General features: G+C 66.0%; 100 protein-coding genes, 2 tRNA genes and 1 pseudogene (1 of these 103 running past the window's edge). 47 read left to right on the forward strand and 56 right to left on the reverse strand.

The genetic code is table 11. The features are described 5' to 3' along the window. The first annotated feature begins 172 nt into the window (after positions 1-172). Together ABE522_RS03120 and ABE522_RS03125 are read left to right on the forward strand one after the other, a co-directional pair. Positions 173-427, forward strand: coding sequence for a DUF3253 domain-containing protein (locus ABE522_RS03120; protein WP_346590441.1), 255 nt, complete (start codon positions 173-175; stop codon positions 425-427). Between the two features lie 90 nt (positions 428-517). Then, positions 518-1,456, forward strand: a complete 939-nt coding sequence (locus ABE522_RS03125; protein WP_346590442.1) for an NYN domain-containing protein — start codon at positions 518-520, stop codon at positions 1,454-1,456. Positions 1,457-1,531: 75 nt separating this feature from the next. On the opposite strand, the gene ABE522_RS03130 is transcribed toward ABE522_RS03125, so the two are convergent. Then, positions 1,532-1,915, reverse strand: coding sequence for a winged helix-turn-helix transcriptional regulator (locus ABE522_RS03130; RefSeq protein ID WP_346590443.1), 384 nt, complete (start codon positions 1,913-1,915; stop codon positions 1,532-1,534). An 88-nt stretch (positions 1,916-2,003) separates the two neighbouring features. Between ABE522_RS03130 and ABE522_RS03135 the strand changes: the two genes are divergently transcribed. Next, a complete protein-coding gene (locus ABE522_RS03135) occupies positions 2,004-3,068 on the forward strand; it encodes an SDR family oxidoreductase (RefSeq protein ID WP_346590444.1) in 1,065 nt (354 codons plus the stop codon). 51 nt (positions 3,069-3,119) lie between these two features. Here ABE522_RS03135 and ABE522_RS03140 read toward each other — a convergent pair whose 3' ends face one another. Beyond that, positions 3,120-5,225, reverse strand: a complete 2,106-nt coding sequence (locus ABE522_RS03140) for a TonB-dependent siderophore receptor (protein ID WP_406846295.1) — start codon at positions 5,223-5,225, stop codon at positions 3,120-3,122. 268 nt (positions 5,226-5,493) lie between these two features. Further along, on the reverse strand, positions 5,494-6,945 hold the full coding sequence (locus ABE522_RS03145) for a DUF4832 domain-containing protein (RefSeq protein ID WP_346590445.1): 1,452 nt from the start codon (positions 6,943-6,945) through the stop codon (positions 5,494-5,496). Between the two features lie 359 nt (positions 6,946-7,304). Between ABE522_RS03145 and ABE522_RS03150 the strand changes: the two genes are divergently transcribed. From ABE522_RS03150 to ABE522_RS03180, 7 genes are all read left to right on the forward strand, one after another. Next, positions 7,305-7,691, forward strand: coding sequence for a DUF2628 domain-containing protein (locus ABE522_RS03150; RefSeq protein ID WP_346590446.1), 387 nt, complete (start codon positions 7,305-7,307; stop codon positions 7,689-7,691). Positions 7,692-7,846: 155 nt separating this feature from the next. After that, entirely contained in the window at positions 7,847-8,989 is a 1,143-nt protein-coding gene (locus ABE522_RS03155) for a hypothetical protein (RefSeq protein ID WP_346590447.1), read from the forward strand. A gap of 45 nt (positions 8,990-9,034) precedes the next feature. Beyond that, complete coding sequence (locus tag ABE522_RS03160; RefSeq protein ID WP_346590448.1) at positions 9,035-11,011, forward strand: BCCT family transporter; 1,977 nt, start codon at positions 9,035-9,037, stop codon at positions 11,009-11,011. A 51-nt stretch (positions 11,012-11,062) separates the two neighbouring features. After that, positions 11,063-11,815 carry a YoaK family protein gene (locus ABE522_RS03165; protein ID WP_346590449.1) on the forward strand — a complete coding sequence of 251 codons (753 nt, stop codon included), beginning with the start codon at positions 11,063-11,065 and terminating at the stop codon, positions 11,813-11,815. Positions 11,816-11,896: 81 nt separating this feature from the next. After that, positions 11,897-14,035 (forward strand): TonB-dependent siderophore receptor, encoded by a 2,139-nt coding sequence (locus ABE522_RS03170; protein ID WP_346590552.1) that lies wholly within the window; start codon positions 11,897-11,899, stop codon positions 14,033-14,035. 8 nt (positions 14,036-14,043) lie between these two features. Next, a complete protein-coding gene (locus tag ABE522_RS03175) occupies positions 14,044-15,174 on the forward strand; it encodes a PepSY-associated TM helix domain-containing protein (protein ID WP_346590450.1) in 1,131 nt (376 codons plus the stop codon). Further along, the gene (locus tag ABE522_RS03180) at positions 15,171-15,296 is read left to right on the forward strand and encodes a hypothetical protein (protein ID WP_346590451.1); all 126 of its coding nucleotides are present in this window, start codon (positions 15,171-15,173) and stop codon (positions 15,294-15,296) included. Before ABE522_RS03175 ends, ABE522_RS03180 begins: the two co-directional genes overlap by 4 nt. A 58-nt stretch (positions 15,297-15,354) precedes the next feature. Here the strand turns inward: ABE522_RS03180 and ABE522_RS03185 are convergent, their stop codons facing one another. Next, entirely contained in the window at positions 15,355-16,548 is a 1,194-nt protein-coding gene (locus ABE522_RS03185) for an MFS transporter (protein WP_346590452.1), read from the reverse strand. Between the two features lie 162 nt (positions 16,549-16,710). Here ABE522_RS03185 and ABE522_RS03190 point away from each other — a divergent pair, with 162 nt between their 5' ends. After that, the gene (locus tag ABE522_RS03190) at positions 16,711-17,640 is read left to right on the forward strand and encodes a LysR family transcriptional regulator (RefSeq protein WP_346590453.1); all 930 of its coding nucleotides are present in this window, start codon (positions 16,711-16,713) and stop codon (positions 17,638-17,640) included. A 31-nt stretch (positions 17,641-17,671) separates the two neighbouring features. Here the strand turns inward: ABE522_RS03190 and ABE522_RS03195 are convergent, their stop codons facing one another. Beyond that, positions 17,672-18,232, reverse strand: coding sequence for a DUF488 domain-containing protein (locus ABE522_RS03195; RefSeq protein ID WP_346590454.1), 561 nt, complete (start codon positions 18,230-18,232; stop codon positions 17,672-17,674). Between the two features lie 123 nt (positions 18,233-18,355). Then, positions 18,356-18,784, reverse strand: a complete 429-nt coding sequence (locus ABE522_RS03200) for a hypothetical protein (RefSeq protein ID WP_346590455.1) — start codon at positions 18,782-18,784, stop codon at positions 18,356-18,358. A 281-nt stretch (positions 18,785-19,065) separates the two neighbouring features. Between ABE522_RS03200 and ABE522_RS03205 the strand changes: the two genes are divergently transcribed. Next, entirely contained in the window at positions 19,066-19,665 is a 600-nt protein-coding gene (locus tag ABE522_RS03205) for a hypothetical protein (RefSeq protein ID WP_346590456.1), read from the forward strand. 173 nt (positions 19,666-19,838) lie between these two features. Here ABE522_RS03205 and ABE522_RS03210 read toward each other — a convergent pair whose 3' ends face one another. From ABE522_RS03210 to ABE522_RS03250, 9 genes are all read right to left on the reverse strand, one after another. Beyond that, positions 19,839-21,203: a S41 family peptidase gene (locus ABE522_RS03210; RefSeq protein ID WP_346590457.1), complete on the reverse strand. Its 1,365-nt coding sequence runs from the start codon at positions 21,201-21,203 to the stop codon at positions 19,839-19,841. Positions 21,204-21,215: 12 nt separating this feature from the next. Beyond that, on the reverse strand, positions 21,216-21,692 hold the full coding sequence (locus ABE522_RS03215) for a hypothetical protein (protein WP_346590458.1): 477 nt from the start codon (positions 21,690-21,692) through the stop codon (positions 21,216-21,218). 86 nt (positions 21,693-21,778) lie between these two features. Beyond that, entirely contained in the window at positions 21,779-22,192 is a 414-nt protein-coding gene (locus ABE522_RS03220) for a hypothetical protein (RefSeq protein ID WP_346590459.1), read from the reverse strand. Between the two features lie 304 nt (positions 22,193-22,496). Continuing rightward, positions 22,497-22,682, reverse strand: a complete 186-nt coding sequence (locus ABE522_RS03225; protein WP_346590460.1) for a hypothetical protein — start codon at positions 22,680-22,682, stop codon at positions 22,497-22,499. 175 nt (positions 22,683-22,857) lie between these two features. Further along, entirely contained in the window at positions 22,858-30,198 is a 7,341-nt protein-coding gene (locus ABE522_RS03230; protein ID WP_346590461.1) for a calcium-binding protein, read from the reverse strand. Positions 30,199-30,340: 142 nt separating this feature from the next. Then, on the reverse strand, positions 30,341-30,853 hold the full coding sequence (locus ABE522_RS03235) for a transporter (RefSeq protein ID WP_346590462.1): 513 nt from the start codon (positions 30,851-30,853) through the stop codon (positions 30,341-30,343). Between the two features lie 34 nt (positions 30,854-30,887). Further along, positions 30,888-32,309 carry an HlyD family type I secretion periplasmic adaptor subunit gene (locus tag ABE522_RS03240; protein ID WP_346590463.1) on the reverse strand — a complete coding sequence of 474 codons (1,422 nt, stop codon included), beginning with the start codon at positions 32,307-32,309 and terminating at the stop codon, positions 30,888-30,890. After that, positions 32,306-34,471, reverse strand: a complete 2,166-nt coding sequence (locus ABE522_RS03245; RefSeq protein WP_346590464.1) for a type I secretion system permease/ATPase — start codon at positions 34,469-34,471, stop codon at positions 32,306-32,308. The genes ABE522_RS03240 and ABE522_RS03245 overlap by 4 nt, the downstream gene beginning before the upstream one ends. A gap of 282 nt (positions 34,472-34,753) precedes the next feature. Further along, positions 34,754-35,089: a hypothetical protein gene (locus ABE522_RS03250; RefSeq protein WP_346590465.1), complete on the reverse strand. Its 336-nt coding sequence runs from the start codon at positions 35,087-35,089 to the stop codon at positions 34,754-34,756. 228 nt (positions 35,090-35,317) lie between these two features. Between ABE522_RS03250 and ABE522_RS03255 the strand changes: the two genes are divergently transcribed. Then, on the forward strand, positions 35,318-35,650 hold the full coding sequence (locus tag ABE522_RS03255) for a hypothetical protein (protein WP_346590466.1): 333 nt from the start codon (positions 35,318-35,320) through the stop codon (positions 35,648-35,650). On the opposite strand, the gene ABE522_RS03260 is transcribed toward ABE522_RS03255, so the two are convergent. Next, positions 35,647-36,891 carry an MFS transporter gene (locus ABE522_RS03260; protein ID WP_346590467.1) on the reverse strand — a complete coding sequence of 415 codons (1,245 nt, stop codon included), beginning with the start codon at positions 36,889-36,891 and terminating at the stop codon, positions 35,647-35,649. The genes ABE522_RS03255 and ABE522_RS03260 overlap by 4 nt on opposite strands. A gap of 104 nt (positions 36,892-36,995) precedes the next feature. Here ABE522_RS03260 and ABE522_RS03265 point away from each other — a divergent pair, with 104 nt between their 5' ends. Further along, positions 36,996-38,006, forward strand: coding sequence for an AraC family transcriptional regulator (locus ABE522_RS03265; protein WP_346590468.1), 1,011 nt, complete (start codon positions 36,996-36,998; stop codon positions 38,004-38,006). A 126-nt stretch (positions 38,007-38,132) separates the two neighbouring features. Here ABE522_RS03265 and ABE522_RS03270 read toward each other — a convergent pair whose 3' ends face one another. Both ABE522_RS03270 and ABE522_RS03275 read right to left on the reverse strand, forming a co-directional pair. Next, complete coding sequence (locus ABE522_RS03270; protein WP_346590469.1) at positions 38,133-38,711, reverse strand: hypothetical protein; 579 nt, start codon at positions 38,709-38,711, stop codon at positions 38,133-38,135. Positions 38,712-38,735: 24 nt separating this feature from the next. Beyond that, entirely contained in the window at positions 38,736-39,563 is an 828-nt protein-coding gene (locus ABE522_RS03275; protein ID WP_346590470.1) for a hypothetical protein, read from the reverse strand. A gap of 437 nt (positions 39,564-40,000) precedes the next feature. Between ABE522_RS03275 and ABE522_RS03280 the strand changes: the two genes are divergently transcribed. Together ABE522_RS03280 and ABE522_RS03285 are read left to right on the forward strand one after the other, a co-directional pair. Further along, the gene (locus ABE522_RS03280; protein ID WP_346590471.1) at positions 40,001-40,969 is read left to right on the forward strand and encodes an IS5 family transposase; all 969 of its coding nucleotides are present in this window, start codon (positions 40,001-40,003) and stop codon (positions 40,967-40,969) included. A 148-nt stretch (positions 40,970-41,117) separates the two neighbouring features. Then, positions 41,118-41,300 (forward strand): annotated as a pseudogene (locus tag ABE522_RS03285) (integrase core domain-containing protein); the annotation flags it as partial. Positions 41,301-41,508: 208 nt separating this feature from the next. Here the strand turns inward: ABE522_RS03285 and ABE522_RS03290 are convergent. From ABE522_RS03290 to ABE522_RS03300, 3 genes are all read right to left on the reverse strand, one after another. Beyond that, positions 41,509-42,861 (reverse strand): hypothetical protein, encoded by a 1,353-nt coding sequence (locus tag ABE522_RS03290; protein ID WP_346590472.1) that lies wholly within the window; start codon positions 42,859-42,861, stop codon positions 41,509-41,511. A gap of 766 nt (positions 42,862-43,627) precedes the next feature. Then, a tRNA-Ser gene (locus tag ABE522_RS03295) sits at positions 43,628-43,717 on the reverse strand. Between the two features lie 149 nt (positions 43,718-43,866). Further along, positions 43,867-44,859, reverse strand: a complete 993-nt coding sequence (locus ABE522_RS03300) for a LysR substrate-binding domain-containing protein (RefSeq protein WP_042612553.1) — start codon at positions 44,857-44,859, stop codon at positions 43,867-43,869. Positions 44,860-44,982: 123 nt separating this feature from the next. On the opposite strand from ABE522_RS03300, the gene ABE522_RS03305 reads away from it, so the two are divergent. Next, positions 44,983-45,561 carry an FMN-dependent NADH-azoreductase gene (locus ABE522_RS03305; protein WP_191768137.1) on the forward strand — a complete coding sequence of 193 codons (579 nt, stop codon included), beginning with the start codon at positions 44,983-44,985 and terminating at the stop codon, positions 45,559-45,561. Positions 45,562-45,844: 283 nt separating this feature from the next. On the opposite strand, the gene serS is transcribed toward ABE522_RS03305, so the two are convergent. Further along, positions 45,845-47,125 carry a serine--tRNA ligase gene (serS, locus tag ABE522_RS03310; RefSeq protein WP_346590473.1) on the reverse strand — a complete coding sequence of 427 codons (1,281 nt, stop codon included), beginning with the start codon at positions 47,123-47,125 and terminating at the stop codon, positions 45,845-45,847. A 115-nt stretch (positions 47,126-47,240) separates the two neighbouring features. Here serS and ABE522_RS03315 point away from each other — a divergent pair, with 115 nt between their 5' ends. Together ABE522_RS03315 and ABE522_RS03320 are read left to right on the forward strand one after the other, a co-directional pair. Then, positions 47,241-47,885 carry an energy transducer TonB gene (locus ABE522_RS03315; RefSeq protein WP_346590474.1) on the forward strand — a complete coding sequence of 215 codons (645 nt, stop codon included), beginning with the start codon at positions 47,241-47,243 and terminating at the stop codon, positions 47,883-47,885. A 142-nt stretch (positions 47,886-48,027) separates the two neighbouring features. Beyond that, positions 48,028-48,597, forward strand: a complete 570-nt coding sequence (locus ABE522_RS03320) for an energy transducer TonB (RefSeq protein ID WP_346590475.1) — start codon at positions 48,028-48,030, stop codon at positions 48,595-48,597. A gap of 196 nt (positions 48,598-48,793) precedes the next feature. On the opposite strand, the gene aroA is transcribed toward ABE522_RS03320, so the two are convergent. From aroA to ABE522_RS03340, 4 genes are all read right to left on the reverse strand, one after another. Then, positions 48,794-50,107 carry a 3-phosphoshikimate 1-carboxyvinyltransferase gene (aroA, locus tag ABE522_RS03325; RefSeq protein ID WP_346590476.1) on the reverse strand — a complete coding sequence of 438 codons (1,314 nt, stop codon included), beginning with the start codon at positions 50,105-50,107 and terminating at the stop codon, positions 48,794-48,796. 79 nt (positions 50,108-50,186) lie between these two features. Further along, complete coding sequence (gene pheA, locus ABE522_RS03330) at positions 50,187-51,383, reverse strand: prephenate dehydratase (protein WP_346590477.1); 1,197 nt, start codon at positions 51,381-51,383, stop codon at positions 50,187-50,189. Between the two features lie 62 nt (positions 51,384-51,445). Next, positions 51,446-52,531, reverse strand: coding sequence for a 3-phosphoserine/phosphohydroxythreonine transaminase (gene serC / locus ABE522_RS03335; RefSeq protein WP_346590478.1), 1,086 nt, complete (start codon positions 52,529-52,531; stop codon positions 51,446-51,448). A gap of 306 nt (positions 52,532-52,837) precedes the next feature. After that, positions 52,838-53,638 carry an FHA domain-containing protein gene (locus ABE522_RS03340; protein WP_346590479.1) on the reverse strand — a complete coding sequence of 267 codons (801 nt, stop codon included), beginning with the start codon at positions 53,636-53,638 and terminating at the stop codon, positions 52,838-52,840. Between the two features lie 114 nt (positions 53,639-53,752). Here ABE522_RS03340 and ABE522_RS03345 point away from each other — a divergent pair, with 114 nt between their 5' ends. The 3 genes from ABE522_RS03345 to ABE522_RS03355 all read left to right on the forward strand — a co-directional run bounded on the left by ABE522_RS03345 (position 53,753) and on the right by ABE522_RS03355 (position 55,861). Then, positions 53,753-54,028, forward strand: a complete 276-nt coding sequence (locus tag ABE522_RS03345) for a polyhydroxyalkanoic acid system family protein (protein ID WP_346590480.1) — start codon at positions 53,753-53,755, stop codon at positions 54,026-54,028. 106 nt (positions 54,029-54,134) lie between these two features. Further along, on the forward strand, positions 54,135-54,635 hold the full coding sequence (locus ABE522_RS03350) for a phasin family protein (protein ID WP_346590481.1): 501 nt from the start codon (positions 54,135-54,137) through the stop codon (positions 54,633-54,635). 236 nt (positions 54,636-54,871) lie between these two features. Then, positions 54,872-55,861: a restriction endonuclease gene (locus tag ABE522_RS03355; RefSeq protein WP_346590482.1), complete on the forward strand. Its 990-nt coding sequence runs from the start codon at positions 54,872-54,874 to the stop codon at positions 55,859-55,861. 66 nt (positions 55,862-55,927) lie between these two features. Here the strand turns inward: ABE522_RS03355 and hutC are convergent, their stop codons facing one another. Beyond that, a complete protein-coding gene (hutC, locus tag ABE522_RS03360) occupies positions 55,928-56,659 on the reverse strand; it encodes a histidine utilization repressor (RefSeq protein ID WP_346590483.1) in 732 nt (243 codons plus the stop codon). 24 nt (positions 56,660-56,683) lie between these two features. Beyond that, entirely contained in the window at positions 56,684-58,054 is a 1,371-nt protein-coding gene (locus tag ABE522_RS03365; protein WP_346590484.1) for a formimidoylglutamate deiminase, read from the reverse strand. Positions 58,055-58,121: 67 nt separating this feature from the next. Here ABE522_RS03365 and hutI point away from each other — a divergent pair, with 67 nt between their 5' ends. The 6 genes from hutI (at position 58,122) to ABE522_RS03395 (ending at position 67,858) form a co-directional block, all read left to right on the forward strand. After that, on the forward strand, positions 58,122-59,327 hold the full coding sequence (gene hutI / locus ABE522_RS03370; RefSeq protein WP_346590485.1) for an imidazolonepropionase: 1,206 nt from the start codon (positions 58,122-58,124) through the stop codon (positions 59,325-59,327). Between the two features lie 14 nt (positions 59,328-59,341). Continuing rightward, positions 59,342-60,895 carry a histidine ammonia-lyase gene (gene hutH, locus ABE522_RS03375; protein ID WP_346590486.1) on the forward strand — a complete coding sequence of 518 codons (1,554 nt, stop codon included), beginning with the start codon at positions 59,342-59,344 and terminating at the stop codon, positions 60,893-60,895. Next, positions 60,892-61,746, forward strand: a complete 855-nt coding sequence (hutG, locus tag ABE522_RS03380) for an N-formylglutamate deformylase (RefSeq protein WP_346590487.1) — start codon at positions 60,892-60,894, stop codon at positions 61,744-61,746. The genes hutH and hutG overlap by 4 nt, the downstream gene beginning before the upstream one ends. Continuing rightward, positions 61,743-63,410 carry a urocanate hydratase gene (gene hutU / locus ABE522_RS03385; protein WP_346590488.1) on the forward strand — a complete coding sequence of 556 codons (1,668 nt, stop codon included), beginning with the start codon at positions 61,743-61,745 and terminating at the stop codon, positions 63,408-63,410. Before hutG ends, hutU begins: the two co-directional genes overlap by 4 nt. Positions 63,411-63,788: 378 nt before the next feature. After that, a complete protein-coding gene (locus ABE522_RS03390) occupies positions 63,789-65,882 on the forward strand; it encodes a TonB-dependent receptor family protein (RefSeq protein WP_346590489.1) in 2,094 nt (697 codons plus the stop codon). A 77-nt stretch (positions 65,883-65,959) separates the two neighbouring features. Continuing rightward, positions 65,960-67,858 (forward strand): sensor histidine kinase, encoded by a 1,899-nt coding sequence (locus ABE522_RS03395; RefSeq protein WP_346590490.1) that lies wholly within the window; start codon positions 65,960-65,962, stop codon positions 67,856-67,858. A 10-nt stretch (positions 67,859-67,868) separates the two neighbouring features. On the opposite strand, the gene ABE522_RS03400 is transcribed toward ABE522_RS03395, so the two are convergent. The 3 genes from ABE522_RS03400 to ABE522_RS03410 are packed head-to-tail and all read right to left on the reverse strand — an operon-like array spanning position 67,869 to position 69,657. Continuing rightward, complete coding sequence (locus ABE522_RS03400) at positions 67,869-68,375, reverse strand: GNAT family N-acetyltransferase (protein ID WP_346590491.1); 507 nt, start codon at positions 68,373-68,375, stop codon at positions 67,869-67,871. 40 nt (positions 68,376-68,415) lie between these two features. After that, entirely contained in the window at positions 68,416-68,856 is a 441-nt protein-coding gene (locus ABE522_RS03405) for a hypothetical protein (RefSeq protein ID WP_346590492.1), read from the reverse strand. A gap of 24 nt (positions 68,857-68,880) precedes the next feature. Continuing rightward, on the reverse strand, positions 68,881-69,657 hold the full coding sequence (locus ABE522_RS03410; protein ID WP_346590493.1) for an SGNH/GDSL hydrolase family protein: 777 nt from the start codon (positions 69,655-69,657) through the stop codon (positions 68,881-68,883). A gap of 212 nt (positions 69,658-69,869) precedes the next feature. Here ABE522_RS03410 and ABE522_RS03415 point away from each other — a divergent pair, with 212 nt between their 5' ends. Continuing rightward, the gene (locus ABE522_RS03415; protein WP_346590494.1) at positions 69,870-72,041 is read left to right on the forward strand and encodes an AsmA family protein; all 2,172 of its coding nucleotides are present in this window, start codon (positions 69,870-69,872) and stop codon (positions 72,039-72,041) included. An 18-nt stretch (positions 72,042-72,059) separates the two neighbouring features. On the opposite strand, the gene hisIE is transcribed toward ABE522_RS03415, so the two are convergent. The 11 genes from hisIE to hisS form a co-directional block, all read right to left on the reverse strand. Continuing rightward, positions 72,060-72,680, reverse strand: coding sequence for a bifunctional phosphoribosyl-AMP cyclohydrolase/phosphoribosyl-ATP diphosphatase HisIE (gene hisIE / locus ABE522_RS03420; RefSeq protein WP_191768099.1), 621 nt, complete (start codon positions 72,678-72,680; stop codon positions 72,060-72,062). Further along, complete coding sequence (gene hisF / locus ABE522_RS03425) at positions 72,670-73,446, reverse strand: imidazole glycerol phosphate synthase subunit HisF (RefSeq protein WP_101099096.1); 777 nt, start codon at positions 73,444-73,446, stop codon at positions 72,670-72,672. The genes hisIE and hisF overlap by 11 nt, the downstream gene beginning before the upstream one ends. Then, positions 73,440-74,174, reverse strand: coding sequence for a 1-(5-phosphoribosyl)-5-[(5-phosphoribosylamino)methylideneamino]imidazole-4-carboxamide isomerase (hisA, locus tag ABE522_RS03430; RefSeq protein ID WP_346590495.1), 735 nt, complete (start codon positions 74,172-74,174; stop codon positions 73,440-73,442). The genes hisF and hisA overlap by 7 nt, the downstream gene beginning before the upstream one ends. Then, entirely contained in the window at positions 74,171-74,776 is a 606-nt protein-coding gene (gene hisH / locus ABE522_RS03435; RefSeq protein WP_192083704.1) for an imidazole glycerol phosphate synthase subunit HisH, read from the reverse strand. The genes hisA and hisH overlap by 4 nt, the downstream gene beginning before the upstream one ends. Beyond that, the gene (hisB, locus tag ABE522_RS03440) at positions 74,773-75,846 is read right to left on the reverse strand and encodes a bifunctional histidinol-phosphatase/imidazoleglycerol-phosphate dehydratase HisB (RefSeq protein WP_346590496.1); all 1,074 of its coding nucleotides are present in this window, start codon (positions 75,844-75,846) and stop codon (positions 74,773-74,775) included. Before hisB ends, hisH begins: the two co-directional genes overlap by 4 nt. Then, positions 75,843-76,937, reverse strand: a complete 1,095-nt coding sequence (gene hisC / locus ABE522_RS03445; RefSeq protein WP_346590497.1) for a histidinol-phosphate transaminase — start codon at positions 76,935-76,937, stop codon at positions 75,843-75,845. The genes hisB and hisC overlap by 4 nt, the downstream gene beginning before the upstream one ends. Further along, positions 76,934-78,229, reverse strand: a complete 1,296-nt coding sequence (gene hisD, locus ABE522_RS03450; protein ID WP_346590498.1) for a histidinol dehydrogenase — start codon at positions 78,227-78,229, stop codon at positions 76,934-76,936. The genes hisC and hisD overlap by 4 nt, the downstream gene beginning before the upstream one ends. Next, positions 78,226-79,137: an ATP phosphoribosyltransferase gene (gene hisG, locus ABE522_RS03455; protein WP_346590499.1), complete on the reverse strand. Its 912-nt coding sequence runs from the start codon at positions 79,135-79,137 to the stop codon at positions 78,226-78,228. Before hisG ends, hisD begins: the two co-directional genes overlap by 4 nt. Positions 79,138-79,150: 13 nt before the next feature. Continuing rightward, a complete protein-coding gene (locus ABE522_RS03460) occupies positions 79,151-79,477 on the reverse strand; it encodes a YerC/YecD family TrpR-related protein (protein ID WP_346590500.1) in 327 nt (108 codons plus the stop codon). Between the two features lie 171 nt (positions 79,478-79,648). Then, positions 79,649-79,942, reverse strand: a complete 294-nt coding sequence (locus ABE522_RS03465) for a hypothetical protein (protein WP_346590501.1) — start codon at positions 79,940-79,942, stop codon at positions 79,649-79,651. Beyond that, entirely contained in the window at positions 79,939-81,336 is a 1,398-nt protein-coding gene (hisS, locus tag ABE522_RS03470; protein ID WP_346590502.1) for a histidine--tRNA ligase, read from the reverse strand. Before hisS ends, ABE522_RS03465 begins: the two co-directional genes overlap by 4 nt. Positions 81,337-81,475: 139 nt before the next feature. Here hisS and ABE522_RS03475 point away from each other — a divergent pair, with 139 nt between their 5' ends. Next, positions 81,476-82,195 carry a Crp/Fnr family transcriptional regulator gene (locus ABE522_RS03475; RefSeq protein ID WP_042612520.1) on the forward strand — a complete coding sequence of 240 codons (720 nt, stop codon included), beginning with the start codon at positions 81,476-81,478 and terminating at the stop codon, positions 82,193-82,195. A 301-nt stretch (positions 82,196-82,496) separates the two neighbouring features. Here ABE522_RS03475 and thrC read toward each other — a convergent pair whose 3' ends face one another. The 9 genes from thrC to ABE522_RS03520 form a co-directional block, all read right to left on the reverse strand. Next, entirely contained in the window at positions 82,497-83,801 is a 1,305-nt protein-coding gene (gene thrC / locus ABE522_RS03480; RefSeq protein WP_346590503.1) for a threonine synthase, read from the reverse strand. Between the two features lie 26 nt (positions 83,802-83,827). Further along, entirely contained in the window at positions 83,828-84,742 is a 915-nt protein-coding gene (locus tag ABE522_RS03485; RefSeq protein ID WP_346590504.1) for a homoserine kinase, read from the reverse strand. After that, positions 84,739-87,252, reverse strand: coding sequence for a bifunctional aspartate kinase/homoserine dehydrogenase I (thrA, locus tag ABE522_RS03490; RefSeq protein WP_346590505.1), 2,514 nt, complete (start codon positions 87,250-87,252; stop codon positions 84,739-84,741). The genes ABE522_RS03485 and thrA overlap by 4 nt, the downstream gene beginning before the upstream one ends. Before the next feature lie 348 nt (positions 87,253-87,600). Beyond that, complete coding sequence (locus ABE522_RS03495; protein WP_346590506.1) at positions 87,601-88,548, reverse strand: DMT family transporter; 948 nt, start codon at positions 88,546-88,548, stop codon at positions 87,601-87,603. A 66-nt stretch (positions 88,549-88,614) separates the two neighbouring features. After that, entirely contained in the window at positions 88,615-89,313 is a 699-nt protein-coding gene (locus tag ABE522_RS03500; protein ID WP_346590507.1) for an AraC family transcriptional regulator, read from the reverse strand. A gap of 46 nt (positions 89,314-89,359) precedes the next feature. Continuing rightward, on the reverse strand, positions 89,360-90,472 hold the full coding sequence (locus ABE522_RS03505; protein WP_101099081.1) for a hybrid sensor histidine kinase/response regulator: 1,113 nt from the start codon (positions 90,470-90,472) through the stop codon (positions 89,360-89,362). Then, a complete protein-coding gene (locus ABE522_RS03510) occupies positions 90,469-91,038 on the reverse strand; it encodes a chemotaxis protein CheB (RefSeq protein WP_346590508.1) in 570 nt (189 codons plus the stop codon). The genes ABE522_RS03505 and ABE522_RS03510 overlap by 4 nt, the downstream gene beginning before the upstream one ends. Beyond that, positions 91,038-91,862 (reverse strand): CheR family methyltransferase, encoded by an 825-nt coding sequence (locus ABE522_RS03515; RefSeq protein ID WP_346590509.1) that lies wholly within the window; start codon positions 91,860-91,862, stop codon positions 91,038-91,040. Before ABE522_RS03515 ends, ABE522_RS03510 begins: the two co-directional genes overlap by 1 nt. Beyond that, a complete protein-coding gene (locus ABE522_RS03520; RefSeq protein WP_346590510.1) occupies positions 91,859-94,996 on the reverse strand; it encodes a response regulator in 3,138 nt (1,045 codons plus the stop codon). Before ABE522_RS03520 ends, ABE522_RS03515 begins: the two co-directional genes overlap by 4 nt. Positions 94,997-95,140: 144 nt before the next feature. Between ABE522_RS03520 and ABE522_RS03525 the strand changes: the two genes are divergently transcribed. Then, the gene (locus tag ABE522_RS03525; protein ID WP_406846294.1) at positions 95,141-96,298 is read left to right on the forward strand and encodes a two-component system sensor histidine kinase NtrB; all 1,158 of its coding nucleotides are present in this window, start codon (positions 95,141-95,143) and stop codon (positions 96,296-96,298) included. Further along, positions 96,291-96,647, forward strand: coding sequence for a response regulator (locus ABE522_RS03530; protein WP_346590511.1), 357 nt, complete (start codon positions 96,291-96,293; stop codon positions 96,645-96,647). The genes ABE522_RS03525 and ABE522_RS03530 overlap by 8 nt, the downstream gene beginning before the upstream one ends. 96 nt (positions 96,648-96,743) lie before the next feature. On the opposite strand, the gene ABE522_RS03535 is transcribed toward ABE522_RS03530, so the two are convergent. Continuing rightward, positions 96,744-97,436 carry a hypothetical protein gene (locus tag ABE522_RS03535; protein WP_346590512.1) on the reverse strand — a complete coding sequence of 231 codons (693 nt, stop codon included), beginning with the start codon at positions 97,434-97,436 and terminating at the stop codon, positions 96,744-96,746. On the opposite strand from ABE522_RS03535, the gene ABE522_RS03540 reads away from it, so the two are divergent. Next, the gene (locus ABE522_RS03540; RefSeq protein WP_346590513.1) at positions 97,398-98,597 is read left to right on the forward strand and encodes a GAF domain-containing sensor histidine kinase; all 1,200 of its coding nucleotides are present in this window, start codon (positions 97,398-97,400) and stop codon (positions 98,595-98,597) included. The two genes, ABE522_RS03535 and ABE522_RS03540, sit on opposite strands and share 39 nt — an antisense overlap. On the opposite strand, the gene ABE522_RS03545 is transcribed toward ABE522_RS03540, so the two are convergent. Continuing rightward, positions 98,570-99,601 (reverse strand): TraB/GumN family protein, encoded by a 1,032-nt coding sequence (locus ABE522_RS03545; protein ID WP_346590514.1) that lies wholly within the window; start codon positions 99,599-99,601, stop codon positions 98,570-98,572. The two genes, ABE522_RS03540 and ABE522_RS03545, sit on opposite strands and share 28 nt — an antisense overlap. 138 nt (positions 99,602-99,739) lie before the next feature. Here ABE522_RS03545 and ABE522_RS03550 point away from each other — a divergent pair, with 138 nt between their 5' ends. Then, the gene (locus ABE522_RS03550) at positions 99,740-99,976 is read left to right on the forward strand and encodes a DUF1272 domain-containing protein (protein WP_346590515.1); all 237 of its coding nucleotides are present in this window, start codon (positions 99,740-99,742) and stop codon (positions 99,974-99,976) included. Positions 99,977-100,068: 92 nt separating this feature from the next. Here the strand turns inward: ABE522_RS03550 and ABE522_RS03555 are convergent. Next, positions 100,069-100,145 (reverse strand) — tRNA-Arg (locus tag ABE522_RS03555). A gap of 120 nt (positions 100,146-100,265) precedes the next feature. On the opposite strand from ABE522_RS03555, the gene ABE522_RS03560 reads away from it, so the two are divergent. From ABE522_RS03560 to ABE522_RS03585, 6 genes are all read left to right on the forward strand, one after another. Continuing rightward, a complete protein-coding gene (locus ABE522_RS03560) occupies positions 100,266-100,898 on the forward strand; it encodes a phosphatase PAP2 family protein (RefSeq protein WP_346590516.1) in 633 nt (210 codons plus the stop codon). A 94-nt stretch (positions 100,899-100,992) separates the two neighbouring features. Then, positions 100,993-101,337: a hypothetical protein gene (locus ABE522_RS03565; protein WP_346590517.1), complete on the forward strand. Its 345-nt coding sequence runs from the start codon at positions 100,993-100,995 to the stop codon at positions 101,335-101,337. Positions 101,338-101,419: 82 nt separating this feature from the next. Continuing rightward, positions 101,420-102,529 (forward strand): polysaccharide biosynthesis/export family protein, encoded by a 1,110-nt coding sequence (locus ABE522_RS03570; protein WP_320504537.1) that lies wholly within the window; start codon positions 101,420-101,422, stop codon positions 102,527-102,529. A 76-nt stretch (positions 102,530-102,605) separates the two neighbouring features. Then, complete coding sequence (locus tag ABE522_RS03575; protein WP_346590518.1) at positions 102,606-103,220, forward strand: YjbF family lipoprotein; 615 nt, start codon at positions 102,606-102,608, stop codon at positions 103,218-103,220. A gap of 3 nt (positions 103,221-103,223) precedes the next feature. Beyond that, positions 103,224-103,991 (forward strand): capsule biosynthesis GfcC family protein, encoded by a 768-nt coding sequence (locus tag ABE522_RS03580; RefSeq protein WP_346590519.1) that lies wholly within the window; start codon positions 103,224-103,226, stop codon positions 103,989-103,991. Then, a complete protein-coding gene (locus tag ABE522_RS03585) occupies positions 103,991-106,198 on the forward strand; it encodes a YjbH domain-containing protein (protein WP_346590520.1) in 2,208 nt (735 codons plus the stop codon). Before ABE522_RS03580 ends, ABE522_RS03585 begins: the two co-directional genes overlap by 1 nt. 60 nt (positions 106,199-106,258) lie before the next feature. On the opposite strand, the gene ABE522_RS03590 is transcribed toward ABE522_RS03585, so the two are convergent. Further along, positions 106,259-106,693 carry an arsenate reductase/protein-tyrosine-phosphatase family protein gene (locus tag ABE522_RS03590; RefSeq protein ID WP_192083728.1) on the reverse strand — a complete coding sequence of 145 codons (435 nt, stop codon included), beginning with the start codon at positions 106,691-106,693 and terminating at the stop codon, positions 106,259-106,261. A gap of 68 nt (positions 106,694-106,761) precedes the next feature. Continuing rightward, a complete protein-coding gene (locus ABE522_RS03595; protein WP_406846296.1) occupies positions 106,762-108,243 on the reverse strand; it encodes an undecaprenyl-phosphate glucose phosphotransferase in 1,482 nt (493 codons plus the stop codon). 455 nt (positions 108,244-108,698) lie between these two features. Here ABE522_RS03595 and amaB point away from each other — a divergent pair, with 455 nt between their 5' ends. The 7 genes in view from amaB to ABE522_RS03630 are tightly spaced (at most 46 nt apart) and all read left to right on the forward strand, a layout consistent with a single transcriptional unit that may run on beyond the window. After that, positions 108,699-110,231, forward strand: coding sequence for an L-piperidine-6-carboxylate dehydrogenase (gene amaB, locus ABE522_RS03600; RefSeq protein ID WP_346590521.1), 1,533 nt, complete (start codon positions 108,699-108,701; stop codon positions 110,229-110,231). Further along, a complete protein-coding gene (locus tag ABE522_RS03605; RefSeq protein WP_346590522.1) occupies positions 110,231-111,019 on the forward strand; it encodes an SDR family NAD(P)-dependent oxidoreductase in 789 nt (262 codons plus the stop codon). Before amaB ends, ABE522_RS03605 begins: the two co-directional genes overlap by 1 nt. Before the next feature lie 46 nt (positions 111,020-111,065). Then, positions 111,066-111,350: a DUF4190 domain-containing protein gene (locus ABE522_RS03610; RefSeq protein ID WP_346590523.1), complete on the forward strand. Its 285-nt coding sequence runs from the start codon at positions 111,066-111,068 to the stop codon at positions 111,348-111,350. A gap of 7 nt (positions 111,351-111,357) precedes the next feature. After that, positions 111,358-112,128: a class I SAM-dependent methyltransferase gene (locus ABE522_RS03615; protein ID WP_346590524.1), complete on the forward strand. Its 771-nt coding sequence runs from the start codon at positions 111,358-111,360 to the stop codon at positions 112,126-112,128. A 7-nt stretch (positions 112,129-112,135) separates the two neighbouring features. Beyond that, complete coding sequence (locus tag ABE522_RS03620; RefSeq protein ID WP_346590525.1) at positions 112,136-113,191, forward strand: quinone-dependent dihydroorotate dehydrogenase; 1,056 nt, start codon at positions 112,136-112,138, stop codon at positions 113,189-113,191. Continuing rightward, positions 113,191-114,234, forward strand: a complete 1,044-nt coding sequence (murB, locus tag ABE522_RS03625; RefSeq protein ID WP_346590526.1) for a UDP-N-acetylmuramate dehydrogenase — start codon at positions 113,191-113,193, stop codon at positions 114,232-114,234. Before ABE522_RS03620 ends, murB begins: the two co-directional genes overlap by 1 nt. 32 nt (positions 114,235-114,266) lie before the next feature. Continuing rightward, a protein-coding gene (locus ABE522_RS03630) for a DMT family transporter (RefSeq protein ID WP_346590555.1) crosses the window boundary here: on the forward strand, positions 114,267-115,079 show its 5' portion. 75 nt of this gene lie beyond the right edge of the window; the window shows 813 of its 888 coding nt (coding positions 1-813); the start codon lies at positions 114,267-114,269; its stop codon lies beyond the right edge, outside the window.

A 115,079-nucleotide genomic window follows, 5' to 3' on the forward strand; every position in this document is an offset into this window, starting at 1 on the left:
TGCTCGGCGAGCGCACCGCGCGGCCTGCGTCGGACATCGCGCTGCCGGAACGGAACGCCGCCGAGCATGGCTCGGCGCTACCCAGCCCACCTCCGCACGCCCACGCATCGTGCAGCGATGGATCCAGCCCACCTCCGCACGCCCATCACGCACGCCGACGCATCGTGCAGCGATGGATATCGCCGCCGCCATCATCGACCTGCTGGGCCAGCGCGCGGCGTCGGCCTCCCTCTGCCCGTCCGAGGTGGCCCGGGCATTGCGCCCGGAGCCAGGTGACTGGCGCCCGCTCATGCAGCCGGTGCGGGAAGCCGCCGCTGCCTTGGCGCGGGAAAATCGGATCGTGATTACCCGGAAGAACGCCACGCTGGATCCAGATGACCCGGGTCCTGGCCCTGTCCGGCTGCGGCGGGGGCCGGGGTTTCCGTAACGCCGTGCCTGCACTGCCCCCGGGGGGCCTGCTTGCCGAGGCTGCCGGTTTGGCTCCAAGATGGGGCATCACAGCACAGGCAGCGCACGGATGAGCGGCTCCTCGACGACCAGCACGGCACGCGTGGCGATCCTCGTCGACTGCGATAATGTCTCGCCCGAGATCGTCGAATTTGCGTTGCAGAAAGTCGCCGGACTTGGGCGCCTGGTCATCCGGCGCGGCTACGGCACGCACACCACGCTCGGCAAGAAGTGGCAGGAGATGCTGGTTCGCGAAGCATTCACGCCCCACCTCCAGTACGCCTATGCGCCAGGAAAAAACACCACGGACATCGCCTTGGCGCTGGACGCCATGGAGATCCTGCTGGATGGCCGTGCCGATACGTTCTGCCTGATATCCAGCGATTCCGACTTCGCTTACCTGTGCCACAAATTGCGCGAGCGTGGCGCTGCGGTCATCGTTGCGGGGGACGTCAAGTCGCCCGCCTCTCTCAGGAAAGCCTGCGATCAGTTCTTCGAGGGGAAGAGGACCAGCGCGGAAGATCCCCCAGCGCCTGCGGTGAAGCAACCCGCATCGCCTGCAGCGAAGGCGGTGCCAGCCAAACCGCCCCTGCCGATCAAGCCTGCCCCACCCGCCAAGACGAACGCGCCTGCGCCGAAGAAAGCCGCGTCGCCCGTCGCCAAGCAGTCGCCTTCGTTCGTGCTCGATGCGGTCAGGCACCTGGCCTCGCAAGCGACCGGCGGAAAGGTGGGCGGCAATGAGTTGATGCAACACCTGACCAAGACGCACCCCGAATTTTCACCCAAGAAGTACGGCCACTCAGGGCTGATGAAAATGCTGAAGTGCTATCCCCAGCTGGCCCATATCCCGGCCGGTTCGGGAAAATGGGCGGTGACGCTGGTGCAACCGAAGCCGACCGTAAAAGCGGCCATCCAGGTGGCGCCGCAGGCGCCCAAGCCCGCCACTGGCGTCCCGCCTGGCACGCTGCTGCATGCTGCTCCGCCAGCACCCACCCCACGTCTGGAATGAGCTGCAAGCGGCCAACCGCGCACCACGCAGAGTCTGCTGAGCGGTGGATGCGGAACCGGAACGGTCCTGCCTGGCCTACCCGCGCCGCCGCGACGTCGGCCGCGCTTTCAGCGCATCCAGTGCATCGGCATTGCGCCGCGCCCAGTCGTAGATCAGCTCGATCGGTTCCACCAGCTGCCGGCCCAGCGCGGTCAGGCTGTACTCCACCGATGGCGGCACGGTGGGATGCTCGGTCCGCAGCACGGTACCCGCCAGTTCCATCTCGCGCAGGGTCTGGATCAGCATCTTCTTGGAGATGGCAGGCAGGCTGCGGTGCAGCGCATTGCTGCGCGCAACCCCGTCATGGCGCACCGCCAAGGTATGCAGCACCATCGACGTCCACTTGGTGCTGAACAATTCCAGCACCCGCCGGGGCGCACAGTCTTCGCGCCATTCTTCGTCCGGAGTGCCTGCTTTCATCGCATGGTTACCATTTGGTGCCTTCTTTCGGGCCTGACCGCATTATCCTAAGGTGTCTGCCTGTTATTTGATGCAAAGAGGCGACCCCATGACCCGGAAAGCGTTGGTAGTCGGTGCAACCGGCATTACCGGCAGTGCCCTGATCCAGCAGTTGCGCCAGGAAGGGTGGGAGGTGCACGGCCTGGCACGCAACCCGGCTGCGCTGCCGGTGGGCGTCCACGGCGTCTCGGCCGATCTGCGCGATGCGCAGGCCACCCGGGCCGCGCTGGCAGACCTGCGCCCCACCCATGTATTCATCACGACCTGGTCGCGGCAGGCCAGCGAGGCCGAGAACATCCGCGTGAATGCGGCCATGGTGCGCCACCTGCTGGATGCCCTGCAGCCGGCCGGTTCGGTCCAGCACGTCGCGCTGGTGACCGGTCTGAAGCATTACCTCGGGCCGTTCGAAGCCTACGCACAGGGCGTGCTGCCACAGACCCCGTTCCGCGAGGAGCAGCCCCGCCTGCCGATCGAGAATTTCTACTACGCCCAGGAGGACGAGGTCTTCGCCGCCGCCGCGCGTGATGGCTTCAGCTGGAGCGTGCATCGCCCGCATACGGTGATAGGCGCGGCGGTGGGCAACGCCATGAACATGGGCACCACGCTGGCGGTGTATGCCTCGCTGTGCAAGCGCAGTGGTCGCCCCTTCTATTTCCCCGGCTCGCTGGCGCAGTGGAACGGATTGACCGACATGACCGACGCGCGCCAGTTGGCACGCCAGCTGGTGTGGGCCACCCAGACCCCGGCAGCGGCCAACCAGGCTTTCAATATCGTCAACGGGGATGTGTTCCGCTGGAGCTGGATGTGGGGCCGCATCGCGGACTGGTTCGGCATCGAAGCGGCGCCGTTCACCGGTGAGCTGCGCCCGTTGGAACGACAGATGGCGGACGACGCGGCACTGTGGGTGCAGCTGGCCATCGAACAGGGCCTGGCCGAGCCGGACATCCACCGGCTGGTGTCGCCGTGGCACACCGACGCCGACCTGGGCCGCCCGGTCGAAGTCATGACCGATATGTCCAAAAGCCGCCGGCTGGGCTTCCTGGACTACCAGCCCAGCGATGACGCCTTCTTCGACCTGTTCGCCACGCTGCGGGCACAGCGGCTGATTCCCTGAGCGCAACCAGGCGCCCCGGGAATCCGTCCCGGGGCACCTGTTCCACAGCCGTCAGAACCGGTAGTTCACCGTCACCCGCACGTTGCGCGGCTCTCCCCAGGTGTAGGTGCTGTACCAGTTGAAGATGGTGTAGTAGTGCTTGTCCAGCAGGTTGTTGACATTGAGCGTGGCCGACAGCCTGTCGTTGAATTCGTAGCGTGCCATCGCATCCAGCAGCCAGTACGGATCGGTGCGATGCACCAGGCTGCCCCCGTCCTGCGGGTTGGTGATGGTGCCGAAGGTGCTGCCCTGCCAGCGCGCGCCGCCGCCGATGCTCACCCCACGCAGTGCGCCGTCCTGCACGCGGTAGGTGGTGTGCAGGCTGAACTGGTCTTCCGGCTCCAGCGTTGAAACCTTGGTGGACTGCTGCCGCGCGATCTTGTGCGCGTAGCCACCCTGCACCTGCCAGCCCGGTGCAACCTGGCCGGACACATCGAACTCGTAGCCCTTGGTGCGCACGCCCATCAGCCCGCGGTAGGCGATGCCACCGCTGGGGGTCAGCCCGCCACTGGGCTCGGCATGGTTGTCCTGCTCCAGCTGGAACACCGCCGCGCTGGCGTTGAAGCGTCCTTCCAGGAACTCGGCTTTGACGCCGGCTTCGTAGCTGCGGCCTTCCAGTGGATCCAGCACCCTGCCCTGCTCGTCCTGGTTGCTCTGCGGCTTGAAGATCGAACTGTAGCTGGCGAACACCGAGTAGTTCTGGTTGAGGTCGTACACCAGCCCGGCGTACGGCACGACCACGCCGGTCTCGTCGATATCCATGGCCTTGTAGTTGGCCACGCGGCTGCCCAGGATCAGCTTCAGCGGATCGGCCAGGTCGAAGCGGCCCACCACGTAGGCGCCGCTTTCGCGGGTCACTTCGTTGTTGCCGTAGCCCCACTGCCAGTCCGGCTCCGGGACATCGCCGGTCCAGCCGCGATAATCGGCCACGCCGGTGACGTAGCCCTCCTGCGGCGAGTAACCGTCGTTGATCCAGCGCTTGCGCGACACGCTGCCGCCGACCACCAGTTCGTGCTGGCGACCGAACCATTCGAACGTGCCGCTGACATACAGATCAGCGGCGTTGCTGGTGGTCTCGCCGACGTACTTGCCGACCCACATGCTCACCCCTTGGCCCGTCACCGGATCCGGGTTGCCGCCGGCCGCCGCACCCAGCGGGGCGTCGTAGCCGTTGACCTGGTGGTTGAGCTGCAGCTTGGCCACCCAGTCGTTGCCGAAGGTATGTTCCAGCGTGGCGAACGCGGTGCGGCTGTACTGCGCCCAGCTGCTCCAGCGCGCGCCGTTGTTGAACGAACGCGGCATCCTGTTGAAGTTGCCGGTGCTGTCCAGCAGCGGAATGCCGCCCCAGCTGGAACCCTGCGGATCGCTGTCCTGGTAGTCGGCGCCGACGGTCAGCAGCGTGCGGTCATCGATGTCCGCTTCCAGGATGCCGTAGAACACCTTGTTGGTGCGCTGGTAATGGTCGACGTTGGAATGTTTGTCCTGCTGCGCCGCCACCGCGCGGCCACGCACCCGACCGCTTCCGGTCAGCGGGCCGCTGACGTCCACTTCGGCGCGGTAGCTGTCCCACGAGCCGACACCCAGACCCACCCTGCCGGCGAACGCGTGCGTCGGTTTCTTGCGGATCAGGTTGATGGTGGCACCCGGATCGCCCATGCCGGTCAGCAGGCCGGTGGCGCCCTTGAGCACTTCCACGCGATCGTAGATGGCCATGTCGCTGAGCGTGTTGCCGGCCGAATAAGCCGAATCGCGCGCCATCGGAATGCCGTCGTACTGGAAGTTCTGCACGGCGAAGCCACGTGCGTAGTACTCGGTGCGCTCGCTGTCGTAGGTGACGATGCTGATGCCCGGGGTGACCTTCATGACATCGTCGATGCCGTTGAGGCCGAAGTCGTTCATCTGCTGCCGGGTGATCACGCTGATCGACTGCGGGGTCTGGCGTGGGCTCAGCACCAGCCGGGTGGCGGTGGCGATGGTGCCCGGCGTGTAGGAGCCGCTGTTCTCGGTCACCGTGCCCAGCTGGTTGGCGGTCACCTGCACGGTCTGCAGGGTCGGCGCGGCTTCATCGCTGGTCTGCGTGGTGGCGGTCTGCTGCGCCTGCGCGCTGGCGGCAAGCAGGCCAACGGTGAGCACGGCCGATACCGCCTGGGTCAACGGCGAACGGACAAGGGAGCGACGCAGGCAACCGCGATGGGTCTGGGCAACAGGGGACGGAACGACGGACACGGCAATGCCTCCAGGCAGGAAGTGATCCTCTGGCGGCGGCTGGAGGTAACAGAATGGGCGGCATGATGACGCATATGTGACGGCGGGGAAAGGCTGGGCCTGCCCCGCCGCCTGCGCGGCAATGCGGTCCCAAGCCGCATCGCCGCGCGCCAGCACTACCTCAGTTCACCTGCACCTGCCCAAGCGGCAGTCGACGCTGCGCATCCTGCCCATCGTTCTGCGGGGCGATGTTGCGGCGGCCCGGGGTGTCATCGGCCAGCGCAAGGCGCAGCGCGTAGCTGCCCGGTGCCAGGCTGCCGGGCACGGTGAAGGTGGTGCTGCGGCTCTGCACCGTGCCGGGCATGATCTCGCTCAGGGTCACCGCGGGTATCGAAGTACGCGCCTTGGTGCTGCCATCAGCCGCCACCCAGTGCAGTTCCACGTGGTAGGCGTTGTACAGCGGGGCCGACCCGTGATTCTTGATGTCCAGCTGCAGCGCCGCCTGCTGGCCACGCACTTGGGTGTCGGGCCAGGTCACCGTGTTGATCCCCAGCCGGTATCCCAGGTCGCTCTTCAGCGTCTTCAACTTCGCCGCATTGCCGCTGGTTTCATGCGCCCCGGCCGGGCCGAGGAAGCTGAAATGGTAATCGCGCAGCAGCTTGCGCACATCGGCGGTGCGGTTGGTCCACGTGCTCTTCTGGTTGCTGTTCGGGCTCTCGCCGCTGACCGGGTTGACCATCCAGTTCTGGCGCGCCGCCGGCACTTCGTTGGCCAGCCCGTATTCCAGGTTCCACCAGCCATCGTCGCTGCAGCTGGGCATCTGCGGATTGAACGCGTTGCACTTGCCGGTGAACGAGGGGAAGTAGTCCTCGTGGAAACCAAACAGCGCCGATCCCACGTCGGATGCCCGCGCATAGCGGGTCTGCAACGGGGTCTTCAGGAAGGCAGCGGTGTAGGCATCGCGGATCAGCGAACGGGTCTGCGCATTGGGCTGCAGGTCTTCGCAACCGCTGGTATGCCACTCGCCCCAGAAGCCCAGCAGGCCCACCTGGATGGCGGTGATGCGCGGATCGCCGTCGAAGCGTGTGGCAAGTGCCTGCACGAACTGCTGCATCTGCTGGCGCGCCGCCGGGTTGTTGTAGTCCAGGCTGCGGATCGGACCGTCCGAATCACACTTGGCACGCACCGCATAGGGAATGTTGAGCGGCGCCTGTTCGAGGAACTTCGGATAGTCGCGTTCATTCTCCCCGCCGGTGTAATGCGCGTCGATCTGGCTGGCGGCGCTTTCCGGATAATCGGCGACGGGACGCAGCACGAAGGTCGCCAGCGGATCGTCGTTGAGGATCGGCTGCAGGTACAACGTTTCCACCGCGTTCCAGTCGAATACCTGGTCGGCGGTTTCGATGATCCGCCACGGCAGGTACACGTGGTAGATGTGCGCGCCGTGGAAGTTGTCCACCCCGCCATCCACTGCATACGAACTGCCCCACAGCATGAAACCGCGATGTGGATTGTCGAACTCCTGGGTGGATACCGCGGGGGTCAGGGTGCCGGCCTGGGCGCAGGCGGCGGACAGGGCACTGGCGAGGACCGCGACAGCCAGCATTCCGGAAAGCGGACGTGACGACGACATGGACGTACCTCTTCGGTTGCACGAGGGGAGACGGCGACAGGGAGGCGTTGGACCCGCCCCGGGGTTGTCGCCGACGACCTTGTGCCATGTTTCGTTATGTATCAATATCGAAACATATCGAAATTTATCGACCGGATCACAGTTTCGCTCTGTGCAACCACGTCGGGTAGCGCCGGGCCATGCTCGGCGGCTTTCCGGTCGGACGACACGATGTCTGACACGCGCCGCGCTCCTCGCTCGCCGAGCGTGGCTCGGCGCTACCCTGCCTCCATGATCTCGCCTGAAACGCAGGCGTTCCCGTGGTGAATACGACTCGACCTCGCTATCATGTAAACGATTACATGGAGCTTTGATCGACAATGGAAACACCGAACACCGTCCCGCACAGTCCGAAATGGCAGTACCGCTTCGACTTCTTCGCACAGCATGGCGCGCCGAAGACCAAGGCGTACCGGCAGGCACTGAGGGAGCTGCCCTTCGCCGGCAAACTCAAAGTGAACATCAACCTGTTCGCCCTGTTCTTCAGCTGGATCTATCTTTTCATCCTGGGCATGTGGCGCAAGGGCCTGGTTGTGTTTGGCCTGTACGTGGCGCTCATCACCCTCTCCTTCTTCGTACCGGACCTGCTGGTACGCGCGCTGGTGGCAGCACTTGGCCTCTCGGTGGCCATGAGCACCAACTACAGCTACTACGCCGAACGCGTGCAGGGCAAGGTCAGCTGGAACCCGTTCGAAGGCCTGTTCTAAGCAGGAAACGCTTGCGCCGAGCGGTGCTCGTCGGCGCTCCGGTCAGACAGCCCTCTGTCTGCCACGGGCCGCGGTCAAACCGGCCGAGCATGGCTCGGCGCTACCGAAAACGGGGATGCGCCTGCGGTTGGGTCGTCCGCGCCAACGCGTTAGACTTGGACGCTTTCGTTCGCAAAACGGAGGCCACGGCCACTATCGTGAAGGTATTTCCCCTCATTTTTCTGTGTGCGGCGGCGACGGCCACAGGCGCAACACAAGCTCAGGAAGCGTCTGGCGGACAGCTCGATCCGTTTGTCGACATCGGCGGCGCGGTGCGCTTCAACTACGGCTGGCTCGACTACGGCCCCACCAGCCGGCTGCAGCTGGAGCTGCTCCGCGCAGATATCGAAGCCGGCGCCGGACCGCTTTTCTTCTCTGCCCAGTATCGCTGGTATGACGGATTCGACGCCGTCCACCACGCCTACGCGGGATGGAATTTCAGCGAGGCCACGCAACTCAAGGCGGGTATCCAACAGGTCCCCTTTGGCCTGCTGCCCACCGTTTCGCAGAGCTTCTGGTTCGGCTCGGGCTATTACCTGGGGATCGAGGACGATTACGATCCGGGCCTGACATTCAGCCATCGACAGGGCGACCACCATTGGACCGCAGGCTGGTTCTCAGGCGACGAATACGGAACCGGTTCGCGCCATGACCGCTACTCGTTCGATGTGGCGCAGACACCCGACCTGCCCTACCGCGAGCGGGGCCGGGTCCACGTCCGGTACGAACATACAGGCGTGTTGAACGAGGGCGAACTGCTGCTCGGCGCATCGGCATTCAGCGGCCAGGTCCAGGACACCACCACCGGCCGCCACCATGGTCATCACGGCGCTGCATTGCATGCGCAATGGAAACGGGAGGGCTGGACCACCCAGCTCCAGTGGGCCCGCTACCGTTACAGCGTCCCGGGCGACCGGATGGCGATGTCCGCCTTCCTCGCGCCGTTCGAGATCGCCGCCGAAGCCGACGTGCCCAGTGCCAACGTCGCCTATTCCTTCGGTGCCCGGCACTGGCTCGATGACATCACCTGCTACAACAACCTGAGCATGACGCGGCCGGTCGCTCGCCGCGCGGGCGTGAGGGAATCGTGGCAGAACGTCACCGGATGCAGCCTGCAGAAGGGGATCATGCTGACCTACGTGGACTGGATCGCCGGCAAGAACATGTGGTTCGCAGGCGGCGACGGTATCGGCATCGACGACGGCGGCCCCTCGCGCTGGCACAGCCGGCTGAACCTCAACATCGGGTTCTATTTCTAAGAGCACTCCGCTCTCCCGCTCCAATCGCATCAACCGGAGGATTCCATGCAGAGCCCCGCTCCGCCATCCACTCCTGTCCGCCAGCGCATCCTGCCGCAGGTGTTCATCCCTACCGCGGCCATCGTCCTGCTCCTCGTCGCGCTGTCCATTTTCGTCCCGGAACAGTCCACCACCTGGTTCACCGCGGCCAAGAACTGGACCGCCAACGACGCAGGCTGGTTCACGATCCTGTCCGTTGCCGGCTTCCTTGTCTTCGTCATCGGCGTGGCCATCAGCGGGTATGGACGCATCAAGCTGGGCCCCGACCACAGCCGCCCCGACTACAGCTATGCGTCGTGGTTCGCCATGCTTTTCGCAGCGGGCATGGGCATCGGCCTGATGTTCTTCGGCGTGGCCGAACCGATCATGCATTACGCCACCCCGCCGACCGGCACGGCCGAGTCTGCCGAGGCAGCCCGCCAAGCCATGCGCATCACCTTCTTCCATTGGGGGGTGCACGCCTGGGCCATCTATGCGGTCGTTGCGTTGGCACTCGCTTACTTCGCGTATCGGCACAATCTCCCGCTGCGGGTGCGCTCGGCACTCTACCCGCTGATCGGTGACCGTATCCATGGCCCCATCGGCCACGCAGTGGACACCTTTGCAGCCCTTGGCACCATCTTCGGCCTTGCCACGTCGCTCGGCCTCGGGGTCATGCAGATCAACTCGGGTCTGAACTATCTCTTCGGCCTGGAAATCAGCACGCTGGTGCAGGTTTCGCTGATCGGCGTGATCATCCTGGTCGCGACCGGATCGGTGGTTGCGGGCCTGGACAGCGGCGTGCGCCGCCTGTCCGAGATCAACATGATCATGGCCGTGGCACTGCTGGCGTTCGTGCTGGTCTGCGGCCCCACCGTGCATCTGATGCAGGCATTCGTCCAGAACACAGGCATGTATGCATCCCAGCTCTTCTCCATGACGTTCAACCTGTACGCGTATGAGCCGAGTGGCTGGCTGGGTGGCTGGACGCTGTTCTACTGGGGCTGGTGGATTGCCTGGTCGCCGTTCGTCGGCATGTTCATCGCGCGCATTTCCCGCGGCCGGACGGTGCGCGAATTCGTCGTCGGCGTGTTGCTGGTGCCGCTTGGTTTCACGTTCCTGTGGATGACCATCTACGGAAACTCGGCCTTGTTCATGGTCCGGTCCGATGGGGTTCAAGCCCTCGTCACGGCGGTATCCAACGACAGCTCGATGGCGCTGTTCGAGTTCCTGCGCCACCTGCCGTTGACGATGATCACTTCCTCGCTTGCCGTGGTGCTGGTGGCGCTGTTCTTCGTCACCTCGGCCGACTCCGGCGCGCTGGTGATCGACATGCTGACATCCAAGGGTGAAGAAGAATCTCCGGTCTGGCAGCGGATTTTCTGGGCGCTGCTGGTCGGCGCCATCGCGGTCGCCCTGTTGATCGCCGGCGGTCTTGAATCACTCCAGGCCGCCACCATCGCCAGCGCCCTTCCCTTCACCGTGGTCATGATCCTGATGTGCTGGGGCCTGCTCAAGGCCATGCACCTGGACGCGACCAAGCGTTCGATCCTGCGCGAGGCGCGCATGCTGCCGGGCACCAGTGGCGACTGGCGGGCCAGGCTGAAGCTGCTGGCGCACAACCCCGTCAAGATCGAGGTGGTCGGTTTCATCAGGGACCATGTGCTGCCGGCGCTGCAGGAGGTCGCCGTGGAGCTGCGCAAGCAGGATCTGCCGGTCGAGGTGACCGCAGGCGATGATGGCCGGGCATGGCTGCGCGTAGGCCATGGTGAGGAAATGGACTTCTTCTATTCCGTGCGCCCCCAGCCTTACGAAGCGCCTACGTTTGCCCTGCAGGATCCCCGCCGCCCCGCCAGCGAGGGCACCCGCCACTACCGGGCGGAGGTCTACCTGCGCGAAGGCGGCCAGGACTACGACGTCATGGGATGGCCCAAGGTCCAGGTGATCCACGACGTGCTGGACCAGTACGAGCGTCACCGCCAGTTCCTGGACCACGTCCGCTGATGGCAATGCCGGCCAGCCTGCCCGGGCTGGCCGGCCTGCTTGAACGCCGGATTGATCATTCTGATGCCGGGCACGCCGAGACGGAGGCACCGCGTGGCGGGGAGCCGGTATTGTCCCTGCAACACCATCGAAAGGGGTCCTGATGTGGGAATAGAGATACCTCCGGTAGTCTGGATCGGCACAGGCCTGCTTGCCTTCACCGCTGGCGTGGTCAACGCGGTGGGTTACCTCGGCTACGAGCAGCACGCTTTCAGCCATATGACCGGCACCATCTCACTGGCCAGCATGGCCGCTGGACAAGCACGGTGGAACGTCGTCCAACAGCTGCTGTCGATCGTCCTGGGGTTTGTTGCCGGCTCATACCTGGCCGGCCTGCTGTTGCGGGAGCGAGACCTCTCCTACGCCTATGTCTGGCTGCTTTCCGCAGAGGCCGTATGCCTGCTCGCCTCGGGCTTCCTGCTGGCGTCTGGAAACGCCCTTGGCGCCTGCCTAGCGGCTGCCGGATGCGGCTTACAGAATGCGATGACATCCTTCTACAGCGGCTCTGCAATCCGCACCACCCATTTGACTGGCTTCTTTACCGATCTGGGCCTGGTACTCGGACAAGCCACCCGTGGAGGCAGCTGGCCCAGGCGGAGAGTATCCATGTGGCTGCTGGTACTGGTCGCGTTCGGTGGCGGAGGCGTTGTCGCTACCGTGCTGTTCGATGACATGGGCTTCTTCACCTTGGCGCTGCCCGCTGCGATCGCTGGCGCGTGCGCGGCCGGCCTCGCCCTCCATCTCAGCAGGTCGCGCCGGCGGTAGGAATGCAGCTCGGCGTCCTCAGCCGACAGTTGCCCACGCTACATGCTAATCTTTCTCATTCTCACCCGCTTCTCCACCCTGATGACCTGCCCGACGCCCTCCCTCTCCCTCCTGGGCCTGGCCCTGACCCTCGCCTGTGCTTCGGCCCACGCAGCGCCGCCCTCCTCCGCCGATGTGCAGCAGCTGGATGCCGTGCAGGTGCATGGCCGGGCGCAGACCCTTTACCGGGTGGACGATGCGACGGTGGGGACGCGCACCGATACCCCGCTGGCGCTGGTGCCGCAGTCCATCCAGGTGGTGCCGCGCGAGCTGATTGAAGACCAGGCTGCGCGCCAGATCACCGACCTGTACCGCAGCATCAGCGGCATCAGTTTCTTCAGCTACGCCGGCGTGACCCTGCGCGGATTCCGCCAGGAAAACGTGCTGTACGACGGCATGCGCGGCGACCCCTACGCTGGATTTTCGGTACCGCAACTGTTCAACATCGACCGCGTGGAGGTACTGAAGGGTCCGGCCGGCGCGCTGTATGGCGGCGGCGATGCCGGGGGGGTCATCAACTACGTCACGCGCAAGCCCAAAGCCACGGCCGAGCGCCGCATCGAACTGCAGGCCGGCAACAACGATTTCAGGGCCGCATCGATCGACGCCACCGGGCCAGTGAACGCCACCGGCAGCGTGCGCTACCGCGCCGGGCTGTATGGCGACACCGAACAGGGCGTGCGCTGGAACGCGGACAGCGAGAGCGTGATCGGCGATGCGTCGCTGGCCTTCGACGTAGGCGACACCGGCGAGTTGACCCTGCAGTTCACCGACATCACCCAGAACCTGGGCGGCAACCGCCTGCGCGGCGTGCCGGTGGACGACAACGGCAGTTTCCTGACCGACCGGCGATGGAACCATAACGAAGCCAGCGACTTCCTGGATATGCGTGCCAAGGTGGCGCTGGTGCAGTACCGCTTCTCGCCCGGCAGCAACCTGGACGTCGATTTTGGCGCACGCTGGTTCGAGAACAACGAACATCAGATCTACCACGAGCCGATGGGCCTGATCGACCGCAACCGCGACGGCGTGCCCGAATGGATGACCCGCCAGCTGCGCAACCAGATCCGCGACAACGACGCGTTTACCGCCAACGGCAACGCCGTGTGGCGCTTCAGCACCGGCCGCATCGGGCACAAGCTGCTGTTCGGCGCCGACGTCTACCAGCAGGACGCCGACTTCACCGCGCAGACGGCCAACAGCGCCGACCTGGCGCGGGGTGCCGGCCCGGTGCCCGGCATCGACCTGTTCAACCCGGTGTATGGCGCCAGTTCGTGGCGGGATTACAACCTGGCCGCCCTGCCCTGGCGCAGCACCAGCACGCGCAGCAAGCGCTATGGCGGCTACCTGCAGGACGAACTGGCGCTGACCCCGCGCTGGCACGTGCTGGCCGGGCTGCGCTGGGACGGTTTCAAGGACGACGACCGCATCGCCGGCACCGCCGTGGATGGCAACGACATCAGCTGGCGGCTGGGCAGCACCTACACCGTGCGCGAAGGCGTCAATGTCTACGCCAACATCGCCAGCGGCTTCATGCCCCAGAGCGCGGCCAACCAGAGCGCCGAAGCGGGCGGCCCGTTCGACGCCGAGCGCAGCAGGCAGTGGGAAGTGGGCCTGAAATCCCTGCTGGCCGAGCGCGTGACCCTGAACCTGGCCGCTTATCGGATCGACCGCAGCAATATCGTGCAGGCCACCGGCGAGATCGTGGGCGGCGTGAACCAGCTGGCCGCGCTCGGCCTGGTACGCAGTACCGGCATGGAGCTGGACCTGCTGGCCGACGTGACCGAACGCTGGGTGCTCAACCTGACCTACGCCTACAACGATGCCCGGGTGAAGGACGCCGGCAGCAACGGCATCACCAATGCCTCCGGCGACCGCTTCGCCAATGCCCCGCAGAACAAGCTCGGCCTGTGGACACGCTACGAGCTGCCGGCGATCAACTCGGCGATCGGCTTCGGTGCCGATTACGTGGATGAGCGCGTCAGCCTGGATGGCCAACGGGTAAAGCCGTACACCGTGTTCGACATGAGCTGGAAAACACAGTGGCAGCAGTGGCAGTTCCAGGCCAACGTCAAGAACCTGTTCGACAAGGTCTATGCCGCCAGCGGTTTCACCGGGCGCACCGGCCACTTCCCGGGCGAGCCGCGCCGGGTGTACGTGCAAGCCGCTTACTCCTTCTGAGCCCGCCCATGCGCCAGCCTTCGCCAGCGCCCCCCACCCGCCCGGCACGCGTCGGCAGTGGCCGGCGGCTGTGGTTCGACCTGCACAGTTGGCTGGGCCTGAAACTCTGCCTGTTCATGGGCTTTGTCTGCCTCACCGGCACGCTGGCGGTGTTCTCCCAGGAAATCGACTGGCTGCTGCACTCCCCCATGCGCGTGGCCGATGGGGGTGAGCAGGCCGGCTGGGGCGCGGTCATCCATGCCGCGCAGACGGCACATCCGGACTGGGAACTGGAAGGCATCAGCGCCGGCCACACGCGATTGTTCGCTGCGCGCGCGCAGATGCGCCTGCCCGATGGCAAGCGGCGCTTCGTCTGGATCAACCCGTATACCGCGCAGGTGACCGGCGACACCGGCTGGTTCAACACACAACGGCTGCTCCGCAACACCCATCGCCACCTGATGCTGCCGGTGGCCTGGGGCGTACCACTGGTGACGGCGTTGTCCATTCCCCTGCTGCTCTCGCTGCTCAGCAGTCTCTACATCTACAAGAAGTGGTGGCGCGGATTCCTCAAATGGCCCGACGCTTCGCGACCGCGCCGCCTGTGGGGCGATGTGCATCGCCTGGCCGGGGTCTGGTCTTTATGGTTCCTGCTGCTGATCGGCCTGACCGGGGCGTGGTACCTGGTCGAATCGCTCGGCGGCGACGCACCGGCCGCGCCCACCCTGCAACTGGCCGAGGGCGGCGACCGGATTGCCCCCGTAGACCCCGTCGCCGTCGACACGGCAGTGCAGACCGTCCGCCAGCAATGGCCCACCCTCGATATCCTCGCGGCCATTCCCGCGCGCGATGGCGGCAGCATCCTCTTCATGGGTGAAGCCGACGCCTGGCTGGTACGCGAGCGGGCCAACAACATCGCCGTCGACCTGCGTACCGGGCAGGTGATGGGCAGGCATGACGGCCGTGCGCTGAGCGTCCATCAGCGCATCGCCGAAATGGCCGACCCCCTGCACTTCGGCAGCTTCGGTGGCTGGCCCATCCGGCTGCTCTGGTTGCTGGCCGGCACCCTGCTGACCGGGCTGTGCTTTACCGGCGTGTATCTCTACGGGCTGCGCACCGTGGATTCGCTGCGATCGGCAGCAAAGAGGAGGCCGGCGTGAGTCACGAAAAACGGCCGGCGCCTTGGCGCGCGGCGTGGCACGGCATGGGTCGTTGGCGCTGGCTGTGGTTGGTGCTGCTGCTGGTATGGGCGTCGCTGGTGCCACTGGAAGCCATGAAGTAGCGACGACGCAGGCGCTGCCCGCGCGTCCATGCCAGGGGTGCGCAGGCCGGTGAAACGGCTATCGTGCCGGTGCCGGGAAACCATGCCGCCTGGCCGCCCATACCACCCCCAACGCAAGCGCCAGAAGCGCGATCAAGACGGGGGCGAAAGCACCTGCGCCCACGCGTTCAAGCAGCACGCCCCCGACGATGCCCCCCCCGGCAATCGCCAGGTTCCAGGCCGTGACCAACATCGACTGCGCGACATCGGCGGCACTGCCTGCCACCTTGGCCAGCGCGGTCTGGAACAGCGTCGCCGAACCCCCGAACGCCACGCCCCACGCGGCCACGGCCACATACACCACGCCGGGTACATCACGGGCCACACCGAGTGCCAACGCGGCCATCGCAAACACGCCGATGCTGCCCAGTGTCATTGCGCGCAGGCGACGATCAATCAGCACGCCGACAATCCAGATGCCCAGCAACGATGCAACGCCGAACACCAGCAGCACCGCGTCGGTGCGCTGCGCCATGCCTGCGGCAGACAGGAACGGCGCGATATAGGTGTAGAGCACGTTGTGGGCCAACACGAAGGCGAGCACCGCGACCAGCACCGGGCGCACGCCGGGCAGGGTGAACACCTGCCGCAGCGACAGCGCCCTGCCCGCCGCCTGCCCCGCGAAATCCGGCAGCTTGAGACGCGCCCACAGCATCAGCACCAGTGCCAGCCCGCTCATGGTGCCAAAGCACACCCGCCAGCCCACCAGGTTGCCAACGAACGTGCCGGCAGGCACGCCCAGCGACAACGCCAACGGTGTACCGACCATCGCGACGGCAATGGCACGGCCCTTCTGGTGGTCGGGCACCATGCGCGCCGCATAACCGGCCAGCAGCGCCCACAACACGCCAGCCGACACTCCGGCCAGGAAGCGCGCCGTCATGGTCAGGACGTAACTGGTGGAGAGCGTGGTCACCGTGTTGGCCAGCACAAAGCCGGCAAGGGCCGCCAACAGCAATGGACGGCGACGCAGGCCCTGCGTGGCGGCGGTCAACGGGATTGCCGCCATCAGTGACCCGATGGCATAGATCGTGACGGTCTGCCCAACCCATGCTTCGGACACTGCCAGGCTCTGCGCCATCTGCGGCAGCAGACCGGCCGGCAGCGCCTCGGTCAGGATGGTGATGAAAGCCGCCATTGCCAGCGCAAGCAGCGACGCCAGCGGCAGCCGCCCCTCCGCGGCGGCCCCCACCCGTGCCGTGGGCGCACTCATCGGTGAACCCCGCCGATGTGCGGGAAGACTGGGAGACGCGTCATGCTGTTCAACTCGCTGTGATTGGCAGGCCACAACGATAGGAACCCGGCGATTAAAGAAAAAGTGGGCTACAGTTCCTCGATGTGCGGAACATCCTGTCCGCAATGAAGGGACTGGATCATGGACAGCCTGGGTGGCTTCGTCGTGTTCGTGCAGGTAGCCGAAACCCGGAGTTTCGTCTCCGCCGGGCGGCTGCTCGGCGTATCGGCCTCCGCTGTCGGCAAGAGCGTGGCGCGGCTGGAAGAAAAGCTGGGCGTGCGCTTGTTCCACCGCAGCACGCGCAGCGTCACGTTGACGTCCGAGGGCGCCCTGTTCCTGGAGCGCAGCCGCCGCATCCTGGCAGAGATCGAAGCGGCTGAAATGGAACTATCGCAGGCCACCGCCGCACCGCGGGGACGTCTGCGGGTCAGCCTGCCGCTGGTCAGCTCGCTGGTGCTGCCGGTGCTCGGCGAGTTCATGCAGGCGTATCCGGAGATCGAACTGGACCTGGATTTCACCGACCGCATGGTGGATGTGATCGAAGAAGGTTTCGACGCCGTGGTCCGCACGGGCGAACCTGCAGATTCACGGCTGTCCGCCCGTCGCTTGGGCGCCTTCCAGATGCGACTGGTCGCCTCGCCTGCGTACCTGGCGCGACGTGGGACGCCCGCGCTGCCGGTCGATCTGCAGCAACACGCTTGCCTGCACTTCCGCTTTCCGAACAGCGGCAAGCTGGAGACCTGGGCGCTGCGGCAGAAGCCCGGCGAACCCGAGCTGCAACTGCCGACTTCGATGATCTGCAACAACATCGAAACGCGCGTGTGTTTTGCGCTCCGGGGCTTGGGCATCGCCTACCTTCCCGACTTCGCCATCCGCGAGCCGCTGGACGATGGACGGTTGCTGCCGGTCCTCGCCGACTACGTACAGCGCAGCGGGGTTTTCCATGTGCTGTGGCCGGCAAGCAAGCATCCCTCGCCCAAGATCCGGGCACTGGTCGATTTCCTGTCCGCGCGGGTGTTTCCCACCACGGAGAGCCCGGCGCCCGGATCCGAACGGCGGCGACGGCGGTAAGGCCGGTCGTGGCCCCGGGACGCGGGCGGACTCAGAACAAGGTGGCCTGCGCGGGCGGATAAATCAGGTCCTGCCCCACCGCCCGCGCCATCGGATTGAGCGGATGCGGCTTCGGTTCCGCACCGGACACGATGTGCAGCACCTGATTGCCGCGGTGCGTCAGCAGGTCGGAGACCAGGCGCCGATGGCAACGCCACCAGGGCGCCTCCGCGCACATCAGCGCCGTCCGGTGCGTACCCGCCAGCGCAAGAATTTTCTCCAGCCCGCCGGCAAATTCGGCAGACGTCATATGGTCGGCATAGCCCTGAAAGGCCGCGATATCCCACGCGCCGTTGGGCGATTCCGGCTGCACCCTGCGACGCCCGCCCAGTTCGGGAATCCACTGGTAGGCCACGCCGAGGCTTGGCAGCGTGTCTGCCATCTGCTCCGAAGCAAACCAGGGGTGGCGACGCGAGCCCGGAAAGCGACGCACGTCCGCAATGGCCGATATTCCGTGCGCGGACAGCAGCTGCAGGAACGTGTCCCAAGGCCGGGTGGAGTGACCGATGGTCCAGAGCGTCAGCGAATGCGGGGCAGGCAGATTGGACGGCATGAAATCATTAGACAGGGGGGCGCATAAAAGGCGCGTGGTCAGGGCATGGGGCTGCTGCGCGAACGTGGAACGATGCGATTACGAGGACACCCAGTGCGGCGGCGCCATGTAGATTGGGTTTCGTCATTCCAGGTCCTCCAGCTCGACCACGGCAGGCGTCGCTTGTCTGGCCTCGCCAATGGCCATGACGATAATCGGCAAGTCCAGTTCTGCTTCGGCCTCAGCGGCCCGATCCTGATAGGCCTTCATGGTCGAGGGCGCGTTCACGAGAACAACCACACGGCCATAGGTTGTGTCGGTGTAAATCCCTCTGGCATCAGGGAACCATTTGGCCATGAACTCTCCATCCGCCAACTCCTGCATATCGCGAACGGAATAACGGTATCCAGCGTCATAGGTGACTTCGGCAGGACCTCGCGCTGTCTGGATCACTCGGCCCTGAAGGGGCGCGCCCCCCTTCAACAGCACCACTACCTTCAGCGGTTCGCAGACAATCCGCCTGCCTGCGTATCGTTCCTGGGCCGCGAGGCGAAGTGGAATCACAGCGGTCACCAGATCCCGCTCGATAGAGGACCCTGCGCATGCAGGATCATCGTGCAGCCGTCCGTCCGCCCGGTCTCCAGCGGCACCGGGATATGGCCGGTCCTGCGAACAGCCCACTGACAGTGCAGTGCAGAAAATCAGCAGAAGGCGCGCCGAGCAGCATGCTTGCATGGGTTGAATGCTCCTGGATGGTCCGGATTGACCATTCTGATGACGTACTTACTGCTAGCCTACCTACTTCGGGGCGTTGAAGAAGCCCCCAGTTCACCCACCGGGACGTGGACACCTCTATGGAATGGAAGATTCTCGCTTGCTCGCTCCTCCTGAGCCTGTCCACGACAGCTTGGGCACAAGTGCCTGAGCCAGACTCTGAGTTGGGCCAGGAGATGCAGACGCTGGTGAAGAACTACGTCGCCGAGCATCCCGGGATATCCATCGACGAAGCCATCACCAGGCTCGCGGTTCAGACGGAAATCCTGCAATCAATGCAGGACGTGCGCCGGGAGTTCGCGGGCAGATTGACGGAGATATCCATCCAACCAGCGCCGGATCAACACATCCTTGTTGAACTGAAAGGCTCAGCGCCTGTCGCCAACAGGCTACTCGTTACCCCCAGTGGTAGCACGCGGGTAGTCTTCGAAGAGGGCCACAAGCACACCGGCGAAGAGTTCCACGCACGTATTGATAAGCACAAGGATCTTCTTTACAGCGCCATACCGGGCATGACCGGCTTGCTCGGTCGTCCAGGTGAAGATCGCTTGATCATCTACATCGAAGGCAATGAGCGGCAAGCGGAGGCGCTACAGGCTGCGGTCGAAAGACTCGAGCGCGTGCTGGGCCTTCCGATATCCCTGCGGCCAAACATGGCCAGATCCCGGATCAGCTTCTAGACATCGCTCGCGTCCACAACCCCAAGAAGATCCCAGCGTTGACCACCATCGATATTCCGCTGACGGCCTGCCTCGGCTCCCTCGTGACCACGAAGCATGAAGCGCGTAAGCCAGCTTTAACCCCGTCTCAGTTAGCCCTTGACGCCTGACCGGCCGAGAACCATTCGACCGCTTTACTCATTACATTCATCACGCAAACACGCTTCCAACCACTCAGCAGCTGCACCGATTGATGCTTCAGGACCTATGCCCTGAACGACCTGATCCGGGGCAAGTTTGCCGCCATAGCGATTGCCGTTCCGATCCTCAAATACAGCCGTGGTGAGATAGAGTCTGGATCCATCTGCAAGCTTGTATGTCGTGTTGGACGTAGAGTAGCCAGACGTGGCACCGCCGAAAGAGCGGGTAAGACGCCGGCCACGGAAAGCCACCGCAACGGCTTCCCCGGAGCTGGCAGTTCGCCCAGAAGTCACCACCGCGACAGGCACGCTTCTGAGGTCCGGCACGTCGATAATTCCTTCGTGGCCTTTGAGAGTCCAAGGACTGGAAGAACCGTCTCTATAGCGGAACCTACCCACCCCCTCCGTACCCAGCAGCGGCGATAGGCCGTCCAGCATCGGCCACATGTTCCCGCCCCTGTTCCCGCTGAGGTCGACTATCCACGCCCTGGCCCCGGCCTCCAGTCCTTTCGCGAGAGCTTCCCGGATACTGTTCGCAAATACGCGCTCAAGCTCATCGTCCGTTCCACGAAACATCGGCACGTGGATAACCGCGATCCCTGGAGGAAACATGCGCCAGGTTGCGTGCTCCACTTCTGCTTCGGATATCCTCTCCGCCTCCTGCACACCATCTGGCGAGCTCAGGAAGCTATGCCCGTCCCCCAGATCCCGCAGAAGGGCTTTGATGGCCGAACGCGCTTGCCAAAGCGTGGCATCCGAGGCTGGCCGACCCGCCTCGATGCGCTCTGGGCCAAGCGCCTCGTAAGCCAGAGCATGGGTCTTGATGAGGCCTACCGCCTCGACATAGATCGCCTGAGCCTGCGCTTGCCCGGCGCTATTGGATTCAGCCGATTCCACCCTCAGCCCCTTCACCTCGAGCCGGGTTTCATTCTCGGCTACAAAGGAAGCCACGACCAAATCATAAGACCTCGGCAGATCTATCTGGATCAGCGCTTCAGAGCTGGGTGCCCCACTCTCGAATCGTCGCGTTGCACGCCCGACCGTTTTCTTTCCGTCGAAAGCGCGCAATTGAACCGAGGAGGCTCCCTCTGCGGTCAGGTGCCGCGCCGACAGCTTGAGTGTCTTGGAGCCGTAGTCTTGACTCTTCAGCGCGTACATCACTCGGCACGTTGAACCGCGCTTGGCCTCGATGAGAACCGAGGCGTTCTGTCCAACCAAAGGGTCGCCCTGATGGTCGAAGCGACAGTCCTGCGTTCCTTCCTCTCTGGTGCTCCAACCCAGAGGCGGAAGCCCGGCAAGATTGCAGCCTGCAACAATGCAGCAAATCAAAAATACCAGCGCCGTGGAGACATGCGTCATGAAGACCTCCGCTCACTCGTGACCACGCGAAGCACGAAGCGGCGTCAGCCAACCCTTCTCTGCGGAAACACGCTTCACGTCGGCCATGTACAACAAATGGTCCAGCGCATCCTCCTCCACCTCCTGGTCGTGGAATTCCTTGAACCACGCCGCCACCGATTCGGCGGGCCGGCGCATCCATACCTGCTTGTCGCCGGCACGGAACAGCAGCGTCCTGCAACCGGGGCCGACTTCCACGCCATCCAGGTCGCGCCACATGATGCGGACCTCGCCGAACGGCGAGCGCCGGGTCAGCGAATCGCCGGTGACGAGGATCGTTGCGCCCAGAGAGCGGAGCGCGGCAAGCGCGGAGCCCACGGCGATCGCAGCGCCAAACCAGAGCATGAAGCCCTTGGCGATGGTGATGACCAGAATAGTCGCCACGAGGGCGGTGCCGAGGCCGACGATGACGTGCGGGGTTTCGGTGAAGGTGTAGACGGATCTGCGCATGTGCATCCTGCTCATGGGGTGGTGTAGATCGGGCGTGCCCGCTTGCTGCGGGCTGTGCGCGATTGTAGCGATAGTTGGCGCGTGGCCTAAAGCACGCCACGCAGGGCGTCACGCGCCGTCCTGACCATATCCCGGCCGTCGCCCAGCAAGGCATCGATCAGGCTGTCGCTGGATATCGCCTCCTCTACCGAGGTGTGTATGTCGCGGTGCGCCATATGGACGATCTCCAGCACGTCGGCAAGGGCGCGCAGCTGGCGGTCCACCAGCCTGAGATCGCAGCGCCAGGCGTCGGCGGCGGCGCGTGGATCCGGGTTGAAACGGTCGCTGGGCGAGCGCGGGGGCGGCGGCGGTACGGCGACCACGGGGCGGTAGGCGTTCCGGGAACTTTCGTGCGCCTGCAGGATGCCTTCCAGCTTCGTGACGAAGCGCGGGGGCAGCGTATGGACGGATTCGCCGATGAGCGCGTACAGGCGAACGCTGGCTCTGAATTCTGCGGACAAGGGGTGACCTCGCATGGCATGGCCACCGGCGCCGAGGCGCGGGGTGGCGGACGGTGCGGGTCGAAGTACCGGCGTCGTACAAAGCAGTTAACCGGCGGATCATGCGATCCCCCGCACCGTCCGCCAAAAGGATGGCACGAGGGCGCATGCTCCGCCGTACCCGAAGGCGACAACGGAGACGCTTTGCTAACGACATACGGGACTTCGATCCCGGCTGGCCCTACGGGTCAGCACGGACATCGTGTGCTGGTGTGGCGGGCGTGTACATGAGGAAAGTTGCGGATTTGGCACGGCGGCGGAGGTGTTACCCGCGACGGCCCTGCAGGGCGACGGCGGTGATGACGCAGACCAGGGCTGCGCATGCGCCGAGGACGAAAAGCTGCATCGCCGCGATCATCTTCGGGCCGGCGCCCAGGGTGGCTGAGAGCCAGATGACGAGCGCTGCGCAGAGCAGTGAAATCGTGGCTGAGATGTACCGGAGGGCTTTCATTGCTTGCCTTCCAGGGCGGCTGAAGCTCGCCGCTGAGATACCACTATAAGGCGTCCGTGTTCAGTGGGAGGTTCAAACATCATTGGTAGTGCGGTGACAGGCTCCGGGCCCAGTGGCGACGTCAGGGAGCGGCCAACAAGCCGCTCCCGGACGCCGCATACCTTTGGATCCAACTTTAGAGAGCCTGCATGACCGAGCGCTCCGCTCGGAACAGCTCGCCAGCCCCCCAGAGCGACGACCCGGCGATGTCCGCCACGCCACTGCGGGGCTCCGTCATATCGGTAGCCACTGCCTGGAACGAGCTCATGGCGCCGATGAGGAGATTCAGTTCGGCATTTCCTGATGCCTGTCCCACCCCCACTCCATTCTCAACGCGTCGGGACTGGGATGCGGACGCTGAAGTAGCCGAAGACAATGGAGTCAGCTGGCTGGCGATACTGCTTGCAGAGATGGCATTGCCACCATCACCGGGTTGCACGAAGGCAATTGCGAACTCGCCGCCCTGGAAGTGGCGCAGCACGCGCATCTGCTGGGCTGCACTGCCATCAACGCGGACGACCAGGTCGTCCCCGTCGCGATGGTAGGACAGACGGTTGCGGCTGATGGCATCGAAGTACAACCAATCGGTGCCGCCACCCGTATTGTCGACTGTGTCCGCACCCGATCCCTCGGCATAGAAGTAAGTATCGTTGCCGACGCCGCCGAACAGCTGATCATTTCCATCTTCACCCACCAGCTGGTCGTCGCCGGCACCCCCGATGAGGATGTCCTTACCCGATCCACTGAAGCTGCCGTTGCCACCGGACAAGTAGTCGTTACCCTCTCCACCGTCCAGCTTGTCGTCGCCTCCCATCGCAAACAGCGTATCGTCCCCGGCGAGCCCCTTGATCAGATCTCGCCCGCTCGTCCCCACCAACTGCTCAGCACTGGCGGTGCCGTTTATCTTCGACGGGTAGTCGCTGTCGTTGCCGGCACCCGGCGTACCGCCGTCGTTGCCGCCGCCCCCGTTGTTACTCACCAGCGCATTGATTGCCGCAGTGTCGAGCGCCGATCCGCTCGCGGGTTGCAGGTAGTCCAGCGACATGTCGCCGCCCAGGAAGTGGCCGGTCACGGTAACGCGCTGGTTGCTGTTGCCGTTGACGGTGATGACCAGGTTGTCGCCCTCTCGGGTAAACCCGAGCTGGGCCGCAGTGATGCCGTTCTGGAAGAACAACCATTCGGTACCGCCGCCAGTATTGTCGATGACGTCGACACCACCGCCGTAGATGTACTGGTCGTCACCACTGCCTCCGATCAGCACATTGCTGCCGTCCTGGCCGCGCAGTGAATCGTTGCCCGCGCCACCTTCGAGCCGGTCATTTCCGGAACCCGCCGCACTGCCGTTGCCGCCAGCCAGCGAATCGTTGCCGTCACCGCCGCGCAGCGTGTCATTGCCGGCCATGCCGAACAGCGTGTCGTCGCCGCCGAGGCCCTCCAGCAGATCCTTGCCCGTGCTGCCTACCAACTGCTCCCCTGCGCCCGTCCCCTGAATGACCTGGTCGAAGCCGGTGCCGCCGCCAGCCACGATCTGGTTGATCTGCGCCGTGGTGAGGTATGCGCCGCCATCGGGTTGCACGTAGTCAATCGCCGCATCGCCACCGAGGAAGTGGTTGGTCACGCGGACGCTGGGCGTCGCAGCGTTGTCCAAGGTGATCAGCAGGTCATTGCCGTCGCGGCTGAACGAGATCCGTTCACGGGTGACGCCGCTGTTGAAGAAGACGCCGTCGAAGCCGCCTCCGGTGTTGTCCACGCGATCAACGCCGCTGGTGGTGTCGAACACATACTTATCGTCGCCGGCCCCACCAATCAGCGTGTCATTGCCGGCGCCACCCACGATGGTATCGCTGCCGCCCATGCCGTTGATGACATTGTCCTGCGCGTTGCCAGCCAGGTAGTTGTCCAGTGCATTGCCAGTGCCGTTGATGACCCCAGCGCCGGTCAGGAACAGGTTCTCGATATTCTCTGACAAGGCATATGTCGCCGTGGTCTGCACCTGGTCCTTGCCGCCGCCGGGGGCCTCCACGACGTCATCGTCGCTTTCATCGGTGATATAGACGTCATCACCCAGTCCGCCTTCCAGGCGGTCCAACCCCTCTCCACCATCGAGATAGTCGTTTCCAGCTCCACCGTACAGTTGGTCGGTGCCTGTGCCCCCGAAGAGGGAGTCGCTTCCATCCAGGCCGTACAGCAGGTCGTCACCATCCCAGCCACCCAGCGTATTTGCCGCTGCGTTGCCCGTGATCGTGTTGTCCAACCCATTGCCGTTCCCGGTCTGGATTCCGACGGCCAGGATGAGGTTTTCAACTTCGTCGGCAAGCACCAGATTGGTCTCATAGCGTCGTTCGACGGTGTCGACACCTTCGCCAGCGTACTCGTGTATTAAATCGCCGCTGCTGTCGTTGATGAAGTAGTCATCCCCCTGGCCACCGTACATCTGGTCGCCGCCCTGCCCGCCGTCGAGCAGGTTGTTGCCGGCATTGCCGATCAATACATTGTCGCCAGTGTTGCCGGTGCCATTGATGTTGCCGGTACCGACCAAGGTCAGGTCCTCCAGCGTGGTGCCCAACACGTAATCGATGGAAGACTCCACCGTATCGCGGCCCTCGCCATCCAGCTCGACCACCACGTCGCCGCTGTCGTCCACGCCATAGGTATCGTCGCCAAGCCCGCCCACCATGCGATCAGCGCCTCCACTGCCGTCCAAGCGGTTGCTGCCGCTGTTGCCGATCAGCTCGTTGTCGCGCTGGTTTCCGATCGCGATGACGGCACTGCTGCCTTCAACCTGGATCAGTCGCTCGATGTTGGCCGACAGGGTGTAATCGCTGCTGGCGTAAACACTGTCCGAACCCTCCCCAGCCGCTTCGACGACGACGTCGTCACTGGTGTCGATCCGGTATTCGTCATCGCCGGCACCACCAGCGAGCAGGTCGATGCCTTGCCCTCCGTCCAACAGGTCGTTGCCCGCGGAACCTTCCAACTCGTCATCGCCGCCCATGCCGAACAGACGATCATTTCCATCACGACCATCCAAACGGTTACCTGCATCGTTCCCGGTCAGCGTGTTGGCGCCGCTGTTGCCGCTGCCATTGATCGATTCCCAGCCCGCCAGCACCAGATCTTCGACGTTGTCGGACAGCACGTGGTCGATATCGGACAGCACCGTGTCGTGCCCACCAACAGCCGCTTCCACGACCGTATCCCCGGCCTCGCCGACAACATAGTAATCGTCACCGTCACCGCCGACTGCCCGATCCGCGCCCTGGCCGCCGTCAAGCCGATCGGCACCGGCGCCGCCAAGGAGCTCATCGTTGCCGGCGCCACCGAACAGCTGATCGTCGCCCGCATCGCCGTGCACTGCATCATCGCCGTCTTCGGCGTGGATCACATCGTTGCCGGTCTGCCCATGGATCAGGTTGGCCAGGCTGTTGCCGATAATCGTGTCATCCGCTGCAGTCGCGCGTAGCACCTCCGCGTCCAAACCCAATGCGTCCACCTGCCAGGCAGGCCCGGTGCCGGCGATGACGCGCAATCCGGTTGTCGCCAGCCCCGTTAGCGAATCGAACATGCCCTCGAGTCGGATCTCGTCCGCCTCGGTACCGGCGTAACGCAGTACCAGGCTGGTGCCATCGCGGCGCATGACGACTTCGGTCGCGGCGACGTCCTGCAGACGCAGGGTGTTGAGCCCAGCAAGGTCGGAGATCGTGTCTTGGCCATCACCCCGTGCGAACACGTACTCGTCGTCGCCCTCGCCACCTCCCATCCGATCATCGCCGGCGCCACCGGTCAGGATGTCATTGCCCGATCCGCCCAACATTTCGTCGATATCCGCGCCACCGGACAGCAGGTCGTCGCCTTGGTCGCCGGCCATCCAGTCTCGACCGTCGCCTCCGTCCAGTACATCCACGCCGCTGCCTCCGTAGAGCGCGTCCATGCCAGCGCCGCCACTCAGCGTGTCGGCCCCCTCTCCGCCAGTGAGAGTATCGTTGCCGTCCTCTCCCAGGACGATGTCATCGCCTTCCTCACCCTGCAGCAGATCGTCGCCCTGCCCTCCGGAAAGCTGGTCATTGCCGGTGCCGCCGCGAATGTCGTCGTGACCAGCCAGGCCGGCCAGCGCGTCATTGCCGTCGTAGCCCTGCAGTGCGTCGTCGCCAGCCGTCGCCTGCTGCACCATCGACTTCACTGCGTCGACGTTCCAAACAACACTGTCGGCGAAGCAGATCTCGTCAATACGCGTTGCGCTTGAGCCATTGCCGATGAAGTAGCCGGAAACGATCACGAGATCGCCGTTGGTACCTACGGCCAGATGAAGGTCGTCACCACTGCGGGTCGCGATTACGTCGCCCGGGGCAATGCCGGCAAGGAACTGCACGGCGTCCACGCGCCCCTGACCGTCGTCATAGTTGTTGATGACGTCACGGCCGAAGCCGACCCCGAACACATAGACGTCGTTGCCATCGCCCCCCTGAAGCACGTCATTACCGGCACCGCCCTCCAGGCGATCTGCGCCTGCGCCACCATCGAGATGATCATCGCCCTCCCCGCCGGATAGGACGTCCACGCCCTCGCCGCCGGACAGCCGGTCGTTGCCGGCGTCACCAGTGAGCTGATCGTTGCCGTCGTCGCCGTTCAATCGGTCAGCCCCGCCCCCGCCCGACAGGGTATCGTTCCCACCGCGGCCACTCAGCCATTCATTGCCGTCGCCGCCGTTGATGACATCGTCCGTGTCGTACCCATAAAGGTCGTCCACCCCTGGCACCGGCACGAGGACCTTCGCCTTCACATCTGCGATCGTCCACGATGTGCCATCGGCGAAGCGGATCTGGTCCAGTCGATACGCACTACCGCCGTCGTCGCGGAAGTAGTTCTGGATGTCGATACGGTCGTCAGTCCCTGCGATCTGGATGCACAGGTAGTCGCCACTGCGCCAGACCTTCAGGTCCGACGGCGCAATGCCCGCACCGATCTCCAGCACGTCCAGCCGGTCGGCTGCGGTATCGTAGTTGTGGATCCGGTCGTGCCCGGCCCCGCGAGCGAAGACGTAGCGGTCATTGCCCGAACCGCCATCCAGGTAGTCATCCCCGGCCCCGCCGTCAAGGCGATCGTCGCCGCTGCCACCATGCACCGAATCCGCTCCGCTTCCAGCGAAGAGCTTGTCGGCACCATCTCCGCCGTCAAGCGCATCATCGCCTCCGCCGGCATGCAGGGTATCCATACCGGTGCCGCCGTCCAGCTGATCTTGCTGCGAGCCCCCATAGAGCGTGTCATCTCCGTCCTGCCCGTACACCACGTTGCGCCCTTGGCCCGCGAACACGATATCGTTACCGGCCCCTGCCAGAATCTGCTCGCTGACATCCAGCGCATCCGCGCCCAGAACGGTGTCCGCCTCGGCACCACCAGTGCCGTGCCGCAACCCGACCGAAAGCAGCGCAGCGTTGAAGGCGGCATCCTGGGCGTTGTCGGCCACCCAGCTACGCAGCATCGCCTCGCTTTCGTTCCACATTGCTCCCTGCACCTGACGGGGCATGGCGCGCACCAGCTCGACCAGATCGAGGGCCGCGTTGGTCCGGTCGATGGCATAGCGATCGAGCAACACTGCGTTCACCGGTGAGAAATCCACCACAGTGGTTCCTGCATCGGTATCGATGGTCAGGGTCACCTTGTTGATATAGGCCCGAAGCCGGGTCTGGACCGCCAGCTCGGCGTAGCTGCTCTCCAAGAAGGCGTCGTACACACGCCCGTAATTGTTTAGATTGGCCGTGCCCCAAAATACGGCGCTGATCGGCAGCATGCCCAGCACCGCCTCCGCCACCCGGACCTTGCGTGTGTACGCATCATCCAGCTTCTCAGGGTCGCCCCAGACCACCATTTCGTTCGGACGTAGTCGCACCACATTGGAAGAGCTTTCGTCATAGCGGCCGCCTCCCATGTGCAGGTCGATGCGTTCGTCGCTGAACTTGGGATTGGTCTTTGCCCATTGATAGAGGACTTCATCCATCAACCCTCGCTGGGCCTCACGCGTCGTGGCAGCGGCGAATGACTGGATCGCCTGTAGCAGGGCTGGCGAGAGCGCAGCCGCTTCACGCAGGTCCCGCAGCAAACCCATGCCCTTTAGATCGGGTAGCGCAAAGAGTTCCTCCGGGATGGCCACATGGTCGGAGAAGTCGCTGTGAATCGTGTCTGCATCGAAGTTGAAGTCCTGCATGACATGGGTGGTTTCCACGCCGTTGGCGTCGACCCGGGTGAACGTACTGCTGGCGATCAGATTGCCGCCTGCAACATCGTCACTTGCCGGGCCATTGCCCAGAAACTGCGTCTTCAGGCGAGTGATGCCCAGCTGCGACAGCGTCATCAGTTCAGACGACTCGCTGATGCCGTTGCCATTGTGGTCCTGCCATATCTGCAGCGAAGCGAATGCAGCGTCGGCCGCGTCAAGGAAACCATCCTGGTTTGCGTCCAGATCGGCCAAGGCTTCCATGCCCGTAAGCGCGAGGTTGCCGTTGCCCAAGCGGGTCTGGTCGCCGAACAGCTCGCGACCAGTCTCGATGCCGCCGGAACCGTCGAGGTCGCGCACGAGTATGCCGTCCTCGGCACCGATCCAGCCTGTGGCCGTGCGGATGCCGTCACCATCGTAATCAAACAGCGGACCGGACCAGTTGCCGTCCCCGATGGTGGTCACCACTCCATCACCATTCAAGTCCAGGCCAATCGGATCGTAGCGCTCGATGCGGTAGTCGTCGCCTCGAATGGCGTCGCCAAGCCGCGACAAGGCGTCTTGGATCGGTCCATTGGCTTCGTCCCATATCTTTCCACCGATGTATCCGCCAAGGACCGCAGCCAGCCCCACCGCAATGGTCACAGGCAGTCCGATGGTCAGGCCAAATGCACCGGCCAGGGCGAGAGCGGCGAAGCCAAAAGCCTCTGCCATGAGCAGGCTGCTGCCGGCCTTGCCCAAGTCGCTCCAGTTCTGGTCGGCCACCGCACTTGCCATCTGGAATACATCGAACGCGGGCCCCAGCAGTTCGCCGGCCGCGCGCCCGGCCGGGCTGTTTCCAAACGATCCGAGATCGCTGAGCGCCTTCTGCTGCATGTTGCCCATGAAGCTGCTCAGCTGGTCCTGGGTCTTGATGCTCTGCGTGACCATACTGTCGGCCATCGCATTGTAGTGATTGGCCAGATTCTGATAGGTCTGGGAGAAACTCAGATTCGGGTTATTGGCGTAGCGCTGCGCATTGAGATCCGCATAGCGCGCATTGGCCTGAATGCCGCTCTGGAGACCGTTGATCTTCGCTTCGAAAGCCGTCTTGCCGTTCTGGATGGCCAGATCGTAGCCCTGTTCATACGCATCGTAGAAGCCGCCGATGAAATTATTCATGTGCCCGGCGAAATCACTGGCACCCTGTTGAATCTGCTCGATCGTCATTGTTGTCGTTGCCACTGGAACACTCCTTTGTTGTGGTGAATCGATCAGATAATTCATCAATCCCGGGCCACGCAGGCATAACGGAGTCGCAGTCGGTCATGCAATGCTTGGTGGGGGGCGGCTATGCGCCGCCGCAGTCAGCTGGCCCTGCCCCCCCTCCCGGTGCGCACGTCCGTGGGGCCAAGCGACGCGTGTACCGCTAGCGCAGAACAACCTTAGGCACGCCGCAGAAAAGCATCCATGCGGCCAGGGCTGCGCCATAGCCGAGCACTCCGCCCACCAGTGCCGTGCCAAGCACATGTCGCGAAAAGAGCAGATAGAGGCTCTGTCCCCGCGGTGTGGCGCCGGTACCCCACTCCAGGACGATAATGGGCAGCACGATGAGGCCGATGCAGATCAAGGCGCCTCCGCTTGCGACAAACACCCGGGTGGCCAGGCTATTGTCGGGCGGCTTGAACCCGGACAGCGCACGGCGCATGCGAAGGAAAAGCAGAGGTACAGACACCAGGTACATTAGGGCCACGTAGACCCACGCTCGCGCGTCGCCAGCTCGGTCATCGCCCATCAACTGCTTGACCATCGGCAGTTGACGGATCGCTTCTGCTGCCAGTGCAAGGCATACGCTCAGCCACATGGCCATCTTGAACAAACGGGAAACCTGTTGCCATTGCACGTCCCGCTGCTGCTGCTCTGGTTCCATGCCTTCGAACATGTTCGCTTTCCCAAGTAGGTATAGTGCGGGGAGCTCAGCGCTCGCGCAGCGATTCTGTGGTGTGTTGCTGTAACGGACTCAGCAGGTAGTCGATCACCCGCCGCTTGCCGGTCTTGATCTCGGCGCTGAGGTTCATGCCGGCGCTCAACCGTACGTTTACCCCGTCGATCTGCAGCATGGTCTTGTCCAGCTTCACCCGTACCGGAAACACCAAGCCAAGCTTCTCATCCTGCATTGCATCGTGGGACACGCTGACCACCTTGCCGGTCAGGTAGCCATAGCGCGTGTACGGAAAACTCTCCACCTTGACCGTCACCGCCTGTCCGGTCCGGACGAAGCCGATGTCCTTGTTAAGGATGGTCGCCTCTACCTCCAGCGCTTCCTCGCTGGGCACCACGGCCAACAGAGGCTGCGCCGGAGTCACGACGCCGCCAACGGTATGCACCGCCAGCTGTTGCACAGTGCCGGCAACAGGAGCGCGCAGGGTCATCTGGTGGTCGCGCTGGCCGCTACGCGACACTTCAGGGGTCATCTGCCCGATTTGTTCCTGAGCCGAGCGCAGGCCGTCCAGGGTCTGCTGGCGGAAATCGGTAACGAGCACCCGGAGCTCTTCCTCGGCGGCCAGCAGGGCCGAGCGCACTTCCTGAACACGGTTGCGTTGGGTGGCCAAGTCGCTTTCGCCGGCGATGCGTTCCTGCTCACGCAGCAGGTAGTCGTGCCGGCCTACGTAATTCCCATCGAGCAGGCCGCGGTAGTCGTCGGCGCGCAGCTTGGAGATGCGTGCCGATTCCTCCAGAGGCTGCACTGCGGCTAGTGTAGTGGCAAGCTCCGCGCGGCGCTGGGCGATCATCGCCTGCAGGCTGTGCCGGCGCGCCTCAAGCGCCTCATATTGGCTACGCGCCAGGGCCTGTTCGTCTTTTACCCGGGCCAACGGAAGGTCTATCTCCGCACTGACCTGCGGCGCCCTATCGATATCGAGTGCGATGCCCAAGGCGCGCAGGCGCAGGGCGGTCATGCGCGCGTTGAGCAGCGCATCGCCGGCCTTTGCCACGTCGGCACCGGTAGCCGTGGCGTCCAGGGTGATCAGGACTTGACCTGCCTGGACGGCTTGGCCATCGCGCACCAGGATCTGCCGTATCACGCCAACTTCGGCCGACTGCACCACCTTGGTCCGCGAATCCACCACCGTCCTGCCCGGCGCCACCGCCACGATATCCAGCTTGCCGAGGGTCGCCCAGACTACGGCCACCATGAACATGCAAATGATGATCCGCATGGTCCACCGCGCCGTCGGCGATGTCGGCGTTTCGATCAGTTCCAGATGGGCGGGCAGGAAGGCACGCTCCTCCTCGCCGCGCGGCGGCGGGTCCATTTCTCGCCTCGCCTTCCACGCCGCACCCAATACCGTGCGGTAACGCTTGAGGAAGTCCCCGATGCCATCGCGGATGTGCTTCATGCAATCCCCTGCTGCAATCGGTACAAGTGGGCGTAGTGCCCGCCGGGTCGCACCACCAACTCGTCATGTGTCCCGCTCTCAACGATCTGTCCCTTCTCCACCACTACGATTCGATTGGCGTGGCGGACCGTGGACAGGCGGTGGGCGATGATCAGAACCGTGCGGCCCTTGCAGATCGAACGCATATTGCTCATCACCGCATGTTCGGACTCGTAGTCGAGCGCACTGGTGGCTTCATCGAGGATGAGGATCCTCGGGTCGGTGATCAACGCCCGCGCGATCGCGATGCGCTGGCGCTGGCCGCCTGACAGTCCGGTACCGTGTTCGCCCACCTTGGTGTCGTAGCCTTCGGGCAGCGCCGCGATGAACTCGTGCGCGCCGGCCAGCGTGGCAGCCTGGATCACCCGCTCCAAAGGCATGCCCGGATCGCTTAACGCGATGTTCTCCCGCACACTGCGGTTGAAGAGAAAGTTCTCCTGCAGCACGACACCGAGTTGGCGGCGCAGCCATGCTGGATCGGCCAACGCCAAGTCCTGTCCATCAACCAGCACGCGGCCGCGTTCGGGGGTGTAGAGACGCTGCACCAGCTTGGTCAGCGTGCTCTTGCCGGAGCCGGAGCGGCCAACGATGCCGATGACTTCCCCCGCACCGATGTCGAGCTCGATCCCCGAGAGCACCTCGGGGGCGTCGGGGCGGTAGCGGAACGCCACCCGCTCGAATGTAACGCGGCCCTTGATCGGCGGAAGTGCAAGGCGGCTGCCCGGTAGCTCGGTCCGGGTATTCAGGATATCGCCCAGGCGCTCAACGGAAATGCCTACCTGTTGGAAGTCCTGCCACAGCTGCGCCAGCCGAATAATGGGAGCCGACACTTGGCCGGACAGCATGTTGAACGCGATCAGCTGACCCAGGCTCAGCTTGCCATCGATGACCATCTTCGCGCCCCAGAACAGGATCGCTACGCTGACGAGCTTCTGCACCAGCTGCACGCCCTGCTGGCCAACGGTTGCTACCTTGGTTACCGCGAATCCCGCACCCACATAGCCAGCCAGCTGGTTGTCCCAGGTGCGGGTCACGCGTGGGTCAACGGCCATCGCTTTGACGGTGCTGATGCCGCTGACGGTTTCCACCAGGAACGACTGGTTGTCAGCGCCACGTGAGAACTTCTCGTTGAGGCGCTGTCGCAGCACAGGTGTGATGCCTGCCGAGATGAGCGCATACAGCGGCAGCGACAACACGACGATCAGGGTCAGCCAGCCGCTGTAGTAGAACATCACCGCGAGAAACACCCCGGTAAAGAAGAGGTCCAGCACCGAGGTCAGCGCCTGCCCCGTCAGGAAGTTACGAATGTTCTCAAGCTCGCGGACCCGCGCAATGGTATCGCCCACCCTGCGCGACTCGAAATACGCCAGTGGCAAAGACAGCATGTGCCGGAACAGACGCGCGCCCAACTCCACGTCGATCTTGCTGGTCGTGTGTGCGAACACGTAAGTCCGCAGGCCGCTGAGCACCACATCGAACACGGCGATTGACACTAGACCGATGGCGATTACATCCAGCGTGGTCAGCCCGCGATGCACCAGGACCTTGTCCATCACCACTTGATAGAACAGTGGCGTAACCAGCGCCAGCAGCTGGATGAAGAAGGAGACGATGAAGACCTCCAGCAGTAACTTCCGGTATTTGACTACGGCCGGGATGAACCAACTGAAATCAAAACGCGCCAGGTCACCCAGCACCGACGCGCGAGACGCCACCTGCAGGATTCGGCCAGCGTAACGCTGCGTCAGCTGTTCAAACGATATGGTCTGCGGTCGCTTGGTGCGCAGGTCGTGGATCAAGACCTGCTCGCCGTTGATCCGCGCCAGGATGAACGCGTCGTCGTCGGCGCCAAACACTAGTGCGGGCAGGTTCGCCATTGCCAGCCGATCCACGGAAAGCTTGGCGATCTTGGCCTTCAGGCCCAACCGGCGTGCGACCAGCACGAGCATGGTGTCATCCACACGCGCGTTATCGGATGCACACTCGTGCGCCAACTGGTCGGCATCCGCCGCAATTCCATGAAACTGAGCGAGCAGGACCAGCCCGCGTAACGCCAGGCTAATCTCCTCACCCCCGACCACCCCATCACCCACGACCGACAGCGCCGCATTTCCGTGTGACATGTCATCCCTGTAGCGCGGCTTCCACAATGAGCGCGCGTGTCCTCGTCGCGGAGATTGAGTGCGGCGCGCGACGTTGTCAATAGGGGTCAAACGACCGCCATCACAGCCTCCAGAAATGCGGTGCGGACCGTATCTGCTCACCGAATTCCGCCCCGGACACGCTTTATCCCACTGCGACGGATGCCAGCACGCGATGCCTTGGGTCAGGGCTTCAGCTCGGGAGCCCAGGTGCTTGCGAAGAATACTGGGAGTATGGATGCGTACGGTGGCTTTGGATCCGGATCAGCTGGGGCTTGCTGCGTGCTGAGGTTCCAGTTGCGCCCCCCTGCCCCGCAGCACCACGTTGTCCTGGATCCATTGAAGCTTTATCGCCACTTTGCGGCGCAGCGCACGTTCGTGGCGCAGGGCCCATAGTTCACAGCCTTTGCGGCCGGCATCGAAGGAGGTGCAGCGGCGCATCACCAGCGGGGTATCCAGGCCATCGTCCGCGTGGAGACGAGCCAGCCACGCGCCGTCGATGCGCTGGTGCATGCTGGCTACGATCTCGCCGTGGAGGAAGAGCCCGGTGGGGAGCGTGTCGAGGTGGCAGCGCGGCTTCCAGTGGAAGTCGTCTGGCATGGGGGTGAGGGTTTGCTGGGGGACGTCCATGGGGCTGGAGGATAGGTTGGGCTGGTCTCAGGGATGGAGACGGAAATCGATGCGTCGACACGTGGGTGCGGAGCGGGTGCGCCCGGCATCCCGGTGGCGTCGCTGGTCATACGCCGTCAACGGCGACAGTGGCATGCTGCGCATTCGTGCGGGGGACCAACGATGCGGATGACGGGTAGTTTGCTTGCAGCAAGTGCGGTGACGCTGAAAGTCGGCGTGGTGTTCTGGGTGGTGGTGGCGTGGCGGACGCCGGGCGGCGAGCCTTGGGATTCGCCCTCGTTCTGGGCGGTCGTTTATCCCATCGCACTGGTCATTGCCGCAGTCCTGGGCGCCTGCTTTCCCCGGCACGCGTGGCTGTGGGGGCTGTTGCTGATGGCACTGCTGGTGCCGGTGGTGGCCGTGGTGTCGGGCTTTGGCCCGTTGTTGCTGGCCGGACTGGCATACGCACTGTTGCTGGCGGTGCCTGCCATGGCTATCGCGGCGGCGGCAGGTGCGCTGCGTCGCCGCCTGGTTCCGCTGCGTAACGGCTAGATATGGAACATCGGACCCGCTGAGAGCGTCCGCGAACTCACTCTGACCCGCAATGCAATAAGCAGGCTGGCGAGCAGCATCACGGCCGCGGCGACGATGAGCACGGCCACGATGCCGCCCAACCCGAACACCAGGCCGCCCAGCGCCGCCCCCGCCGCGATGGAAGACTGCACAGCGGCGACGACCATCCCGCCGGCACTCTCGGCCTGGTCGGGCACCGCGCGCGCGACCCAGCTCGACCAGGCAACGGGCACGCCACCAAAGGCCAGGCCCCAAAGCGCGACAAGGATCGACAGCCCACCAACGCCCACCGGCAAAAGGAGCATGCCGAGAGCGGCTACGCCAACCAAGGCAGGCATGATCACCAACGTGACTTTCAGACTGCGCTCCATGAGCCAGCCGGCCAGTAGCGTGCCGATAAAGTTCGCCACACCGAATCCGAGCAGGATCAGCGCCAGGCTGTCAGCGCTCATCTGCCCCAGGCTCTCCAACGTGGGGCGGATATAGGTAAACAGCGAGTATTGACCGGTGTGCGCCAGGACACAGCCCAGCATTCCGACTGCGATGCCCGGCCGGCGCAGTAGCCCCACCACCGACTCCGGGACCGCCGACGTGCGCGGGGCCATTCGGGGCAGCGTGAACCACTGGAATGCAAAGGTGAGGCAGCCTACCGCCGTCGCCGCCCAAAAGGCGCTGCGCCAGCCCAGCAATCCGCCCAGATAGCTGCCCAAGGGCACGGATACCACGGTGCCGACCGCAATCCCGCTGAAGATGATTGAAAGCGCGCGCGGCACGCGCTGGGGCGGCACCAATCGCATCGCGACGGCTGCTGCCATGCTCCAGAAACCGCCGAGCGCGATGCCCAGAAGGACGCGCATCACCAGCAGGACGCCCATGCTGGAAGACAGCGCCACCAAGGCGTTGGATAGGATCATCAGGCCCGTGAAACCCAGCAGCACCACGCGCCTGTCGATGGAACGGGTCAGCCGCGGTACCAGCAGGCCGGCGAACAGGGCGACCACGGCAGTAACTGTCACGGCCTGTCCGGCCAGAGCCTCGGACACGTCCAGATCCGCCGCCATCGGCGTCAACAGGCTGGCAGGCAAGTACTCGGCCGTGAGCAGCCCAAAGACCCCCATGGCCAGCGAAAACACGGCCACCCATGCCGACTGAGCCGGATCACTACTACCCCATTCCACACCGTCAGGCGCGCCTGCGGTATCCACTACGTCGTTACTCATCAAATATCCCAGTGCAATCGTGCAGCCGAAAGTCTAGGGAGACCAGTCAGGATGATCTATGATTGTTCGACCTGCATTTTTGATCGAAACCCCTGACTCTTTCGATGAGCCACGCCCTACCCCAGCCCACCGACCTGATCAGCCAACTGCTGACCGGCATGCGGATACAGGGTGTCCAATACAGGCGCATCCAGACCGGGCCGAGCTTCGGGCTTGGATTCCCCCCGAAGCCAGGGCATGCCTACTTCCACTACGTGGCGGTGGGCAATGCGATTCTTCGCGGCGCCGACGGCAGCCAACACCTGCTATCCGCCGGGGATGTCGTGCTCATTCCCCGCGGAGAAGGCCACGCGCTTTTGTCTGGCGAGGACCATCCCGTCCAGTGTCTGGAAACGATAGACGCCGCCCCACTGGGTGACGCGGTGAGCGGGATCGACACGTGCCCGAGCACGCATGCCGTGCCAAGCGCTGTGCTCTTCCACGGATGCATGGTGTTCGATCTCGGTGGCATGCAAGGGCTGAGCAAGTTGATGCCGGCCGTGATGCTGGTCGATGGCAATGCCGCTCAGTTTCCTGGGCTGTTGCCGATGGTCGACGCGATGAAGCGCGAGGTGTGCTCAGGACGTATTGGCTTTGCTGGAATACTCGCCCGGCTGGCGGATGCCGTAGCCGCCATGATTGTGCGTGACTGGGTGGAGCGTGGTTGCGAAGGCGCATCCGGATTGGTGATCGCCATGCGCGACCCTCGGCTATCGCTGTCATTGCTTGCCCTGCACCGAGACCCCGGGCGCGATTGGACCGTTGAAGCGCTGGCGGCAGAATCAAACATCTCGCGTTCTGTGTTTGCTGACCGTTTCCAGGCTGTGATTGGAACGGCGCCGCTGCGGTATGTCACTGAGCTGCGAATGCAGCTGGCTAGTCAATGGTTGAGCGACCAAAGCCTGTCCATAGAGGTTGTGGCAGAGCGTCTCGGGTATGCGTCGCAGGCGGCTTTTAGTCGTGCTTACAAGCGGGTTATGGGGCACTCGCCTGGGGTGGCTCGGCGAGGGGGGGCTGCCGTCCTGATAGGAGGGGCTGGCGGCGATGATCCGCGGGCAAGTACGCGTCTGGCATAAGTGCACCGGCTACACATTGGGCTTACGAATCAGCGCGGGCTTGTTGTGTGCTGAGTTTCCAGTTGCGTACCACTGCCTCGCAGCACCACGCTGTCCTGGATCAACTGAAACAAGTCCACTAGCCACTCATGGGGACGTACTAAATAGTACAAAAACTCGTTTTATAATCATCAAGATAGTCAGCGACACGTTCAGCCAGAGAAATGTATTAAGTGAACAAACAAAACTCTCAAGCGAATCGCCACCACCCGCTTCGCCGCGCATTGAAAATCCCAGAAGGCTAACAAGTGAAGCGATGCAGAGCAAAACGGCAAATGAAATATTTGAAACTGACTCGGTTATCACCACACCCCTCAGGCGGATATGGCGAATCTTGTCTTGCGCAACAGGCACGGATGCCCCACCTCCGCTCGAACAGTCAGGCCTAGAAAGCCTATCCAAGAGCTCTGCCGCCTTGCTCTTCTGGTCAAACATAAGCACTAGCAAATTTAGCAGGAGGCCAAGAAGTATAGCTGAAGCATTAATCAGCGCCCCAATCAGACTATCGGTTAAAGGGATATCCGAAAGATAAACAACAGCCGCCACAATTCCTGGGCATATAAAAAAGACAGTCACGTCCAGGACACTGACGCGATCCTCCCCGTGGTGCCGCATAGTGGCCATGTGCCCACAAAACACTGACCACACGTTAATTTTTCCGCTCACCATCGCCTCCTATATGGACTGACGTCAGTCCTCAGCGACGAGATCATCTATCAGATCCGTCGCAACAGCTGCGATCGATTCACGAACCGGCATTCCGTCATCGAATTCAACCTCAGGCTCTTGTAGGTAGAACTTTGCCTTTGGAGTCTTTGAACCTTCTAGCGAAATGGTCCGTGCGCGACCATTGAAAACCACATCAGCCTTCACAGCTGTGCAATTTTGATCAGACAGGGCGACAAGGCGGTCTCTCTTTTTGCCCTTCGAAAGATAGCTTGCCACCGTTCCAAACCCCCCCTCCTTTTTAAGGACCAAAGTCTTCTCAATGCTAGGATCTTTAAGAAGGTCTGCCACATCAGCACCTGCAGGGGCCTCATAGTGAGAGACTTTAATTGCACGTATATCTGCGTCCTTAAGGTAGGCCTTTAGTGCGAGCTTGGAGCATAACGGTGTAATTGTTAGTCCATAGCCTGACAACTGGCCATTCGCATGAAGCCCCAGGTAATCTGAAAGCCATGATTTCACATTAAGGTTGCCGATTGCGTGCAGAATTGCGAAGCCGTTCCTTGAGCCACACGGGATTCGAAAATGACAGTAGTACTTAATTACATCACTTTCGTCTTTTGTTTTATCATGCGTTGACTTTAGACTGGTAGAGCTAACAATCTCGCTCGGAACCCCAAAAGTGCCCTGCCCTACATAACAGCTTATTTCTCGCAGAGCCTTATCAATCTTAATATCAGATACTCTAACAAGCCTGTTTCCATTGTTAACTATGCAGATGTTGTGCGCATGCGAATGAGCAACCAAAAACTGATTAAGCACATCGATAAGGTCGTACTTCTTACCCTTCACATCTATCGCATCCAGGACAGCGCGCTTATCCTTGCCTTTAATGGAACCACTCTTTACCAGAATTTCGTAAGCCGAAACCGAATGCGATGTCACAATATCCCCCTGTGGATGTGAGGCATGGTCAATGGCGTCGTCACATGCCCTTTACGTCGAATGATCGCATCTCGAGAAGCTTGTGAATGTAGGGTTTTTCCTACACTCGGATGATTACATACGCCCATTACATGCCTTAGCACTTGTAAAGCTGACTTCACAACTTGGACCGACAGCCTGTGCGGCCTATGAGACTCATAGCATTGGGCGCCGAGCGGCCGGTCACGCTCAGCAGTCATGGCGTCGCTAAGGGTGGTCTGAACAAATCTGCGCGAAATCCGACGGTAGTGCCGGCCGCTGGCCGGCAAGCCTGAGGTCCATCAGACCACGTTGAAGGACCCTCCATGCAGCTGACATTCGGTGATGCCGAAGGCCTGGGCCAGCGCAAGAAAACGCGCCGCGAGCTGTTCCTCAACGAGATGGATCAGGTGGTTCCCTGGAAGCGACTGCTGGCACTGATCGAGCCGCATTACCCGCTGACAGGCCGCCGCGGCCGTCAGCCGTATCCGCTGGCAACCATGCTACGCATCCACTTCCTGCAGCAGTGGTACGCCCTGAGCGACCCGTCGATGGGAGAAGCGCTGTATGACACGGCGGTGATGCGCCGATTTGCCGGCATCAACAGCCTGGAGCGCATTCCTGACGAGACCTCGATCCTCAATTTCCGCCGGTTGCTGGAGACGCATGGCCTGGGCGCGAAGATGCTGGAAGCGGTCAATGCCCACCTGCAGCATCAGGGCCTGAGCCTGCGTGCGGGCACGATCGTGGATGCCACGATCATCCACGCGCCCAGTTCTACCAAGAACGCCGACAAGGCGCGTGATCCGGAAATGCACCAGACCAGGAAGGGCAATCAGTGGTACTTCGACATGAAGGCGCACATCGGTGTGGATGAGTTTTCGGGCCTTGTGCACCCTGTGACATGCACCGCTGCCAATGTAGGCGATGTCACAGTCACGCACGAACTTTTGCACGGCAAGGAGGACTGCGTGCTGGGCGACAGTGGCTTTACCGGAGCGGATGCGCGCCCAGAGCTACAGGACGCCAAGGCGGCGTTCTTGATCGCCAGGAAGCGAGGCAAAGTGAAGGCGATCAAGAGCGCGCGGGACCGCCGGCAGCACGAGCGCTGGGAGAGCTGCAAAGCCAGCATGCGCGCGAAGGTGGAGCACCCCTTCCGGGTGATCAAGCGTCAGTTTGGCTACACCAAGGTGCGCTATCGCGGGCTGGCCAAGAACAGCGCGCTGGTGCTGACGCTGTTTGCGTTGTCCAACCTATGGATGACCCGCCGGCAGTTCGTGCCGGCCCAGGAATAAATCCGTCTGAAGGCGCCCAACGGCGCCTTCAAAACCCTGTTTTCATACTAATAAACCGCAGCAGGTGGTCGCGGCACGCGCGCGCCTCATGAATCCAGCATTGCGAGTGATCTGCTCAGACCATCCCTAGGTCGAATATTTCAACTGACGCCTGCGCGACGAATGCCTCGACGAGCGCTGGTTTCCAACACTACGTCATGCCCGCACCAGCATCGAACGCAGGCGGCGCGACTACAGCGAAGAACGATCCAAACGAGAGCTTGGCGGGCTAATTCCCGCCCAGTACGTCTCACAGTTGACGGAGATGAAGGATAACATCAGCACCGGACTCTACAACCCGCCCACCATTCAACGCGGAGGGTGTCCGCGAATTCGGCATCACAGAACGTCAGCTGCATGATGGGTCCTCCTACGTTGTGTGATGGACATCAAGCTTGCAGGACAGCGGCCGGCACCACCGCCGGATTTCGCGCAGATTTGTTCAGTCCTTCCCCAGGTTAATTTGACAGTGCGCCCGGAGCCGCAGGCGCACAAAATACTCAGAAAACCTTTTTTCGAATATCTGTGAAAGCATTCTTTCCGGCCCGCCAGTCACTACTACTTTTGGAAAGAATGAAGGGAAACCGATCATCGCCCCTGAAGGTCAATTTACAGTGCTTGCCATCCTGACTAACCTCAAACCCTAAGTCCTCCAGCTCTTTTCTTACGGGGCCCGACATTGATTCGTACTGATTGAGAATCTCTTTCAGCCTTGGCAATATCATCTCACGCTCGCCTTCACGCTGATTGGCGCCAAAGATGGACTCAAGCACGTGCCGCTTGCGTGAATTTACCTCTGCCGATTCTGCTGCGCGTTCGATGGCATCCAATACCGCGCTCAGTTGCTCCCCTTGATAGAGATCACGCTCAGGCGAGGCCAGCTCGATAGTAAAGAGACCTTGCTCCGAACTCGATTCAACATTCCACTTTGAGAACTTAATTCGATTGAGCTCAGCCTCGAGACGCCGAACCTCCTCGCGGCGCTCCGCCATCTCCCTGTCAAAATGCGCAACGTAGTCTTCAACACCGCCAGATCCGGAACTGCGGATTCGCTCAAATCTATCGCGTGAGACAAGCTCCTGCAGATAATTCCAGGTACACTCCCTTCGCGCACGGTGGAAAAGTAAAGAGCCCCTGATCTTGCGCGCGATGGCTCCCTGAAGCGCGCCTGGCTCTCCCCACCTGTCCGGAAGATAGAGCCAACGTCCGACGCCATCAGGCCAGTAGATCGCGACTGCGCCACCGTAAGGATTCTCCGAAAATACTTCGCGGGACAGCTCGGCAGAGAAGGTTCGAGATGGCTCAACCACAACATGCGCCATCGCAGAGACCCATTGAGCCAGCTGGGCGGGATCGACTGAAAGGCCACCATCACTGTGACGGCTTACATATACGACCGGCATGACACTCTCTGTGCGCGCACATATGATGTCTGCAGCGAGATCCTGCTGATCCTCTTTCAGAAAGAGTGGCGCATCGTCGACTTGGAGCAAGCCATCAAACCCCCCTCCGAACTTCTGCATTAAGAGCTTGATGATGTAAGGTCGGCGTCCTTTACCGAGCTTCTCCACCGGAATTTCAGCATCTACACTCAACTGAACCGCAACGAACAAATTGCCATCAGACGACTTACAACCTACTACTTCGGTAGTCCAATGAACCCCGTCGTTGTCGACCTTCTCATATTTCACGCCACCCACTTCGTCACCAGCAGAGGCGGATGAGAGAAACTCAGCCCTTTCACCTTCGACTTCGTAAACGCCATCGATATTTTCACTGTGCAGATTTTCGACAAGTAGAGAGTAAGGGCTTCCGCCAATCCACTCCTTACAGCAATCCATAAAATCGACCATACCCACTTCCTTGCGAAGCGGGAACTGCGTCTTAAAAGTCAGCACTTGAAGCCCCCTGTTGATCCATCACAACCTGATCTTCCTTATGGCACTCCGCACATCGGAGAGGCAGAGGGCCGAATCCAGACTGGCATCACTTCACCCCCGAATGCAAGCCTTCGGCGACACTGGTCTGCGGGCCGGGGCTACCACGCTTAGCTACTTACTTAAGCTGTCAGGCCGCAATGACCTCGGCTGATGCGGCTGTGGCTTCTCCAGCTGATCCCTCCACTAGAATCGCTGCATGCATCCATGCGACGCTCTGTCTCGCTCTAGGTCCAGCCATTCGGCTGTCCGGATCGCTCCTGGCGAGTCCGTCGAACCCGCCTCGCTTCGGCACCCACCTCTCTCCGCCAGGTGCGCAGAACGCCCCTTTCGGGGATTCATGAACTTCGGACAGACCGAGTGCTGCGCGCTCCAGGGCCAGCCATTCGGCTGTCCGGATTCACTCCCGGCGAATCCGTCGAACCCGCGGAGCTTCTGCCACCCCACTCTCTCCGCCAGATAAGTAAAACGCCCCTTTCGGAGCTTCATGTAGTTCGGATAGCCCGAGTGGGATTGTTGGGTGCATCCATGCACCCAACCCTTCCGCGCTGCGCGCTCCAGGGCCAGCCATTCGGCTGTCCGGATTCGCTCCAGGCGAATCCGTCGAACCCGCGCAGCTTCTGCCACCCCACTCTCTCCGCCAGATACGCAAAACGCCCCTTTCCGGGGCGTCTTGTGTATCTGGCGGAGAGAGTGGGATTCGAACCCACGGAAGGTTTGACCCTTCGCCGGTTTTCAAGACCGGTGCCTTAAACCGCTCGGCCATCTCTCCGATGTGCTGCAGTCCCGGAGGCTGTCCGGGGAGGCGTATTCTCGCATGCGTCGGGGGCGTTTGCCCATGGTCCGGCGCGCGCCAGTAGCCCGGGCGCTGAGGCTTTACGCCGAGCGTGGCTCGGCGCTACCAGGGGTCAGCCTGTCGGGTCAGCCTGCGTCTACGGCCAGCGCGCCCAGGGCTGTCGCCTTGATCTTCTCCTTGGCCCGTTCGCAGGCGCCACCGCAATCCAGGCGCGAGGCCTCCAGCTGCGGCGGCAGGTGCTCGGCCAGGAAGTCGATGAACACGCGCACCGCCGGCAGCAGGCCGCGGCGCGAGGCGAACACGGCGTGGCAGATGCCCTGTGGCAGCGACCAGTCCGGCAGCACCACTTCCAGTTCGCCCTTGCGTACGGCGTCGGCGCAGACGGTTTCCGGCAGCATCGTGATGCCGAAACCGTCCTTGACCATGCTCTGCAGCAGCGGGAAATCGAAGCCGGCCACGCGCGGCTGCAGGTCCACGCGGCGTACCGCGCCTTCCGGGCCGTGCAGTTCCCAGCGCTGGCGAGCTTCGTCTTCGCTGATGCTCAGGGTGACATGGTTGGTCAGTTCGTCCGGGTCCTTGGGGCGGCCGGCGCGGTCCAGGTATTTCGGGCTGGCCACCAGCAGTTCCTGCACCTGGCCGAAGCTGCGCATCACCAGGCTGCCATCGTCATCCAGCCGCGAACGCACGCGCAGGGCGACGTCGTAGCCTTCGTTGATGATGTCCACGCGGCGGTTGCTGATGTTCAACTGCAGCCGCACCTTGGGGTACTGCTCCAGGAACTTCGGCAGCAGTTTGGGCAGCTGCATCTGCGCTAGCGATACCGGCACGCTGGCACGCACCAGGCCGCGCGGCTCGGCGCTCAGGCGGTCTACCACTTCGCGCGCGGCCTGGGCTTCGGCCAGCATGGTCTGCGCGTGTCGGTGTACGCTGGTTCCCACGTCGGTAACTGCGAAACGGCGCGTGGAGCGCTGCAGCAGGCGGACGCCCAGATCCGTCTCCAGCTGGCTGATGCGGCGGCTCAGGCGGGACTTGGGGATGCCCAGCGCGCGTTCGGCTGCGGCAAAACCACCATGGTCCACGACCATGGCGAAGTAGTAGAGATCGTTGAGGTCTTGCATGCTGCAGTTCCATATCTAGAACAATACGTGGCATTCAACCATCTTTATCCCAGATTGGCAACAACCTATCGTTTGCTCCGTCGGCAGCACGGCTGCCCACCCCACAAACCTCAGGTGACTGCCATGAAGCTTCTTCACATCGACGCCAGCGCGCTCGGCGACAACTCGGTCTCCCGCCAGCTGTCGGCGGCCGTGGTCGCCCGTTTCAAGGATTCGGTCGAATCCCTCGACGTGTCCTATCGCGATCTGGATGCCAATCCGATCCCCCACCTGCGCGGCAGCTCACTGGCCGGCGCGGACGCGGCAGAGGTCGCGGATGCTGAAAACGTCATGGCGCAGTTCCTGGCGGCGGATGTCGTGGTCATCGGTGCGCCGATGTACAACTTCAGCATCCCGTCCACGCTGAAGGCCTGGATCGACCGCGTGGCCGTGGCCGGCAAGACCTTCAAGTACACCGAAGCGGGCCCGGTGGGCCTGGCCGGTGGCAAGCGGGTGATCATCGCCAGCAGCCGCGGCGGCATCTATGTCGATTCGCCGGCGGACTTCCAGGAGCCCTACCTGCGCCAGATGTTCGCTTTCATGGGCATCACCGAGGTGGAGTTCGTGCGTGCCGAGGGCATCGCGTATTCGCCGAAGCACCGCGAAGAGGCGATTGCGTCCGCGCTGGCGAGCCTGCCGGAAGCGGAATTCGCTGAGGCCTGAGTAAAGCGTTCAAGACGGTTGCTGGCGGGCTCGTCGTCGGCCGGTAGCCGTGGGCTGGAAGATCCCCTCCCCCATTCCAGCCCGACCCGGCGGCCCTGCTTTTGCGGGGCCGTTTTTTTGGGTGCGCGCGATGGGCGGTAGCGCCGAGCCATGCTCGGCGAGCGAAGCGGTTGGAGCGCAAGCGTGACGACTGACAGTCGTCACCCACCAAGGCAGGAACTGACCGCCAGCGGCCGTCACTACCAAGGCAGGAGCTGACGGCCGGCGGCCGTCACTACCGCTCTCAGCCGATGGTTTCCATGCCGCCCATGTACGGGCGCAGGACGTCCGGGACGGTGATGCTGCCGTCTTCGTTCTGGTAGTTCTCCATCACCGCGATCATCGCGCGACCCACCGCTACGCCAGAGCCGTTGAGCGTGTGCAGCAGCTCGGGCTTGCCGGTGGTGGGGTTGCGCCAGCGGGCCTGCATGCGGCGGGCCTGGAAGTCACCGGTGTTGGAACACGAGCTGATTTCGCGGTAGGTCTCCTGCGAGGGCAGCCAGACTTCCAGGTCGTAGGTCTTCACTGCGGAGAATCCCATGTCGCCGGTGCACAGCAGCACCTTGCGGTACGGCAGGCCCAGCTTTTCCAGCACCACTTCGGCGCAGCGGGTCATGCGCTGGTGTTCGGCATCGCTGTCTTCCGGGCGGCAGGCGGTGACCAGCTCCACTTTTTCGAACTGGTGCTGGCGGATCATGCCGCGCACGTCGCGGCCGCCGCTGCCGGCTTCGGAACGGAAGCACAGCGAGTGGGCGGTCATGCGCAGCGGCAGGCGCTCGGCGTCGACGATCTCATCGCGCACGATGTTGGTCAGCGAGATTTCCGAGGTCGAAATCAGGTAACGCTTCTGCTCACCCAGGTGGGTGATGAACATGTCCTCTTCGAACTTCGGCAGCTGGCCGGTGCCATACAGGCTGTCGGCGTTGACGATCACCGGTACGTTGGTTTCCTGGTACTCGTGCTCGCCGCTGTGCAGGTCGAGCATGAACTGGGCCAGGGCGCGGTGCAGGCGTGCGATCGGGCCGCGCAGCACGGTGAAGCGCGAACCAGACAGCTTGGCCGCGGTTTCGCCGTCCAGCCATTTGTTGCGCGCGCCCAGCTCTACGTGGTCCAGCACCTTGAAATCGAACTGGCGCGGGGTGCCCCAGCGCGACTGCTCCACGTTTTCACTTTCGTCAGCACCGGCCGGCACGTCGTCGGCCGGCAGGTTCGGGATCATCATCGCGATCGCGTCGATCTTCTCGCGCAGTTCGTCCAGGGTGACTTCCGATGCCTTCAGTTCGTCGGCGAACGCCGCCACTTCGGCCATGATCGCAGCCACGTCTTCGCCCTTGGCCTTGGCCTGGCCGATGGCCTTGGAGCGGCTGTTGCGCAGGCTCTGCAGTTCCTGGGTGCGCACCTGGATGCGCTTGCGGTCTGCTTCCAGCGACTCCAGCGCGGACACGTCCAGCTCGAAGCCGCGACTGGAGCGCAGGCGTTCGGCAAGGTCGGCGGGCTGGTTGCGGAGCAGGGCTGGATCGAGCATGGCGGCGGTCGGTGGTTGTGGTTCAGGAACCGGATTATCGCCTGTTATGCGGATTTCTGCCGGACCGTTCATCGCGGCTGTGCCAGAATCGCCCGGTCCCGTATTGGTTTGCGTCATGCCTGCTACCCGCACCTCATCCGGCAAGTCCATCACCCTGCAGATTCCCCGCAACGCCTTCAAGATCGCCGGCATCGCGTTCGCGGTGGGGCTGCTGCTGTTCGTGGTGGTGTGGCTGAGCAGCCGCGACAAGGGCTTCTTCCAGGCCGAACCGGCCGCGAAGACACCGCAGGAAGTGGCCGAGGTCGAGCCGTTGCCCGAGCCACTGGCTGCCGCGGCCGGTTCCAGCGACATGCCCGACGCGCGCCCCGCCCCGCCGCCGGAAGAAACCCCGACTCTGGTGGAAACCACGCCGGCACCCGCGCCGATGGCCGAAGGCACGCCGGCCCCGGGGACCGCACCGACCACCGCCGGGCCGGTGGCCAACGACCGCCCGATGCCGATCGCCGGACAGTCGCCGCCGCCGAGCTACCCGCCTGCCGCACTGCGCCGTGGCGAGTCCGGTTCGGTGGTACTGCGCGTGGAAGTGGATGCCACCGGCCGCCCGTATGGGGTGGCGCTGGTGCAGCGCAGTGGTTCGCGTGATCTTGACCGTGCCGCCACCGAGGCCGTGCGTCGCTGGAAATTCACCCCGGCGATGAGCAATGGCCAGGCCGTGCCGGGCACCATCGAGGTGCCGTTTGATTTCACGCCCGGCCGTTGATTACGCACGCGCTGCATCGCTGAACGGTCCCCGCACCCGAACCTGAACTCCGTGCACTGCATTGACGCGACGCTTACACCCGCGCCTGCGTTAGCGGCAAGACTCTGGGCGTCGTCGGAAACGACAGTGCAGGAGATCCAACATGAGTGCGACCCATGCTCCGGAAATGCCGGCCTCGCCGCGTCACCAGGCCGATGCTGACCTTGCCCACGAACGCCGCCGCCCGTCTCCGTTACTGTGGATGGCGCTGATCGTGGCGATGTTCGGCGCGGCGCTGGTGTGGCTGCGTACGTCCAACACCGAAGTCGCCCCGGCGCCCATTGGCGAGCGGATGCTGCCGGCCACCGGCACACCGGTCGCCAATGCGCCGGCCACCACGCCGCGCGCCACCCCGGCCCCTACCCAGCAGCGGGCAGCCCCGGCCGTGCGTAACCGTGAGGCGCGTCCGCTGACCAGCAATGCCAAGCCGTCGTATCCGCCGAGCGCACTGCGCAATGGCGTGCAGGGCAGCGTGGTGGCCAGCCTGAAGGTGGCTCCGAGTGGCAGCGTGACCGAGGCGAGCATCGTCTCGCGTACCGGCCAGCGCGACCGCGAGCTGGATCGTGCGGTGCTGACCACCGTGCGTGACTGGAAGTTCGAGCCGGCGATACAGAACGGCCGTGCGATTGCCAGCGTGGTCAACGTGCCGGTGGATTTCCGTACCGGGCGTTGAGTGCGGTGAGGGTGCGAATGAAGATGCCGACCCGGTTGGGTCGGCATTTTTTGTATGCGTAAGACCAGCCGACGCCTGGTGGCGCCGAGCCATGCTCGGCGAGCGCAGCGGTAGCAGAGCAGAAGCGTTACGACCAACGGTCGTCACCCACCAGGGCACGGGCGGGCATGACGGCCAGCGGCCGTCACTACCGGGTCTATGCGGCGGTCAGGCCGAAGCCTGCGCCACCGGCGAGGCTGTCAAACCCGGGGAACGAGGTCGCTACGTTCGCCACGTCATTGATCCGCACTTCGCCATCGGTCAGCTGGCCGGCAATGGCAAACGCCATCGCGATGCGGTGGTCGCCGTGGCTTTCAATCGTGCCGCTGCCCAGCACCGCGCCGCCGTGGATGGTGGCGCCGTCTTCGGTTTCGTCCACCTGCACGCCCAGCGTGCGCAGGCCGGTGGCCATCGCGGCGAGGCGGTCGGATTCCTTGACCCGCAGCTCGGCCGCACCGGTCACCACGGTCTGGCCTTCGGCCGCAGCGGCCGCCACGAACAACGCCGGGAACTCGTCGATCATGTCCGGCACCAGCGCTTCGGGAATCCGTGCGCCCTTCAACGGGGCATGGCGCACCACCAGGTCGGCCACCGGTTCACCGCCCTGCTCGGCCGGATTCTCTTCGGTGATGTCCGCGCCCATCAGCCGCAGTGCGTGCAGCAGGCCGGTGCGTCGCGGGTTCAGGCCGACCTGCTGCAGGCGCAGTTCGGAACCGGGAATGATGCTGGCCGCCACCAGGAAGAACGCGGCCGAGGAGAAGTCCGCCGGCACCACGATATCGGTGGCACGCAGGCGCTGGCCGCCGCGCAGGCGGGCCTTGCCGGGCGAGTAGTCGATCTCCACCCCGAAGGCAGCGAGCATGCGTTCGGTGTAGTCACGGGTGGGATGTGGTTCGACCACGGAGGTCTCGCCTTCGGCGTACAACCCGGCCAGCAGCACCGCGGATTTGACCTGCGCGCTGGCCACCGGCGAGGCGAAGTCGATGCCCTTCAGCGGCTGGCCCCCGTGCACGTGCAGCGGCGGGGTGCCGTCGGCCTGGGTATCGATGCGTGCGCCCATCTGGGCCAGCGGGCCGGTGACCCGGCGCATCGGGCGGCGTGACAGTGACTCGTCACCCACCAGCACGCTGTCGAACGCCTGCCCGGCCAGCACGCCGGCAATCAGGCGCATGCCGGTACCGGCGTTGCCGCAGTCCAGTTCGCCCTGCGGGGCCTGCAGGCCATCGATGCCCACGCCGTGCACCACGCGCCGCGACGGCGACGGGGTTTCCATGCGCGCGCCCATCTGGCTGAAGATGCGCGCGGTGGCACGGGTGTCTTCGCCTTCCAGGAAGCCATCGATGGTGGAGGTGCCATCGGCCAGCGCGGCGAACATCACCGCGCGATGGGAAACCGATTTGTCGCCCGGGATGACCAGGCTGCCCTGCAGGGGCCGGCCCTTGCGGGCGATCCAGTGTTGCGCGTTGCTCATCGTCTGTTGCTTCCGTCAGCGCCGCGGTGCGGCGAGGGATCTGGGCGCGGGGGCGCGTTGGCACCCCCGCGGAACTCACTCAGGGCACGGCCACTGGATAGGAGCCGAGCACCTTGATCTGTGCCGCATGCCCTTCCAGTTCGGCCAGCGCAGCCTGCATCGGCGCGTCGTCGATGTGGCCGGACAGGTCGATGAAGAAGCCGTATTCCCACTTGCCGTGGTGCGAGGGCCGCGATTCGATGCGGTTCATGCTGATGCCATGGCGCGCGAACGGGCTGAGCACATCGAACAGCGCGCCGGGCTTGTCATGGATCAGCACCAGCACCGAAGTGCGGTCGTGACCGGAGCTGGGGAACAGGCTGCGGCCGATCACCAGGAAGCGCGTGGTGTTGTCGGCATCGTTCTGGATTGGCTTGGTGACCACCTTTTTCAGGTTGTACACGTGGCCGGCGTTCTCGCCGCCGATCGCCGCCGCGTCGTCGGCATTGCGGGCGCGCCGCGCGCCTTCGGCATTGCTGGACACCGGGATCTTTTCGGCATTGGGCAGGTTGGCGCGCAGCCAGGCGGAGGTCTGCATGAACGACTGCGGGTGCGCGTAGATGCGCTCGATGTCTTCCAGGTGGCCGCTGCGCGACATGATGTACTGCTGCACGCGCAGTTCGGCTTCGCCGCAGATCTTCAGGTTGGAGGTCAGGAACATGTCCAGGGTGATCTGGATGGTGCCCTGCCCCGAGTTTTCCACCGGCACCACGCCGAAATCGGCGTTGCCCGCTTCCACTTCCTGGAACACTTCTTCGATGCTGGCCATCGGCAGGCCCAGTGCCGAACGACCGAAATGCTTGAGCACGGCCTGTTGGCTGAAGGTGCCTTCCGGGCCGAGGTAACCGATCTTCAGCGGCTCCTGCTGGGCCAGGCAGGCGGACATGATCTCGCGGTAGACATGCACCAGCAGTTCGTCGCTGAGCGGGCCTTCGTTGCGGTCCACCACCATGCGCAGCACCTGCGCTTCGCGTTCGGGACGGTAGTAATCCACGGCGGCGGCCAGCTTGCCCTTGGCCTTGCCGACCTGGTGGGCGAAGCGCGCGCGTTCGGCGATCAGCGACTGGATGTCACGGTCGATCTGGTCGATCTTGCCGCGCACATCGGCCAGTACCGGCGGTGCGCTGGTGGCGGTTTCCGGCTTGGCCGGCTTGTTGGCCTTGGCCTTCGGCTTGGCGGTCTTCGGCGTTGCAGCCAGGGCCTTGGAGCTGGCCGGCTTGGCAGGTTTGCGTGCCATCGGTGTTCCTTGGTGCAGGGCGCGCGGTCAACGCGCGCCGGGGGTAGACACAATGAAGCGACTCAACCGTGACGCTGCTGGAAGTCCGCCATGAAGGCAACGAGCGCTTCGGCGCCCGCCACCGGAATGGCGTTGTACAGCGAGGCACGGATGCCGCCGACCGCCTTGTGGCCCTTCAGCGCCAGCAGGCCGGCGGCCTTGGCATCGGCGACGAATCGCGCATCCAGATCAGTGTTGGGCAGGAAGAACGGGATGTTCATCCGCGAGCGCGCCGAGACGGCCACTTCGTTGCGGTAGAAGCCACCTGAGGCGTCGATGGCGGCATACACCAGCGCGGCCTTGGCGGCATTGCGGCGGGCGAATTCCACCACTCCGCCTTCGGCCAGCATCCACTTGAACACCAGCCCGGCCAGGTACCAGTTCCAGGTGGGCGGGGTGTTGAGCATGGAGTCGCGGGCGGCGTGCGAGGCGTAGTTGAAGATGTCCGCACGCGGCTGGCCGGTGCGTTCGAGCAGGTCGCGGCGGATGATCACCACGGCGATGCCGACCGGGCCGAGGTTCTTCTGCGCACCGGCGTAGATGACGCCGAAACGGCTGATATCCAGCGGTTCGCTGGCGATGGACGAACTGAAATCGGCCACCAGCGGGACATCGCCGGTATCGGGAATGTCACGGAACTCCACGCCATGGATGGTTTCATTGGCGGTGATGTGCACATAGGCGGCATCCGGCGACAGCTGCCAGTCGGCGCGCGCGGGGATGTCACGGAAGGCGTTGGCTTCGCTGCTGGCGGCGATGTGCGCGCTGACATACGGCGAGGCCTGCTTGACCGCGGTCTTTCCCCAGTGGCCGGTGAGCACGTAATCGGTGCGCTGGCCGGGGCTGGCGAAGTTCATCGGAATCAGCGCCTGCTGGGTGGTGGCACCACCAGGCAGGAACAGCACCGCGTAGTCGTCGGGCACGCTGAGCAACTGGCGCAGGTCGGCCTCTGCGGCGGCGGCCACGGCCATGAACTCCGGGCCGCGATGGCTCATTTCCACGATGGAGGCCCCGGCGCCATGCCAGTCCAGCATCTCTTCCTGCGCCTGGCGCAGGACCACTTCCGGCAACGCTGCAGGGCCGGCACTGAAGTTGTACGCGCGGGTCATGTCACACCTGTGGGGCAAGACCCCTAGTATGCCGCAGCGCATCAGGCTTTAGACCGCGCCGTTCAAGGGAAATTTGGTTGCATTGGTATCCATCGGGGAGAGCGTGACGACCAACGGTCGTCACCTACCAAGGCAGGACCTGACGGCCAGCGGCCGTCACTACCGGGCGCGCTTCAGTGCTGGGTCGGGTGGTAGCGCCGAGCCGTGCTCGGCGAGCGCAGCGGTGAGGGAGCAACAGCGTGACGGCCAACGGTCGTCACCCACCAAGGCAGGATCTGACGGCCAGCGGCCGTCACTACCGCCCGCTCAGCGGGCGCCGAACCACAGCAGCAGGCTCAATACGCCGGCCAGCAGCAATGCGCTGACCAGCAGCCAGGGCCAGCGGCGCACGCGGCGCGGGGCCTGCGGCTCGGCCGCTTCGTCCAGGTCGTTGAACACGAACTCTTCGGTCGGCAGCGGGCGCTGGCGCGGGTCGTCCGGCAGTTCCAGCACGAAGCGGTGCTGGCCGTCGAACACCACCTGGTCACCGCCCTGCAGCCAGCAGTGGCGCACGGCCACGCCGTTGACCCGGCTGCCTTCGCCGGTGCCCAGGTCGCGCAGCAGGATCCGCTCGCCATGGCTTTCGATGCGTGCGTGCTGTTCGGCGAAGGCCGGCTCGTCAATCTCGATATCCGCTTCGCTGCTGCGGCCCACCAGCAACGGTCCGTGCAGCGGGTAGCCGCGACCGTGGTGGGGCCCGCCCACGCCGCGCAGCAGGCGCGGTTCGTCGGACTGCACCGCCGCCTGTGGCGAGGGCGGCAGCATCGGCGTATCCACTTCGCCCTGGATCAGCAGCTCCACGCCTTCCACGTACACCGCATCACCGGCGCGCAGCAGCGCCATGCGCTTCACCGGGCGCCCGTTGACATGCAGCCCGCGCACGCCGGCGGCCACCTGCAGCCACAGGCCGCGCTGGTCCAGGCTGAGCTGGGCCAGCAGCAGGCTGCCCTGGCTGGCTTCCACCAGGCGGATGCTGCCGTTGGCCTGGCGCACGATCTTCTGCACGCCCGGCACCAGCGGCTGGTCGGGTTGCGAGGGTTGGCTGTAGTGCACGAGCAGTTTAGGCATGCGGCGCAGACTAGCAGTTGGCTGGCAATCGCAGAAGAACCCTCGCTTGGCGTTTGCGCGCCTGATGCGCACAATGCTCGCCCTGTCATCGCCCCACCCCGCCAAGGAATCCGCATGTCCAGCATCGATATCGTCCACGCCCACGCCCTGACCGCACCGGCTGCGCGCCAGGCGATCGAGGAAGTGGCCGCCAAACTGGCCGATCGTTTCGGCCTGCAGTCCACCTGGCGCGGCGACGTGCTGGATTTCTCCGGCAGCGGCGTGGACGGTGCCATCGAACTGCAGCCCACCGCAGTGCGCGTCACCGCCAAGCTCGGCTTCCTGCTGTCGGCGATGAAGGGCATGGTGGAAAGCGAGATCCAGCGCGTGCTGAAGGAAAAGCTCGGCTGATCCAACCGCCGGCTGAACTGCCGGCCGGCGCTGCCGACGTCCATCACGCCACCCCCGCATTTGCAGCGCTAGTCTGGTCCCTGCATCCGCCCATGCAGGAGACCCCATGAACCAGTATGACGAGCACGACCCCCGCAACGACGGACAGGACAAGGCGTCCTTCCAGGACCAGGCAGAGCGCGTTTCGCGCAAGCTCAGCGAGTCGGCGCAGCAGGTATGGCTGGCCGGCCTGGGCGCGCTGGGTCGCGCGCAGGCAGAAGGCAGCCGCTTCTTCGACGGACTGGTGAAGGAAGGCGAAGCCTTCGAGAACCGCCGCCGCGAGAAGTCCGGCGAAGAAGGCCCGGGCTGGCGCGACAATGTGGAAGAGCAATTGGGCCAGGCGCGTGAGAAAGCCGCCGGCACGTGGGACAAGGTCGAAAAAGCCTTTGAAGACCGCGTGCACGGCGTGCTCAAGCGCCTGCACGTCCCCAATGCCGAGGACGTGACCGCGCTCAATGCGCGCATCGATGCGCTGACCACGCGGCTGAACCGCGTGGAAAGCCGCCAGGCCAGCGCGGCCAGCGGGGAACCGACCCCGGGCAGCCATCAGTCGCCGACCGGTAGCTGATCCTGCCGGAACGCTGTGTTGCCCGCCGCTTTGTTGCAACGCAACAGGCAGTGGGCGACACTGCAACCAGCCCGTCATTGCCCCGTTTGTCCCTCCCCTCACGGAATCGGTAATGGCGGGTTTTTCGTGCCTGCAGTTTGAGACGTGCGCCCTGTTTGTGGGGATTGCCCTGACGCGATCAGCACGGCGGCCCAGTACACTGTCCGCCCCTTCCTGCGTTGTGCGTTGCTGCCTGCATGTTCTCCTGGATACTGGCCCTGCTGTTGGCCGCCACCTGTTTCTTCCTTGCCACCGGCTACTTGTGGCTGGTCAAACGGCGTCGCAAGGAAATGCAGCTGGGCCTGCAGGCCCTGGCCGGCATGCACTGGCGCGATTTCTCCGAACTGGTCAAGCGCGCCCTGCACGAACGGCGTGGGCTGACCGAGATGAGCCGGCACGAGGACGACACCCGTGAGCCGCGCAGCGACTTCCTGATGGCCGACACCAGCGGCCACTTCCTGGTGACCTGCAAGCACGGGCTGGCCTACCGCATCGGCACTGCGGCGATCAATGAACTGGGCGCGGCGGCGCGCCTGGCCGGAGCCCGCGGCGGCATCCTGATCACCGAAGGCCTGGTGGATGGCGATGGCCAGGCCGTTGCGGAAAAGCAGGCCGTGGAAGTGCTGGATGGCCGACGGCTGTGGCCGCTGCTGTCGCCCTACCTGCCCGGTGACATCGAATCCGGGGTCAACAATGCCGCCCGCCATGAGGCCATCCGGCGCATCGTGATCGCCGCCTTTGCCTCCAGCACCCTGGGCCTGCTGGTGGGCATGGGCTACCAGACGGTACACGTGGCCGCGCCAGACCCGGTGCCGACGCCCGGGCCGGCACAGGCCGTGCTCAAGGCGCCTGCGGCCAACGCGTCCGCAGCTGCCGCCGTCGCTGACCCAGCACCGCCCACCCCGCAGGCGCCGGTGGCCGGGCCGGACCTCGACCCGGATAGCGAAACGCTGGATCGTTACCAGCAGGAAATCTCGCGCGCCCTGAGCAAGCTGCCGGGCGTGCACAGCGGCATCTGGCAGACCCGGCAGACGCTGGCGGTGAACCGCACCGGCGAACTGGACCAGGTGTGGCCGCTGATCTGCGACCAGGTGACCCGCTACCCGGCGCTGAGCAATGTGCGCATCCAGCTCAACGCGCGCCCGGGCATGGACGAACCCGTGCGCTGGCGCCAGTGCACCCTCTAACCCGGTAGTGACGGCCGCTGGCCGTCAACCATGAGGTAGTGACGGCCGCTGGCCGTCAACAAGCAATCAACGATTATTCCCGGGCGCGAACCGCGCCACCAGATCCCAGGCATCGCCCAGGAAGATCTGCCGTACCCGGGTGATCGCCTGGTCCCCGCGCCACGTATGCCGCTCGATCACCAGGCACGCCGTGCCTGCTTTGACGTCCAGCAGCCTGGCACTGGCCGTATCGGCCCCCCACGCACTGATGCGATGCTGGGCGCGCGTCCAGGACACGTTCTGCAGCAGCCAGCTGCCCGGCGCGGTGACCTCGAAATCCACCTCCAGTACCTCGGGCACGCCAGCCGGACTGATCAGACGGTGTTCCAGCGCCAGCGGTCGGTCATCGGCCAGGTGCAGGCAGTCCATCGCCAGCAGCGTCCCCTCACCGGCCAGTTCCCGTTCGCCGTCATCACCGTCGCGCGCGGTGCGCAGTTCGCGGCGCAGCAGCCGGTATGCGTACTGATGGCCCATCGCGGTGACCTGCATCGCGATGTCCGGTATCGCCAGCGCCACCTGTTCCAGGTGCGGTGACTGCCGGGCCACGAACGAACCGGCACGCCGGCGGCGTTCGATCATCCCGCTTTCAGCGAGCGCGGTCAGCACCTTGTTCACGGTCATCCGCGAGCAGCCGTACTGCTCCATCAGCTCGTGTTCGTACGGGATGCGGAATCCCGGCGCCCATTCGCCACTGAGGATGCGGCCTTCCAGTTCGCTGCGGATGCGCTGGTTGAGCGTGGCGGACTTGCTGGCCTTCACTGTGGTCTCGATCTGGAAAGAGGATCAGCCCAGCACGCCGTGCAGGGCATGGGCAAAACGGGCGGTGATGGCGTCGCGCTGCAGGTGACGGCCATCTGCAACGCACTGGCGGCCGCGGCGCCATACCGAACGCAGCGCGCCATTACGTGCGGCGAACACCCAGCTGTCAAGCAAGGCATCGCCATCGCGGGCGATCATCGCCGGGTGATCGGCGTCCAGTTCCAGCAGGTCGGCACTGGCGCCAGGCTGCAATCCAGCCGTCACGCCCAGCGCCTGCGCACCGCCGTGCTGCGCGCCATCGAACAGGAAGCGACCGCTGCTGCGCTGCGCATCCGGGGCGATGACATTGCGCCCGCGCCGGCTCAGGCGCTGGCCGTATTCCAGCAGGCGCAGCTCTTCGGCCGCATCGATCAGCACGTTGGAGTCCGACCCGATGCCGAAGCGGCCGCCCTCGCGGGCGAAGGCCTGCATCGGGAACAGGCCATCGCCCAGGTTGGCTTCGGTGATCGGGCAGAGGCCGGCCACGGCCTGGCTGGCGATGATGCGCGCGCGCTCGTCGTCGTCGATATGGGTGGCGTGCACCAGGCACCAGCGCGCGTCCACCGCCACGTTTTCATACAGCCAGCGCACCGGGCGCAGGCCGCTCCAGGCCACGCAGGCGTCCACTTCGCGCAGCTGTTCGGCGATGTGGATGTGCACCGGCCCATCGTTCAGCGGCAGCAGCGCGGACAGCTCCTCGCCGGTCACCGCGCGCAGGCTGTGCGGGGCGATGCCGAGCACCGCATCGGGCAGCGGACGCAGGGCCGTGCGTGCACCGTCCAGCAGCCGCGCGAAGCCGTCCACGTCGTGGATCAGCCGGCGCTGGGCCGGGTTGGGCGCGGCGCCGCCGAAATCGGCATGCGCGTAGAACACCGGCAACAGAGTCAGGCCTATACCGGTCTGCGCGGCGGCGGCGGCGATGCGTGCGGACATTTCGGCGCGATCGGCATACGGCTGGCCGTCGGCATCGTGGTGCAGGTAATGGAACTCACCGACGCGGGTGAAGCCGGATTCGAGCATCTCCATGTAGGCCTGCGCGGCGATCGCTTGGACCGCGTCGGGCACCAGCTTGGCCAGGAAGCGGTACATCAGCTCGCGCCAACTCCAGAAGCTGTCACCGTCGCCACCACCGATCTCGGTCAATCCGGCCATGCCGCGCTGGAAGGCGTGGCTGTGCAGGTTGGGCACGCCCGGCACCAGGATCTGCACGCGCTGGTCGCCAGCCTGGGCCGCAACACCGGTGCGCACCTCCCCGATGCAGCCATCCACCACGGTCAGCCGGACATCGCGCTCCCAGCCCTGCGGCAGCAATGCGCGGTCAGCGTGGAAGGCAGGGGGAGACAACGAATCCGTCATGGCTGGACAACCGGAAAGGGACGCCTATATTGTATAGACATATAAGCTCATCCGTGTAGCGCCGCCCATGCATTGCGACACCCTGTGGACCAACGTACACCTGATGACCCTGCAGGGCGACGGCCTGGGCGTGATCGCCGATGCCGAACTGGCCTGCCTGGATGGCCGCATCGTGCATGTCGGCGCGGCCGGCAGTGGCGCGCACCTGCAGCCGGCCACGCGCATCGACGGCGAAGGCCGATGGATCTCGCCCGGCCTGATCGACTGCCACACCCACCTGGTTTACGCCGGCAACCGGGCCAACGAATTCGAGCAGCGCCTGCAGGGTGTCAGCTATGCCGACATCGCCCGCGCCGGCGGTGGCATTGTCTCCACCGTGCGCGCTACCCGCGCGGCCAGCCACGAAGAACTGGCACGCCAGAGCCGCCCTCGCCTGCTGGCGATGCGCGCCGAAGGCATCACCACGCTGGAGATCAAATCCGGTTACGGGCTGACCCTGGACGATGAGCGCAAGCAGCTGCAGGTCGCACGCCAGCTGGGTGTGGACTGCAGCGTGCACGTGGTGCCGACCTTCCTGGGGGCGCATGCGGTGCCGCCGGGGCGGGACGCCCCGGAGTACATCGATGAAGTCTGCAACCTGATGATTCCCGCCATGGCCGCCGAAGGGCTGGCCGAGGCGGTCGATATCTTCTGCGAGAACATCGCGTTTTCCACCGCGCAGGCGGCGCAGGTCTTCGACGCTGCACGCGCGCACGGGCTGGCGGTGAAGATCCACGCCGAACAGCTGAGCAACCAGCACGGCGCTGAACTGGCCGCGCGCCACGGGGCGCTGTCGGCCGACCATATCGAGCACCTGGACGCGGCCGGCATCGCGGCGATGGCGGCCGCCGGCACGGTCGCCGTACTGCTGCCGGGCGCGTTCTACTTCACCCGTGACACCACCCTGCCGCCGATCGCGGCGCTGCGTGCGGCCGGCGTGCCGCTGGCGCTGGCCACCGACAGCAACCCTGGCACCTCGCCGCTGACCAGTCCGCTGCTGGCGATGAACATGGGCGCCACGCTGTTCCGGCTGACTGTGGACGAATGCATCGCCGGCTTCACCCGCAACGCCGCGCGCGCGCTCGGCCGCGCCGGCCGCATCGGCCAGCTGGCCGTGGGCATGGACGCCGACCTAGCGATCTGGGACATCGACGCCCCGGCCGACCTGGTCTATCGCATCGGCTTCAACCCGCTGCACGCGCGCGTGGTGCGCGGGCAGCTCGATCCCCTCTGATGGAGCACGCTTCAATGCAGCATGGAACACCCGACACCCTGGTGCTTCGCCCCGCCCATGTGCCACTGGCACAGTGGCGGCAGGTCTACCGCGGCGCGCGCATCGCGCTGGATGCCGCCGCCCTGCCCGCCGTGCGTGCCAGTGCTGCCACCGTGGACGCGATCGTGGCCCGGGGCGCGCCGGTGTATGGCATCAATACCGGCTTCGGCAAGCTGGCCAGCGTGCGCATCGAACCCGAAGACCTGGCCACGTTGCAGCGGAACATCGTGCTGTCACACGCCGCAGGCGTGGGCGAACCGATGCCGCTGCCGGTGGTGCGGCTGATGATGGCGCTGAAGCTGGTCAGCCTGGCGCAAGGCGCGTCGGGCGTGCGCGTGGAGACGCTGCAGCTGCTGGAAGCGCTGCTGCAGCACGACGTGGTGCCGGTGATTCCGGCGCAGGGCTCGGTCGGCGCTTCCGGCGACCTGGCGCCGCTGTCCCATCTGGCCAGCGTGATGATCGGCGTTGGCGAAGCCTTCGTTGACGGCGTGCGCCTGACCGCCGCCAATGCACTCGCGCGTGCCGGCCTGCAGCCGCTGCAGCTGGGTGCGAAGGAAGGCCTGGCACTGCTCAACGGCACCCAGTTCTCCACCGCCTACGCGCTGGCCGGCCTGTTCGAGATCGAGGTGGTGTTCCAGGCCGCCCTGGTCACCGGCGCGCTGTCGGTGGAAGCGGCCAAGGGCTCGGACACGCCGTTCGACCCGCGCATCCACAGCATCCGCGGCCAGCGCGGGCAGATCCTCACCGCCGCCGCGCTGCGCACGCTGATGCAGGGCTCGGCGATCCGCGAATCGCACCGCGACAACGACGTGCGCGTGCAGGATCCGTACTGCCTGCGCTGCCAGCCGCAGGTGATGGGCGCGGCGCTGGACATCATCCGCCAAGCCGCCACCACGCTGGAAATCGAAGCCAACGGCGTGTCCGACAATCCGCTGGTGTTCACCGATACCGGCGAAGCGCTGAGCGGCGGCAACTTCCACGCCGAGCCGGTGGCCTTCGCCGCGGACATGCTGGCGATGGCGATCTGCGAGATCGGCTCGATCAGCGAACGCCGCACCGCGATGCTGGTGGACCCGGCGCTGTCCGGCCTGCCGGCCTTCCTGACCCCCCGTCCGGGCTTGAACTCCGGCTTCATGATTCCGCAGGTCACCGCCGCTGCGCTGGTGTCCGAAAACAAGCAGCGCGCCTACCCGGCCAGCGTGGATTCAATCCCCACTTCGGCCAACCAGGAAGACCATGTGTCGATGGCCGCGCACGGTGCGCGCCGCCTGCTGCAGATGGCCGAGAACGCCGCCAACGTGGTCGGCATCGAGCTGCTGGCCGCCGCGCAGGGCTGCGATTTCCACGCGCCGCTGCAGTCCAGTGGCCCGCTGGAAGCGGTCCGCGTGCTGCTGCGCGCGCAGGTGCCGACGCTGGAAGAAGACCGCTACTTCCACCCGGACATGGTGGCCGCCACCGACCTTGTACGCAGTGGCGCGCTCGCCGCCGGGCTGGCCGACGTGCTGCCCAACGTGGAGCCGGTGGCATGAGCACGCAGCCGCCGTGGCTGGAGGTACATGAAGGCGATGCGCCGCTGCTGATCAGTTTCCCGCATACCGGCACCGGGCTGCCAGACGACCTGGCCGCACGTTTCGTGTCGCCTTGGCTGGCCCGGCGCGATGCCGACTGGTGGGTGCATGAGCTGTACGCGTTCGCGCGCGGGCTCGGCGCGACCACGGTGCGCTCGTCCGTTTCGCGGTCGGTGATCGACCTCAACCGCGACCCCAGCGGGGTATCGCTGTATCCCGGCCAGAACACCACCGGCCTGTGCCCGCTGACCACCTTCGACAACCAGCCGCTGTACCCCCCCGGGCAGGAACCGGACGAGGCGGAGATCGTGCGTCGCCGTGAGATGTACTTCGCGCCCTACCACGACGCGTTGGCATCACAGATCGCCCGCCTGCGCGCGCGCCACGGCACCGTGGTGGTGTATGACGCGCATTCGATCCGCTCGCGCATCCCGCACCTGTTTGATGGCGAGCTGCCGCAGTTCAACCTGGGCACCGCCGGCCCCACCGGCGAGGTCGATACGTCCTGCGACAACGCGCTGTCCGACGTGGTGGACAACCTGTGCCGGCTCAGCGGGATGCCACACGTGCGCAACGGCCGCTTCAAGGGCGGCTGGATCACCCGCCATTACAGCGACATCCCCGGCGGCGTGCACAGCCTGCAGATGGAACTGGCCTGCCGCGGCTACATGGCCGAACCGGCCGCCGAAGCGCTGAATTCCCACAGCTGGCCCACCCCGCTGGATGACGACCACGCCACGCCACTGCGCCACACACTGGCGCAAGTGCTCACCGCCTGCCTTGAATTCGCATCCAACCGGAGCGCCGCATGACCCGTAACGACCCGTCCCGCACCATCATCGCGCCGACCGGCAGCACGCTGACCGCGAAGAGCTGGCTGACCGAAGCACCGCTGCGGATGCTGATGAACAACCTGCACCCGGACGTGGCCGAACGGCCGCAGGAACTGGTGGTCTACGGCGGCATCGGCCGCGCCGCGCGGGACTGGGAAAGCTTTGATGGCATCGTCGACGCGCTGACCCGGCTGGAGGACGACCAGACCCTGCTGGTCCAGTCGGGCAAGCCGGTGGGCGTGTTCCGCACCCATGCCGATGCGCCTCGCGTGCTGATCGCCAATTCCAACCTGGTGCCGCGCTGGGCCAACTGGGACCACTTCAACGAGCTGGATAAAAAGGGCCTGGCGATGTACGGCCAGATGACCGCCGGCAGCTGGATCTACATCGGCGCGCAGGGCATCGTGCAGGGCACCTACGAAACGTTCGTGGAGATGGGCCGCCAGCACTATGACGGCAGCTTGGCTGGCAAGTGGCTGTTCACCGGCGGCCTGGGTGGCATGGGCGGCGCGCAGCCGCTGGCTGCGGTGATGGCCGGTGCCTCGTGCCTGGCGGTGGAATGCCGCCGGACCAGCATCGAAATGCGCCTGCGCACCGGCTACCTGGACACCTGGACGGACGACCTGGATGAAGCGCTGCGGCTGATCGAGGAATCCTGCACGGCGAAGAAGCCGCTGTCGGTCGGCCTGCTCGGCAATGTCGCCGACGTGCTGGACGAACTGCTGGTGCGCGGGATCAAGCCGGACCTGCTGACCGACCAGACCTCCGCGCATGACCCGGTCAACGGCTACCTGCCGCAGGGCTGGACGGTGGAGGAATGGGACGAAAAGCGCCTGTCCGCGCCGAAGACAGTGGAGAAGGCCGCGCGCGAATCGATGGCCAACCATATCCGCGCGATGCTGGCCTTCCATGCGCTGGGCGTGCCGACCGTGGACTACGGCAACAACCTGCGCCAGATGGCACTGGAAGAAGGCGTTGAAGATGCGTTCGATTTCCCCGGTTTCGTGCCGGCCTACATCCGTCCGCTGTTCTGTCGCGGCATCGGCCCGTTCCGCTGGGCCGCGCTGAGTGGTGATCCGGAAGACATCGCCAAGACCGATGCCAAGGTGAAGGAACTGATTCCGGACAACCCGCACCTGCATCGCTGGCTGGACATGGCGGCCGAGAAGATCAAGTTCCAGGGCCTGCCCGCACGCATCTGCTGGGTGGGACTGGGCGACCGCGACCGGTTGGGCCTGGCGTTCAACGAGATGGTGGCCAACGGTGAACTGAAGGCGCCGGTGGTGATCGGTCGCGACCATCTGGACAGCGGCAGCGTGGCATCGCCGAACCGGGAAACCGAAGCGATGGCCGACGGCTCCGATGCGGTATCCGACTGGCCGCTGCTCAACGCGTTGTTGAACACCGCCAGCGGCGCGACGTGGGTGTCGCTGCATCATGGCGGCGGCGTGGGCATGGGCTTCTCCCAGCATGCCGGCATGGTGATCGTCTGCGACGGTACGGAAGCGGCCGCCAAGCGCATCGCCCGCGTGCTGTGGAACGATCCGGCCACCGGCGTGATGCGGCATGCCGATGCCGGCTATGAGATCGCCATCGATTGCGCCAAGGAAAAGGGCCTGGACCTGCCCGGCATCCTGCGCTGACCCAGTGTGTAGGTGAGGACCTTGGTCGTCACGCCCTGGCCCCGGTAGTGACGGCCGCTGGCCGTCCGCTCTTCGCCTTGGTGGGTGACGACCGTTGGTCGTCACGCTTCTGCCCTTGCCGCTGCGCTCGCCGAGCACGGCTCGGCGCTGCCTGCTCCCCGTCGCCTTGGTGGGTGACGACCGTTGGTCGTCACGCTTCTGCCCTGGCCGCTGCGCTGCCAGAGCCAACCGTCTTCATGCCTCGTTGAGGCTCGACAACACCAGAAGACACTGTTAACTTTCGCCGCCTCTATGCGGTTTACAGGGCTCACCCCCGGCCGCGGCCCCACTTCGCTGCTGGCTCTAACGCTCATGACTTCTGCTTGCCCCCGTACCTGCGTGCTTACCGTTTCCGTGCTGACCGCTCTGGCAACCCTGCCCGTCCATGCTGAAACGGCCACCCAGCCCACTACCCTGGACCGCGTCGAGGTCACCGCCGCCGACACCACCGACGCCGCGCGCGAGGCGCTGGCGCGTGTGCCCGGCGCCGGCAACGTGATCGACCTGGCCAAGGTCGCGCAGGGCCGCGTCGGCAGTACCGCCGACGTGCTGGCCTACCAGCCGGGCATCAGTGCGCAGTCGCCGGGCAACGAAGGCACCAAGGTGTCCATCCGCGGATCGGGCATCAACCGCGGCCCGGGCGCACATGCCTCGGGCATCGCGGTGTCGCTGGATGGCCTGCCGCTGACCGCCGCCGGCGGTACCCCGTACGAACTGCTGGAACCGCTGTGGCTGTCGCGCGTGGAGGTGCTTCGCGGTGCCAACGGCTTCGAGCGCGGCGCACTGGCGCTGGGCGGTGCGATCAACTACGTCAGCCGTAGCGGCCGCGATGCAGCGGGCCTTGAACTGCACTACGAAGCCGGCAGCCGCGGCTACCAGAAACGCAGCCTGGGCTACGGCGGCGTGCAGGACACCCTGGACTACTACTTCGCCTACACCGGTACCGAATCCGACGGCTACCAGCGCCATGCGAGCGGCGATGGCAAGGGCGCGATGGCCAACATCGGCTGGCAGATCAACCCGGACCTGCAGACCCGCTTCTACCTGCGTTACCGCGAAACCAACCACGAAACACCGGGACGACTGACCCGCGCGCAGGTCCGCAACGACCCGCGCGCGGCCAACCCGGCCAACCTGGCGATCGACGCGAAGCGGCCGCAGCCGGGCAGCACCTGGATCGGCAACACGACCACGCTGCAGCTGGACGGAGACTCCTCGCTGCAGGCCGGGCTGGTGTACCACAAGTACCCGATGGACTTGAACGAGAGCCTGTACCGCCAGCAGCTGGACTACAGCAACCTCAATGCCACGCTGGACTACCGCCGCCGGCATACCCTGTTCGGCCATGACAGCGTGACCACGCTCGGCCTGCGCGTCACCCATGACCTGGATGCCGACGTGCGCGAGACGCTGCGCCTGGCCAGCAACGGCTATGCAGCCGGCACCCACGCGCGTGACTTCTCCCACCACGGCACCGACAGCACGCTGCACCTGGGCAACGAACTGCAGCTGAGCGATGCACTGCGCGTGCAGACCGGGTTGGCGCTGGTGCAGACGCGGCGCACGGTGGAAGTCACCTGGCCACGCACCGGTCAGCGCTTGAACGAGCGCGACTGGGACTACGCGCCGCGTGTCGGCTTCACCTGGCAGGCGTCGCCCGCCACGCAGTGGTTCGGCAACCTCAGCCGCTCGGTGGAACCGGCCCATCCCTGGTCGATGATCTGGGGCTCCAACCAGTACTTCGCCGCCGGCAACGGCGCGTCCAGCGGCCGCCAGCGCGCACCGGTGAAGCTGGACAACCAGACTGCCACCACGCTGGAACTCGGTGCACGCGGCGAGGGCCGGATCGGTCGCTGGGAACTCACCGGCTACTACGCGCACGTCAACCACGAACTGTTGAGCGTTGAAGTCGTGCCGGTGCCGAACCTGTTCATCGCCGAGAACAACGCCAGCCCCACCGTGCATCGTGGCATCGAAGCCGGGCTGGACAGCACGCTGTGGCAGGCAGGAACCGGGCGCCTCTCGCTGCGCCAGGCGTACACCTTCAGTGACTTCCGCTACCGCCATGACGACCGCTTCGGAGACAACCGCCTGCCCGGGCTGCCGATGCACTTCTACCAGGCCGAACTGCGTCATGACAACGCCTCGGGCGTGTATGCCGCAGTGAACACCGAGTATGCCTCCAAGGTGTTCGTCGACTACGCCAACAGCTACCGCGCTGACAGCCACCTCATCTTTGGCAGCCGCGTGGGCTTTGATGCGCCCAGTGGGCGCTGGCAGGGCTGGCTGGAGCTGCGCAACCTGGGTGACCGCCACTACGCCGCCACGGTGACGCCGGGCTATGACGATGGGGGCCGCGATATAGCGCGCTCCACGCCGGGCGAAGGTTTCGGTGTGTATGCCGGGCTGCGCCTCCGCCTTGACGGAACCTGACTGGAGCGTTGCCACTTTCACAACATGTTGGCGGCAAGGTTGGCAAAAAAGGCGATCCCTGAACGTCCGCGCCTGCCATGTCCCCTGCCCTGACCGACGCGCTCGCCATCGACGCCATCCTCGACGACACCGGCGTGGGCATGTGGCAGTTCGACCTCGCAACGCGCCAGCTGAGCGCTTCGGACATGGCCAGCGCACAGCTGGCCGGCATCGGCGCGCACACAGTGCGCAGTGCGTGGCGGCGGATCCTGCGGCAGGAGCCGGACCAGCCGGTCTTTGAGATCGAGCTGCCCTGGACCGATGGCATCAGTCGCCGCTGGCTGATGCTGCGCGGCCGCCATGATCGCGCGCTGGGGCAAGTGCGCGGCATGTGCGTGGACATGACCCGCCGGGTGCGTGCCGAACAACTGGTCCGCGAGCAGGCAATGCTGCTGGATACCCTCGCCCGGGGTACGCCGCCGCGCGAGTGCCTGCGCGTGCTCACCGAGGCCATCGAACGGCTGAAGCCCGGCCTGCGCAGTGCCTTCTTCGTCACACCGGGCGACCGGCAGCGGCCGGGTTACGGCAGCAGTTGCAACGTGCACCCGACGATCACCGCGCTGCTGGAACATCCCGGCGCCGCGCCGACGTCAGCGGATCTGGAACTACCGGGTGGCGGCGAGGTCGCGACCGATACGCAGTGGCGCACGAACTGGCAGGCTGCGTGCAGCCAGCACGACCTGTCCGCCTGCAGGCCCATCGCGGTCCCCCGGCAAGCCCACCCCGAACGTGCATGGCTGCTGCTGTTCCTGTCCGCGCCGCGCGCGCTTACCGGATGGGAACAGGAAGTAGCCCGCTTCGCCACCCGCATCGCCGCGCTGGTGCTGGACCGCGAAGACCAGCAGATCGCCCTGCAGCAGGCCGCCGATGCGGTTGGCAATGCGCTGCATGATACCGAGCGCGAGCGGCGCAGGCTGAAAGCCTTCCTGGACAGCTCGCCCGACCTGGCCTACGTGTTCAACCTGGAACACCGTTTCACCTATGCCAACCGCGCACTGCTGCGCATGTGGGGCAAGACCGAAGAGGAGGCGCTGGGCCGCAACTGCCTGGAACTGGGCTATCCGGACTGGCACGCGGCCATGCACAGCCGCGAGATCGACCAGGTGATCGCCACGCGACGCCCGATCCGTGGCGACGTGCCCTTCGAAGGTCCGCTGGGCCGGCGCATGTACGACTACATCTTCGTGCCGCAGTTGGGGCTGGATGGCGAGGTCGAGGCGATCATCGGCACCACGCGCGATGTCACCGAACGCAGCGAACACGAAGAGGAACGTGCGCGCAACGAATCGCTGCTGCGCATGCTGGTGGACGAACTGCAGCACCGCACGCGCAACATCATGTCGGTGGTGCGTGCGATGGCCAGCCGTACGCTGGCCACCAGCCGCGACATGGCTGATTTCTCGAGCCGTTTCGACGCCCGGCTGGACGCGCTGGCACGGGCGCAGAGCCTGCTGTCGCGGCTGGGTGAACTGGATCGGGTGCAGTTCGACGCGCTGCTGCGTGCCGAACTCTCCGCCCACGTGGACCCGGCCCTGCACGGCACCCAGATCGTGCTGGAAGGACCGCCCGACGTGGCGCTGCGTTCGGGCACGGTGCAGCCGCTGGCGATGGCCCTGCATGAGCTGGCCACCAACGCGGTGAAGTACGGGGCGCTGCGCCAGCAAGGCGGCCGCCTGCACGTGCGCTGGAACCTGGTGGCAGCGGAGGCATCCGATGCCGCCAGCCCGCGGCTGCGCGTGGACTGGCAGGAGCATGGCGTGCGCGACCTGCCCGCCGATCCCTCGAGCATCCGCGGTGGCGGCGCCGGCCGCGAGCTGATCGAACGCGCCCTGCCGTACCAGATCGGTGCGAAAGTGGATTACGGCTTTGCCGACGACGGCCTGCGCTGTTCGATCCTGCTGGCGGTATCGGAGCAGGCCGTCGCGCTGGCCGGCTGATGCCGGCGGATCAGCCGGTCACGCCGAACAGCGGGTCATAGGTCACTTCCGCCTGCGGCACGCCGCTGGCCAGCGGCAACGCCATGAAGTATTCCGCCGGCACGTCGGCCAGCGCCAGCTGCGGATACGGCTTGAAGCCGAACCGGGTGTAGTAGCCGGGATCCCCCAGCAGCACGCAGCCAGCCGCACCACGATCGCGCAGCCACTGCAGGGCGCCGTGCACCAGCGCCGCGCCGATGCCCTGCCCCTGCCGCCGCGGATCCACCGATATCGGCCCGAGCCCGTGCCAGCCGGCATCGCCGCTGGACAAGCTGACCGCAGACAGCGCGACATGGCCGACGATGCGCCCTGCGTCCTCGGCAACCAGTGACAGGGTCAGCCGGTCCGCGTTGCGCAGCGCATCGACGATGAAATGTTCGGTATGGCTGGAATGCGGCGCGGTGCGGAAGGCCGCTTCGGTCAGCACGGCGATCGGGCCCGCGTCTGCAGGATGTTCTTTGCGGAGGGTGATGGTCATGCGCTCACGGTAGCGGGCCTTTCCGTGCGCCTCAACGCACTCAGCGCAGGAAGCCTGCGATGGCAAAGCCCAGCCCCACCAGACCGGCGGCCAGCAGTGGATAGGTGGCCCAGACCGGCGTGCCCTGGCCATGGCTGAAGGCGACGAATGCCGCCCGCACACTGCGCCCGCTGAGCCAGGGCACCACCATCAGCGCCAGCAACGGCAGCAGCGAGGCCAGGCCGAAGGCCAGCAACAACGGCCGCGGATCATTCCGCGCAAAGCCGCCCAGCGGATACAGCGCCACGCCGAACAGCAATCCGGCGAAGAACAGCGTATTGGCGATGCGTATTTCCGTGCGATGGCGACGCGACAACGCGCCGCGCGACCACCCCTTGTAATGGCGGGGCAACCGCCGCGTCCACCAGGCCACCAGCATGCTGGCCAGCGCGCCGCCCATCACCCCGCTTTCCACCGCGCCCCACGCCTGCATCCCCACCATGCCAGCCCCCTGTAATGGAATCGATCAGTGCGCCAATGCCGCCGCCACCGCGGCTTCGGCCAAGGGGGCCATCTTTGCATAGCCGGCCGGCGTGGGATGCACGCCATCCTCTGCCAGCGCTTTGTCCAGTCCGCCGTCCGCATTGCCCAGCGCTGCGTGGTAGTCCAGATACACCAGCCGCTGCTGCTCTGCGTAGCCCTTCAGTGCGGCATTCAGCGCGCGCACGCTGGCGGCCGGCTGCAGGCCGGGACGCCACGGATAGGCACTGACCGGCAGCACCGAAGACAACACGACCTTGATGCCGTGCGCCTGCGCCAGTTCAACCATCGAATGCAGGTTGTCTTCGATCATCGCCTGGCTGGACGGGCCGGTGTTGCCGGCGATGTCATTGGTGCCGGCCAGGATCACCACCACCGCAGGACGCAGCGCGATGACGTCCTGGCGGAAGCGCAGCAGCATCTGCGCGGTGGTCTGCCCGGATATGCCGCGGTTGATGTAACCCTTGCCCGGGAAGAAGCGCTCACTGCCGGTCCGGCCCCAGCCTTCGGTGATGGAGTCACCGTAGAACACCACGCGCGCTGCGCCGTTGCGCGGCGCCGGCAATGTGGCGTTCTGTTCGCGGTAGTACGCCAGCTGCGGCCAGTCCGACAGGCGCTGCTGCAGCGAGCGCACCTGCTGCGGCTGCAGCGATTCCGGCGCGGCGGTGAACAGCGGATCGGTCGCGCTGGGCTGCGCGTGGGCTGTACCCAGCAGCGGCGCGGAGGCCAGGAGGATCGACAGACGGTGCGACAGCTTGGTCATCGGGCATCACGGATAACACGGTGCAGCGAAGGTACCACCCGCCCCATTGCCAATTACAGGGTTGACACGCCGCCGCGCCACGCCGGAGCGTCGAACACGGCCAGGCGCGGGCGTATTACCGCCGCCGCTGAGCCCTGCAACCGCCACGCCTTCACGCCATGGCGCGCCGCCACTGCCGATAGTGGCGGCATTCTTTCTTTCTGCGGCCTGCCATGTCCCTGTTTCCCGAGCGCCTGCAGCGTTTGCGGCGCTGGCCGCGCCCGGTGCGCATCCTGTTGGCCGTACTGCTGGCGCTGTACCTGTTGTACCTGATCGCCGGCAATGTGTTTCTCAACACGCCGCTGTTTGACATGGTGACCAACCGCAAACCGGAGAAATTCCAGCTGCGCAATGGGCCGGCGCTGACCCTGGTGCCGGGCCACGCGGTGCTGTGGAACGTGCACGTTCGCGGCCAGGCCAATCGCACGGTCTACGTCTTCAGTGCCGAGCGGGCCAGTGCGTTCATCTCGCTGCCGGCGCTGCTGCGCCGCGAAATCCACATCCCGCGCGTGGATGCGGTCGGCGTACGCGCGGTGGTTGAACGCGTGGAAAAAGCGATCCCGCCGCCGCCGCGCGGCAACCGGGGCTGGACGGTGCGGATGGATGCGATCCACAGCGACAGCATCCGCAGCGGCCAGTTCGGCAAGCTGCTGATCTCCGGCAAGGCCAGCGCCACGGTGGGCTTCCTGAAGCAGATGAAGGGCGGCCCGTCCGAACTGTTCGATTCGAACGCCACCTTCGACGATGCGCGGATCGGCTGGGATGGCACCACCCTGCTGGACCAGGCGCATATCGAAGCGCGGGCCAGCTTCCCACGCCACTACCGCGACGACGCGCCGGGGCTGCGCAAGCTCGGCATCCTGACCGCCGAGCTGGCCATCGACGGGCGCAGCCAGGCGGTACGCATCGACACCGCCGGTGCCCGTGCCACGGTGGGCACGGTGCCCTCCACGGCCCGCCTGCAGGGCCAGCTGGCGATGGACCATGGCACGTTGCGGCCCGGCGGACATGTAGTGTGGCGGCTGCCGGTGCACGCCGGCGAACATGCCAAGGACCGTGGACTGCTCGCGCTGCAGCTGGACGTGGCCGACGACATCCGGGTGCAGGCGCGGCTGCCCCGCGATGAGGCCAGCGGCAGTGAACTGGATGCCGACCTGCACATCGCCGGGCGCGAGATCCCCTTCCACGCGATGTCCGGGCTGCTGCCGCGCACGTCAGGGCAGCTGAAGGCGGCGTGGACGTTTGATTCGCTGAACTGGATATCCGACCTGATCGTGCGCAAGCCATGGTTCCGGCTGGATGGCGGCGGCCTGTTGCGGGCCGACGTGAAGCTGGTCGATGGCCAGCTGGCCCCGGGCAGCATCGCGGAGATTCCCAACGTGGCTGCCATCGCGGAGGTGGCCGGGGTAAGGATGCAGGGCGACGCGCGGGCTCAGGGCCGGATCGTCGAAGGCCGCACGCCGCAGGTACATGTGCAGGTAGACGTGGACCAGTTCCGCGCCGCCCCGTCCGATGCGCCGTCGCAGGTGCTGTTCGACGGGCGCGCGTTGGCGTTGGAACTCAGCGGCGATGCCCGACTGCAGGAACTGAAGGAAGGCGTGCGTGCGCGGCTGCGCTTCAACAACGCGCAGGTGCCGGACCTGACCCGCTACAACCGCTACCTGGGCAACGAACAGGTGAAGCTGCTGGGCGGCACCGGGCTGATCAGCGGTGACGTGGAACTGGACGCCACCGGCCGCATCGGTACCGGCCGCGCCGACCTGAGCGGCCAGAATGCGCGAATGCAGGTGGCAGGCGTGGCGATGCGCGGCAATGCGCTGCTGAAAGCCCGCGTGCGGCGCGCCGATTTCAGCCAGAAACAATTCGACCTGGGCGGCACCACGGTGCGCCTGCAGGACGTGCGCGTCGCCGACTCGAAGGACGCCGGCTGGTGGGGCGAGGTGGCGGTGCGCAGCGGGCATCTTGCAGCCGCGGCCCCGCTCAGTGCCGATGCGATGGCCGACATCACCCTGCGTGATGCCGGCCCGCTGCTGGATGCCTTCGGCGAGCGCAGCAGCTACCCGCGCTGGGTGCTGGGGCTGGTCGATTCCGGGCAGGTGCAGGCCAGCGGCCAACTGCGGCTTCGCCATGGCCAGTGGGTGGTGGATGACCTGCAGGCAGAAAACGCGCGGCTTTCGCTGCGCGGCCGGCTGGACCTGGGCAAGGCCGGCAAGCGCGGCGACCTGTACCTGCGCTGGGGCGTGCTGGGCGCGGGCGTGGAGCTGGACGGCAAACAGCGGCAGTGGCACCTGGCCGGTGCGCGCGAGTGGTACCAACAGCGCCCACGCTACCTGCCCGCCAGATAAACCGCGTCACCGCCTGGTTCAGCGGTGGCGTGATTCCAGCAGCGTGCGCACGTCCTGCAGGCCCAGGCCGCGCGCGCGCAGCAGCACCAGCAGGTGGAACACCAGGTCCGACGCTTCGCCCAGTAGTTCGTCGTCGCCCTGCACCACCGCCGCCAGCGCGGTCTCCACGCCTTCCTCGCCGACCTTCTGCGCGATACGGCGGATGCCACCGTCGAACAGCGAGGTGGTGTAGCTGCCGGCCGGGCGCTGCGCCTCGCGCGTGGCCACCAGCTGGTCGAGCTGGCCGATGAAATCCTTCGGTGCCTGCGGGAAACAGCTCTCTGCGCCGGTGTGGCAGGTCGGCCCGGCCGGGCGTGCCCGCACCAGCAGCGTATCGGCATCGCAATCCACCGCGATCGACCGCACCGCCAGCACGTTGCCGGACTGCTCGCCCTTGGTCCACAGGCGCTGCTTGCTGCGACTGAAGAAGGTCATGTGGCCGGTCTGCAACGTCACCTGCAGGGACTCCGCACTTACATAGCCCAGCATCAGCACCTGCAGGCTGTCGGCATCCTGCAGTACCGCCGGCAACAGGCCATCGCCCTTGCTCCAGTCAAGGCTTTCCAGCGCCGGCAGTCCCGGCAACACTTCAATAGACATCACGTACCTCGATCTGGTGCTCGCGCAGATAGCGCTTAAGTTCTGGAATGGCGATGGCGCCGCTGTGGAACACGCTGGCAGCCAGGGCACCATCGACATCGGCCTGGTCGAAGACCTGGGCGAAGTGATCGGGCGTGCCCGCCCCGCCGGAGGCGATCAGCGGCACGTGGCAGGCCGCACGCGCATGGCGCAGCTGCTCGACGTCGTAGCCGCGGCGTACGCCGTCACTGTCCATGCAGTTCAGTACGATCTCCCCGGCGCCGCGTTGCTGCACTTCGCGCACCCAGTCCAGCGTACGCACGGCCACGGCCTGGGTCTTGGACGGGTCGCCGGTGAAGCGGCGCACGCGCCACTGCCCATCGGCCTCGCGCACCGAGTCGATGCCCACCACCACGCACTGCACACCGAACGCCTCGGCCAGTTCGGTGATCAGCTCCGGGCGGCCCAGCGCAGGCGAGTTGATCGAGATCTTGTCGGCGCCGGCGTGCAACACGCGCCGTGCGGTTTCCACATCACTGATGCCACCGGCCACGCAGAACGGGATGTCGATCAGCCGTGCGATGCGTTCGATCCATGCCACGTCCACGCTGCGGCCATCCGGGCTGGCGCCGATGTCATAGAACACCAGCTCATCGGCCCCCTGGTCCCGGTAGCGCAGCGCCAGTTCGGCGATATCGCCCATGTCCACGTGGTCGCGGAAGCGCACGCCCTTGACCACGCGGCCATCGCGCACGTCCAGGCAGGGAATGATGCGCCGGCTCAACATGCCAGTGCCTCGGCCAGGTCCATCCGCTGTTCCAGCAGGGCTTTGCCAAGCACGGCGCCACTGCAGCCGGCGGCGCGCGAAGCAGCCACGTCGGCCACGTCGCGGATGCCGCCGGAGGCCTGGATCGCCACGCCTGGCAACAGCCCGGCCAGGTGGCGGTACAGGTCCAGGTTGGGGCCGGCCAGCATGCCGTCGCGGGCGATGTCGGTACACAGCAGGTGGCGCATGCCGGCCGCGGCATAGCGCTGGGCCAGGGCGTCCATGGTGACGCCCGCATTTTCCGTCCAGCCGTGGATCGGCAACTGCCACTGGCCGTCGTCGTCCTGGCGGGCATCCAGCGCGATGGTGATGCGCTCGGGCCCGAACTCGGCCAGCCAGCCGATCACCGCATCCGGCTCGCGCACGGCCAGCGACCCGATTACCACCCGGCTGGCACCGGCCTGCAGGATGCGCTCGACGTCTGCGCGACCGCGCACGCCGCCACCGGTCTGCACGTGCAGGCCGGCCTGCTGGCGGATCTGCGCCAGCAGGGGCGCGAGCGTATAGCCGCCGGCGCGCGCGGCATCCAGGTCGACCAGGTGCATCCACTGTGCGCCCTGCCCGGCGAAGGCCTGCGCGCGCGGCAGCGGATCGTCGCCATAGCGGGTTTCCTGGGCGTAGTCGCCCTGGCGCAGGCGCACCACGCGGCCTTCGCGGATATCAAGAGCGGGATAGACGATGAAGCTCATTCGGCGGTGTCCTGCAGGAAGTTGCGCAACAGCAAGGCGCCGGTGTCACCGGAGCGTTCGGGGTGGTACTGCGCACCGAAGTAGCGGCCATGCTCGACCACCGCACTGAACAGCCCGCCATGGTCGCAGGCGGCCACGGTGTGCGCGTTCAAGGGGGCGGCATAGCTGTGCACGAAATAGGCGCTGGCGCGTTCGGGGATATCGCGCAGCAGCGGCGACCCGCGCAGCGGCAACAGGCGGTTCCAGCCCATGTGCGGCACGCGGATGCCGGTGGCGGGCACCAGCTTGCGCACCGTGCCGGGGATCAGCCCCAGCGTCTGCACGCCACCGCCTTCTTCGGAACGCTCGAACAGCAGCTGCATGCCCAGGCAGATGCCCAGCAGCGGCACCTCCAGCTGGCGCAGCGGCTCGAACAGGCCCTGCGCATGCAGGCGCTGCATGGCCGGCACCGCCGCACCGACGCCGGGCAGTATCACCCGCCGCGCGTCGCGCAGTCCGTCGGCATCGCGCACCAGCCGGACCTGCGCGCCCAGCCGCTCCAGCGCGTAGCGCACCGACCCGAGGTTGGCACCGCCGGCATCGATCAAGGCAACTTCGGTCACAGCGCCCCCTTGGTGCTGGGCAGCTCGGTGCCCTGCCGCGCCACGGCGGTGCGCAGCGCGCGCGCCAGCGCCTTGAAGCAGGCTTCCACCTTGTGGTGGTCGTTGTCACCGCGCACCTGCAGGTTGAGGTTCAACCCGGCCGCATCGCACAGCGAGCGGAAGAAATGAGGCACCAGTTCGGTGGGCAGGTCGCCGACGCGCTCGCGCTTGAACTCGCCATCGAACACGAAGTACGGACGTCCGCTGAAATCCAGCGCGGCGCTGGCCAGCGTCTCGTCCATCGGCAGGGTGAAGCCGTAGCGGCCGATGCCGCGCTTGTCACCCAGCGCTTCACGCAGCGCCTGGCCCAGCGCCAGCCCGGTGTCCTCGATGGTGTGGTGTTCGTCGATGTGCAGGTCACCCTCGGCCTGGATGCGCACGGAGATGCCACCGTGCTTGCCGATCTGCTCCAGCATGTGATCGAAGAACGGCAAGCCGGTGTGGATCCGTGGTTCGGCCTGGGCATCAAGGTCCAGTTCGACACGGATGCGTGTCTCCTTGGTGTTGCGCTGTACCACCGCGGTGCGCGGCGCATCGGCCAACGCGTGGGCGATGGCCGGCCAGTCCCACTCGCCGCCGAACTCTTCGGTGCGCAGCTGGAAGCCGCGGATGTTGAGGTTCTGCGCGAACTGGATGTCGGCCAGGCGGTCGCCCACCATCGCCGAACGCGCCCAGTCGATGCTGCGGTCCTGCAGGTAGGCGGTCATCAGGCCAATGCCCGGCTTGCGCGTGGGCAGGTTCTCATGCGGCCAACTGGCGTCGATCAGCACGTCACGGAACACGATGCCCTGGCTTTCGAACACGTGCATCATCAGCGCATGCGGTGCATCGAAGATCGCCTGCGGGTAGCTCTCGCTGCCCAGGCCGTCCTGGTTGCTGACGATGACGAACTGCCAGCCCGCGTCGCGCAGCTTGATCAGCGCGGGAATGACATCGCGCACGAAGCGCAGTTTTTCATACGCGTCGATCTGATGGTCGGCGGGCTCTTCGATCAGGGTGCCGTCGCGGTCGATGAACAGGATGGGGGTCATGCAGCGGCCCTCCAGGCCGAGAGCGCGGCAAGCACGCGTTGGTTTTCGTCGGTGCTGCCGATGCTGATGCGCAGCGCATCGCCGAGTTGTGGCGCGGCGCGCTGGTCACGCACCACCACGCCGGCGGCCAGCAGCGCGTCGAACGCACCCTGCGCGTCGTCGAATCTCACCAGCAGATAGTTGCCGGCCGAGGGATACACCTGGCGCACGCCGGCCACCGCCGCCAGCGCGCTGGACAGCCGCACCCGCTCCTGCACGACTTCGTCGATACGGGCGCGGGTGGCCGCCAGCGCGGCCGGCTGCAGTGCCGCCAGTGCCAGTTCGGCGCACGGCTGCGGCACCGGGTACGGCGCCTGGCAACGGCGCAGCGCGGCGATGATTTCCGGCGCGGCGATCAGGCTGCCCACCCGCGCGGCGGCCAGCGCATGCGCCTTGGACAGCGTGCGCAGTACGGCAAGATTGGGGTGTGCTTCCAGCAGCGTGGTTGCCGAACGCTGGCTGCTGTATTCGATGTAGGCCTCGTCCACCACCACGATGGCCTGGCCCTGCAGCGCCTGCGCGGTGCGGATGATGTCCGCGCTGCTGATCTCGCTGCCTGCCGGGTTGGACGGCGAACACAGGAACACCAGCCGCGCGCCCTGCCTGCGTGCGGCGGCGATCACTGCGTCGATATCGACCTGCAGGCCGGCGGGGCCCTCCACCAGCGGGACCTCCAGCAGCGGTGCGCCCTGCAGCCGCGCGCACACTGCGTACATGCCGAACACCGGCGGCGTGGCCAGCACCGCATCCATGCCGGGGCGGCAGAACGCGCGCACCAGCAGGTCGATGGCTTCATCGCTGCCGCGCCCGACCAGCAACTGCTGCGGGCCGACGTCGTACAGTCCCGCCAGCGCCTGCAGCAAGGCGGGCGGCTGCGGATCCGGGTAGCGCCGGCTGCTGCCACTGGCATCGGCCGGATTGGCCCATGCCGATTCGTTGGCGTTCAGCCACACATCGCCCTGCAGCGCCGTGCTGCGCGCCGAGCTGTAGCCGGCGAAGGACTGCAGGTCCGGTCGCAGCAGCGCCAGCACGTCCTGCACGCTGGCGCTCATGCCACCGCCTCCATGCGCAGCGCGACCGCACGTTCGTGCGCGTCCAGGCCTTCGGCGCTGGCCAGGATGCGTGCGCAACCGCCGATGGCGGCGATGCCCTCCGCACTGGCGCTCTGCACGCTGATGGTGTTCTGGAAGCTGGCCACGCTGACCCCGCTCCAGGCCCGCGCCGCACCGGCGGTGGGCAGCACGTGGTTGGTGCCGCTGCAGTAGTCACCGAGCGCTTCGGGGGTGTAATCGCCGAGGAACACCGAACCGGCCGCCTGCACCTGGCCCAGCCAGGCACGTGGTTCGCGCAGCGCCAGGATCAGGTGTTCCGGTGCATAGCGGTTGCTGATATCGAAGGCGTCCTGCAGGCGATCCACCTGGATCAGCCGGGACGCGCCCAGTGCCTGGCGTGCGATGGTCTGGCGCGGCAGCAGCGCCACCTGGCGTTCCACTTCGGCTTCCACCGCCTGCAGCAGCACGGCATCGTCGGTCAGCAGCAGCACCTGCGAATCCGGGCCGTGTTCGGCCTGGGACAGCAGATCGGCCGCAACAAAGGCGGGGTTGGCGCCGGCGTCGGCGATCACCAGCACCTCGGACGGGCCGGCCGGCATGTCGATGGCCACCCTGCCGTCCTGCGCCACTTGTTGTTTGGCTTCGGTCACGAAGGCGTTGCCGGGGCCGAACAGCTTGTCGCAGGCCGGTACGCTGGCCGTGCCATACGCCATCGCGGCGATCGCCTGCGCGCCGCCCAGCTTGAACACGCGCTGCACGCCGGTCAGGCGCGCGGCCACCAGGACAGCGGGGTCGGCACTGCCATCGGCGCGCGGCGGCGTGCACAGCACCACCTGCGGGCAGCCAGCCAACGCCGCTGGCACGCCCAGCATCAGCGCGGTGGAGGGCAGCGGCGCGCTGCCCGCCGGCACGTAGAGACCAACCCGGCCGATCGGCCGGATCATCCGCTCGCAGTGCACGCCCGGCGCGGTTTCCACCGTAAAGCCCTGGCTCATGCCGGCTTGGTGGAAACGCCGGATGCGCGCGGCGGCGTCTTCCATCGCCGCGCGCAGGTCCGCGGCCACGGCCTGCTCGGCCGCGTCGAACTCGGCGGCGGTCACTTCGATGTCATCCAGCTGCACCCGATCAAAGCGCGCGGTGATCCCGCGCAGGGCCTCATCGCCGTCGGCACGCACCTGCGCGATCAGCGCGGCCACCGCTTCGCGGGTCTGCGCGGCGACGGCCTGCACGGGGCGCTGCAAGGCCTCGGCGCGGGCCAGTTCATTGAGTTCCGACCAGTTCAGACGATTCATGCCAGCGACCGCTCCACGCTCAATACCATCAGGCCCTGGGCGCCTGCGCGCTCCAGGTCTTCCAACCGCTGCCAGGTCAAAGCACCGTGGCACATGGTCTGCAGACGCAGCTGGCCGCCGTCGTCGGGAAGCTGCACCAGCGGGTCGGCATCGGGCAGCAGGCGGGTCAGTTCGGACACGCGGTCCAGCGCGGCGCGGAACATCAGCAGCTTGCTGTCGCGCACCTTGACCACGCCATCCAGCCGCCGCAGCAGCATCGCCATGAGGCCGGCGCGGGCGTCGTCGGGGGTTTTTACCGGGCCGGCCAGCACCGCTTCGCTTTCCAGCAGCGTTTCCACCGGCTTGAGCTGGTTGGCGGCCAGGGTGGCGCCGCTGGACACCAGGTCGCAGATCAGGTCGGCGGTGCCCAGGCGCGGCGCGATTTCCACCGACCCGGACAGTTCCACCACCTGCGCATCCACCCCGCGCGCGGCCAGCCAGTCGGCCAGGATCGCCGGGTAGCTGGTAGCGATGCGTTTGCCGGCCAGCTGCTCGACGCCGGTCCATTCCCACTCCTCGGGCACCGCCAGCATCAACCGGCACTGCCCGAAATTCAGGCCACGCAGCGCCTGGTAGGCGTCCGGCAGGCCGATCCGGCGGCGGGCAGCGCCCTGCTCGTCCAGCTCGTTGCGGCCGACGATGCCGAAGTCGCAGACGCCATCGGCGATAAGCCCCGGGATGTCGTCGTCGCGGACCAGCAGCAGGTCCACCGGCAGTGATTCGCCGTAGCAGAACAGCTTGTCGCGGCTCTGCCGCCAGCTCAGCCCGCAGGCGGTGAGCAGGCTGCGCGCCGGCTCGGCCAGCCGCCCGTTCTTCTGGATGGCGATACGCAGCCGGTCGCGTGCCGGGGCGGTCTGGGTTGCACTCATGGGGGAGGCTCTCTTACTCGGATTCGGGGGGCGTAAGCGTGGCAGTGACAGCAATGGCGGCGGCATAGCCGCCGTGTCCATGCTCCAGCGAACGCGCGACGCGCCCGGTGGTGGTAACGCTGACGCCGGTCAGTTCATGGATTTCCCGATACGGCACGCCCTGCTGCAGCAGCGGCACCACCTTCCAGCGGTCCGACAGCGCCTCCAGCTCGGCCGGCGTGCACAGGTCGCGCAGGAAGGCGGTGACCTGTTCGGCGCTGGACAGCGCGGCGAAGGCCGCAGCCAGGCAGGCCAGATCGGCCTGGGCGTCTTTTTCTCGGGGAGCGGGGCGGAGTTTCATCGTATCAATGTAATAACGTGCTATTACATTAGCGCAACCGAAGGTGCCGGGTCAAACCGGCTTGCTGCCCGGACCGGGTTGGTTCAGGGGGCGGGAACGAAAAACGCCCGCTGAGCGGGCGTTTGCATTGGGTATCGGGATGTTCAAGGCGTACCGAGCACCGGTCGTAACCTACCGGCACCTTACCTCGGCGCGGAGGGCGCCACTGCGCAGGCACTCGCCGAACAGGCTGCCCTGGCGGCTCGGGATGGACTGGACGACCTCCAGCTCCCCTGCCCCGTCCGGGCATTTCTGCGCGGCCAACCCGCGCAGGTCACGCTGCAGCTGCTCCCGGTCGAACACATGGCAGCGGTCGACCGTCAGCCGGTACTGGCCCGGGCCGATGCACTGGCCATGCAGCGCAGGATCGGTCCGGCACGCGGTCAGCAGGAGCAGCAGCGTTGCCGCCGCCCCCAGCCGCCTCACGGCATGACCTTGGCCTGCTCCAGTTCCACCTGCAGGGTGCTGGCCAGTTCCTCGCGCGAGACCTCGAACTGCTGCTCGCGCAGCAGGTCCTTGACCGCCACCACGCCCCGCGCCAGCTCATCCTCGCCCGCCAGCACCACGAAGCGGATCCCGGCCTTGGCCGCGTACTGGAACTGCTTGCCGATCTTCTTCGGCTCCATCTGCACTTCGGCGTTGATGCCACCGGCGCGCAGGCGGCGGGCGATGTCCAGCGACTGCGGCAGGCTGGCGTCGTCCATCAGCGCGACCAGCGCGTGCACGCTGCTGTCTTCGATCCCGGCGATCAGGCCGGCTTCGCGCAGCTGCCAGAACAGACGGGTCAGGCCGATGGAAATGCCCACGCCCGGCAGCTTGGACTTGCTGTAGTGGCTGGCCAGGTCTTCGTAGCGGCCGCCGGAGCAGATCGAACCGATCTGCGGGTGGTCGGTCAGCGTGGTTTCGTACACGGTGCCGGTGTAGTAGTCCAGGCCGCGCGCGATGGAGAAGTTCAGGCAGTACGCGGTTTCCGGCACGCCCAGCGCCTTGACCAGTTGCAGCACCTCGCGCAGTTCGGCCACGCCCACCTTCAGCGTCTCGCTGGCGGCCGGATCGGCCAACAGTGCGTCCAGCTGCGCCAATGCGTCGGCGTGGCTGCTGGAGCGCACCGCGACGAAGGCCAGGATCCGCTCGACCTGCCCGGCCGGGATCTCAAAGCCTTCGCCCACCAGCGTTTCGCGTACGTAGTCGGGGCCGCGCTTGTCCAGCTTGTCCACTTCGCGCAGCACCGCCAGCTGGCGCTCACCTTCGGCCACGCCGAGGGTTTCAAAGAAGCCACGCAGCAGCTTGCGGTTGTTCAGCTGCACGGCGAAATCGCCGATGCGCAGTTCCGAGAACACCGCATGGATCACCGCCAGCACTTCGGCGTCGTAGCGGATGCTCAGCGCATCCTTGCCGATCACATCGATGTCGCACTGGTAGAACTCGCGGAAGCGGCCGCGCTGGGCACGCTCGCCGCGGTAGACGCGCTGCATCTGGTAACGACGGAACGGGAAGGTCAGGTCGTGCTCGTGTTCGGCCACGTAGCGCGCCAACGGCACGGTCAGGTCGAAGCGCAGCGCCAGTTCCGGCAGGGAGGTATCGCCGGCCTGCGCGGCATTGGCCAGCGCACCGGTGGACTGCACGAAATACACCTGGCGCTCGGTTTCGCCGCCGGACTTGGTCAGCAGCACGTCGGACAGCTCGAACACCGGGGTTTCCACCGGCAGGAACCCGAACCGCTCGTAGTTGCGGCGGATGACGTCCAGCATGCGCTGGAACGCGATCTGCTCGCGCGGCAGCAGTTCCATGATGCCGGGCGGGGTACGGGGCTTGATCACGTGGGGCTCCTGCGAAAAACGGGGGAAGGGCAAGGGCGGTTATTGTAGCGGTTGCGTCGCCTGCCGCGCCCGCGCCAGGCCAACCGGGCCACATGGCGTATCATGAGCGCTTCCCTGCTGCGCGCCTCGTCCCCACGCCATGTCGCGTCCTGATCCCGCCCCCGCCGGCTGTACCACGCTGGACTGCACCCACTGTTCGGTGCGCCACCTGGCCGTGTGTTCGGCGCTGTCGCCCGAAGAAGGGCAGGCACTGGAAGCGGTGACCGTGTCCCAACAGGTGGCGATGGGCGCGACCCTGGCCCGTAGTGGTGAACCGCGCCAGCACGTCTATACCTTGACCCACGGCGCATTGCGGCTGGTGCGCACGCTGTCCGACGGCCGCCGCCAGATCACCGGCTTCGTGCTGCCCGGCGATTACCTGGGCCTGAGCAGCAGCGACCATCACCGCCACGACGTGGAAGCCATCGCCGACAGCCGGGTCTGCCGGGTATCGGTGGCGCACATGCGCGAGCTGCGCAGCCGCTACCCGCACCTGGAACGGAAGCTGCTGCAGCGCGCCTGCCAGGCGCTGGATGACGCGCAGGATGCCGCATTGTCGCTGGCCCGCCTGCAACCGACCGAGAAGGTGGCCGACTTCCTGCTGCGGCTGGCCGAGCGCGAAGCGCGGCTGGGCGGTGACCCCCTGCGGGTCACCCTGCCGATGGGCCGCGGTGACATCGCGGATCACCTCGGGCTGACCATGGAAACGGTCAGCCGTACCTTCACCCGGCTGCGCCAGCAGGCGTTGATCGCCCTGCCCCACCTCAACGTGGTGGAACTGCTGGACGAACCGGCGCTGCGGACGCTGGCGACCGGTTAAGGCGCTGAAAGCGGGGAAAGAGCTGGCGTCTGCCGGACACACGCCGCGCTGCGCGCTCGCCGACCATGGGTCGGCGCTACCGCACTACGATCGGCGCACCGGCGCCACGCCCTGGTCCGGACACAGGCCGCGCTGCGCGCTCGCCGACCATGGTCGGCGCTACCGCACTACGATCGGCGCACCGGCGCCACGCCCTGGTCCGGACACAGGCCGCGCTGCGCGCTCGCCGACCATGGGTCGGCGCTACCGCAGCACCGGCGCCACGCCCCGGTAGCGCCGAGCCATGCTCGGCGGCTTCTCGTCAGGGCATCGGGACGCCGGCCTGCAGCACCGCACGGAACGCCGCGTAGTCGGCCGCCAGCGGTTCGGCATGTGCCGGCCTCTGCAGTAGCGCCTGCAATGCCGGCGGCACCGCCAGCGCCTCGCCGATCAACGGTTCCACCACCGATTCGAACTTGGCCGGGTGCGCGGTTGCCACCACCGCCCAGTCCCCCTTGGCTCCCTTGGCACGCAGCGCATTGAGCACCGTGACCGCGGTCGCGGTGTGCGGGCAGAACACGTCGCCACTTCCAGCATGCGCGCTGGCGATGGTCGCGCGGATCGCCACGTCATCCACCGCCTCGGCGGTGAAGGCCTGCCGCAATGCCGCGTCGTCGCCGTTGAACAGCCAGCGCAGGCGTTCGAAGTTGCTCGGCGCGCCGACATCCATGGCGTTGGCGGTGGTGGCCACGCTGTCGGCGGGCTGGTAATCGGCGCCGGCGAAATAGCGCGGCAGCACGTCGTTGGCATTGGTTGCCAGCGCGATGCGACCGATCGGCAGGCCGATGGCCCGTGCCAGGATCGCGGCCATCGCATTGCCCAGGTTGCCGGTCGGGATCACCAGGTTCAGCGCTGCCCTGCCCGCCTGCTGGTGCTGGAGCGCGGCGTGGGCGTAGTAACTCATCTGCGGCAGCAACCGGCCCAGGCTGATGCTGTTGGCCGAGCTGAGCGGCACCCTGGCCTGCAGTTCGCCATCGCCGAGCGCCCGTTTGACCAGCGCCTGGCAGTCATCGAACGAACCGGCAACGCGGAAGGCCTGGATGTTGTCGCCGAAGCAGCCCAGCTGGTGCGCCTGCCGCGGCGACACCCGGCCATCGGGGTACAGCACCACCACGCGCAGGCCCGGCTGGCCGTGGAACGCTGCGGCCACCGCTGCACCGGTATCGCCGGAGGTGGCCACCACGATCGTCAGCGGCGTGGACGCGCCACTGCGCAGCCGCGCGAGGGTGGCGGCGAGGAAGCGCGCACCGACGTCCTTGAACGCGGCGGTCGGTCCGTGGAACAGCTCCAGCACATGGTCACCGCGACGCGGCAAGGCACGCAGCGGCACCGGGAAATCAAACGCTTCGGCGCAGATCGCCGGCAGCGCGTCGGCCAGCGGATCCCCTTCGAAGAACGGTGCCAGCACCTGCGCGGCGGTCTGCGCCAGGCTCGGCGTGGCGACCCAATCGCGCGGCGCGGGTAGCTGTTCGGGCACGTACAGGCCGCCATCCGGAGCCAGCCCGGCGGCGATTGCCGCACTCAGCGAAACGGCAGGGGACTGGCCACGGGTAGAGACAAAGCGCATCGCACGATCCTGTAAGGAAGAAGAGTTCACAGCAGCACCGCCGCCGGCGCCGCCAACGAAGACACCCACGCCTGGCTGCCGAAGCCGGCCGCAGAGAAGGCCGCCTGCACCGGCGCTGCAGCGGCTTCGGCACTGGCCTGGTCTTCGAACCAGGCGAACACGCTGGGGCCGGCCCCGGAAATGCTGGCACCCATCGCACCGGCCGCCAGCGCGGCATCACGCGCGGCATCGAAGCCGATGATCAGCGGCGCGCGGCGCGGCTCGACCAGCACGTCACGCAGGCCGGCACGTACCAGCGCAGCATCGCCCTGGTGGCAGCCGGCCAGCACCAGCGCCAGGTTGGCGCTCTGCGTCACGAAATCGCCCAACGCATAGCTGCCCTGCAGCGCGGCGCGCGCGCGGCGCGTTTCCAGCACCGCATCCGGGTGCACCAGCAGGCTGTGCCAGCGCGCCGGCACCGGGATCGGCACCAGCCGGTCGGCGGTGCTGAGCACCAGCCCACCCAGCAGCATCGGACCCAGGTTGTCGCCGTGGCGGCCGCCGCTGGCTACCACTTCGCCTTCCAGCGCGAAGCGATACAGCGCGTGGCGGTCCAGTGGACTGTCCAGCAGCGCGTTGGCGGCCACCAGCGCGGCCACGCACGAGGCCGCCGAGCCGCCCATGCCCGATCCCAGCGGAATGCCCTTGTCGATCTCCACGGCGAAGCCGAACGGCAGGTCCAGCGCCTGCCGCAGCGCGAGCAGCGATGCACCGGCAGTGTTCAACGCCGCCTCCCGTGGCAGCGGCACATCGGCGCCGCGGATGGCCTCGATGCGCACCTCGCGCTCGGCGATGCGGCGCACCGTCACCGTGTCACCGATACCGGCGATGGCATGGCCAAGGATGTCGAAGCCCACCCCGACATTGCCCACCGAGCCCGGTGCGAAGGCACGTGCGATCACAGGCGCGCTCCTTCGCCGGCGGCCACCCGCAGCAGATCGGCGAACACGCCGGCCGCGGTGACTTCCGGACCCGCGCCCGGCCCCTGCACCACCAGCGGGTTGTCGCAATAGCGCCGGGTGCGGAACTGGACCACGTTGTCGGTCAGTTTGAGGTTGGCGAAGGCATGGTCCACCGGTACTTCCACCAGCCCCACCGATGCCCCCTGCGCTGACAGCGCGGCGACGTAGCGCAGCACCGCGCCGCGTCCGCGCGCCTGCTGCAGGCGTTGGAGCAACGCGTCATCGTTATCGCCCAACCGCTGCATGAAGTCGTCCACGCTGCCCGCACGCAGGGCCTCGGGTACCAGGCTTTCCACCTGCACCTGTTCCAGGCTCAGCTCGCGACCGGCCTCGCGCGCCAGGATCACCAGCTTGCGGGCCACGTCGATGCCGGACAGGTCATCGCGCGGGTCCGGTTCGGTATAGCCCATGCCACGTGCCTGCTCCACCAATGCGGAGAACGGCTGGCTGCCATCGAAGCGGTTGAACAGCCACGCCAGGGTGCCGGAGAAGATGCCTTCGATGGACAGCACTTCATCGCCGGTATCGACCAGGTCGCGCAGCGTGGTGATCACCGGCAGGCCGGCGCCGACGGTGGCCTCGTAACGGAAGCGCGCCCCGCTGGCCGCCGCCGCGGCGCGGATCGACTGGTAACGCGCCAGCGGCCCGGAGCCGGCCTGTTTGTTCGGCGTCACCACATGGATGCCCGCCGCCAGCCAGCCTTCGTAGCGCCCGGCGACCTCGGCACTGCCGCTGCAGTCGATCACCACCGCATGCGGCAGGTGCGCTGACAGCAGGTGCGCGGTGAACGCGTCCAGGTCGCTGGCGCTGGGTGCGTCGGCCAGCGCGGCACGCCACGGCCCCTGCAATGCGCGCGGGGCCAGGTGCATGCCGCGCCGGGACGCCACCGCGCGCAGGCGCAGGTCGATGTTGGCCTTGCCCAGCAGCTGCGGCTGCGCGGCCTGCAGCTGGTCCAGCAACGCCGCGCCGACATTGCCCGGCCCGATCACCCCGACCGCGAAGGTCTGCGGTGACAGCCAGAATCCGGCGTGCGCCGCGCGCAGCGCACGGGTGGCATCGCCGCTGTCCACCGCCACTGAAATATTGCGCTCGGATGAACCCTGCGCGATCGCCAGGATGTTGACCTGCGCCCTGCCCAGCGATTCGAACAGGCGCGCCGCCACGCCGGGCTGGCCGGCCATGCCGTCGCCCACTGCCGCCAGCACGCTGACCCCGCCACGCACCTGCACGCGCTGGACCTGGCCGACCGCCAGCTCATGCGCGAAAGCCTGCAGCAACGCGTCACGACCACGTTCGGATTCGTTGCCGCAGACCACGCAGCAGATGGAGTGTTCGGACGACCCCTGCGAGATCATCACCACCGACACATGCGCCTGGCGCAGCGCGGAGAACACCCGCTCGGCGGTGCCCGGCACGCCGATCAGGCCGGTGCCTTCCAGGTTCAGCACGGCCAGCTCCGCGCTCAGGGTCAGGCCCTTGATCGGTCCACGCACCGAGCGCTCCGCACTGATGCGGGTGCCGGGATGCCCGGGTTGGAAGGTATTGCGGATCAGGATCGGCAGGCCGCGCAGGATGGCCGGAGACATGGTCTGTGGATGCACTACCTTGGCGCCGAAATAGGCCAGCTCGCAGGCCTCGTCATAGCTCAGCGCCTCGAGCTGCACCGCTTCGGGCACCAGCCGCGGATCAGCCGACAGCACACCATCGACGTCGGTCCAGATCTGCAGCTCATCGGCATTGAACAGCGCCGCGAAGATCGCCCCGGAGTAATCACTGCCGTTGCGGCCGAGGGTGGTGATGCGGTCCTGGCGGTCGCGTGCGATGAAGCCGGTGGCCACGACGCGCTGCTGCACGTTCGCCTGCCGCCACGCGTGCAGGCGCTGTGCGCTGGTTTCCCAATCGACGTTGACGCCCAGCTCGCCGTGTTCGACCACCAGCACGTCGCGCGCATCCAGCACCGCGCACGGCTCGCCGCTGGCCAGGAAATGCTGGCCCAGCAGGTGCGCCGAACACACTTCCCCCAGCCCCTGCACGCGATCGAGCACTTCATCGGGCAGGCCCCCGATCACCGCCAGTGCGGCCAGCAGTTCGGCCAGTTCGTCGAATCGCGCATCGAGCCACTCCACGCTGGCCCCGGCGTGTTCGCCGAGCAGCGACGCCGCCGCACCACGATGACGGGCACGCAGGTCATGCCAGTGTTCGCGCCATTGCGCATCGCCGGCCGCGGCCAACCGCGCCAGCGCGATCAGCGCATCGGTCACACCCTTCATGGCCGACACCACGGTGACCTGCAGCGCTTCCGGGCGCGCCTGCAGCAGCCGCGCGACGTGGCGGTAGCAGTCGGCATCGGCGACGGAGGTGCCGCCGAACTTGTGCACCACCACGCGCGGTTGCGCGGCGGAACATGGCGGAGCGGAATCGGCGGACGGTACAGCAGCGGCAATGGACATGGTGACCTCGGTAGGAGGCCCCGCATCGCGCCAGTGGAAGGTTCCCCCGCCACCTGGTTCGGTGCGGGGCCGTGGTTTTCGTGAGTTACGCGAAGACGACGGACCGCACCCTGCGGGTGGTGGTAATGGTGGTAATGGTGGTGGTGCCGGCCATGGCGCTCGCGCGGCCGCCTGCCGCGGAAGCGGCAAGGAGCGGAGCGAAGCGGGCGGCGGCAAGGACCATGACGCTAGAAAACACCGCAGGGCAAGCCGCTGTCAAGTGTTGCAGTGCAAAATCCGCGCACGTTGATCAGCGGCCAACGTCTACGAAAAAGGTTGCATCGGAGACCATGCAGGCTCCGCCGGCCTTCATCCCGCATGCTCGGCGATCGCCGGCGGTGCGCGGTGTGCGTGCGCGCACCACAGCACGCCTGCCACCAGGCAGCCGATCGCCATGGTTTCCAGCAGGGTCGGCCAGCGGCGTTGCCAGGCAAAGCCATACAGCAGCGCGAACAGGGTCTCGAACACGATCATCTGTCCGGTCAGGGTCAGCGGAAGCAGGCGGCTGGCGCGGTTCCAGCAGGCATTGCCGAGCAGCGAGGCGATCACCGCCACGCCAGCGCTGACCATCCAGAACAGGCCCCATTGGCCGGGCGCGTGCACCGCACTGTCGAACACGAACGCCGAGGGCACCAGCAGCAGCGCCAGCGCACCGGTGACCACGCCGGTGAGCAGCGACCAATCGTGCGCGGAAAGATCCGGGCGCCGGGCCAGCCAGCGGCTGTTGCCCACCGAATACGCAGCCCATGAAAGCAGCGCGCCAAAGGCACACACAAGGCCAAGCACGCGCTGTCGCCACGGTGTCTGCACGTGTTCGGACACCACCGCTTCGTAACCCACCAGCGCCACGCCCAGCAGGCACAGCAACAGCGCGGGCGCCAGCTGGCGCAGCTGCACCGCGCCCTCTTCGCGCACCGCGACCAGGGTCACCACCACCGGAATCAGCCCGACGATCAGCGAAGCCGCGGCGCCGCCGGCCCACTGCACCGCCGTGGCCAGCAGCAGGAAATACACCAGGTTGCCGGCCAGGCTCAGCCACACCAGTCCACGCCATTCGGCCACCCCGAGCTGCGGTGCCAGCCGCTTCCAGCGCGGCGCCAGCAGCACCAGTGCGACCAGCCCGTAGATGAGGTAGCGCCCGGCCGACAGCTGCAGCGCATCAAATGCCAGCAGCACCGCGGGGGCCAGGAACACCACACCCCACAGCGCACCGGCCATCACGCCGTTGCCGATCCCCACGCCCATCGAACGATTCATCGCACACCCTTGCTGCAGACAGGCGCGAAGTCTAGTGCGCCCCGGCCACGCGCGTCTTGACCCGGCCTACGGTGACTGCCGCCGCCACATCGACGGCGTGCGTCCGGTTTCGCGGCGCAACGCACGGGTCAGCGCGCTCTGTTCGGAGTAACCCGCCCGCTGCGCGACCGTGCTGATCGGCAGCGGGGTGCTGCGCAGCAGATGACGGGCCCAGCGCAGCCGCAATGCACTCAACCAGACCTGCGGCGGCAGCCCCAGCTCGCGGACGAAGCGGGCGTGCAGGTGGCTGCTGCTGAGGCCTGCCAGCCGCGCCATGCGCTCCACCGGCCAGGCTTCGCCGGGGGCGGCCTGCATGCGCGCGCACAGGGCCTGCAGGCGTGCACCGCTGCCATCGGGCGCGAACGCCTGCAGCAGCAGCGGCAGCAGCTGCTCACCGCCGCTCGTGGCTGGCAACGCCTGCAGGGAGGCGCGCAACACCCGTGGCAGCGACAGCCAGCGCTGTCCGCGCAGGTGCTCGAGGGTGTGATCGTCGAACCAGGCGGCATCGCAGTCGATGATCAGGTGCTGGTTGCGGCCCTGTCCGACCTGGTCATGGTGCTCGCCGGGTGCCACGAACACGCCCTGCAGCGCATCCAGCCGCGCAGCGTGGCCGTCGAGTTCGAACTCCAGCTCACCCTGCAGCGGCAACACCCACTGCGCATAAGCGTGGCGATCGCCGCCCTGGGTGTCACCGTAACTGCGGACATGGAAGCGCGGCGCGTGCATGGCAGGAGTCTGCCGCCGCAGCCACGGCCGCGCAATGCCGGCCGGGTCAGGCCCGGCGCGGCAGCCGGGCTTCGAACACCACGTCCTGCGCCTCGTTGCGGGCCTGCAATTGGCCGCCGTGCGCACGCACGAACTGATCGGCGATGAACAGGCCCAGGCCCAGTCCCTTGCTGGCGTGGAAGCTGGCCTTGAACGGTTCGAACAGGCGCGGCAGCAGGCTTTCGCCGATCTGCCCGCGATTGCGCACGCGCAACACCACCTGCGCCGGATCTTCGCCATCCACATGCACCTGGATCGGCGCCTGCCCGCCATGCAGCAGTGCGTTGCCGATCAGGTTGGAGGCCACCTGGGCCAGCCGATCCGGGTCGCCCTGCATGCGCGCATCGCCCACCGCGACGACTTCGATCGCCGCCGTGGCGTTGCCCTGCTCCACTTCCTGCACCACCGCATCGATGACGGTGGCCGCATTGCACGGGGTGCGCTCCAGGCGCAGCCCGCCGGAGCGGATGCGCGAGAAGTCGAGCAGCTGGTCGACCATGCGCGCCATGCGCAGCGTGCTGGTTTCCAGGTGACGCAGGGTCTGCTGCGCGCTGGCATCGGCGGGTATGTCCAGCGACAGTTTGTCCGCGCACAGCAGGATCGCCGACAGCGGCGTGCGCAGGTCGTGGGTGAGCACGGCCATCATGGTTTCGTTGAGCGTCAGCGCGCGCTCCAGCGCCTCGTTGCGCGACTTCAACAGGCGCTTCTGCTGGTAGAGCTCGATGAACACGCCGAGCTTGCCGAGGATGATCTGCGGTTCGATCGGCTTGTGCAGGAAGTCCACCGCACCGCTTTCGTAACCCTTGAAGGCGCGCACCGGATCCTGCGGCGAGGCGGTCAGGAAGATGATCGGCACGTCGCGGCTGCGTGCCGAACCCCGCATCAGTTCGGCCAGGGCGAAACCATCCATCTCCGGCATCTGCACGTCCAGCAGGGCCAGCGCGACTTCGTGTTCCAGCAGCAGTTCCAGCGCCTCGTTGCCGGAGGCAGCGCAGAGGATGCGCAGGCCATCACGACGCAGCAGCGCTTCCATCGCCACCAGGTTCTGCGGCACGTCATCAACGATCAGTATGTTGACCGGCGCCGCGTCTTCCACCGGCGCAGGAGCAAGCAGGTTCATTTCAATTCCTTCAGGCATTCGCATAGTTCATCCAGCGTGAGCACCGCATCGGCGCCGGCACGCTGCAGGGCCGAGGCAGGCATCATCGATGCCTCGGCGTCTTCAGGGCATTGCAACCAGGCCTGGCCGCCGGCCTGGCGCACGGCAGCCACGCCTTCGCTGCCATCGCTGCTGGCCCCGGTCAGCAGGATCGCCAGGACATCGGCGCCAAACACCGCCGCGGCCGACTCGAACAACGGGTCGATGGCCGGGCGCGAGAACAACACCGGCTCGTCCAGCGACAGCGCGATGGAGGCTTCGTCTTCCACCAGCATATGGTAGTCCGGCGGCGCGAAGGTCACCGTGCCCACCTCGAGCGGCTGCTTGTCCTCGGCCTCGCGCACCCGCAGCGCCGAACCCGGATCGAGCAGTTCGGCGATCCGGCTGGGGCGGTCGCGCGGCACGTGCAGCACCACCAGCGCCGGGCACGGCAGCGTCGCCGGCAAGGCACCCAGCACGCGCTGCAGTGCGGAGACACCGCCCGCCGAGGCACCGATCACCAGGACACGCGGGACACGGGCGTCCATCAGGCCGCCTTCCGGTACAGGCGCTGCTCGCGCGCACTGACTTCAAAGGCATTGCCGTGCTCGCCGAACTGCAGCGATTCCTTGCTGCCCAGGCCCAGGAAGCCACGATGGACCAGGGCTTCGCGGAACAGGCCGACGGCGCGGTCCTGCAGCGGCCGGTTGAAGTAGATCAGCACGTTGCGGCACGACACCAGGTGCACTTCGGAGAACACCGTATCGGTGGCCAGGCTGTGGTCGGCGAACACCACGTTGCGACGCAGGCGACGATCGAACACCGCACCGTCGTAGCCGGTGGTGTAGTAGTCCGACAACGACCCCTGGCCGCCCGCCTGCAGGTAGTTGCGGCTGAACTGGGCGATGCGGTCGATGCCGTAGGTGCCCGATTCGGCCGCCGCCAGCGCGGCCGGATTGATGTCGGTGGCGTAGATGATGCTGCGGTCCAGCAGCCCCTCTTCCTGCAGCAGGATCGCCAGCGACCACACTTCCTCGCCGGTGCTGCAGCCGGCCACCCAGAGCTTGATCGACGGATAGGTCTTCAGCACCGGCACGGCGTGCTCGCGCAGCGCCAGGAAATAGGCCGGGTCACGGAACATCTCCGACACCTGCACGGTGAAGAACTGCATGGCCTGGGTGAACAATTCGGGCTCGTGCAGCAGCCGGTGCTGCAGGTCCGACAGGCGCGCACACTCATAACGCTGCATCGCCTGGTGCATCCGACGCCGCAGCGAGGACACCGCATAGTTGCGGAAATCGTAGTGGTAGCGCTGGTAGATCGCCTCCACCAGCACCTTCAGTTCCAGGTCGAACAGCTCCTGCTCGTTCATTGCCGCGAGCACCACACCCGGCACAGCGAGACCAGCTTGTCGACATCGATGGGCTTGGCGATGTAATCGTTGGCGCCCGCCTGCAGGCAGCGCTCGCGGTCATCGGGCATGGCCTTGGCGGTCAGCGCGATGATCGGCAGGTCCTTGAACTGGCGCTGGCTGCGGATCTCGCGCATCGCGGTCAGCCCGTCCATCTCCGGCATCATGATGTCCATCAGCACCAGGTCCACTTCCATGCCGGCCAGCCGCTCGACGGCCTCGCGGCCATTGCGGGCGATCTCCAGCTTCACCCCCAGCGGCTCGAGCACGCTGGACAGCGCGAAGATATTGCGCACATCGTCTTCGGCCAGCAGCACCGTGCGGCCATCCAGCACCGAATCGCGGCGACGCGCTTCGCGCAGCAGGCGCTGCTGGTCGCTGGGCAGGTTGGCTTCCACGCTGTGCAGGAACAGGGTGACTTCATCGAGCAGGCGCTCCGGGGACCGCGCGCCCTTGATGATGATGCTCTTCGAATAACGGCGCAGGCGCTGTTCTTCTTCGCGGCCCAGCGCGCGCCCGGTGTAGACGATCACCGGCGGGAAGCTGACGTCCTCGCTGCCGGCCATGAACTCCAGCAGGTCGTAACCACTGCCATCGGGCAGTGCCAGGTCGGTCACCATGCAGTCGAAGGTGGCGCTGCTGAGCTGCTGCACCGCTTCGGCGATGGTGCCGACGGCGGTGATTTCCAGCTGTTCCCGGCCCAGCAGCAGTTCCAGGTTGCCACGCAGTTCGGTGTCATCTTCGACGATCAGCAGGCGGCGCACGTCGCGCTGGCTGGTCTTTTCCAGATGCTGGATCGCTTCGACCAGGCGCTCGCGGGTGGCCGGCTTGATCACGTAACCGATGGCGCCCAGTTCCATCGCCAGCTGGCTGCGCTCCATGCCCGACACCACGTGCACGGGGATGTGGCGGGTCAACGGATCACGCTTCAGGCGTTCCAGCACGCTCAGGCCGGACACATCGGGCAGGCCGATGTCCAGCAGTACGCCACTGGGGCGCAGCTCGCGCGCCAGCGACAAGGCTTCTTCGGCGGTGGTGGCCACCACGCAGTCGAAATCGAGTTCGCGTGCCAGCGTGACCAGCGCTTCGGCGAACGCGGCATCATCTTCCACTGCCAGGATCAGGCGGTCACTACGCTGGGCGTTGGCGCCATGGGCCACCGCCGTCTTCCAGGCACCCAGCGACGGCGGGACCGGTTCGCTGCGCACCGGCGACAGGCCGGCACTGGACGCTGCCCGGCCCGGTGACGGTGCCGAGGTGGCCGCTGGCTGCGAAGCATGCGCCGTGCCCAGGGTCGCCGGAGCGTCCGGCTGCTCCGGCGCCCCGCTCAACGGCAGTTCCACGGTGAAGGTGCTGCCGCGACCGGGCTCGCTTTCCACGCGGATGTCACCGCCCATCCGGGTAGCCAGGTCACGCGAGATCGACAGCCCCAGGCCGGTGCCGCCGTAGCGGCGACGGGTGCTGCCATCGGCCTGGCGGAAGGCTTCGAAGATCGCATCCAGCTGTTCGGCGGCAATGCCGATGCCGCTGTCGCGGACCACGAAACGCACGCGGTCACGGCCCGCGGCCTGCACCTGCAGGCTGACCGTGCCGCGCTCGGTGAACTTCACCGCGTTGGCCAGCAGGTTCTTCAGGATCTGCTGCAGGCGCTGGCTGTCGGCGGTGAACTGGCTGGGCGCACCGGAATCGGCGACGATCTCCAGCACCAGGCCCTTCTCCCGCGCCAACGGGTCGAAGGTCTCGCGCAGGCGCTGCAGCGCACCTTCGACGACGACGATCTCATCGGCCAGCTCCACGTGGCCGGCTTCGATGCGGGCCAGGTCCAGGATGTCGTTGATCAGTGACAACAGGTCGTTGTTGGACGACAGGATGGCCTGCGCGTACTTGACCTGCTCATCGCTGAGCGTGCCATCGCGATTGTCCGACAGCAGCTTGGCCAGGATCAGCGAGCTGTTGAGCGGGGTGCGCAGCTCGTGCGACATGTTGGCCAGGAACTCGGACTTGTAGCGCGAAGCAGCAGACAGTTCGTTGGAATTGCGCACCAGCTGCGCCTGGGCCACCAGCAAGGCCTGCTTCTGGCCTTCCAGCTCATGCGTGCGCTCTTCCAGCTGCACGTTGGTCTGCTCCATCTCGGCCTGCTGCTGCTCCAGGTTGGTCTGCGAATGCAGCAGGCTGCGGCTCTGTTCTTCCAGTTCTTCGTTGGCCACCCGCAGCTCTTCCTGCTGGGCCTGCAGCTCTTCACTCTGGCGCTGGGATTCTTCCAGCAGCTCGGCCAGCCGCGCGCGCAACACGGCCGCGCGCAGCGCGATGCCGATGGTGTCGGCGCAGCGCTGCAGCAGCTCCCGGTCCAGCTGCGGCGCGCGTCCCGGGCGGATGCGGCCCAGCTCCACGACACCGACGATCTGTTCATCACTGAAAATCGGCGCCAGCACGCGCTCACGCAGCTGGGTGCTGCCCAGGCTGGTGCTGATCTGCAGCACGCTGCCCTCGCCTCCCTGCAGGTGCCGCACCTTGCCGTCGCGGACGACCTGGCCCAGCTGCCCTTCATCCAGCCCCAGCGACTGCGGGACGGACGCCGGCAACGCGACCCCGCCGGTCAGCAGCAACTGGTGGTTTTCGATGCGGTACATCACCGCGGTCTGCGCTCGCAGCTGCTCGGCCAGCGTGGTCATCGCCGCTTCGGCGATCTTTTCCGGCCCCAGGTCGCCGCGCAGGCTCATCGCCACCACGTTTTCACTTTCCTGCAGCCAGAGCGCTTCGGCCGCCTCGCGCCGCGCCTGGATTGCGCGGTTGACGATCAATCCGATCATCAGGAAGGCAAATCCGCCAATGCTGCGGTTGACGTATGAAAAAGCTGAATTGGTACTCGCCGGCGCGATGTTGTAGCCCACCGCCAGGAATACACAGGCGGCCACGGCGACCACCAGCGGCAGCCCGGCGTGGCGCTGGAACACCGTCACGCCAATCGCCAGGAAGTACGCCAGCCAGACCGCATACCCAAGCGGGACAACCAGTTCAAGCGCAGCGGTGGCCGCCAGCAGGGCGGCCGACAGGGCCCATATCCAGGGGTCGCGCGTACTTGAAGCTGACGTCATGAGTGGAGATCCCGGCACAAAGAAGTGCGATGTTAACTGAATGCCCGTCGTTTCCGGCACGACTTTCGGCACGTGACCCCGTGCACAGTTCCTTCACACTGTCGCTTCTAGCGTCACCGACCTCAGGGGTTTCAGCGCAGTCCCGTGGTACACGCCGTCTCCAATCTCAATGCCCAGACAGATACGTCCCGACAGTTGACGCTGCTCATCGAAAGCGTCACTGATCATGCCCTGTACCTGATCGACCCGGAAGGACTGGTCTGCACCTGGAATCCAGGGGCCCAGCGGATCAAGGGATACAGCGCGGACGAGGTCATCGGCACCCATTTCAGGCGTTTCCACTGCCCTGCCGACCGCGATGCCGGCGAACCGGAACGCTCGCTGGTCATCGCCGCCACCGAGGGCCGCTACGCCGGAGAGGGGTGGCGCCTGCGCAGTGATGGCAGTCGTTTCCGCGCCAGCGTGGTGATCGAACCGGTGTTCGAAGCCGAGGAACTGGTCGGCTTCGTCAAGGTGACCCGCGACATCACCGAAAGCTACCAGGCCCAAGTGCTGCTGCGCGATGCCCAGCGCGCCCTGGCGAGCACCCAGCAGTTCGAGAAAGTGAGCCAGCTCAGCCGCGGGCTGGCGCATGAGTTCAACAACCTGCTGACCACCATCCACAATGCACTGGACCTGATCGCGCTGCGTTGCGCTTCAGATGAAGCCACCGAACGCCTGATCGGCAACGCCCAGGCCGCGGCCGACCGTGGCGCACTGCTGACCCGGCAGCTGCTGGCGTTCGGGGCCGGGCAGACCCTGGTGCGCGAACGCGTCACCACCGCGAACTGGCTGCAGCCGACGATGGCCGCCCTGCAACAGCGCTGCCTGGCCCATCATTCGCTCAGCCTGCAGCTGCGCAGCGACCTGCCGGATGTGCTGCTGGATCCCGGGCAGCTGGAAGCGGCCTTGTCCAACCTGGTCGGCAACGCCTGCGATGCCATGCCCAATGGCGGCCGGATCTGTATCATCGGCGACATGGAACGGCGCCTGGACCCCCAGGCTGACACCCCCACGTACCGTAATTTCGTCGCCATCCGCGTGCAGGATGAAGGCCACGGCATGGCGCCCGACGTCGCCGCCCGCGCCAGCGAACCGTTTTTCACGACCAAGGACATCGGCAAGGGCAGCGGTCTGGGCCTGAGCCAGGTGTTCGGTTTCATTACTCAATGCGGCGGTTTCGTCGACGTGTCCAGCACCGAAGGTGGTGGCACGACGGTCAGCCTGCTGCTGCCTGCCCTGGAGGTTCCCGCCAATGACTGATTCCATCCGCGTGCTCATGGTCGAAGACCAGGAAGACCTGCGCGACATGATCGGCCTGGCCCTGCAGGACATGGGCATCACCGTGGACACCACCGCGGACGGCCACGAAGCGCTGGCGATGATGGAAAGCGAGCGCCAGTACGACGTGGTGTTCAGCGACGTCAGCATGCCCAACGGCATGTCCGGCATCGAGCTGAGCGAACACGTCGCCCGTGCCCAGCCGGGCGCCCGGATGATCCTGTCCTCCGGCTACGCGCGCTCGCAGTTGCCTCCGTTGCCGGGGCATGTGGAGTTCCTGCCCAAACCGTACCGGCTGCGACAGCTGGTGGAGCTGCTGACCGCGCGTTGATCTGTGGTCGAGAGGGACCTCACCGGGCGCGCGCCATCTGACGTCCCGGCCCATTCGGATCGGGCTGGGTTTGTGCGGGGGCTGGTTGCGTGCGACTCAGTCCGCCTCTCGCTGGCTCGCGCTACGCAGCCGCGATTTCATCCACCCCCCGTGCGAGCGGACGCTTCCCGTGTCCCCGGTCAGGGCGTAGCGAATGGCAGGGCAGATCGCGGCCAGCGTGCCGACGTGCCACCGGCGCAACTTCCCATAGGCATAGCGGAATTCACTCATATCGGCGTCTTCGGCCTTGATTGGCGACGAGTCGGGCAAGTTCCAACAATCAAGAAATTCATGTGTTCCGTAGTCCGCAGGACATCGCCAAGGCATTGCGCCAAGGACGACCTTGATGGCATCGGCAGCAGGACGCTGCCCGATCCACGCTAGCCGGACCGATTCGCCAACCCAATGAGACTTATCTGAAAATGTCGTGGGCAATCGAGCTTGCCGGGGCCCGGCGTCGCGCCTGACGGCCCGTTGCACGGGACCCACCACGCTCACCAACGCCGAGCCGAAGTCTGAATAATTAAGCATCCGGCTGGCGCGGCCGATCCGGTGATGGCGTGGCGGTGTCACAATCGACCTACCGCGGCTGAAGTGCTCGGCCCGCCGTTCCTGACACGACGTGCCCCGCCCCTGCGTGACATACACGCCAAGGAAGGTCCCCTGCCCTCGTTCCACTCCTGCCTCGAACTTGCCTGCGCCGTGAGCGGCATGCGTGTCGCGCTGATCGGTGAGGTCGGTGAACGACAATGGCATGCCATCCACGTGCTGGACCGTGCCGGGCTGGGTATTTCCCCCGGGCTCCAGCTGGATCTGGTCAATACCTTCTGCCGCGATGTCACCGCAACGCGGGAAGCGATCTGGTTCGCGGATTACCGCCAGGACCCGGAGCGCTGCGACAGTCCCATCCCGGCGATGCACGGCTTCCGCAGCTACGTTTCGGTGCCGGTGGTGCTGGCCGACGGCCGGGTGTTCGGCACGCTGTGCACGCTGGATCCCGATCCGCGCCCGGTCACCGACGAAATCCTGCATGCCATGCAAGCACTGGCGGCGGTGGTGGCCGAGCAGATCGGTGCGCCGCAGGTGCGTGAAACGGATGAACCCGACGAGGAAGCGAAGCAGGATCGCCCCTCGTCTCCGGAGAGCCGCCTGCGGGCGTCCGAAGTGCTGAACAGCGCGCTGCGCCAGGAAGGCAAGGAGCGCGAGGAGTTCATCGCCGTACTCGCCCATGACCTGCGCAATCCGCTGCAGGCGATCCGGGTCACCTCCGACCTGTTGTCTCTGTCGGCCACCAGCGAGGCGCAGCAGAGCCTGCTGCGGCACCTGGACGACAGCGCGGACCGGATGGCGGAACTGATCGATGTGACGCTGGATTTCGCGCGCGGCCGGCTGGGTTCGGGCATCGCGCTGCGCGTGCGGCCCTGGCGCGACCTGTCTGCCTTGCTGGCCAATGCCGCCGAGCAGGCGATGGCCCCCTACCCCGGTTGCCCGTTGATCGTCGAACTGACCCTTCCGGAAGTCGTGAGCTGCGATGCCGACCGTCTGTGCCAGCTGGTCAGCAATCTGCTGATCAACGCCGCCATCCACGGCCGCAAGGGCAGTCCGATCGCACTGCGCGGCCACGCCGACGACACGACGCTGGTGCTGGACGTGCACAACCAGGGCGTGATCGCCGAGGCATCGATGAAGACCCTGTTCGAGCCCTTCCACCGCACCGGCGACCAGCGGCTGGATTCCGGGCTGGGCCTGGGGCTGTACATCGCCTCGCAGATCGCCGTTTCGCATGGCGGCGCGCTGACGGTGCAGTCCAGCGACGCCATCGGCACCACCTTCACCCTGCGCATGCCGTTGCGCGGAGCGCCGCAGGCGTCAGTGCCGGCGGTTCATTCCGGTGGCGGTTCGATCGCGTAGCCCCGTGCGCGCAGCGCGCCCAGATAGTCGTCCGGCCCCATCAGCAGGCTGACCGGCACCGTGGAGAACGTGCTTGCGTGCTGTGCCAGCGCCTTGTCGGCCAGCCCGACCCACTGCGCACGCGCCCGTTGCGGCAGGTCATTCCAGCCGCGGCTGCGCGCGAAGGCCGAATCCTGCACCACGTCCCTGCAGGTGCGCGCCATGGACATGACCGCCAGCCGGCGCAGCGCGCCGATGTCCCCCGCTGCCCAGGCGTTGGCTCGCTCGCGGAGCACCGCCGCCTGGAATTCCACGGTATCCAGCGTGCGCTCGAAGCAGGCCCGGTCGTCCACCTCGGTGCCCTGCAGTTCCTTCAGGGCGGCTCGCGCGTCGTCTATCGGCAGCTTCACCCGCGCGTCTTCCGGCTCCAGCCTGTTGGCCTTGTAGGCGCGTTCCAGGGCCTCGGCAACCTGCCCGCTGTCGCGCAGGCCCTGGCGTTTGAGAAACGCCATGTACAGCTCGCCGGAAGCGATCATCGGACGTTTTTTCTCGACCCCGCCATCGCGACCGAGATACGTGGCCTTCAACCCCAGCCATCGCGCGTAGGCGTCCGGCGCTACGATCTGCTGCAGCGTGCGCCCCTGTGGATCCCTGGCGGTCTTCATCGCCAGCGGCAACAGGGTGAGACCACGCAGCAGGCCGATCTTGACGTCCGGCGTCCAGCCGGGCGGACCCAGCACGTGGTCGGAGGCGGCAATGACCTGCTGCACCTGGTCCGAACGCCACGTCACCCCGGCCGGCAACGGTGCCACCGTGCCCAGCAGCCACAGCACATGGCCCTGCGCGTTGCTCACCTTCCACAAGCCCGGGCCGGGCTGCTCGCCGGTGACCTGGACCGCGGCCATGTCGACCACGGATTCGGCTGCCGTGACCTCCTGCGCGATTACGCGGGGAGACGCCAGCAGCAGCAGCGCCGCAAGCGTGGCGCCGCAGCCGATCCCTTGCCTGATACGTCCGTGCTGCATGCCAACCCCCTGAGTGATCGCGCACTGTATCCAGTGAGGCGTCACGCCGTGTAAAGCGTTCGTTGGCGGTGGATGGCGCTGGAACGGCGGTCGGCTCGACGCTACGCTGGCGTCCTGACTTGGTTCCGGGTGCACCCGATGCTGCAGATGCGTCCAGGCTGCGAATTCTGCGATATCGATCTGCCGGCAGTGTCGACCGGCGCGTGGATCTGCTCGTTCGAATGCACGTTCTGCACGGCATGCGCGAAGGGGCGGCTTGGTGGACGCTGCCCGAACTGCGGCGGCGGATTGTGCCCGCGACCGACGCGCGAGGGTGCCGCGCTGAAGCGCAGCCCTGCCTCGCCGGTACGGGTGTTCAGGCCCCTGGGCGGCTGATCCAGCCCGCCTGCGGGCGTGCCCGCGTCAAAGGACCTGGTCGCCGTCGACGCGGCGAATGGGTGGGAGAGTTGTCCACTCCCCATTGATTCTGGTGACCCCGGCCCGATTCGAACGGGCGACCTTCCCCTTAGGAGGGGGACGCTCTATCCAGCTGAGCTACGGGGCCAGATCGAGGGTGTGAAGGATACAGCCTGAACGCACGCAGGACTACCACGTAAGGCCTATGGTCAGCCGGGCGGCGCACCTGCGCCGTATCCTGTCCCACCCCACCCGGTCCCTCCCCTGCATGCCGTCCACGTGGCACCTCCTTTCAATCCTGGGTGACAGCCGCCTGCTCGTACCGTCAGCGCTGGTCCTGATCGTCATGGGCTGGCGTCGGCGCAGCCGTTGGCATCTGCGGTGGGTGCTCATGCTGTGCGTCACCGGCGCCATGGTGCTGGCCTCCAAACTGGCCTTCCTCGGCTGGGGCATCGGTTCGGCGCGCCTGGATTTCACCGGCATCAGCGGCCATGCGGCCATGTCTGCCGCGATCTGGCCCGTGCTGCTGGCCGTTTGCCTGCCAAGGCGCGGCGCGTGCTGGGCCAGCGTGGGCGGCCTGCTGTTGGCAGCTGCAATCGCCTACTCGCGCCTTCCGCTCAACGCGCATTCCTGGTCGGAAGTGACGAGTGGATGGCTGCTCGGCTCGCTGGCTGCCGCCTGGACCCTGCGGCGCCTGGACCCGACCGCCCGCGCATCGCCCGGGTGGCTTGCAGCGGCACTCTTCGCGGGCGCGTTCATGCCGGCTGCCTTTCCCCAGGCAACGACGCATGAGGCCGTGGTGCGTCTGGCCACCGCGCTGTCAGGGGCGAAGAAGGCCTACGCGCGAAGTGCGCTGCATGAGAAATCCGTCACATTGCAACGTAAAATGCTGGCGCCATAGGCCTTTCATGTCGTGATTGCCTTGACAGCCCTCGCGCATGCCCTGACCATAGGGGTGTTCAAATCCCCCCAGACGGAGTAGGAGACCCCGTTTTATGAAGAAGATCTTTGCAGTACTGGCCCTCGTTGGCCTGTCTTCCCCCGTCCTGGCTCAGGATGCACAGGTTCAGCAGTCCTCGACCACCACCAGCGCGGAAGTCGCAGGCGCCGAAGCAACCGGTTATTCGACCGTTGCCATCGCCAGCACCGCTGTGGCGGCTGTTGCGACCGCAGCGGTTCTCTACAGCATTGGCGGCGACAGCTCCAGTGGTGAGAACGACGCAGGCGGTGGCGGTGGCGGCGGTGGTGGTGACGGCGGTGGTGGCACCGGCGGCACTGGCGGTACGGGTGGCACCGGCGGTACCGGTGGCACCGGCGGCACCGGTGGCACGGGCGGCTGATCAGCAGCCCGCTTGAATCCCAGCCCTCGCCGGGCAATGCTTGGCGAGGGTTTTTTTTGCCTGCCGGAAACCACATAGATCCATGAAAACCAAGCTCTCCTGCCTTGCTGTCGCCCTTGTCGCGTCTGCCACCCTTTCCGGCTGCCTGCTGGCGCCGGGCCAGCACCTGCGGCAGGGCGATGTCTCGCGCTCCACGCAGAGCGACGATGGTCGCCTCGAAATGGCCACGATCACCCCGAAGCTGATCGCAATGGACCGGGCAACGCAGGCCGGGCAGGTGCTGCCCGCAGAGCTTTTCGACTACCAGCCGCAGGAGTACCAGGTCGGCATCGGCGACGTACTGTATGTGACGGTGTGGGACCATCCGGAATTGACCGTGCCTGCCGGCTCGCAGCAGCAGGGCAACCTGGCGGGCCGGCTGGTGCAGAGTGACGGTTCGATGTTCTACCCCTACATCGGCAAGATCACCGCACAGGGCAGGACGCCGGTCCAGCTGCGTGAGGAGATCACCCAACGGCTCGCCAAGTACATCGAATCCCCGCAGGTCGACGTTTCCGTGCTGACCTACGGCAGCCAGCGGGTATGGATCACCGGTGCAGCCGAGCGCTCGACGCCGCTGTCGCTGGGCACGTCTCCGTTGACACTGTCCGACGCGATCAGCCAGGGCGGTCTGAATGCCAGCCAAGCCGACCTTTCCGGCGTGCGCCTCAGCCGTGCCGGGGTAACCTATACGATCAACCTGGAGACCCTCGCCAACCAATACGGCGGGCGCCAGCTGTACCTGAAGGACGGCGACTCGATCTTCGTACCGTATCTGGACCGCAAGGAAATCTTCGTCGTTGGCGAAGTCAACCTGCCCGGCGCTTACAGCTTCCGTACCGGCGATGTATCGTTGAACCAGGCCCTGGGACGTGCCCGTGGCATCACGCAGGCCACCGCCAGCGGCAATTCGGTCTACGTGATCCGGGGCGCGAAGGACCTGATCGCCGAACCGTCGATGGTGTACCAGCTCGAAGCACGCTCGCCGACCGCCTTTGCCGTGGCCAGCCAGTTCATGCTGCAGCCCGGAGATGTCGTCTTCGTCGGTGCCGCAGGCGTGACGCGCTGGAACCGCTTCGTCAACCAGCTGCTGCCGTTCACCAGCATTCTGTACAACGCAGCACGTACGGAAAGCGAAATCGGAAACAACTGACATGGCGCACGACGAGGTCCCTGCTGCCACTTCTTCCACGGAGTGGCATAGGGTCGGGCTGCTTGCGGCCGGATCCATGCTGGTTCTGGGGCTGGCGGCCTGTACATCGGCCAGCCGCTCCACCAGCGATTCCTTCCGGCTGCTGCTCAACCGCCAGGTCGAACCCGCGCCCGCCCAGGTCGCTGCGAGCCGCTATCCGCTGATCCAGCTGCGTGCTCCTGACATGAGCGCGGTGATGGTGCTCGGCTATGTCGATGATGGGCAGCAGGTCTGGTACGCAGGCAACGAAGCGGTGTTCCAGCTGGACCGCGATGGCCTGGTTACAGGGACGTCGGGGAACGGAAGGCGGATAAGCAACCGCATCGTCGGGGATTCGCCGTTCCACGACCTCGCGGCGGTCACCACACCGGTGCAGGTGCAGCGCCAATACGACGCGACCCCGGCCTATGCGGTGTCGGTGCCGGTCACCGGTACGCTCACCCGCCACGGCATGGACAAGGTGGAAATCCTCGGCAGGCAGATGCAGCTGGTGCGCTTCGAAGAGCACCTGCAAGGCGGAGGCATCGGTGCAACCAACCTGTACTGGGCGGATGCAACGACCGGCTTCATCTGGAAGAGCCGCCAGCACCTGGCACCCGGCTATGCGGTGGAACTCACCCAGCTCAAACCCTACCGCACGGCGCAGGACTGAATGATGATGTTTCGCAGTGCGGCGACGCTTGTCCTCCTGGCCTGCTCCTTCTCCCTGTGGGCTGCGGCACCGGTCCCGGGTGTGTCCGAAGTCAGCGTGCAGGGCGCGGTCGAGGTGCCCGGCGCCGTCCAGGTACAGGCGGGCGGACGCATCTCCGACGTGCTCAACGCAGTGCGCCCCAGTGCAGCGGCCTACCTGCTCGGCAGCAGCCTGCAGCGCGAACACGAACGGCAGGACCAGCTGCGCCTGCGCGCCGGCCTGCTGCATACGCTGGGACAGTTGCCCCAGCATGAAAACCTCGATGTACGGGCAGCAGGCGAACGGCTGCACGACTGGCTGGAAGCTCACCCGGCCACCGGTCGTGTGCGACTGGTGCTCGATCGCCGCCTGATGCAGGCCCAGCCGCCCAACAATCCCATCGCCAGGCAGGGGGACAGCATCATCATCCCGCTGCGCCCGCACACCGTGCACGTCGTCGGCGCCGTTACCCAACCCTGCACGCTGCCCCACCAGCCGCTGCAGGATGCAAAGGCCTATCTGGCGCACTGCCCTGTTTCCGTTGCCGCAGATCCGGACACCCTGTACGTCGTGCAGCCGGACGGGCTGGTGCAGGCCTTGGGCATTGCGGCGTGGAACCGTGCCGATCCGCAGCCCGTGGCCGCCGGCGGCACGATCTACGTGCCGGTACGCGAATCGGCGATGAAGCACATCGACACCTCCTTCAACGAAGACTTTGCTTCGTTCATCGCAACGCAACCTGTCGATCCTTGATGACCGTTCCCGCGAAACCCCTGCCCGCCCGTCGGCCCGCCACCCTCGCCGTGAGCCTGCTGGCGATGTGCCTGTCCACCGCGCTCCACGCGCAGCAGGCACCACCGGTGACCGCGAGCGAATGGGGTGGCAGCGGCTTGCTGCAGACCCCCACTGCGCGCATGAACACCGCGGGCGACATTGCCTTCACCGCGTCGCACAACTCCCCCTACAGCCGCTACAACGTCACGTTGCAGCCGTTCAGCTGGCTCGAAGGAACGTTCCGCTATATCAACGTGTCCAATATCCGTTACGGTCCGAGCATTGCCGGGGACCAGAACTACAAGGACAAGTCGATCGATTTCAAGCTGCGCCTGTGGCAGGAATCGCGCTGGATGCCGGACGTATCGTTCGGCGTGCGCGACATCGGCGGCACCGGCTTCTTCTCCAGTGAATACCTGGTGGCCAGCAAGAACTTCGGCCCCGTCGACGCCTCGCTGGGCCTGGCGACCGGCTACCTGGGCAACCGCGGCGACTTCTCCAACCCGCTGGGGGTCATCGATGACCGCTTCAAGGACCGTCGCCCGATCGCCACCAGCGCCATTGCCCAGGCCGGCAAGTTCGGCGTCAGCAACATGTTCCGTGGACCGGTCGGCATCTTCGGCGGGCTGACCTACCAGACGCCCTGGGACGCCCTGCTGGTCAAGGTGGAATACGACGGCAACGACTACAAGCGCGAGCCCCGTGGGAACAACCTCACGCAGCGGACACCGGTCAATGTCGGCCTCGTTTACGTTCCCAACCCCAACGTCGAATTGACCGCGGCCTGGGAGCGCGGCGACGCGGCGATGTTCTCGCTCACGCTGCGCGGCAATCCCGGCGGCGCATCCGCGGCGCCCAAGCCGTTTGATCCACCGCCGATCAACCCGGCTGCAGCCGCCGTGCAGCGCGCCGAGGCCGCGAAGGCCCCGGGCCTCGCGTCGGCCGCCGACAGGCCTGAAACCGGCACTGCCAGCCGGGTGGAGCCGGACTGGGCGACCATTTCATCACAGCTCCGCGACAACGCGGGCTTCCGCGTCGACCAGATTTCCCGCCGCGGCAACGAACTGTTCGTCGACGGCTACCAGGTGCGTTACTTCAGTCCGGCCAAGGGCCTCGGCCGGGCAGGCCGGATCCTGTCCAGTACGACGGGCGAGGATTACGACTGGTACACCCTGCGCACCACCCGACTGGGCATGCCGATCGTGGACATGTCGGTCAAGCGCGACGCGCTGCTGGGCAACCTGGACGGCACGGTCGACGACGATGTCCTGCGGCGCAGCACCGATCTGCAGGCACCTGCCGAAGTGGACCGCGAGGTGCTTTACCGCGTCCCGCACCGCCCGTACGGCGGCGGTTTCAGCCTGGGTTACCGGCAGAATCTCGGCGGCCCGGACGGCTTCATCCTGTACCAGGTCGCGGCCAACTACTCGGGCAGTTTCTTCTTCCGGCCCGACATGTGGCTCACCGGCACGGTCAGTGCCGACCTGTTGAACAACTACGACAAGTTCAAGTACAACGCGCCCAGCCGGCTGCCGCGCGTGCGTACCGACCTGCGTCGCTACATGGTCGACAACGACGTGACCCTGCCCAACCTGCAGCTCAATGTCGCCCACCGCTTCGGTCGCGACGTTTACGGAATGGCTTACGCCGGTTACCTGGAATGGATGTACGCCGGCGTCGGCGGTGAGCTGCTGTACCGTCCGATGGACCAGCCGTGGGCTGTCGGGGTGAACATCAACCGCGTGCAGCAGCGCGACTACGACCAGCACTGGGGCCTGCGCGATTACCGGATGACCACCGGCCATGCCACGCTGTACTACGCATTCGACGCGCGCGAACGCATCGTCGGCTCGATGTCGGTCGGGCGCTACCTGGCCGGCGACTACGGCGCCACGGTGAACATCGCGCGCGTGTTCGACAACGGCGTGACCATGGGCGCGTACGCGACCAAGACCGATGTGTCGGCCGCCGACTTCGGCGAGGGCAGCTTCGACAAGGGGCTCTACTTCAGCATCCCGTTCGACAACATCCTGCCCCGCTCCACCCGCGCGCGTGCGGCGATCAACTGGAATCCGCTGATCCGCGACGGTGGCGCGATGCTGTCACGCAAGTATTCGCTGTACAACGTGACCGGCGAGCGCGACGAGCGATTCTTCTATGACAACCTGAAGTCGATCACCGACTGACCGGCGAGGTGCCGACCAGGGTCGGCACTGCCTTGGCGGCACCACCGTCCGCCACGCGCGCTACAGGTACTTGACCCAGCTCTGCACGCCTTCGGCCATCAGCTTGTACACGTGCTCGAAGGCGGCGCGCTGCTGGCGATACGGATCGGGGATCTCACGGTCCTGCTGCCACTTGCCCAGCAGGAAGGTCTTTCCCGAGGCTTCCGGTGCGATCTCGGTGATGCGGCGGACGTGCTTGCGCTCCATCGTCAACACCAGGTCAGCCTGCCCGAGGATGCTGCCACTGATCTGCCGTCCACGATGGCTGCTGCCATCCAGCCCATGCTCGAGCAGCAATGCCTGTGCGGTAGGGTCGACGCCATGGTCGACCAGCGCCCCCAGCCCTGCGGAAGACACCTCGATGCCCTTGCCGGCCACCAGGCCGCGCAGCATGACCTCCGCGGAGGGGCTGCGGCAGATGTTTCCCACGCACACGAAAAGAATATTCTTGAACACAACCGGTTCCTGTCGCCATCAGCGCACAGGGTAGCGCAGCGGCCGGCCGGGATGCATCAGCAAGCGGCCTAGTAAGCCGACTTCTGCCCCAGCACCTTGAATGCCGTCAACGCGATGATGCGCACGTCCAGCGTCGGACTCCATCGACGGATGTAGTCGATATCGTACTGCACGCGCTTCTTCATCGAGCGCAGCTCCGGCGTTTCGCCGCGCAGGCCATGCACCTGGGCCCAGCCGGTAATGCCCGGCTTGACGTAATGACGGTGCATGTAACGCCCGATCAGCTTTTCATAGTGGTTGTTGTGCTGGATCGCATGCGGGCGCGGCCCGACCACCGACATGCTGCCGCCGAGCACGTTGAAGAACTGCGGAAGTTCATCCAGGCTGCTGCGGCGCAGGAACGAACCAAAGCGGGTGATGCGCGGATCGTGGCGGGTCGCCTGGGTGATGGTGTCCGGGGTCTCGGCATGTACGCGCATGGAGCGGAACTTCAGCATCCAGAACTCCTTTCCACCCAGGCCATGCCGGCGCTGGCGGAACAGGACCGGGCCCGGCGAACTCAGCTTCACCCCGACCGCCAGCACGGCGAACACCGGGGCCAGCAACACCACCGCGATGCCGGCCACCAGCAGGTCCTCGATCCGCTTGACCAACCTGAAATGCTGGTCCGGCAAGCCCTGCCGCACGCCGATCATCGGCACGTTGCCGACCAGGTGCACGCCGGGATTCAGCGCGCCGTAGCCACTGATGTCCGGAATGATGCGGACCGGCACTGGAAAGCGCTCGATCTTCTTCAGCATGTCCTTGATCTGCGGCCCGCTGCCCATCTGCAGCGACACCCATACCTGGTCGAACTCGCCGCGATGCAGGTCCATGTACCGCGGCAGCTCGTCGATGCTGCCCAGGCAGCGCGGAGCATCCCCCCCGCGCCGGGTGGCGATATCGCCAGGGCTTGAGAAATAGCCGATCACTTCGTCGCCCATTTCCGGTTTGCCGCGCAGCAGACGGTGCAGTTTCAGCGCGGGCGCACGCAAGCCGACCAGCAGCACGCGCTGGCGGTCCAGGCCCCGGGAGCGAAGTCGGTGCAGCTGCACACGAAGGCAGATGCGGGAAGCCGTCATGCCCAGCAGGCCCAGCGCGTACCACGCGACCAGCCAGAACGTGGGCACGACGTCGGCCATGTCCACCAGAACGGCATACATGGAGAACAGCCCGAAGGAGGATGTCCAGGCCAGCAGTACTATCCACAGATCTGCCAGCAGACCGCGCGCCCGCCAGTTGCGATAAAGCGGGGCTATGCCGAAACAGATGATGGTGCTGAGCAGCAACGCGCCGAACACCACGCGCTGCGGCTGGGAGGGCGACACGGCGCCATTGCGGACCAGATGACTGACGATCGCAGCTCCGGGTATGACCAGCAGGTCAGCGAGCCGAAGCCCCAACTCCAACGCGGCGCGCGCTTCAGCACGACGACCGCGACCTGCTGCCTGCGGTTCTGGAAGGCCTCCTACAGATCCCTGTAGCACTTCAACGTCTCCTGGCTTACGCATCTTCCGGCACCTCTTCGCTCCTACGCTGGCCTCCCCTGTCAGCGCAACAAAAAAAACGACAATAGAAGAAACGCATTGATTTATGACGTAAATGTACCAGACTCGCTCCCCACCCCGTACTGGTAAAACGTGAACTGGCTCACAGGTCAGTCCTATTTCGGGCCAAAAGCGCCAACATTTTGACGCAGAGGGTAGCCCGCATCGGACAAAGCGTTTCAGGGTGACGCCACGATTCCCGCGTTGGTATTGCGCCACAACGCGCAACCCGCCGCCATCAGAAAATGCCGGTACCGTGCGTGCTCGCCGCAGCACGACCGGCAAGGCCCCGCCGGCCAGCGCGCCCACCGCAGCGCACCATGCCCGCGCCGGCCCCTCTGCTACCATCTCCGGCTCAGTGCGCCGCTGCCCCCAGGGCCTGCGGCCGCCCCAATACAACGCGAAAAGAGGGAGTCTGCATGTCTGCCAAGCTGCTCAAGGCCTTGGGCCTGGATGCGATCAACGCCGGTACCTACCTGGGCAACGGCGAGTGGTCCACCGCCACCGGCGGCGAGCTGATCACCCCGGTCAACCCGACCACCGGTGAAGCCATCGCCCAGGTCCGCGCCACCACCGACGACGAATACGAAACCGTGATCGCGCGGGCGCAGGAAGCCTTCAAAGTGTGGCGCACCACCCCGGCCCCGCGCCGCGGTGAAGCGGTGCGCCTGTGCGGTGAAGCCCTGCGCGCCAACAAGGACGCGCTGGGTTCGCTGGTGGCCCTGGAAATGGGCAAGAGCAAGCCGGAAGGCGACGGCGAAGTGCAGGAGATGATCGACATCGCCGACTTCGCGGTGGGCCAGAGCCGCATGCTGTATGGCTATACCATGCATTCGGAGCGTCCGGGCCACCGGATGTACGAGCAGTACCAGCCGCTGGGCCTGGTCGGCATCATTTCGGCCTTCAACTTCCCGGTGGCGGTGTGGGCGTGGAATGCGTTCCTGGCCACCGTCTGCGGCGATATCTGCCTGTGGAAGCCCTCCAACAAGACTCCGCTGACCGCGATCGCGTCCATGCGCATCTGCAATGAAGCGCTGCGCGAAGCCGGCTTCCCCGACCTGTTCTTCCTGATCAACGATGCCGGCACCGCGCTGTCGGAAAAGATGGTGGCCGACAAGCGCGTGCCGCTGATCAGCTTCACCGGTTCGACCCAGGTCGGCCGCACGGTCGCCGAAAAGGTCGCCCACCGCCTGGGCCGCTGCCTGCTGGAACTGGGCGGCAACAACGCGATCATCCTGGATGAGACCGCCGACCTGAAGCTGGCGATCCCGGGCATCGTGTTCGGCGCGGTCGGTACCGCCGGCCAGCGCTGCACCACCACGCGCCGGCTGATCGTGCACGAATCCATCCATGACGACGTGCTGGCCACGCTGGTCAAGGCGTACAAGCAGGTGGAAGGCAAGATCGGCGACCCGACCGACCCGGCCAACCTGATGGGCCCGCTCAACAGCGACGGTGCCGTGCAGCAGTTCCTGGCCTCCATCGAAAAGGCCAAGGCCAGCGGTGGCACCGTGGAAACCGGCGGTACCCGCATCGACCGCGCCGGCAACTTCGTGCTGCCCGCCATCGTGACCGGACTGAACAACAGCGACGAGGTCGTCCAGCACGAAACCTTCGCGCCGATCCTCTACGTGATGAAGTACAGCACGCTGGACGAGGCCATCGACATGCAGAATGGCGTGCCGCAGGGCCTGTCCTCGTCGATCTTCACCACCAACCTGAAGGTGGCCGAGCGCTTCCTGTCGGCGGCCGGTTCGGACTGTGGCATCGCCAACGTCAACATCGGCACCTCCGGTGCGGAAATCGGTGGCGCGTTCGGTGGCGAGAAGGACACCGGCGGCGGTCGTGAATCCGGCTCGGATGCCTGGAAGGTCTACATGCGCCGGCAGACCAACACCATCAACTACTCCGACTCGCTGCCGCTGGCCCAGGGCATCAAGTTCGACCTGTGATGGCAGAGACCGCGTCTGTGCGCGACGGCCGGCCGGCGATGGATTTTGCCGGCCGCCGGGTAGTGATTGCCGGTGGCAGCAAGGGCATCGGCCGCGAACTGGCGCTGGCCTTCGCCGGCGCGGGTGCGTCGGTGTCGGTCTGCGCGCGCGGCGAACAGGGGCTTGCCGCACTGGCGCACGATGCCGTGGACCAGGGCACGCCGTTGCACACCCACGCCGCCGATCTCTCCCATCTGGAGCAGATCGGGGGGTGGTTGCAGCACGCCGCCGAAGCCCTCGGCGGCATCGATGTATTGGTCAACAATGCGACCGGCTACGGCATGGCCGACGACGAAGACGGCTGGACCGCCAGCCTGCAGATCGACCTGATGGCGGCGGTGCGCGCCTCGCGGCTGGCGCTGCCCTGGCTGCGCGCCTCCACCGATGCCTGCATCCTCAACCTGTCCTCGATCGCCGCCCAGCAACCGCGCCCCAGCGCGGCGCCGTACGCCGCGGCCAAGGCGGCGCTTGCGCACTACACCACCAGCCAGGCACTCGCGTTGGCGCCACATCGGATCCGGGCAAATGCGATCGCACCGGGCTCCATCGAGTTCCAAGACGGCCTGTGGGATCGCCGCCGCGTGGACGATCCGGACCTGTACCACGGCACTCTGGCGAAGATTCCGTTCGGCCGCTTCGGCCGTCCCGAAGAGATCGCCCATGCCGCACTGTTCCTGTGCTCGCCACTGGCAGGATGGATCACCGGACACGTGCTCAATGTCGACGGTGGACAGGTATTGATGGGCTAATGCAGGCACAACCTCTATCATGACCGGGTCTTTAGGGAGGACCCGCATGAGCGTGCCTAACCGTCATACCAGTGGACTGGCCGTCGCCAGCCTGGTCCTGGGGATCTGCAGTTGGACCGTGCTGCCGTTCGTCGCCAGCCTCGGGGCGATCATCACCGGGCACATGGCACGCGCGGAGATCCGCCGCCGCCCGCACGAGCTCGATGGCGATGGGCTGGCCATCGGCGGCCTGATCCTGGGCTGGCTGATGGTGCTCGGCGCGCTGCTGGCCGTCGGTGCCTTCCTCGCCTTCTTCGGTGGCCTGGCCTGGCTGGCCCACGTTTCGTCATGAGGTGGGCATGAGCACTCCCGAATCCGCTTCGCGCTTCTCCAACCGCGTCGAAGACTACGTGCGCTTCCGCCCCGGTTACCCGCCCGCCCTGCTGCGGTGGCTGCACGACGAACAGGGCGTGCCGCGCGAGGCGCTGGTGGCCGACATCGGTGCCGGCACCGGCATTTCCAGCCAGGTGCTGCTGGCTGCCGGTCATCCACTGATCGCGGTGGAGCCCAATGCGGCCATGCGTGCGGCGGCCGAACAGTGGCTGGGCACGGAGTACCCCCGCTTCCGCGCCGCCGACGGCACCGCCGAGGCGACCGGCCTGGCCGATGCCAGCATCGGCCTGGTCAGCGCCGCGCAGGCCTTCCACTGGTTCGATACGGACGCCGTGCGCCGCGAGTGGAAACGCATCCTGGCCCCGGGCGGGCGCGTGCTGGTGTTCTGGAATTCCCGCCTGCTGGACGCCTCCCCGTTCCTGCGTGGCTACGAGCAGCTGCTGCTGGAATTCGGCACCGACTACAGCGCCGTGGCCGAGCGTTACCAGACCGATGAGCAGATGCGCGAGTGGTTCGCCGGCGGCCTGCAGGCCATCGGCTATTTCCCCAACGTGCAGATGCTGGACTTCGATGCCCTGAAGGGCCGCCTGCTGTCCTCTTCATACGCCCCCACCGCCGGCCAACCGAAGCATGACGCCATGCTGGCGGCGCTGCGCACGCTGTTCGACCAGCATGCCATCGACGGCAACGTTGCTTTTGAATACCAAACCCGTGCCTTCCTCGGCACGCTGGACTGATCTGCCCATGTACTCGCTTGCCCGTCCCTTCCTGTTCTCCCTCGATGCCGAACGCGCCCACGGCCTAGGCCTGGCCGCGCTGGATACGGCCTACCGGTTCGGCACCACGCCGCTGGTGGCGCCGCGCATCGCGCCGTTGCCCACGCCCGCGTTCGGCCTGACCTTCCCCAACCCGGTCGGCCTGGCGGCGGGGCTGGACAAGAACGGCGCGCATATCGATGCGCTGTTCGCGCTGGGCTTCGGCTCGGTGGAGATCGGCACCATCACCCCGCGGCCGCAGGCGGGCAATCCCAAGCCACGGCTGTTCCGGCTGCCGGACCATGGCGCCATCATCAATCGCATGGGCTTCAACAATGCCGGCGTGGATGCACTGGTGCGCAATGTGGAAGCCGCGCGTGACCGCCGCGGCCTGCTCGGCATCAACATCGGCAAGAACAAGGACACCCCCAACGAGCAGGCACTGGACGATTACCTCGCCTGCCTGGACAAGGTGTACCCGCTGGCGGACTACATCACCGTCAACATCTCATCGCCCAACACCGCCGGGCTGCGCGAACTACAGGAAGAAAACGCGTTGCGCCAGCTGATCGCCGGCCTGCGCGAGCGCCAGGAACAACTGGCCAGCGTGCACGGCAAGCGCGTGCCGATGCTGGTCAAGGTGGCGCCGGACCTCAACGAACGCGATATCGATGCCGCCGCGCGCGTGCTGGCCGAACTGCAGGTGGACGGAGTGATCGCCACCAATACGACCATCGATCGCAGCCGCATCGCCGGCGACGCACGCGCCCACGAAGCCGGCGGCCTGTCCGGCGCCCCGCTGCTGGAACAGTCCACCCTGGTGCTGCGCCGCCTGCGCGCGCGGCTGCCGGAAAGCATGCCGCTGATCGGCGTGGGTGGCATCAGCTCCGGTGCCGATGCGGTGGCCAAGATGGCCGCCGGTGCCGCACTGGTGCAGCTTTACAGCGGCCTGGTGTTCCGTGGTCCGTCGCTGGTGTCCGAATGCGTGGAGGCGATCCGTCGCCGCCGCGAAGCACCCAGCCGCGGTGCGGTGGGAGGCCTGTGATGGCGAACAGCGGTTGGACCCTCACCGAAAACGCCTCGTTGCTGGCGCTCAACACCTTCCACGTGCAGGCGCAGGCCGCGCAGCTGCTGGAAATCCAGGACTCCGCCACCCTGCCCGATGCCTTGGCCCTGCCGGGCGTGGCCGAAGGCCCCTTGCTGGTGCTGGGCAGCGGCAGCAACGTGCTGCTGGCCGGTGACGTGGAGGGCACCGTGCTGGTGTTCGCCAACCAGGGCATCGACATCCTCGAACACCGCGCGGACTACACCGTGGTGCGCGCCGCTGCCGGGGTGAACTGGCACAAGCTGGTGCTGTGGTCGCTGCAGCATGGGCTGTCCGGGCTGGAAAACCTGGCGCTGATTCCCGGCACCGTGGGGGCATCGCCGATCCAGAACATCGGCGCCTATGGCGTGCAGGTCGGTGAGTTCATCCAGACCGTCGAAGCCTGGGACCGCGACGCCGGCGAATGGGCGCGGCTGGATACCGAACAGTGTGCTTTCGGCTACCGCGACAGCGTGTTCAAGCAGCAGCCGGACCGCTACCTGATCACCGCCGTGGAGCTGCGCCTGCCGCTGCTGCACGAACTGCGCATGGACTACGCCGGCATCGCCGAAGAACTGCAGGCGCAGGGCGTCGATACGCCCAGTGCGGTGGACGTGGCCAACGCGGTGATCGCGATCCGCAGCCGCAAGCTGCCTGATCCTGCCGTGCTGGGCAACGCCGGCAGCTTCTTCAAGAATCCGATCCTCGGCGTGGACCAGGTCGAGGTGCTGCTGCAGTCCTTCCCGCAGCTGCCGGTGTATCCGGCAGAGCGCGAGGACCAGCGAAAGGTATCCGCTGCCTGGATGATCGAACACTGTGGCTGGAAGGGCTTCCGTGAAGGCGATGCCGGGGTGGCACCCAGCCACGCACTGGTGCTGGTCAACCACGGCCATGCCAGCGGCGCCGAACTGCTGGCGCTGGCACGAAGGATCTCCGCTTCGGTGCTGGAAACCTTCGCGGTAGCGATTGAACCGGAACCGCGGCTGATCGGCGCGCAGTGGTGACCCCCACCCTGTCGAGCACCGCCGCGCCGCCGATGCGCGCGGCCTGGTTGATGCTGGGCAGTACGCTGTCATTCGGCTTCATGGCCCTTGCCATCCGCTACGCCACCGCCCACGTGCCGACCCAGGAAGTGGCCTTCTTCCGCAATGCGTTCGGACTGGTGGCGTTGCTGCCGATGCTGCTGCGGCCAGGCCGTGCGCCGCTCAGGACCCAGCAGCTGCCGCGCTATTTCATGCGCAGTGCGATCGGCCTGGCGTCGATGCTGTGCGCTTTCTGGGCGCTCGGCCACCTGCCGATGGCGCAGGCCGTCTCGCTGTCCTACTCCACGCCGTTGTTCGTCACCATCGCGGCGGTGCTGTGGCTGGGCGAGACGGTGCGCGTGCGGCGCTGGGCCGCGGTGATCATCGGCTTCATCGGCGTGCTGGTGATCGTGCGGCCGGGCACCGGCAGCTTCAGCGTCGGCAGCCTGGTGGCGGTGGCCGCAGCGGTGCTGAGCTCGGTGGTCGCCATCCAGATCAAGCAGCTCACCCGCGTGGACAGCGCCGATACGGTGGTGTTCTACACCTATGTGTTCTGGGTACCGCTGTCGCTGATACCGGCGCTGTTCGTCTGGCAATGGCCCGCAGGCATCGCCTGGCTGTGGCTGGCGCTCACCGGCGTGCTGGGCACGCTTGGCCAGCTGTTGTGGACCCGTGCCCTGCGTCTGGGCGAAGTGTCCGCATTGACCCCGATCAGCTTCATGCAGCTGCCCCTGGTCAGCGTGATGGCCTGGCTGTTGTTCGGCGAGGCGCTGGATCGCTGGACCGTCATCGGCGCGCTGGTCATCCTGGGGTCCAATGCCTACATC

It is taken from the genome of Stenotrophomonas lacuserhaii (assembly GCF_039674585.1).
Taxonomy (GTDB): domain Bacteria; phylum Pseudomonadota; class Gammaproteobacteria; order Xanthomonadales; family Xanthomonadaceae; genus Stenotrophomonas; species Stenotrophomonas pennii_A.

Coding starts and splice junctions, on each gene's coding strand:
- ABE522_RS03575 (WP_346590518.1), top strand. CDS start 102,606: ATGCTGGTTCTGGGGCTGGCGGCCTGTACATCGGCCAGCCGCTCCACC.
- ABE522_RS03615 (WP_346590524.1), top strand. CDS start 111,358: ATGAGCACTCCCGAATCCGCTTCGCGCTTCTCCAACCGCGTCGAAGAC.
- hisC (WP_346590497.1), bottom strand. CDS start 76,937: ATGAGCGCCAGCGTGCAGGACGTGCTGGCGCTGCTGCGACCGGACCTG.
- ABE522_RS03350 (WP_346590481.1), top strand. CDS start 54,135: ATGAACCAGTATGACGAGCACGACCCCCGCAACGACGGACAGGACAAG.
- ABE522_RS03620 (WP_346590525.1), top strand. CDS start 112,136: ATGTACTCGCTTGCCCGTCCCTTCCTGTTCTCCCTCGATGCCGAACGC.
- hisIE (WP_191768099.1), bottom strand. CDS start 72,680: ATGTCTATTGAAGTGTTGCCGGGACTGCCGGCGCTGGAAAGCCTTGAC.
- ABE522_RS03265 (WP_346590468.1), top strand. CDS start 36,996: ATGAGCCACGCCCTACCCCAGCCCACCGACCTGATCAGCCAACTGCTG.
- ABE522_RS03570 (WP_320504537.1), top strand. CDS start 101,420: ATGAAAACCAAGCTCTCCTGCCTTGCTGTCGCCCTTGTCGCGTCTGCC.
- ABE522_RS03175 (WP_346590450.1), top strand. CDS start 14,044: ATGCGCCAGCCTTCGCCAGCGCCCCCCACCCGCCCGGCACGCGTCGGC.
- thrC (WP_346590503.1), bottom strand. CDS start 83,801: ATGCGCTTTGTCTCTACCCGTGGCCAGTCCCCTGCCGTTTCGCTGAGT.
- ABE522_RS03400 (WP_346590491.1), bottom strand. CDS start 68,375: ATGACCATCACCCTCCGCAAAGAACATCCTGCAGACGCGGGCCCGATC.
- hutH (WP_346590486.1), top strand. CDS start 59,342: ATGCAGCATGGAACACCCGACACCCTGGTGCTTCGCCCCGCCCATGTG.
- hisG (WP_346590499.1), bottom strand. CDS start 79,137: ATGAGTGCAACCCAGACCGCCCCGGCACGCGACCGGCTGCGTATCGCC.
- ABE522_RS03250 (WP_346590465.1), bottom strand. CDS start 35,089: ATGCCAGACGACTTCCACTGGAAGCCGCGCTGCCACCTCGACACGCTC.
- ABE522_RS03520 (WP_346590510.1), bottom strand. CDS start 94,996: ATGACGTCAGCTTCAAGTACGCGCGACCCCTGGATATGGGCCCTGTCG.
- ABE522_RS03580 (WP_346590519.1), top strand. CDS start 103,224: ATGATGTTTCGCAGTGCGGCGACGCTTGTCCTCCTGGCCTGCTCCTTC.
- pheA (WP_346590477.1), bottom strand. CDS start 51,383: ATGGCACGCAAACCTGCCAAGCCGGCCAGCTCCAAGGCCCTGGCTGCA.
- ABE522_RS03280 (WP_346590471.1), top strand. CDS start 40,001: ATGCAGCTGACATTCGGTGATGCCGAAGGCCTGGGCCAGCGCAAGAAA.
- ABE522_RS03160 (WP_346590448.1), top strand. CDS start 9,035: ATGCAGAGCCCCGCTCCGCCATCCACTCCTGTCCGCCAGCGCATCCTG.
- ABE522_RS03500 (WP_346590507.1), bottom strand. CDS start 89,313: ATGCACGCGCCGCGCTTCCATGTCCGCAGTTACGGTGACACCCAGGGC.
- ABE522_RS03190 (WP_346590453.1), top strand. CDS start 16,711: ATGGACAGCCTGGGTGGCTTCGTCGTGTTCGTGCAGGTAGCCGAAACC.
- aroA (WP_346590476.1), bottom strand. CDS start 50,107: ATGAGCAACGCGCAACACTGGATCGCCCGCAAGGGCCGGCCCCTGCAG.
- ABE522_RS03395 (WP_346590490.1), top strand. CDS start 65,960: ATGTCCCCTGCCCTGACCGACGCGCTCGCCATCGACGCCATCCTCGAC.
- hutI (WP_346590485.1), top strand. CDS start 58,122: ATGCATTGCGACACCCTGTGGACCAACGTACACCTGATGACCCTGCAG.
- ABE522_RS03245 (WP_346590464.1), bottom strand. CDS start 34,471: ATGTCACACGGAAATGCGGCGCTGTCGGTCGTGGGTGATGGGGTGGTC.
- ABE522_RS03565 (WP_346590517.1), top strand. CDS start 100,993: ATGAAGAAGATCTTTGCAGTACTGGCCCTCGTTGGCCTGTCTTCCCCC.
- serS (WP_346590473.1), bottom strand. CDS start 47,125: ATGCTCGATCCAGCCCTGCTCCGCAACCAGCCCGCCGACCTTGCCGAA.
- serC (WP_346590478.1), bottom strand. CDS start 52,531: ATGACCCGCGCGTACAACTTCAGTGCCGGCCCTGCAGCGTTGCCGGAA.
- ABE522_RS03560 (WP_346590516.1), top strand. CDS start 100,266: ATGCCGTCCACGTGGCACCTCCTTTCAATCCTGGGTGACAGCCGCCTG.
- ABE522_RS03460 (WP_346590500.1), bottom strand. CDS start 79,477: ATGAAACTCCGCCCCGCTCCCCGAGAAAAAGACGCCCAGGCCGATCTG.
- ABE522_RS03240 (WP_346590463.1), bottom strand. CDS start 32,309: ATGAAGCACATCCGCGATGGCATCGGGGACTTCCTCAAGCGTTACCGC.
- ABE522_RS03605 (WP_346590522.1), top strand. CDS start 110,231: ATGGCAGAGACCGCGTCTGTGCGCGACGGCCGGCCGGCGATGGATTTT.
- ABE522_RS03185 (WP_346590452.1), bottom strand. CDS start 16,548: ATGAGTGCGCCCACGGCACGGGTGGGGGCCGCCGCGGAGGGGCGGCTG.
- hisF (WP_101099096.1), bottom strand. CDS start 73,446: ATGTTGAGCCGGCGCATCATTCCCTGCCTGGACGTGCGCGATGGCCGC.
- murB (WP_346590526.1), top strand. CDS start 113,191: ATGGCGAACAGCGGTTGGACCCTCACCGAAAACGCCTCGTTGCTGGCG.
- hutU (WP_346590488.1), top strand. CDS start 61,743: ATGACCCGTAACGACCCGTCCCGCACCATCATCGCGCCGACCGGCAGC.
- hisD (WP_346590498.1), bottom strand. CDS start 78,229: ATGAATCGTCTGAACTGGTCGGAACTCAATGAACTGGCCCGCGCCGAG.
- ABE522_RS03365 (WP_346590484.1), bottom strand. CDS start 58,054: ATGACGGATTCGTTGTCTCCCCCTGCCTTCCACGCTGACCGCGCATTG.
- ABE522_RS03530 (WP_346590511.1), top strand. CDS start 96,291: ATGACTGATTCCATCCGCGTGCTCATGGTCGAAGACCAGGAAGACCTG.
- ABE522_RS03130 (WP_346590443.1), bottom strand. CDS start 1,915: ATGAAAGCAGGCACTCCGGACGAAGAATGGCGCGAAGACTGTGCGCCC.
- hutG (WP_346590487.1), top strand. CDS start 60,892: ATGAGCACGCAGCCGCCGTGGCTGGAGGTACATGAAGGCGATGCGCCG.
- ABE522_RS03315 (WP_346590474.1), top strand. CDS start 47,241: ATGCCTGCTACCCGCACCTCATCCGGCAAGTCCATCACCCTGCAGATT.
- amaB (WP_346590521.1), top strand. CDS start 108,699: ATGTCTGCCAAGCTGCTCAAGGCCTTGGGCCTGGATGCGATCAACGCC.
- ABE522_RS03205 (WP_346590456.1), top strand. CDS start 19,066: ATGGAATGGAAGATTCTCGCTTGCTCGCTCCTCCTGAGCCTGTCCACG.
- ABE522_RS03475 (WP_042612520.1), top strand. CDS start 81,476: ATGTCGCGTCCTGATCCCGCCCCCGCCGGCTGTACCACGCTGGACTGC.
- ABE522_RS03260 (WP_346590467.1), bottom strand. CDS start 36,891: ATGAGTAACGACGTAGTGGATACCGCAGGCGCGCCTGACGGTGTGGAA.
- ABE522_RS03340 (WP_346590479.1), bottom strand. CDS start 53,638: ATGCCTAAACTGCTCGTGCACTACAGCCAACCCTCGCAACCCGACCAG.
- ABE522_RS03230 (WP_346590461.1), bottom strand. CDS start 30,198: ATGAATTATCTGATCGATTCACCACAACAAAGGAGTGTTCCAGTGGCA.
- ABE522_RS03610 (WP_346590523.1), top strand. CDS start 111,066: ATGAGCGTGCCTAACCGTCATACCAGTGGACTGGCCGTCGCCAGCCTG.
- ABE522_RS03135 (WP_346590444.1), top strand. CDS start 2,004: ATGACCCGGAAAGCGTTGGTAGTCGGTGCAACCGGCATTACCGGCAGT.
- ABE522_RS03125 (WP_346590442.1), top strand. CDS start 518: ATGAGCGGCTCCTCGACGACCAGCACGGCACGCGTGGCGATCCTCGTC.
- ABE522_RS03145 (WP_346590445.1), bottom strand. CDS start 6,945: ATGTCGTCGTCACGTCCGCTTTCCGGAATGCTGGCTGTCGCGGTCCTC.
- hisB (WP_346590496.1), bottom strand. CDS start 75,846: ATGACCCCCATCCTGTTCATCGACCGCGACGGCACCCTGATCGAAGAG.
- ABE522_RS03320 (WP_346590475.1), top strand. CDS start 48,028: ATGAGTGCGACCCATGCTCCGGAAATGCCGGCCTCGCCGCGTCACCAG.
- ABE522_RS03585 (WP_346590520.1), top strand. CDS start 103,991: ATGACCGTTCCCGCGAAACCCCTGCCCGCCCGTCGGCCCGCCACCCTC.
- ABE522_RS03495 (WP_346590506.1), bottom strand. CDS start 88,548: ATGAATCGTTCGATGGGCGTGGGGATCGGCAACGGCGTGATGGCCGGT.
- ABE522_RS03505 (WP_101099081.1), bottom strand. CDS start 90,472: ATGAACCTGCTTGCTCCTGCGCCGGTGGAAGACGCGGCGCCGGTCAAC.
- ABE522_RS03550 (WP_346590515.1), top strand. CDS start 99,740: ATGCTGCAGATGCGTCCAGGCTGCGAATTCTGCGATATCGATCTGCCG.
- ABE522_RS03410 (WP_346590493.1), bottom strand. CDS start 69,657: ATGACCAAGCTGTCGCACCGTCTGTCGATCCTCCTGGCCTCCGCGCCG.
- ABE522_RS03405 (WP_346590492.1), bottom strand. CDS start 68,856: ATGGTGGGGATGCAGGCGTGGGGCGCGGTGGAAAGCGGGGTGATGGGC.
- ABE522_RS03355 (WP_346590482.1), top strand. CDS start 54,872: ATGTTCTCCTGGATACTGGCCCTGCTGTTGGCCGCCACCTGTTTCTTC.
- ABE522_RS03195 (WP_346590454.1), bottom strand. CDS start 18,232: ATGCCGTCCAATCTGCCTGCCCCGCATTCGCTGACGCTCTGGACCATC.
- ABE522_RS03290 (WP_346590472.1), bottom strand. CDS start 42,861: ATGGTCGATTTTATGGATTGCTGTAAGGAGTGGATTGGCGGAAGCCCT.
- ABE522_RS03545 (WP_346590514.1), bottom strand. CDS start 99,601: ATGCAGCACGGACGTATCAGGCAAGGGATCGGCTGCGGCGCCACGCTT.
- ABE522_RS03305 (WP_191768137.1), top strand. CDS start 44,983: ATGAAGCTTCTTCACATCGACGCCAGCGCGCTCGGCGACAACTCGGTC.
- ABE522_RS03215 (WP_346590458.1), bottom strand. CDS start 21,692: ATGCGCAGATCCGTCTACACCTTCACCGAAACCCCGCACGTCATCGTC.
- ABE522_RS03515 (WP_346590509.1), bottom strand. CDS start 91,862: ATGAACGAGCAGGAGCTGTTCGACCTGGAACTGAAGGTGCTGGTGGAG.
- ABE522_RS03595 (WP_406846296.1), bottom strand. CDS start 108,243: ATGCGTAAGCCAGGAGACGTTGAAGTGCTACAGGGATCTGTAGGAGGC.
- ABE522_RS03120 (WP_346590441.1), top strand. CDS start 173: ATGGATATCGCCGCCGCCATCATCGACCTGCTGGGCCAGCGCGCGGCG.
- ABE522_RS03345 (WP_346590480.1), top strand. CDS start 53,753: ATGTCCAGCATCGATATCGTCCACGCCCACGCCCTGACCGCACCGGCT.
- ABE522_RS03510 (WP_346590508.1), bottom strand. CDS start 91,038: ATGGACGCCCGTGTCCCGCGTGTCCTGGTGATCGGTGCCTCGGCGGGC.
- ABE522_RS03170 (WP_346590552.1), top strand. CDS start 11,897: ATGACCTGCCCGACGCCCTCCCTCTCCCTCCTGGGCCTGGCCCTGACC.
- ABE522_RS03415 (WP_346590494.1), top strand. CDS start 69,870: ATGTCCCTGTTTCCCGAGCGCCTGCAGCGTTTGCGGCGCTGGCCGCGC.
- ABE522_RS03150 (WP_346590446.1), top strand. CDS start 7,305: ATGGAAACACCGAACACCGTCCCGCACAGTCCGAAATGGCAGTACCGC.
- thrA (WP_346590505.1), bottom strand. CDS start 87,252: ATGTCCATTGCCGCTGCTGTACCGTCCGCCGATTCCGCTCCGCCATGT.
- ABE522_RS03300 (WP_042612553.1), bottom strand. CDS start 44,859: ATGCAAGACCTCAACGATCTCTACTACTTCGCCATGGTCGTGGACCAT.
- ABE522_RS03210 (WP_346590457.1), bottom strand. CDS start 21,203: ATGACGCATGTCTCCACGGCGCTGGTATTTTTGATTTGCTGCATTGTT.
- ABE522_RS03225 (WP_346590460.1), bottom strand. CDS start 22,682: ATGAAAGCCCTCCGGTACATCTCAGCCACGATTTCACTGCTCTGCGCA.
- ABE522_RS03235 (WP_346590462.1), bottom strand. CDS start 30,853: ATGTTCGAAGGCATGGAACCAGAGCAGCAGCAGCGGGACGTGCAATGG.
- ABE522_RS03540 (WP_346590513.1), top strand. CDS start 97,398: ATGCGTGTCGCGCTGATCGGTGAGGTCGGTGAACGACAATGGCATGCC.
- hisA (WP_346590495.1), bottom strand. CDS start 74,174: ATGAGCTTCATCGTCTATCCCGCTCTTGATATCCGCGAAGGCCGCGTG.